Source organism: Shinella granuli, assembly GCF_004341885.1.
GTDB classification, from domain to species: domain Bacteria; phylum Pseudomonadota; class Alphaproteobacteria; order Rhizobiales; family Rhizobiaceae; genus Shinella; species Shinella granuli.
In genome coordinates, this window is sequence record NZ_SLVX01000010.1 from 1 (window position 1) to 113824 (window position 113824).

Below are 113824 nucleotides of genomic sequence, written 5' to 3' on the forward strand. Positions count from 1 at the left end.
GCTCGGGCTTAAGCCCTCCCGGCGGTCTCAGGCCGGCGCCGCAGTGGCCGACTTTTGCTCCGCCCCGTGGCCGGTTTTTACTCCGCCGTTGACACGAGGGCTCAGCGCGCCACCCATTACGAGGATGTCACCGTCGACGTCCAGCCGGATCCGGAGCGCTATCTGATCCAGAACTGGATCATCTCCTTCGCCAATGGCAAGGGCGCCTATGTGAAGGAAAACACGGCGGCGCGCAGCTCCAACTGGCACGCTTTCCGCGCGCCCGACCAGGAATGGGAGCGCACGCACTACCAGCGCCAGTCCAAGATCGAGACGATGGTGCAGAGCGTGATCGCCAATGCGCGCCGGGCGGGTGCGCCGAAGACCTTCGACAAGGTCTGGACCAAGATCCTGCAGGCGCATCTGGGCGCCTGGAAGCATGCGGAATTCGGCCTGGGCACCTCGCTGATGCAGGCCCAGCGCTACGGCTATACCCAGATGATCAACAATGCCACGCTGACCAACTCGTCCTACAAGTTGCGGCTTGCGCAGGACATCACGCTCTATCTTGCCGAGATCGGCATGGATATCGCGGGCTGGGACGACGAGCTGGGCAAGAAGCACTGGCTGGAGGACGGCGTCTGGCAGGGTACCCGCGAAGCGGTCGAAACGATCATGGGCACGGCGGACTATCTGGAGCAGTATTTCGCGATCAACATCGTGTTCGAGCCCCTGGTCGGCGAACTCTTCCGGTCGGGCTTCCTGATGCAGGCGGCCGCCGCCAACCACGATTTCATCACCCCGCCGGTGATTTCGGCCGCCGAAGCGGACTACGAACGCAATCTCGCCAACACGATCGACCTGATCTACCTGCTGGCGAATGACGACCTGCATGGGGAGCAGAACAAGAAGCTGTTCCAGGGCTGGGTGACCAAGCATGCGGCGCTCGCCGACAAGGCGGCGCTCGGCCTGCAGCCGATCTGGTCCATGCCCCATTCCAAGCCCATCGCCTTCACCGACGTCAGGGCCCAATCCCAGGAGCGGCTCGCCCGGATCCTCGGCGAACTCGGCCTCAAGCGCTAAAAACCAGGGAGACATGCACATGTCAGTAATCGCACGCGACAATTCGCACGACAACATCTTCAAGTCGATGAAGGACATCACCTTCGAGCAGACGATCTCGCATCAGTGTGGTGTGACCATGAACGACTCGGTCGAGGCACGCGCTATCGCCGAGTTCATGAGCAAGAAGCCCGGCGTCATCGTCACCTACCAGCCGGCGATGATCCGCATCGACGGCGATGGCAAGCTGATCTTCAAGATGGATGAGATCAGCGAATATCTCGGCCGCGAGATGACCGCCGAGATATTCGAGGTCAACACCTCCACCCACTATGGCCGCATGGTCCGGATCGACGACAACACCGTCATCCTGTTCGGCAACATGGACGAGGTCTTCGACTACATCTGAGATGGGAGGTTGCGGCGCGTTCCGATCGGGGCGTGCCGCACGGTCGTGGATCATTCGAGAGGAGCACAAAATGTATATCACACCTGAAGGCAAAGAGATCTTCGTCATCGACGGCCATACCCATTTCTGGGACGGCAGTCCGGAGAACCAGCGCAACATTCATGGCAAGCAGTTCGTGGAGTGTTTTTACGCCTATCACACCAATCTCAGCCCGAAGGATCAGCTTTGGGAGAAGAGCAAGTTCGAGAAGTACAGCGCCGACGATCTCTATCACGACCTGTTCATCGACGGGCCCGACGACGTGGCCATCATCCAGTCGACCTATCTCAAGGATTTCTACAGGAACGGCTTCAACACCATCGAACGCAATGCCGAGGTCGCCAAGCGTTATCCGGAGCGCTTCATCGTCAACGGATCCTTCGATCCCCGTGATGGCGAGAAGGCGCTCGAATATATCCATTTCATGAAGGAGACCTACGACATCAAGGGCGTGAAGATGTACACGGCCGAGTGGAACGGAGCCTCCAAGGGCTGGAAGCTCAACGATCCCCAGGCCTACAAGTGTTTCGAGCTCTGCGAGAAGCTCGGCATCAAGAACATTCACGTTCACAAGGGGCCGACCATCATTCCGCTGTCGAAGGATTCCTTCGATGTCCATGACGTCGACTATGCCGCGACCGACTTTCAGAACCTGAACTGGATCATCGAGCATTGCGGCTTGCCGCGGCTGGACGATTTCTGCTGGATCGCGGTGCAGGAGACCAATGTCTATGGCGGCCTCGCCGTCGCCCTGCCCTTCATCCATTCGCGGCCGCGTTATTTCGCCGAGGTCATTGCAGAGCTGCTTTTCTGGTGTGGCCCGGACAAGATCCTGTTCGGCTCGGACTATGCGATCTGGACGCCGCGCTGGCTGGTCGAGAAGTTCTGGGCCTTCGAACTGCCCGAGGATATCAAGAAGGAACGCGGCGTCGACCTGACCCCAGACATCAAGGAGAAGATTCTGGGGCTCAATGCCGCCCGCCTCTACGATATCGACATTGCGGCCAAGAAGAAGGCGCTGGCAGGTTCACCCTTCGGCATTGCGGCGGAATAGGCCATGAGTGTCGTCAGTCTCAAGGAAAGCCGCCAGGGGGAACTTTGGCGGCAACTCGAAAGGGTCAACGATCCCGAGCTCGACGAGCCCGTGACTGAAATGGGCTTTATCGAGAGAGCCGAGATCGGCGCGGCCGGCCATGTGGAGGTGGATTTTCGCCTGCCGACCTACTGGTGCTCTCCAAATTTCGCTTTCCTGATGCTGGAGGACATCCGGAAAGCGCTCGAGGCGTTGTCTTGGCGGCCGCGTTTCCGGATCACGCTGCATGACCACATGTTTGCCGATGAGGTGAATGCCGGAATTGCGGCGGGGAGTAGCTTTGCCGACATTTTCGACGCGCTGTCCGACACATGTGATCTCGAAGCGATCCGGGAGACGTTCCGGGTAAAGGCGTTCAAACGCCGGCAGGAGGCCGTCATCCTGGATCTTAAGCAACTCGGCATCGCCGATGGCGAGATCGTTCGCATGAGCCTTGCCGCATTCGACACCCTTGTCGGCGGAAGTGATGCGGCGCGCAGGAACAGGGCACGCTACCGCGAGGCGCTCATGCAGCGCTGGCCCGGGCTCGGCCCGCTCGATGCGGTCATCGTCATGGAAGACGGAAGGCGTATCGATGTCGATGCGCTCGGCGCCCGTCTCGCCGATCTCCGCAGCGTGCGGATCAATATGGAGTTCAACGGCGCCCTGTGCCGTGGACTGAAGGACACGCGCTACAAGGAACTGAGCGTGGTGGACGGAGAACCCACGCTGGTCGATTTCATCGCCGGCCGGGTACCACCTCGCCCCGAGCATTCACCGCGCAGTTAAGAAACGGCCTCCCGGGAAAGAGGCTTCCGTCAACGAACCGCCAGCCAGGCGGAAGGAGGAACCATGTCCAAACTGATGCTACACAATTCCGATGCCCGCCGGGCGCTCGCCCGCGGCATCGGCCGTCTCGCCGCAGCCGTCGAGCCGACGCTCGGGCCGCGCGGGATGAATGCGATGATCGATCGGCCGATCGGTACGCCGATGGTGACACGCGACGGCGTATCGATCGCATCCGAGATCGAGCTGTCCGACCGGTTCGAGAACATGGGCGCGCAGGTCGTTCGCGAAGTTGCCATGCAGACGAACGAGATCGCCGGCGACGGCACCACGACGGCGATCGTGCTGGCAAACGCACTGGTGCAGAAGGGTATCGAGGCCAACGAGCGCGGAGCCAAGTCGGTGGATCTCTGCAGGGGCATCGATCTGGCGATCGACAGGATCGTTGAGGCGCTGAAGGCGAAGGCAAGGCCCGCCACGGGCAATGGCGCGCTCGCTGCGGTCGCCAACATCGCCGCCACCGACCCCAGGCTCGGCGCCCTCGTCGCCGAAGCCTATGAACGCGTCGGCGCCAAGGGCGTCATCACCACGGATTTCAGCATCACCACCGAAACGACGCTGGATGTGGTCGAAGGCATGTCCTTTGATCGCGGATACCTCTCCCATCACATGGTGACCGATCAGGAGAAGATGGAAGCGGTGCTCGAACACCCGCTGATTCTCATGACGGACATCAAGATCAGGGAGCCATCCTCTCTCGATGCCGTTCGCGCGATCGCCGACAAGGTCGGGCGGCCGCTCCTGATCGTGGCGGAGGAAATGGCGCCGGAGGTTGTGGTGACGCTTCTCGGCAAACAGGGGCCCGGCAAGTATCTTGTCGTCCATCCGCCGGAATATGGCCATTGGCGCCGGGCGATGATGGAAGACCTCGCGATCCTGACGGGTGGCCGCGTGATCGCCCGCGATCTCGGTGGACGCATCGAGGATGTGACGGCCGACGACCTCGGCTCGGCCGAGCGCGTGCGGACCAGTTCGAGCCATACCTCGATCATCCGCGGCGGCGGCGATCATGCGGCCATCGCCGCACGCCGGGCTCAGGTCCAGCGGCAGTATGACATCGCCCCGCCGAACATCGAACAGGACAAGTTGCGTGAGCGGCTGGCCAAGCTGTCCGGTGGAACGGCGGTGCTCTATGCCGGCGGTGTGACACCGGTCGAGCAGAAGCGGACGATCCAGCTCATCGAAGATTCGCTGCATGCGGTGCGCGCGGCGGCGGAGGAAGGCGTGGTCGCCGGCGGCGGCTCGGCGCTTGCGCAGATAACGCCCGCGCTCGACGAGCTGCTTGCGAGCACGAGCGGTGATGTTGCGGAGGGCGTGCGCCTCGTCAAATCGGTCCTGACGCGGCCGCTGTGGCGCATTGCGACCAATGCAGGCGCTGACCCGGAAGCGATCGTCGCCGAGGTCACGCGCGTGAACAGCGGCTACGGCTACAATGCTTCGACCGGCACCTACCAGAACATGATCGAAGCCGGGATCATCGATCCGGTCCGCGTGACCTACACCGCGCTCCGCAATGCCGCGTCGGTAGCCAAGCTCATCCTGACCACCGAGACGCTGATCGGAGATCTTGCCGAAAATGAGGAAGACCCAACGGCGGGTCCTGCTCTGGGTGGTGGAGCGGAGAAGCTCGGCCGTCCCTAAGGCCAAGCACGACGACGAGTGACGAACCCGGCGGAAATCGTCCGCAAAGGGATCCTGGAGGATTTCGGCCGGCTTCCACACGTCTTGCAACCTCGAAACGATAAACATGTCAGACAGGAACAGGAAATCGCAATGGACCAGAAAACCGAGACGACGGGCGGATGTCCTGTCGCCCATACGCATAACGCTCATCGTGGCCGAACGAATCGCGACTGGTGGCCGAACCAGCTGAATGTCCAGGTGCTTCATGGTCAGTCTTCGCTGTCCGACCCGATGGGCGAGGCTTTTGACTATGCGGAAGAATTCAAGACGCTGGATTTCAGCGCGCTGAAGCAGGACCTCCATGCGCTGATGACCGATTCGCAGGACTGGTGGCCGGCCGATTTCGGCCACTACGGCGGTCTCTTCATCCGCATGGCCTGGCACTCCGCCGGCACCTATCGCATCACCGACGGTCGTGGCGGCGCAGGCCAGGGCCAGCAGCGTTTCGCACCGCTCAACTCGTGGCCTGACAACGTCAACCTGGACAAGGCTCGCCGCCTTCTCTGGCCGATCAAGCAGAAATACGGCAACAGCATTTCCTGGGCCGACCTGCTGATCCTCACCGGCAACGTCGCGCTCGAATCGATGGGCTTCAAGACCTTCGGCTTTGCCGGCGGCCGCGCCGACGTCTGGGAACCGGAAGAGCTCTATTGGGGTCCCGAGGGCAGCTGGCTCGGCGACGAGCGCTATAGCGGCGAGCGTGAGCTCGCGGAGCCGCTCGGCGCTGTGCAGATGGGCCTCATCTACGTCAACCCGGAGGGGCCGAACGGCAATCCGGACCCGCTGGCTTCCGCCCGCGACATCCGCGAGACCTTCGCCCGCATGGCGATGAACGACGAGGAAACCGTTGCGCTGATCGCCGGTGGCCATACCTTCGGCAAGACCCATGGCGCCGGTGACCCGTCCCTCGTCGGCGTCGAGCCGGAAGGCGGCGCGATTGAGGACCAGGGCCTCGGCTGGAACAGCAGGTTCGGTACCGGCAAGGCGGGGGACGCGATCGGCAGCGGCTTCGACGTCACCTGGACGCAGACGCCGACCAGGTGGAGCAACTACTTCTTCGAGAACCTGTTCGGCTTCGAATGGGAGCTGACCACCAGCCCGGCCGGCGCCAAGCAGTGGAAGGCAAAGACCGCCAACGCGTCCATTCCGGATGCCTTCGACCCTTCGAGGAAGCATGTGCCGACGATGCTGACCAGCGACCTGGCCCTGCGATTCGATCCGATCTACGAAAGGATCTCGCGCCGCTTCCTTGAAAATCCTGCCGAATTTGCCGATGCCTTCGCCCGCGCCTGGTTCAAGCTGACCCACCGCGACATGGGGCCGAAGGTTCGTTATCTCGGTCCGGAAGTTCCGGCTGAAGACCTGATCTGGCAGGACGTCATTCCGCCCGTCGATCATCCGCTGGTCGACGATGCCGACATCGCAAGGCTGAAGGAAAAGGTTCTTGCCACCGGTCTTTCGGTGCAGGAGCTGGTCTCGACCGCCTGGGCGTCCGCTTCGACCTTCCGCGGCTCCGACAAGCGCGGCGGGGCCAATGGCGCGCGCATTCGCCTCGAACCGCAGAAGAGCTGGGAAGTCAACCAGCCCACGCAATTGGCCAAGGTCCTCGGCGTTCTGGAAGATATCCAGGCGGACTTCCAGTCTGGTGGCAAAAGGATCTCGCTGGCCGACCTGATCGTGCTGGCCGGTGCCGCAGGGATCGAAAAGGCCGCCAGGGCCGCTGGCCAGCATATCGACGTGCCGATCACCCCGGGCCGCATGGACGCCACCGACGCGCAGACAGATGCGGCATCCTTCGCCGCCCTCGAGCCTCGTGCCGACGCTTTCCGCAACTACGTGAGCAGCACCCGCAAGCAGTTCATGAAGGCCGAAGAAGCGCTCATCGACCGTGCCCAGCTTCTGACGCTCACCGCGCCGGAAATGACCGTCCTTCTGGGCGGCCTGCGCGTGCTGAAGGTGGGCCAGCCGGAGCACGGCGTTTTCACGGACAAGCCTGAGACGCTGACGAACGATTTCTTTGTCAATCTGCTCGACATGGGCACGGTCTGGGCCCCGATAGCCGGCAAGCAGGGCGTCTACCAGGGTACGGATCGCAAAACAGGTGCCGTCAGGTGGACGGGTACCCGTGTCGATCTGATCTTCGGCTCGCACTCGCAGCTTCGCGCCATCGCCGAAGTCTACGGTCAGTCGGATGCCAGGCAGAAGTTCGTGAAGGATTTCGTCGCCGCTTGGAACAAGGTCATGAACGCCGATCGCTTCGATCTCGTCTGATCCATAGGACCGGTTTCAGACCCTTGACGATGCAGCGCCATTTGACCGGTTGAATGGCGCTGCTTCTTTCATGTGGGAATGCGATCAGATCCGAGATCGGAACTCTCTGTGTCGCCGGATGCCATTGTCGCACGACCCTAAATGAAGCCGCGCCGGATTCCGAACTTTTCAAGCTTGCGATAAAGCGTCGGACGAGACACTCCAAGCCGGAGCGCCACCCGACTGAGGTTCCCGTGCTCGGCAATGAGAGCGTTCTGGATCGCTTGCCGTTCGGCATCCTCGAAACTCAAGACGGGGGACGCTGAACCAGGCGCGCCGTCGGATGTCGAGCCTTCATGCGCGGATGCCGGATGCCGCATGACGATCTCGGGGGGAAGATCGCCGAGATCGACAAAGCCTCTGTTTAACAGGATATGCAGCCGTTCGACGAGATTGCGCAACTCCCGGACATTGCCTGGCCAGTGGTAGGCCAGCAGCGCGTCGAGGGCTTCGTTGGAGAAATGCAGCGGGAAGCCGTTCTTCTTGGCCGCGATTTTCCGGTTGAAGTGTTCAATCAGAAGAACGCTGTCGGCGCCGCGCTCCCGGAGCGGCGGAACGTGGATGGACACCGTGCTGATCCGGTAGAAAAGATCCCTGCGGAAACGGCCGGCATCAACCTCTCGTTTCAGGTCTCGGTTTGTGGAGGCGACGAGACGGACATCCACCGGCCGCGGACGACTGTCGCCAAGCCGGTGCACGACCCTTTCCTCCAGCACACGCAGCAGGAATGGTTGAATATCGATCGGCATTTCGCCGATCTCGTCAAGGCTCAGCACGCCACCATTGGCGAGTTCGAAAACGCCCGCTTTGCCCTCCCTGGAGGCGCCGGTGAAGGCGCCAGCGGTATGTCCGAACAATTCGCTGCCGAACAGTTCCTTGGTGATCGCCCCGCAGTTCAGTGCGATGAAGGGGTTGCTGGCGGATTTTTGACTGCGGGCATGGATAAGCCGGGCGAACAGTTCCTTGCCGACACCCGTCTCGCCTTCGATCAACAGCGAGGTCACATCCTCCGTCTCGCCGACACGGCAAGCGACATCGATGGCCGACAGCAACGCCTCGCTTTCGCCGATGATAAGCGAACGATCGGTTTGCAGGCGCTGTGGCGCGGTCACGTTGCCAACCGATACCGCTCTGCTCTCGATCTTCGGAAAGACCAACGCCACACCGCGGACGTCGCCATCCAGTTCCAGGGGACAGACATTGCAGGATTGCATGTCCCGGGGCAGGGAGGTGGCGACGCTGTCGAGGAAGCCGGAGCTGCTCAGCTCCGGCAATCGACAGTTCCGGCCATCCTGACGAACGGTGTCTCCAAATCGCTTCTTGTCCTTGAGCGGCACGTTGTTGCTGTAAACGGCGCGCCCATGGCGGTCGACGATCATCAGGCCATCGCTGGATCGGTAATTGCGTGTCGAGGAAATGAAGGCTTCGAGAAGCCGCATCCGCTCTTCATTCTGGGAGTCGGCCAATGCGCGCTCGATTTCCCGGGCCGCAGCGGTGACCAGCGCGATGTTGTGCGGCCGAAAAATGTCGGGATGGCCGGAGAGGTCGACGACGCCGATGATCTTGCCGTCGAAGGGGTCACGGATCGGCGCGCCGGCGCAGGTCCAGCTCTTGATGCCTGCGCAGAAATGTTCGGCGGCATGCACGAAAACGGGCTCGCCCGTCCAAAGCGCCGTGCCGATGCCGTTCGTGCCGACGACGTCTTCGGTCCATTTGCCGCCAATGCCCAAATGAATATCCATGCCGTCGAAGATCGTTTGTTTGTCGCCGATGGCGTCGATCAGAATACCCTCGCCATCGGCGAGCACCAGCATGGCACCGGTTCCTTCGAGCATGCGCCCTATGACCGAGAAAGGAAGCTGCGCGGCACGAACCAGTTCGGAACTGCTTCTCGTGAGCGCCTCGACCACATCTCTGTCAGCCTCGAGCGGCGCCTCATGGCGTTGGGCATCAATGCCGCCCCGCGCGCACCGATGCCAGGAATCATTAATCGTCGAGCGGACCGGCAGCGACGACCCAGAGGGTTCCACCCTGCCTTCCAGCAGGGTTTCCCACGCCTTCATCGTTTTCAGTTCGTCGTAGGCCTGATGCAACGTGACATTGCTGGAGATTATACCGTCGATATGCGGTGACGATCCGGAATTCTCTGATGGATACGCATCTTGTTTCATACGGCTATCATAGTCCACGCTAGAGGGAACTTGACGTCAGGCGCCGGATTTTACCTATGGCGGGTTCAGCCATACGCTCCTTGTATTTCGGGAGGAATTTCAAGCCGTGTGCCGATGTCGAGGGCCAGATCCCCGTCCGTGTAGGCTGTGCCCAGCAACACGCCGTCGATGTCGGCCAGTGCCTCGGTCACCTCACCGTCCAACGGTGCGATGAAGCCGTTTGCTGCCGTTGCCAACCTGAAGATCCTCACGCCGCGATTTTCGCGAATCTCTCCGAAAAATTGCAACTGCCGTCCTGAACCGACGTCGACAGCGATGACACGGCCGTTGGCGGTTACGCGGATCCTCGGTTCTGGTTCGGGCGCAGGCTTTGGGCCGCTGCCGATATGGATGATCAATCCTTCAGCCTGCGGCACCTGTTTTGGCTTCTTCGACGCTGAATAACGACCATTGCTCAGTTGATCCGCCAGTTGGGTAATCACGCCGCGATTCTGCTCTATCAAACGCTTCACGTGAGCATCCTCACGCCGCGGGCCGTCCTGCTTTGAAAAAATCTCGACCATGTGAATCCTCCCAGATCCGCAATCCTCGGCGCCTATGAATGGTAGAATAGCAGCGCTCCTCATCGCCACTAGCCGTTCGCTTTTTTTTGCAGGGCGCGCCGCTCGAACGAACGCCAGTCACTTTTGTGACAATCCACTATAAAGTATTCTAACATAGAAAAGTGGTACAGGAGGGCTCCTTCCGTGAATTTGCGCCCTTGGCTGTCGCTCACCGCGGTCGCGCCAACCTGCATGGAGCCGCTTCGCGCATTCCACCACTTCCCGCGACTGCCCAGGAACGGTCCGTCGATCCGCGTCGACGTCCTGCGAGCCAACAAGGCCACGCCCATTGAAAAGGGGCCAGCCGTCCTGATGACGGCCGGCCCCGCTGATGGGAGGGTCGCGGCGATCAGTTCGCGCCGGCGGCGGCGTAGGATTGCCAGGTCTTCAGGAATTCGTCACGCTTGTCGGCGGCTTCCTTCTCGTCGATGTCGAAGACCTTGATGGCCGACATTTCCGGCAGCTTGACGATCTTCGAGACCTCGATGTCGCTTCGGCTCGGGCGGCGGAACGAGGTTTCCAGGAGCGCCGTCTGGGTTTCCTTTGACATCAGCACGTCGAAGGCGGTCTTGGCCGCATCGCCGCCCGGCGCGCCCTTGACCAGGCCGGCGAAGTCGGCGGTGATGAAGGTGCCGTCCTCCGGATAGACCAGCTCGATCTCTTCCTGGCCGCCGTCGACATAAGGGTAGGCATTGGCCTCGAAGGCGAGGCCCACGGCATATTCGCCCATGGCGACGCCGCTCTGCACGGCCGAGGAGGACGAGCTGACCGCGACATTGGCGGCGAGCTTCTTCAGCTCCTCGTCGCCGATCATCTTGTGCAGGCCCCACAGGATCGTATAGCCGGTCGAGCTGTTGGCCGGGTCGGCGACGACGATCTTGCCCTTCCACTTCGGATCGAGCAGGTCGGTCCAGGTCCTGGGCGCCGGCAGGTCGCCGAGCTGGTCGGTGTTGACCATGATCACCACGACATGGACATTCGCGGGCGTGTAGAGGTTGCCCGGATAGCGCAGCTTCTCCGGGATGGCGGAGAGTTCCAGGGATTCATAGGCCTGGAACTGGCCTTCGAAGGCGCCGACCGTGTTGAAGCTGGAGCTCCAGAAGAGATCGCCCTGGACGTTCGAGGCTTCCGCCTCCAGACGGCGCAGCAAGACGCCGCTGCCGCCGGTGATGGAGTTGAGGCGGATGTCCGGCGCCTTCTCCTTCAGCGTGTTCGCGACGGCCTCGATGGCCTGCTCCGGATTGGAGGAATAGAGCGTGACGGTCTTTTCCTGGGCGAAGGCCGTGGTGCCGGCGGCAAGCGCGAGGATCGCGGCGGCGAGGGTCGTGTGGATCTTCATTGTTTCGGTTCCTCTCTGTTTGTTGGATCGACTTGTCTGGATTGACCTTCACTTCGACGCGAACACGTCGATCTTGAAGACTTTCGTGGCGACGATGATCGGGATGATGATCACGGCGATGAGGACGAGGCCGTAGGCCGAGGCATAGGCCATCAGGTTGCTGCCGATCAGCCGGAAGACCTGGATCGTCAGCGTCTCCCGCCCGCCGGAATAGACGAGGATGGAGGCGCTGAGTTCGGAGACGCTGGTGGTCCAAGTGAGGATGGCGGCCGAGGCGATCGCGGGGCCCATCATCGGCAGCACCACCTTGAAGAAGGTGCGCAGCGGCGGCGAGCCGAGGCTGATCGAGGCTTCCTCGATGGAGTTCGGGATGTTGTGCAGCGTCGCCTGGGCGCTGCGCATGCCGAAGGGAAGGCGCCGCACGAGGAGGGCGAGCACCATGATCGTCGCCGTGCCGGTCAGCGGCAGCCAGCCGGAATTGAACGACACGACCAGGCCGATGCCGAGCACCGTGCCGGACAGCGCCAGCGGGATCGACGAGATATAGTCGAGCCAGGGCGTGACGGCGTTGCGCTTCTTGATGATGAGGTAGCTGACGAGCGCGCTGAAGCAGATGCCGATCAGCGTCGCCGCGCCGGCATAGATCAGGGAATTGACCAGCGGCTGCGGCGCGTTGATGAAGACGCGCTCCATGTTGGCGAGCGTCCAGTTGCCCCATTGCATGACCGGCCCGCGCGACACCGTGAAGGCACCGACGGCGATGACGGCGAGCGGCACGAGCGAGACGATGACGATGAAGCTGGCGGCAAGCCCGATGACCGCACCCCGCCAGCCGGTGATCGGGACTGGCCTTGCGCCGCGGCCCTGCGCGATCTCGAACCGGCCGCGCGAGACGATCCAGCGGTTGAGGAAGAGGATCAGCATGACCATGACGACGGAGACCGTCGCGAAGGTGCTCTGCATGACGGGCGCCGCTCCGCCCTCCGAGACCGCGGCCTGGTAGGTGACGACCGACAGCAGCGGCAGCCGGTTGGCGAGGATCATCGAGATCGCGAAATTGCCGACGACCATGGTGAAGACCAGGAGCGCGCTGGCGAGGATCGAGGGCAGGATGACCGGCAGCATGACCTTCATGCGCGAGCGGGCGGGTGAGGTGCCGAGGCTCTGGGCGGCTTCTTCAAGGGTCGAATCGAAGCCGCTGATCGCGGCGACGGTGCCGATATAGACATAGGTGTAGTAGACGAAGGTCATCACCGTGACGAGGCCGAACCAGCCGTAGAAGGTCGGCAACTGGATGCCGATGTCGCGCAGGAAGCGGGTGATGAGGCCATTGTTGCCGAGCGCCATCAGCCAGGTCTGGGCGGAGATCACCTCCGGGATGACGAGGGTGATCAGCGGCAGGAGCGCGATGATCGACTTGCCGAAGAAGCGGTAGCGCGCCGTGACATAGGCGAGCGGCACGCCGATCAGCACGCAGGTGCAGGTGACGACCGAGGCGAGGATGAGCGCGTTGAGGATGGCGGTGAGGCCGCGCGGGTCGGCCAGCAGCCGGCTCCAGCCGTTCTGGTCACCGGAGACGCTGGCGGTCAGGATGTTGGCCACCGGATAGACGATGAAGACGAGGAGCGCGACGAGGGCGGCGAGCGAAAGCCACAGCCACGGGGCGCGAAGGTCGGAGGCCCTGATCATGACGCGATCACCATGGCCTTGGAGGGATCGATGGTGGCGATGACGTCGGTGCCGATCTCGAAGCCGTCATGGTCGTCGCCGTGGGAATCGACGTTGATGAGCGTCTCGTCGGGCAGTGCCAGCTTGTAGCTCGTCTTGCCGCCGAGATATTGCCGTTTCACGACGCGCCCCATGAGCCCCTGCATCTCGGCGGATGTCCGCGGCTTCAGCCGCAGGTCCTCGGGGCGCATGATGAGGATGCCGTCGCGGCTCGTGCCGGTAAGCGTGTTGCGCGCAAGGATCGCGGCATCGCCCAGCATGATGCGGGCCGTGCCGTCGGCATTGGCCTCGGCGACCGTGACGTTGATGCGGTTGGCCGCGCCGACGAAATCGGCGACATAGGCGGTGCGCGGCGTCGCATAGATCTCCTTCGGCGTGCCGAGCTGCTCGACCTTGCCCTTGTTCATCACGCCGATCCGGTCGGACATGGACAGGGCCTCCTCCTGGTCGTGCGTGACGAAGACGGTGGTGATGTTGGCTTCGCGCTGGAGATCGGAGATCGTCTCGCGGATCTGGATGCGCAGCTTCGCATCGAGGTTCGACAGCGGCTCGTCCATCAGCAGGACCTGTGGCTTGATGACCATGGCGCGGGCGAGCGCGACGCGCTGGCGCTGGCCGCCGGAAAGGGCGGCCGGGTGGCGGTCCATGACGTGGCCGAGGCCGACATGCTCCAGCTCGTGGCGGACCTTCTTCATCATCGCCTCGCCGCTCTCGCCGCGCGCGCGAAGGCCGTAGGCGACGTTCTCGGCCACCGTCTTGTCGGGAAACAGCGCATAGTCCTGGAACACCATGCCGATATTGCGCCGGTGCGGCGGCAGCCGGGTCACGTCCTGCGACTGGAAATAGATGTTGCCCTTTGCCGCCTGCACGAAGCCGGCGATGGTGCGCAGCAGCGTGGTCTTGCCGCAGCCCGAGGGGCCGAGCAGGGTGAAGAAGCACCCTTCCGGTATCGTCAGGCTCAGATCGGCGATGACGTCCATTCCTCCGTAATTGACGTAGAGGTTCTTGATATCGATCCCCATGGTTCTTCTCCCGGTTCGTTCAGGTGGTCTCAGGCGGGAATGTCGAGGCCGCTCAGCATCTCGACGATCTCCCGGTGCTTGCGTACATCGCCCGCTGCAAGGATGCGCGGGCCGGTCTTCAGCGTGACCGGCTGGCCCTGCCAGTCGGTGATGACGCCGCCGGCTCCCTCTATGATCGGGCGGAACGGAGCGTAGTCATAGACCTTCAGGCCCGTATCGAGCGCGACATCCGTGCCGCCGTCGGTAAGCAGGCCATAGGCGAGCGCGGCCGCGCCGTAGATGCGCCAGTTGGTGCGCTTACGCAGAAGGTCGAGCGCGGGGCGCTCGGCATCGGAATAGAAGTCGGGGTTGCTGGTGGACATCATGGCGAGCGACAGGTCCTCGCAGGATTTCACCCGGCAGGGCGCGCCGTTCTTCAGCGTCGGCCGGCCGGCGACGCCGAGCCAGCGTGCGTCGACCGGCGGAATGTCGATGATGCCGAGCATGGGAACGCCGCGATGGGCGAGCGCGATGAGCGTGCCGTAGACCGGCATGCCGGCGATGAAGGAGGCGGTTCCGTCGATCGGATCGAGCACCCAGACGAAATCCGCGTCCTCGCGCTGCCATTCCTGCTCCTCGCCGATGATGCCGTGCCCGGGGAAGCGGGCAACGATCATCGCCCGCAATTCCGTCTCGATCGCCATGTCCATCGCCGTCACGAGACTGCGGTCGGGCTTGACCGAGACGCCGAGCCGGTCGCGCCTGTGCTGCTCGATCATGCGGCGGGCCGTGTCGGCAAGCTCGATCGCGAATTCGATGTGGCAGTCCTCAACGGGCACATTGGACGTCATCAGGATTTCCCCAGTGTCAAAGGTATTGGCACCCGACCGCGCGAGTGCGAAATTGCGCGATATGAGCGCTTATGTGTGGTACTGTGGCATTACAAGCGATATGTGTCAAATTGTGTATGTGGCAAATGTGCAAATTTGTGGGATTTTCTGCCGCCAGAATGGCAAGGGCGATTTTCTCTGCTAAGGACGGGTGAGTTCGAGGGAGCGCAGGGCGACATGTGGCAGGAAGAGCGACAGCAGAAGATCCGCGACCTCCTTGCGGCCTTCGGGCAAGTCTCGACAGACCGGATCTCCCAGAGTTTCGGTGTCGCGCGCGAGACGATCCGGCGCGATCTCGTCGAGATGGAGCAGGCGGGGGAACTGCGCCGGGTGCGCGGCGGCGCGGTGCCGCTGGTGCGCGAGGCGTTCAGCTTCCAGGTGCGTCATACCCAGCGCCTGCAGGAAAAGCGCGCCATCGCCGCGACGGCCCTGCCGTTCCTGCGCAACGGCATGACGCTGTTCATGGATGCCGGCTCCACCACGACCGTCATGTCGGAAACCATCGCCGGCCCGAATGGCCTGACGGACCTGACCGTCATCACCAATTCGTTCGACGTCGCCCGCAACCTGACCGAGCCGACCGGCGAGCCCTCCCGGCGCTTCCGCGTCCTCATGCTGGGCGGCGAGTTCAAGCAGGATCCGAACGAGACCGTCGGCGCGGTGGCGATCAACGAGATCCACCGCTACCAGGCCGACCTGGCGATGGTGGTGCCCTGGGGGGTCGATGCGGTCAAGGGCGCGTCGGACTTCTATCTCTACGGGGCGGAAGTGGCGCGCGCCATGGTGCAGAATTCAGGGCAGACGATGATCCTCGCCGACCATTCGAAGATCGGCGCGCCGCCGCGCACGGTGTTCTGCCCTCCCGACGAGATCGACATCCTGGTGACCGACGCGAAGGCGCGCGACAATCCGAGCTTCGAGGCCATCCTCGAAAAATTGCCGAAGGTCGTGGTTGCGGAGTAGGTCAGCAGGGCCGCGGCGACAGCGCCGCCCGGCGCGAGCGCGGATTCTCGCCCGAGACGGGAGCGATGCGTTGTGCTTCGAATGGCGAGCGGCCGGCTTCACCGCCGGCTGTCGTCGTCGAGCTCCCGAAGGAACGAAGGCATGTTTGAGCGCGCGATCCTGAAGAGGAAGTCGATCACCATCCGCACCCGCGGCACGTTGCGCAGGTCGTGGTGGCAGATCAGCCAGTAGGTGCGCCGAAGCTCGACCTCGTCGGCAAGGACGATCTGGAGTTCGGGATGCTGCTTGGCGACGAAATGCGGCAGGATGCAAAGGCCCAGATCGTTCCGTGTCGCCGTCAACTGGGCGAAGATGCTGGAGCTCTGGAAGCGCGCCTTGATGCCGGGATGGACGTCGCCGAGATAATCGAGGCCCGGAGCGAAGATCATGTCCTCGATGTAGCCGATGAAGGGATGCTGGAGCAACTCGTCGCGGTTCTGCACCGGACCGTTCCGTTCGAGGTAACGGCGGGAGCCGTATACATGCAGGCTGTAGTCGGCGATCTTCTCGCAATAATAGGGGCCGGCTTTCGGCGGGTCGAGGGATACCGCGAGATCGGCCTCCTTGCGGGAGAGCGACATGATCTGCTGGATCGTCACCAGTTCGAGGGCGAGGTTCGGATAGCTCTCCGTGAAATCATGCAACTGGTGGGTCAGGAAGAAGTTGGCGAAGCCTTCGGGCGCGCTCATGCGGATCACGCCGCGCTGGGCGGTGGCGCCTCCGGAAATTTCCGCCTGAAGCCTGTCGGCCTCCGCCTCGATCTTTTCGGCCGTATCGATGAAGCGCTGGCCCATCGAGGTCAGGACGTAGCCGCGCGGATTGCGCTCGAACAGCTTCACCTTCAGCGCAAATTCCAGCCGGTCGATGCGGCGTGACACGGTGGCGTGGCTCGTTCGCAACTGTCGCGCGGCCGTCGACAATTGCCCGGTCCGGGCGACCGCCAGAAAGTACATCAGATCGTCCCAGGTGAATTGCGGGTATGCCGACATGCGTGCCTCCTCTGTTCAAAAATGAACAGACCCTGTTTGCAATTAATTTCCGACGGGCCTTGCGTCAATCCGGCTTTTTGGGAAACTAGCGGCGGGAGGGTCGCTGTCGGGAGGACGGTCGGCCAATTTTTGAACAGATCTACATTTCTATTGATCTCGGGGAGGAGATACATGCGTAACAGTCTCATTGCGTCCACAGCCATCCTGCTCTCGATGGGTACGGCCGCCATTGCCGCCGATGTATCCGACGGCAAGGTCAAGATCGGCATTCTCAACGACCAGTCCGGCGTCTATGCCGATTTCGGCGGCAAGTGGTCCTACGAGGCGGCGAAGATGGCCGTCGAGGACTATGGCGGCCAGGCGGCCGGCGCACCGGTCGAAGTCGTGACCGCCGACCACCAGAACAAGGCCGACATCGCCTCCAATATCGCCCGCCAGTGGTACGACACCGAACAGGTGGACAGCATCATGGAACTGACGTCCTCGTCGGTCGGCCTCGCGGTCCAGGCGCTTTCCAAGGAAAAGAAGAAGATCACCATCAATACCGGCGCGGCGACGACCGAGCTGACCGGCAAGCAGTGCAGCCCCTACGGCTTCCACTGGGCCTATGACACGCATTCGCTCGCGGTCGGCACGGGCGGCGCGCTCGTGAAGCAGGGTGGCGACAGCTGGTTCTTCCTGACGGCCGACTACGCCTTCGGCTATTCGCTGGAGGAGAACACGGCGAACTTCGTCAAGGAGAACGGCGGCACGGTTGCAGGCTCGGTCCGCCACCCGCTCGGCACGACCGATTATTCCTCCTTCCTCCTGCAGGCGCAGTCGTCCGGTGCCAAGGTGATCGGCCTTGCCAATGCCGGACTCGACACCGCCAACGCCATCAAGCAGGCATCCGAGTTCGGCATTGTGGCTGGCGGGCAGCGTCTTGCGGCGCTTCTCTTCACGCTTGCCGAGGTCCATGGCCTCGGCCTTGAAGCGGCTCAGGGCCTGACGCTCACCGAGGGCTTCTACTGGAACCGCGACGAAGAGTCGGCGGCGTTCGGCAAGCGCTTCTTCGATCGTACCGGCCGCATGCCGAACATGGTCCACGCCGGCACGTATTCGGCCGTCACCCAGTATCTCAAGGCGATCGACAAGGCAGGCACGGATGATGCCGATGCGGTCTCCAAGGCGCTGCACGAAATGCCCGTCAACGACGTCTTCGCCAAGGATGGCACGGTCACGGCGAACGGCCGCATGGTCCATGACATGTACCTGCTCGAAGTGAAGAAGCCGGGCGAAAGCGATGTCGCCTGGGATTATTTCACTGTTCTGGCGACCATTCCCGGCAAGGACGCTTTCATCGATCCGGCTAAGAGCGGCTGCGATCTGGTGAGCCAGTAAGTCTGGACGCAAATATGGCCATGTCTGAACGACAGACGCAGCCGGATCCGCGGGTGGTGCTTTCCGCCCGCGGCCTTCGGCGCGATTTCGGCGGCTTCTCCGCGGTGAAGAACGTCGATCTCGATGTCCATCACGCCCGTGTCCACGCCCTGATCGGGCCGAACGGCGCCGGCAAGACGACCGTCTTCAACCTCCTGACGAAGTTCCTGCAGCCGACGTCTGGCACGATTACGCTGCTGGGGACCGACATCACGAACATGCCGCCGGACAAGGTCGCCCGCATGGGCCTCGTCCGGTCCTTTCAGATTTCCGCAGTCTTTCCGCATCTGACCGTGCTGGACAACGTTCGCGTGGCGCTGCAGAGGCCGAACAATCTCGCCACGCAGTTCTGGAAGCCGATGGCGTCCTTGAACAGCCTGAATGCCCGTGCCGACGAACTGATTTCCATGGTCGGTCTCGACCGATGGCGCGACGGCATCGCCGCCGATCTGTCCTACGGCCGCAAGCGCGCGCTGGAGATCGCCACCACGCTGGCGCTGGACCCGAAAGTGCTGCTGCTGGACGAACCCATGGCCGGCATGGGGCAGGAAGACGTCGGCGTCATCGCCAGTCTCATCACCGAACTTTCCAGGGACCGCGCCATCCTGATGGTGGAGCACAACCTCAAGGTCGTGGCCAATATCTGCCATCACGTCACCGTGCTCCAGCGGGGCGAGATCCTGGCCGAGGGCGACTATGCCGCCGTCAGCCAGAACGAGCAGGTCCGCGTCGCCTATATGGGCACGGAGGAGGCCTGACATGAAACCATTGCTCGAGGTCAAGGGCCTCAACAGCTGGTATGGCGAGAGCCACGTCCTCCACGGCGTCGACATGACGGTGCGCGAAGGGGAGATGATCACCATCCTGGGCCGCAACGGTGTCGGCAAGTCGACGACGCTGCGCACGATCGTCGGCATTCTGCGCGAGCGAAAGGGCCAGATCCTCTTCGATGGCAAGGACATGATGACCGTGCCGCTGCACAGGACGGCGCATGCCGGCATCGGCTTCGTGCCCGAGGAGCGCGGCATCTTCGCAACGCTGACGGTGGAGGAAAACCTCATGCTGCCGCCGGTCGTTGCCAAGGGCGGACTGTCGCTCGAGGAGATCTACGGCCTTTTCCCCAACCTTGCCGAACGCCGCACCAGCCCGGGGACCAAGCTGTCCGGCGGCGAGCAGCAGATGCTGGCGATGGCCCGCATCCTGCGCACCGGGGTGAAGATGCTTCTTCTCGACGAACCGACCGAGGGGCTGGCCCCGGTCATCGTGCAGCGCATCGGCGAAGTGCTGAAGAAACTGAAAGAGCGCGGCATGACCGTGTTGCTGGTCGAGCAGAACTTCCGTTTCGCCAGCAAGATCGCCGACCGTTTCTACCTGATGGACCACGGCCAGATGGTGGCGGATTTCCCGGTGTCGGAGCTGCCGGACCAGATGCCGATGCTTCACAAAGTTCTGGGGGTCTGACCGAGCCATGACCATGATTTTCGGAATTCCGGTGCAGGCGTTCCTGGGCCAGTTGCTGATCGGGCTGATCAACGGTTCGTTCTATGCGCTCTTGAGCCTCGGGCTCGCCGTCATCTTCGGTCTGCTTCGCGTGATCAATTTCGCCCACGGGGCGCAGTACATGCTGGGCGCCTTCGTCGCGTTCCTGCTGCTGCAGTATTTCGCGATCGGTTACTGGGCCGCCCTCATTCTCGCACCCCTCATCGTCGGGCTTCTCGGTGCGGTCATCGAACGCACCATGCTGAGCCGGCTCTACAATCTCGATCCGCTCTACGGCCTGCTCTTCACCTTCGGCCTGGCGCTGACGATCGAGGGAACGTTCCGCTATCTCTACGGCGCTTCCGGCCAGCCCTATGCGGCTCCGTCCTGGCTTGCGGGTGGCACCAATCTCGGCTTCATGTTCCTGCCGAACTATCGCGGCTGGGTCGTCGTCGTCTCGCTGCTCGCCTGCCTTGGAACCTGGCTGCTGATCGAGAAGACCAAGCTCGGTTCCTACCTGCGCGCGGCGACGGAAAACCCCGTCCTCGTGCAGGCGTTCGGCGTCAACGTGCCGCTGCTCCTGACCTTCACCTATGCGCTCGGCGCGGGTCTCGCCGCCTTCGCCGGCGTGCTGGCCGCGCCGGTCTACCAGGTCTCGCCGCTGATGGGCACGAACCTCATCATCGTCGTCTTCGCGGTGGTCGTCGTCGGCGGCATGGGGTCCATCATGGGCGCGATCGTCACGGGTTACATGCTCGGCATCGCCGAGGGCCTGACCAAGGTCTTCTACCCGGAGGCCTCCAACATCGTTATCTTTGTAATCATGGCGATCGTGCTTCTGCTGCGGCCCGCCGGCCTGTTCGGAAGGGATGCGTGACATGGTGGAGCTTTCTGAGAAAATGGCGACGAATGTCCAGCCGGAGCGTACTGCCTCCATGATCCAGGTGGGATTGCTCGTCGTGGCGGTGGGCTGCCTGGCCGCGGCCCCGCTGTTCCTCTACCCGATCTTCCTGATGAAGCTCTTGTGCTTTGCGCTCTTCGCCTGCGCCTTCAATCTGCTGCTCGGCTATACCGGCCTGCTTTCCTTCGGCCACGCCACCTTCTTCGGCGGCGCGGCCTACTTCACCGCACATGCGGTGAAGGAGTGGGGCGTCACCCCCGAGATCGGCATTCTCATCGGTGTCGCGGGCGCCGCGCTGCTCGGGCTTGTGGTCGGGTTCTTCGCCATCCGCCGGCAGGGCATCTATTTTGCGATGATCACGCTGGCGCTCGGGCAGATGTTCTATTTCTTCTGCCTGCAGGCGGCCTTCACGCATGGCGAGGACGGTATCCAGTCGGTGCCGCGCGGCCATCTGTTCGGCCTGATCGACCTCAACCGGCCGACCAGCATGTATTATTTCGTCCTGGTCGCCTTCCTGATCGGCATGGCGATCATCTGGCGCTTCATCAACTCGCCCTTCGGCATGATCTTGAAGTCGATCCGAGAGAACGAGCAGCGCGCGATCTCGCTCGGCTATTCCGTTCGCAATTACAAGCTTGGGGCCTTCGTCATGTCGGCTGCGCTCACGGGTCTTGCCGGCGGGCTGAAGGCCCTGGTGTTCCAGTTCGCCACGCTCACCGATGTCGGCTGGCAGATGTCGGGCGAAGTGATCCTGATGACGCTGCTCGGCGGTATCGGTACGATGATCGGGCCGATCGTCGGCGCGGGCCTCGTCGTCACGCTGCAGAACTACCTCGCCACCTCCGACTTTCCGGTCACGATCGTCACCGGCATCGTCTTCATGGCCTGTGTGCTGCTCTTCCGCCGCGGCATCGTGGGAGAGTTCTACACCTCGCGATTGGGCAAGAAGCTCGGCTTCTAGAAGCCCCTCCTGATCGCGCCGGCATAGGTGCCGGCGCGACACGAACCTGCACCGGCTCCCCGGTGCGAAACGGCAGGGTGCCGGAGGCCGGCCCCACGAGAATGGAATGGACACACCACCTGCGGCGCCCGTGCGGCACGCTGGAAGGGACCCGCTTGGAGTTCGACATGGAACAGTTCGACTACATCATCGTAGGTGCCGGCAGCGCCGGCTGCGTTCTGGCCAACCGGCTGTCGGCGGACCGGCGCAATCGCGTGCTGTTGCTGGAGGCGGGCGGAAGCGACAATTATCACTGGATCCACATTCCGGTCGGCTATCTCTACTGCATCAACAACCCGCGCACCGACTGGTGCTTCTCCACCGAAAAGGAGGCCGGCCTCAACGACCGGGCGTTGAACTATCCGCGCGGCAAGGTGCTGGGCGGCTGCTCGTCGATCAACGGCATGATCTACATGCGCGGCCAGGCGCGCGATTACGATCTGTGGCGCCAGCTTGGCTGCACCGGCTGGGGCTGGGACGACGTGCTGCCGCATTTCCGCAAGTCGGAGGACTTTTACAAGGGGTCGAGCGACATGCACGGCGAAGGCGGGGAATGGCGCGTGGAGCGCGCGCGCGTGCGCTGGGCGGTGCTCGACGCCTTCCAGAAGGCCGCAAGCGAAGCCGGCATACCCGAGACCGAGGACTTCAACCGCGGCGACAATGAAGGATCCGGCTATTTCGATGTCAACCAGCGTTCGGGCATCCGCTGGAACACCTCCAAGGCCTTCCTCAAACCGGCCCGCAACCGGCCCAACCTCACTGTCCTTATTAAAGCGCATGCGCGACGCCTGATTGTCGAAAATGGCGACGTGAAGGGCGTCGAGTTCCAGCACCAGGGCATTGCAAAGAAGGCGTATGCGGCCCGCGAGACCGTGCTCAGCGCCGGCGCGATCGGCTCTCCCCATCTTCTCGAACTCTCCGGCATAGGCCGTGGCGACGTCCTGAAAAACGCGGGCATCGAGGTCGTAAGGGATGTGAGGGGCGTCGGCGAAAACCTGCAGGACCATCTGCAGCTTCGGCTGGTCTATAAGGTCACCGGCGTGCCGACGCTGAACGAGAAAGCGAACACGTTGCTCGGCAAGGCGTCGATCGGGCTCGAATATCTGGTGAAGCGCTCCGGCCCCATGGCGATGGCGCCGAGCCAGCTCGGCATCTTCACCCGTTCGGGGCCGGACAAGGAGACGCCCGACCTGCAATATCACATCCAGCCGGTGTCGCTCGAAAAGTTCGGCGAGGGGGTCCATCCGTTTCCGGCGATGACGGCGAGCGTATGCAACCTTCGCCCCGACAGCCGCGGCTCGGTCCATGTCAAGGGGCCGGACTTTGCCCTGCAGCCGCAGATCCGCCCGAACTATCTCAGCGAACAAAGCGACCGCGACGTGGCTGTCCGTGCCATCCGCCTGACACGCCGCATCGCGCAGCAGCCGTCCTTCGCCCGCTTCACGCCGGTCGAATACAAGCCCGGTCCCTCCTTCGAGACCGACGCGGATCTTGAAAAGGCGGCGGGCGACATCGGCACGACGATCTTCCACCCGACCGGCACCTGCCGGATGGGGTCCGATCCGGAAAGCGTCGTCGATCCGCAACTGAAGCTGCGGGCGCTCGGCAGGCTTCGCATCGCCGATGCTTCCGTCATGCCGCGCATTACCTCGGGCAACACCAATTCGCCGACGATCATGATCGCGGAGAAAGCCGCCGCGATGATCCTGGCGGAGAGGTGAGCCAGCAATTCCCGGGCGGATGCGCTTTGGTCGCGCGCCCATGCCTAACCCCTATAGGTCTGTACGAAGGACGATCAGCATGGCTTATGTCGCATTCATCGGATTGGGCAATATGGGCGGCCCGATGGCTGCAAATCTTGTCAAGGCCGGACACAGCGTTTCCGGTTTCGACCTGTCCGAAGCCTCGCTCGCCGCTGCTGCGCAGACCGGCGTGAAGACTTTCGCAACCCTGACCGAGGCCGTGAGCGGTGCGCAGACCGTGATCACCATGCTGCCGAAAGGCGAGCATGTCGTTGCCGTTTGGGAGAAGCTGGCAGGCCTGGTTCCCGCCGGAACCCTCCAGATCGATTGCTCGACCGTGGATGTGGAAAGTGCGCGCCGGGTCCATGGCATCGCCCGGGCGGCGGGGTGCCCCTCGTTGGACGCGCCGGTTTCCGGCGGTACGGGCGGGGCTGCCGCCGGAACGCTCACCTTCATGGCCGGCGGCTCGCCCGAGGCCTTCGCCGATGCCAGACCGTTCCTGGAAGTGATGGGCAAGAAGATCGTGCATTGCGGGGCGGATGGCGCCGGCCAAGCCGCGAAGATCTGCAACAACATGATCCTCGGCATCTCCATGATCGCCGTCAGCGAGGCCTTCGCGCTGGGCGAAAGGCTCGGTCTTTCCCACCAGGCCCTGTTCGACGTGGCTTCGGCGTCTTCCGGCCAATGCTGGTCCCTGACCTCCTATTGCCCGGTGCCCGGTCCGGTTCCATCTTCGCCCGCCAACAACGCGTACAAGCCCGGCTTCGCTGTCGCCCTGATGCTGAAGGATCTTCTGCTCTCCCAGGATGTTGCCGAGGCCTGCGGCGCCACCACGCCGTTGGGTGCGGCCGCCGCGAGATTGTACGAGGCTTTTGCGAAAGAGGGGAACGGCGACCGGGACTTCTCCGCCATCATCGACATGCTGCGGGGATAATCCAGGCGCTTCGCCGCTTTACAGTCCGATCCTCGCCTCTTTCGGCTGCCGGGGCCATGCGGCGAGAGCCCGCTCATTGGCGCTTCAGGCCTCGGCGGCCTTTGCCGCCATGGTCGCCCTGGCCCACCAGACCAGTTCGTCGAGTGCCGTTTTCGCCGCCGGGAGAAGGCTGGCTTCGATCGCGGCGACCGGCTTGTTTCCATTGGCCGGATGTATGGCCATGAAGTCGCTGCCGCCGATATGCACGGCGGCATGGGTGGAAACCATCTGCAGCTCCACGCCGATCCCCCGCAGATGTTCGATCGCGCGTGCCGCGCCGGTTCCACCATAGCCGATCGCGGTGAACGGCTTGCGATTCCACTCCCTGTAGGCCTGATCGAGCGCATTCTTGAGAACGCCGGTGATCGAATGGTTGTATTCCGCGACGACGAAGATGTAGCCGTCGTAGCGGGCGATTGTCTCCTGCCAGCGAACGGCTTCGGAATTCCGGCTCGGCATCCACATGTTCGATGCCATCTCGTCGAAGAAGGGAAGGGGATGATCGCGCAGGTCGACCAGTTCCACGTCCATGTCGGTCCGGGCCTGCGCCTGCTGCAATATCCACTGGGCAGGCTTGTCGGCGAGCCTGGTCGGGCGTGTCGAGCCGATGATGATGGCGATTCGCGGCCTGGAATTCACGATAACCTCCTGTATCTTGGTTTCCAAGAGGAACCAGCTTACGAAAGGTTTCCAGAAGCGGACAAGGAGGCACTTTGTTGAAACCAGATAACCAGGAGCATACCGCAGCCTGCGCCCACATCGGCCGGATGCTTGCGCGCATCAGCGACAAGTGGACCTTGCTCGTGGTGCAGGTGCTCGGCCGTGGGCCGCTGCGTTTCAATGCCTTGCGACGCGAAGTCGGCGAGATCAGCCAGAAGGTGCTTGCATCGACATTGCGGGAACTTGAGGAGAATGGCTTCGTCTCGCGGACCGTCACGCCGGTCACGCCACCCCAGGTCGAATATGCGCTGACGGATCTGGGGCGGGATTTCCTGGAACCGGTTCGCGGCCTGGCCGAGTGGGTCGTCGCAAATTCCGCGCGGATGGATGCGGCGCGTGCTGCATATGCGCGCCGCCGCGGGCATGGCTGAAGCAAGGAGGGGTTTCCCGAGAACGGTGCGCCGTGGTGGCGCCGCTGCAGGATAGGGTGGTGCGGGCGATGATCACCGTGGCAGGCGTTGACCAGGACCTTGAGCGTCTCGGTCATGTCCTGCCGGTCCAGTTTTCTCCCGTGGGCAACGACAGCCGATCCTGACCATGGGATCGGCTGTCGGCTTTCGTCAGCGGGGGACCGCGAAGGTCTTGAGCCGGAGTGCATTGCCGAGGACGAAGACGCTCGACAGGGCCATGGCGCCAGCGGCGAAGACGGGCGACAGGAGGATGCCGTAAGCCGGATAGAGCAGGCCCGCGGCAACCGGGATCAGGGCCGTGTTGTAGGCGAAGGCCCAGAACAGGTTCTGCCGGATGTTGCCGATCGTCGCCTTGGAGAGGGCAATGGCGTTCGGCACGCCTTGCAGGCTGCCCGACATCAGCACCACGTCGGCCGCCTCGATGGCAATGTCCGTGCCCGTTCCGATGGCAAGGCCCACATCCGCCTCGGCCAATGCCGGAGCGTCATTGATCCCGTCTCCGACGAAGGCGACCTTGCCATGCGCGGCCTTGAGGCGGCGAACCGCGGTGACCTTGCCGTCCGGCAGCACTTCAGCCACGACCTCGTCGATCCCCAGGCGCGCCGCGATGGCCTTGGCCGTGCGCGCGTTGTCGCCGGTGATCATCGCGATCTTGAGGCCGAGATCATGCAGTGCCCTGATGGCCGCGGGCGTCGTCTCCTTGATGGGGTCGGCCACGGCGATGATCGCCGCCAGCCTGCCGTCGATTGCGGCATAGAGCGGCGATTTGCCTTCATTGCCGAGGCGTTCGGCAATGCCGGAAAAGGCCGCGACGTCATGGCCGAGCTCGACCATGTACCGATCAGCACCGACCTCGACAGGCCTGCCATCGACCACGGCCCTGACGCCGAAACCCGTTACCGATTCGAAGTCCGACAGGACGGGTCGTGCGATATTTTCCGCAGCGGCTGCATCCACGATCGCCCGGGCGATCGGGTGCTCCGACTTCGCCTCCACGGCGGCGACAAGCCCGAGAACGTCTGTCCGTTCGAAGCCCGCGGCCAGTTCCAGATCGGTGAGGGCCGGCTTTCCTTCGGTCAATGTGCCCGTTTTGTCGACGGCGACGACGTTCGCGTCCTTCAGCAGTTGGAGTGCTTCGCCCTTGCGGAAGAGCACGCCCAGCTCGGCCCCGCGACCGGTGCCCACCATGATCGAGGTCGGCGTTGCCAGTCCCATCGCACAGGGGCAGGCGATGATCAGGACGGCGACGGCATTGACCAGCGCGAAGGTGAGCGCGGGCGGCGGGCCGAAATGGAGCCACGCGGCGAAGGTGAGGGCGGCCACGGCGAAGACGGCCGGCACGAACCACATGGTCACCTTGTCCACGAGCGCCTGGATCGGCAGCTTGGAGCCCTGCGCGTCCTCGACCATGCGGATGATCTGCGAAAGCACCGTGTTGCCGCCGACCGCCGTGGCGCGGATCGCGAAGGCGCCCTTCTGATTCACGGTTCCCGCGACGACCGGGCTGCCGCTCTTCTTGGAAACCGGGATCGGCTCGCCGGTGATCATCGATTCATCGACATAGCTTTCACCCTCGACGACCTCTCCGTCCACCGGCACGCGCTCACCGGGGCGAATCTCGACGATATCGCCTGATGCGACGGCGTCGATCGGCAGTTCCACCGTCTTGCCGTCCCTGCGCACATGCGCCGTCTTGGCCTGGAGACCGACAAGGCGCCTGATCGCTTCGGAGGTGCGTCCCTTGGCCCGGGCCTCAAGCAGCCTCCCGAGCAGGATCAGGGTCACGATGACCGCGGCTGCCTCGAAATAGACGTTGACCGTTTCTGCCGGCAGGAAACCCGGGGCAAAGGTCGCGACCAGCGAATAGCCGTAGGCGGCAAGCGAGCCGACGGCGACCAGCGAGTTCATGTCGGGAGCAAGGCGCCACAGGGCGGGCAATCCCTTGTCGTAGAAGCGGATGCCCGGGACAAACAGCACCAGGGTCGTGAGCACGAACTGGAGGTACCAGCTGTTCTGCATGCCGATTGTCGTGGCCATCAGGTGATGGGCGCCCGGAATGAGGTGCGCGCCCATTTCCAGGATGAAGACCGGTGCCGTCAGAACCGCCGCGATGGTGAAGTCGCGGGTCAGCTCGCGGCGTTCCGCTTCCTTCCTTTCAGCGCGGTCCTCCGTCTCGGCCTGGTGGCTGCCGGCTGCCGCTGCGATTACTTTGGCCTCGTAGCCGGCGTTCTCGATTGCTGCCACTATGGCCGCTGCATCGGCCGTCCCCTGCACGGTCGCCTTCTCGGTCGCGAGGTTGACGACGGCGTTCGTGACGCCGGGAACGGCCTTGAGTGCCTTTTCGACCCGCCCCACGCAGGAGGCGCAGGTCATGCCCTCGATCGCAACCTCGCGCGAGGTTGCGGCCGGTGCGGAGAAGCTTGCCGGAACCGTATAACCGGCTTTTTCGACCGCGCCGATCAGCTTTGCATGATCGACCGGCACGCTGGTGGTGATGCTCGCCCTTTCGGTCGCCAGATTGACGACCGCGTCAGCAACGCCGGGCACGGCCTTGAGCGCCTTTTCGACCCGGCCGACGCAGGAGGCGCAGGTCATGCCCTCGATCGGTATCGACAGCGTTCCGGACAGGTCTGTTGTTCGAACGGGGGCATTCATGGCCGCCCTCCTTTCTCGTTCCGAAAATCAGGTTCGGGTGGAAGATGGGGCTTCCAACGATGGGAAGGTCAATAGCAGTTTTTCTTTTTTACGCACTTGACCTTCCCATCGTTGGAAGCCCGATCTTGAGTGCCATGAGACCCAACAAGGAGATTTCTCATGGAACTCAAGATCGAAAGCATGACCTGTGGCGGCTGCGCCAGATCCGTCACCCGGGCAATCCAGTCCGTCGATCCGAATGCCAGGATCGAGGCCGATCCTGCCGCGCGCAGCGTCAAGGTCGAGACGAGCGTAAACCTCGGGACCCTTCGACAGGTCCTCGAAGAGGCCGGATATCCGGCAACTGTGGACTGAACGGGAGCAGGACCATGAACAAGCTCACGCCGATCTTCATCGCAGGCGCCCTCGCCATCAGCGCAGGCCTGACGATTGCACAAAGCCAGATGAAAACGGGCGACGCCATGCAGGGCCACGACATGTCCGGCATGGCGATGCCGGCTTCGGACAGCCCGTCTACGAAAGCCTATGCGATGGCCATGGACGCCATGATGAAAGGCATGATGGTAGACTATACAGGCGATGCCGATGTCGACTTCATGCGCGGCATGATCCCCCACCACCAGGGTGCGATCGACATGGCGAAAGTCGTGCTCGAACACGGCAAGGATCCCGCGGTCCGCAAGCTCGCCGAGGAGGTCGTCAAGGCCCAGGAAGGCGAGATCGCCATGATGAAGAAGTGGCTCGCCGATCGCGGCAAGTGATCGGGATGCCGCAAAACCGCAAGGCACTCGGCTCCGCTATCCGGGGAGCGGACACGGGAATGCTCGCCGCGCTTTGCTGGATGACCTCGGAAGACCACTATCTTGCAACCATGCGCGAAATGATCGTGCCCAAAGTCGGCAGGACTGCGGCTTGGCGCATGCGCAGGCAGGGGATGTTCAAACCCCTGCCGGCTTTCCGGACTTTTGCTGAAGGCGGCGCTTCGGCGACGGCCGGCATTGCCCTCACCTGGCGCAGGAACCGGCGCCCGGACTTAAGAAGCGCGTTTCCTCAAGATCAATGTGCTGGCCTGGTTATGGCGCGACCTGAAGCAGAATCGCGCCCGAAGACATCACGATCACCACGATCCACGGAGGTGCCTTCCAAATCACCAGAAGGAGGAAACCTGCGAGAGCGAGGGCAAAATCCGCCGGTGTCAGCACGGCACTTGTCCAGACCGGGTTGTAGAGCGCTGCCCCCAGTACGCCGACCACGGCGGCATTCGCGCCACGCATTGCAGATTGTGCCGCCGGCAGCCTGCTCAAGCTGCCCCAGAACGGCAGTGTACCGACAAGCAGGAGGAAGCCGGGCAGGAAGATCGCGATCAGGCAGAGCGCTGCTCCCAATACGCCATTCGGGGGCGGCCCCATTACCGCGCCAAGATAGGCGGCAACGGTGAAGAGCGGACCGGGTACGGCTTGCGCAACGCCGTATCCCGCAAGGAACGCGTTTTCCGACACCCAGCCCGGGTGCACGACCTCCGCTTGAAGCAACGGCAGGACCACATGGCCGCCTCCGAACACGAGCGAACCGGATCGATAGAAGGCGTCGAAGAGGTTCAGCCCCTGCGAGCCGCTCGTGGCCGCGATCAATGGCAACAGGACGAGAAGCAGGGCGAAGCCGGCCAGGCACCCAAGCCCGACGGTCTTGGAAACACGAAGCGAGATGGCCCCGCCGGGTCTTTCTTCCGCCTCGCGACAAAGCACGAGCCCGACCAGACCGCCCAGAACGATTGCGGTCAACTGACCGAACACGCCGCCAAATGTGACGGCGGCGACTGCTGCAAGTGCGATTCCTGCTCGTGGCCGGTCAGGCGTCAGCGACTTGGCCATGCCCCAGACGGCCTGGGCGACGACGGCGACCGCGACAAGTTTGAGGCCGTGGAGCAGCGCTTGCCCGGTTGGATTGTCGAGGGCGGCCGCAGCCATGGCAAAGATCACCAGGATCACCGCGGACGGCAGTGTGAAGGCGCTCCACGCGGCAAGCGCGCCCAAGGGACCGCCTCGCATCAGCCCGAGCGCGAAACCGACCTGGCTCGAGGCCGGGCCTGGCAGGAACTGGCAGAGCGCGACGATATCGCCGTATCCCTTTTCGTCGATCCATTTTCGCCGAACCACAAGCTCGTCGCGGAAGTATCCGAGATGGGCGATCGGGCCGCCGAATGATGTCAGGCCGAGCTTCAGGAACGCCGAGAAGACCTCCGATGCCGTCCCCGCAGGACGGGATGCCGCCTGACCTTCCATCACGTCCAAGCCCATTTCTCCACTTCATTCCTCGAACTGCTGCCTTGGAGGTATTCCGTCATCGATGACAACACAATGACGGATTCGCAGGCTCGGGCACCCTCGCTGCCCTGCGCGTGGAGAAAGCGGCTGCAACAAACGCGGCGATGCCAATGGATGATGCGGATGACGCCGGTTGCGGCATCGGGCTGGACTTCGCGTGACGGAGAGGGATCGATCGTCCGTCGCCGGGTGCTTGCCAGCCTTGGCCGGCGATACCGCATCCCATGTCATGGATGGGCCTTGCCGTCCGGCTCGCGATGCGGCGAACCGGACGGCGGCACATATCAGGCTGCGTTGAGCTTCTTCTCGCAGCGCAGCAGCATGCCATAGAGGTCGCGCGGCTCGTCGGGATCGGCGAGCAGGTCGAGTTCCGTGAACATGCCGTGCTCGGCAATCTTCTCCCGCACGTAGCGCAGCGCGGAGAAGTCCTCGATGGCGAAGCCGACGCTGTCGAACAGGGTGATCTGGTCGGCGCTCCTGCGGCCCTCGGTCTCGCCGGTCGTGACCTGCCAGAGTTCGATGACGGGGTGCTCGGCCGGAAGCTGCTGGATTTCGCCTTCGATGCGCGTCTGCGGCGGATATTCGACGAAAATGTCGGAGCGCAGCAGGATGTCCTTGCTGAGCTCGGTCTTGCCGGGGCAGTCGCCGCCGACGGCATTGATGTGGGCGCCGGGGCCGACATGGTTGTCCGAAAGGATCGTCGCATATTGCTTGTCGGCGGTGACGGTGGTGATGATGTCGGCGCCCTCGACGGCTTCTTCGACCGACCGGCACTCCTCAATGGTGAAGCCGAGGCCGGCAAGGTTCTCCGCGCACTTGCGCGTTGCCGACGCGTCGATATCGAAGAGGCGAAGCCTGTCGATCCCGAGAAGCGACTTGAAGGCGCGCGCCTGGAATTCGCTCTGCGCGCCGTTGCCGATGATGGCCATGGTGCGGGAATTCGGCCGCGCCAGGTATTTGGCCGCCACCGCCGAGGTCGCCGCCGTGCGCAGCGCGGTCAGGATGGTCATCTCGGTGAGCAGCATCGGATAGCCGTTGCCGACATCCGACAGCACGCCGAAGGCCGTCACGGTCTGCCGGCCGTCGCGGGTGTTCTTCGGGTGGCCGTTGACATATTTGAAGCCGTAGAGCGTCCCGTCGCTGGTCGGCATCAGTTCGATGACGCCTTCCTTGGAATGGGACGCGACACGCGGGGTCTTGTCGAAGACCGGCCAGCGCCGGAAGTCTTCCTCGATCGTCGCCGCCAGTTCCGTCAGGAACCGGTCGATGCCGACCTTCAGGACCAGCTTCATCATGTGGTCCACGCTGACGAACGGAACCACGTTCAATTTCGGATCAGTGTTCATTTTCCCTCCAACCAGGAACAGCCGGCTCAGCCTGCAAGCGTCGGGCGATCCATCACCCGCTTGCCCATCAGGCTGGCAACAAGATCGACGAGCAGCTTTGCGGTCTTGCCGCGTTCGTCGAGGAACGGATTGAGTTCGACGATGTCGAGGCTCGTCACCAGGTCGCTGTCATGCAGCATTTCCATGATCAGGTGCGCCTCGCGGAACGTCGCCCCGCCCGGCACGGTGGTGCCGACGGCCGGCGCGATATCCGGCTCCAGGAAATCGACGTCGAAGCTGACATGCAGGAGGCCGTTTGCGGCCCGGACCCGCTCGATGAAGGTGCGCACGAGGACGCCGACGCCGTGCTCGTCGATCACGCGCATGTCGTGGACCGTGATGCCGGTCTTCCGGATGGCGGCCTGTTCGGCGGGATCGACGCTGCGGATGCCGATCATGCAGACATTTTCCGTGGGCACGGCATGGGCGAGCGCCGGGAAGTAGCCGTCGAAGCCGGCCTGGCCGGTATAGTAGGCGACGGGGGTGCCGTGCAGGTTGCCGCTGGCGGTTGTTTCAAGACTATGGAAATCCGTATGGGCGTCCAGCCAGAGCACGAAGAGCGGCCGGCCGCGTTCGGCAGCGCGGCGCGCAAGGCCCGGAACGGTGCCGGCGGATATCGCATGGTCGCCGCCGAGGAAGATCGGCATGCCGGCCTTGCCGTGCTCGTAGGCCGCGGCCGACAGCGCTTCCACCCAGGCGACTGTCTCGCCGAGATGATGCACGGCGGCGTTCGGATGCGGCATCTCGTCGAAGGTGCGGGGTGTGAGGTTGCCGATGTCCTTCACCGTGTGACCCAGTTCCTCCAGCGCCGTGCGAAGGCCGGCGATGCGAAGGGCGCTCGGCCCCATCTCGCAGCCAAGCTGCCCTGCACCGATTTGCAAGGGCGCGCCGATCAGCGTGCACTCCATGACTTAACTCCTCATTGTTTTTCCAGATTCTAGAAGCCCCGAACGGCAGATTGAATATTGAATTTTGGCATCTCGGAATGCCATATTGATCATAATGAGAAGCCAGGAAACCAGATTGGCATGGACGAGCTCGACCAGAAGATCGTGACGCTGCTGCGCGGCAACGGGCGCAGGAGCGTTTCGGACCTCGCTTTGGAAACCGGGGCGTCGCGGGCGACCGTGCGTGCGCGCATCGAGCGGATGGAGCAGGACGGAACCATCCTCGGCTATACGGTGATGCTGCGTGCCGATGCTCTCGAAGATGTCGTTCGCGGTGTCATGACGATCGAGATCGAAGGCCATGTGACCGATCGTGTGATCCGCACGCTCGGCGGGTTCGCCGAGATTTCCCAGATCCACACGACGAACGGCCGGTGGGACCTGCTGGTGGAGCTCAGTGCCTCGAGCCTTGCAGAGTTCGACGCCGTCCTGCGCAAGATCCGCCTCGTGCCGGGCATCACGGGCAGTGAAACGAGCATCCTCCTCTCCACGCCGCGCTCGACGAGGGCGAAACTGTAGCGGCCGGAATCCGCAGGATGGACCGACTTCGATCAGTTGGAGGAAGCGGCAGTAAACACCGCCCGTTGCGCGTCGAAGGCCCGCTTGTAGGCGGGGCGATCCTTGCCGCGGGCGATATAGGCGGAAAGGACCGGATAATCGTCCAATATGCCCGATCCCTCCAGCCTGCGCAGGACGGTCACCATGAGAAGGTCGCCGGCACTGAAGGCGCCGTCGAGCCAGTCGGCATCGCCGAGCCGGCGGGAGAGTTCGTCCAGCCGTACGCGGATACGGCCCTCCAGGATCGGCAGGCGCTCCGCATACCAGGGTTTGTCGCGTTCCGCATAGCCCGGTATTTCGTAGTCGAGGATCGGCGGCTCCACCGTGCTGAGCGCGGCGAACATCCAGGCGATCGCCCGCGCCCGCGCATTGGCATCGTCCGGCAGCAGGCCTGCATGGCGCTCGGCGATGTGGAACACGATGCCTCCCGATTCGAACAGGACGAGATCGCCGTCCTCATAGGTCGGGATCTGCCCGAAGGGATGAAGCGCAAGATGCGCGGGCTCTTTCATGTCCTTGAACGTGAGGAGACGAACCGCGTAAGGCTGGCCCACCTCCTCGAGCGCCCAGCGAACGCGCATGTCACGCGCCAGACCCCGGCCGCGATCGGGCGATTGGGCAAAGGCGGTTATGGTGATCGTCATGTTGTCCTCCATAGCATGTCTGCTTGAAGACGACCGGCTGGACGGGATTCCGACACATCTGCCCGGGATACCTTTCGCCGTTCCGGCCATGAGGCCCGCTGGCGCGGCAAGGCCGGCCTCGCGTCTTCCTTACTCCATCGTCTTCAGGAAGCTTTCGGCCGTGGCGCAAAGCACCGCGGCACCCTGCGGCAGGGCGGCCTCGTCGATGCGGAATTGCGGATGGTGCAGGGGATGGATCGCGCCGGCCGCCTCGTTGCGGATGCCCAAGCGGAAATAGACCGACGGGCATTTCTCGCTGTAGAAGGCGAAGTCGTCGGCAGCGGTCCAGCCGGGCGCCGACAGCACATTGTCCGGCCCGACGATCGCCCTGCCGGCCTGCCGGACGAGTTCGACCATTTCCGGCGCATTGACGACGGGCGGCTCGCCCCGTTGCAGGTCGACCGCGACCGTCGCGCCGTGCGTCGCCGCCACCCCTTCCAGGACCTGTCGCAGCCGTCGCCACGCCTTTTGCCGGGTTTCCTCGTGGCCGCTGCGGATGGTGCCCTTCAGCCGGGCCTCGGCGGCGATCACATTGTAGGCGCCGCCGCCCTCGATACCCGTGACGGAAATCACCAGGGGATCGTAGGGATCGATCTCCCGCGCGACGATCTTCTGCAGTTCCGTCACCATCGAGCAGGCGACGGCGATGGCGTCGATGCCGTCGGAGGGCCGGGCGGCATGCGCGGAATTTCCGGTCACGACGACGTCGAAGATATCGCAGGCCAGCGTATAGGGGCCGGCGCCGACCGCGATCCTGCCGGTCGGGGTATAGGGATCGACATGGATGCCGATCGCCGCGTCGACGTCGTCGAGAAGGCCTTCCGCGACGACCCGCCGTCCGCCGAGCGGTTCCGCCTCCTCGGCAGGCTGGAAGATCAGCCGCACGGTGCCGCTGAAGGATTGCCGGCGCCTGTCCAGCAGAATGGCGGCGGCGTAGCCCATGGCTGCGTGCGCGTCATGGCCGCAGGCATGCATCACACCCGGCTTCTCGGAGGTGAAGGGCTCGCCCGACATCTCGACAATCGGCAGCGCGTCGATATCGGCGCGGATGACGACCTTGCGGTTGGAGGGGCCGGCCGTGCCGACGATGTCGACGGCAAGGCCGAAGCCGGCGACCGGCCGGACCGGGCCGAGCCCCGCCTCCTCCAGCGCCTGCTTCAGATAGGCCTGCGTCTCGCGCTCCGCATTGGAAAGCTCCGGATTGCGGTGGAGGTGGCGGCGGATCTCGATCATCCGCCGCGCGAGGGCCGCGTCCACTGCCGCCGTGCCGGGCTCAGGCCTTGACATGGATGTCCCGGGGGAAGCTGGTCAGCGTCTCGCAGCCGGTTTCGGTGACGAGGATCGTCTCGCTCACCTCGATGCCCCAGCCGTCCATCCACATGCCGAGGATGGAGTGCAGCACGTTGCCGGGCTTCAGGACGGTCGTGTCGCCGGGGCGCAGGCTGATCGTGTGCTCGCCCCAATCCGGCGGGTAGGCGACGCCGATCGAGTAGCCGATGCGCGATTCCTTCTTGAGGCCATGGCGCTCGATGACCCGCCGCCAGCTTGCCTCGACCGCCTCGGCGGTCACGCCCGGCCTGATGCTGGCGAGGACGGCCTCCATGCCCTCAAGGACGGCCCTGCTCGTGTCGCTTACCTTGGCCGGCATCCTGCCAAGCTGGAGGGTTCGCGCAAGGCCGGCCGTGTAGCGGCGGACGACGCCGGCAAGTTCGAGCGCGACGGTCTCGTTCTCGCCGAAGCGGCGGTCGCTCCACATGACATGCGGCGCGGAGGCATTTTCTCCCGCGAGGATGGTCGGGGGCAGGGCGGTGATGTCGCCGGCAAAGTCCGGCGCGCCGGCAACCTGGGCGGCCTGGATCCGGGCGATCGCGTCGCATTCGCGCACGCCCGGCGCGATGGCGTCATAGGCCGCGCGCACCGCGGCCTCGGCAAGGCGCGAGGCCTTGCGCAGATAGTCGACCTCGGCCGGCGACTTGACGCTGCGGATCCAGTTCACCAGCAGGTCGGCGTCGTGGAAGGTGGCGTTCGGCAGGCCCGCGGTCAGGCGGGCATGGGCCTTCGGCGAATAATAATAGGCTTCCAGCTCGATGCCGATATTGCCGCCGCCCCAGCCCTTCCGGCTGATCCAGGCGGCAATCCAGTCCATCGGGTGGCGGTCGGCCCGCTGGACATGGTCCTCCGGGAAGCCGACGATGTTTTCCGGCTTCATCCAGGCCGTCAGCAGGCCGCCGGCGGCATCCATGGCGCGGCCGATCCAGACCGGCTCCTCATCGACGAGCGGCACCAGCACGACCTGGGGCGTATAGAAGGACCAGCCGTCATAGCCGGTGATGTAATGCTGGTTGGCGACATCGTTGACGACGAGGAGGTCGAGGTTGCGTCGCGCCATCTCCGCGCGGATGGCCTGGAGCCGGGCTCTGTACTCGGAAAGGGCGAAGGGTAGTTCGATCATGAGAGAGGCATCCTGATTGACGAAACGGGAATGTCAGGCGGTCGCGAGCAGGCGGCATGCGGCCTTCGGATCGGGCGCGATGCCGCACTGCCGCAGGCTGGCCCAGGCGGCCGCCAGATTGCTGGTGACGACCGGCAGGCCGGTCTGCCGTTCGATCTCGGGGGCGCATTGCGCCGCGCGCAGCGCCGTGCAGGCGATGAAGAGGGCTTCGGCGCCGTCAGTGGCGATGCCCGCCGCGAGCCGGACGATCTCCGCCTGCGGCAGGCGCGCCATGTCACGATCGTCTTCCATGCCGAGGCAGACGAGGCGATTGACGGCAAAGCCGTTCGCTTCGAAATAGGCCTGCATGGGTTCGGCCGTCTGGCGGATGTAGGGTGTCAGGATGCTGATGTGCCGCGCCTTCAGGGCACGCAGCGCCAGGACGGCCGCGCCGGCCGGCGTGATGACGGCTGCGCCCGGCTTGCCCTCGCGGATGGCGGCCGCGACAGCCTCTTCGCCGATGACGACCGAGGCCGAGGTGCAGCCATAGACGACGGCGTCGAGCGCCTCGCCCGGCAAAAGCAGGGCCGCCGCCGTGGCAAGATGGGGATGCATCGCGCGAAGGTTCTCCGGTGTCGTGGGGTTCGCATAGCCGACGCGTGTCACATGCACGGCGATGTCGTCGCTGGCGACGAGCCGGCGGAAGTCCGCTTCCACTGTATGGTCCGTGGCGAGCGCGATCAGGCCGATGCGCCGGGCCGCGGCGCGAGCCTCCAAGGCCGATTGATGCTGGATCTCCTCGATCATGCGCGCTCTCCCGCTATGGGTGTCGCCATTCAGCCGCGCGGAGGAATGCATGTCAATCTGGGAAAAAGACACATGTCAATTTCCGGCGCGTGTCGTGCAAAGCGCCTGGCGGTCTTGCGACGACGAGATGCGCGAAGCAAAGGCGCTGAAACGCAAGGAGAAGGACCACAGCGTTTTAGGGTGCCAGGACACTTCGGTCGGGCGCGGCGCGCAGCAGCGAGGCGAGGATGTCGAGGCCGGCGCGCAGTTCATCAGCCTCGGTTGCGCCGAGCGATACCCGGACGGCGCCCGCCGGCGCGCCGGACAGGGAGAAGGGCGTGCTTGGCGCGACCGCCACGCCGCGGACGCGCGCCTGAGAAACGAAGGCGGGCTCATCGTGTTCCGGCGGAAGCGGCAGCCAGAGATGAAGCCCCTCGGGATGTGCGCGGTATGCGGTGCCATGAAGCACCGCGGAGACGATCCGGTGCCGCTGGTCGAGGGCGTTGCGCTGCCAGTCCACCAGCGCCTGCATCGTGCCGTCGGAGAGCCACAAAGTGGCGATCTCGGCCATGACGGGCGTCGCCATCCAGTTCGCCATCAGGTGCCGGTTGGCGATCGTGGCGGCAAGATGATCCGGCGCGGCGACATAGCCGATCCGGAGGCCGGGAAGGGCGACCTTGCTGAAACTGGTTATATAGACCGTCCGTTCCGGCGCCAGCGCCGCGATGGGGCGCGGCCGGCGGGAGAGGAGCGGGCCGAACACGTCGTTTTCGATGATCGTCACGTCATGTCTGCGCGCCGTCTCGGCGATGGCGCGGCGCCGGCCTTCCGACATCAGCGAAGCGGTCGGGTTGGCGAGATTGGGCTGGAGGGCGACCACGCGCACCTCCTCCCTGCGGCAAGCCTCCTCCAGCGCTTCGGGAACCATGCCGTCCGCGTCCGCGACGATCGGGCGGACCCGGATGCCGAGATAGTCCGCGAGCGGCCGGATGACATGGTAGCAGACCTCCTCGGCGGCAAGGATCGCGCCTGGGCCTGCTGCGGACAAGAGGGCGATGGTAAAGGCCGAGGAGGCCCCGTTCGTCACGAGCAGGTTGCGCGGCGCGGTTTCGACGCCGAGCATGGAGAGCCACGCGGCGGCGGCCTCATTGTGCCGCGGAAAGGTGGTGTTGGGCCGGAAGGACAGGGCTGCGGCAGGCGGAAGGCCGTCGCCGAGCCGGTGCAGGGCATCCTTCATCCGCTCGAGGTGAAAGGGCGTGCAGACGGGCGTGACGATCGAAAGGTCGATCTCGTTCGCCAGCCGCTCCGCGATATAGGGCGACTGGGGCACGGAGCCGCCTGCCTTGACATAGGTGCCCCGACCGACCTCGCCCGAAACCAGCCCGCGGCGGGCAAGCATGTCATAGGCCTTGCTCACCGTCTGGATCGAAATCTTCAGGTCATAGGCAAGATCACGATGCGGCGGCAGCTTGTCATTCTCGGCAAGCCGGCCGCTCTTGATCGCCGCCGTGAACTGGTCCGCGAGAGAGATATAGACGGGCCGCCGCAACTGGCCGGGATCGGGGTGCCATTTTGTCATGCATTCTTGTCGGCCAAATGCATGGCAATTTCAATCGGCAACGACATTGCCCGCCTCACGGCTGCGAAGCACATGCCCTTTCATGTCGCGGCGCTAAATTGTCACGTCGCGCTCCGCATTAAAGTGGTATATAATTTGCCACATTAACAGGAGAGGCCCATGAACAAGGAAGAAACCCGCAAGCCCCTGGTGTTTTCCGGCGAGCACGTCAGCGGCCGGGACGTCAATGGCAGCAGCCTGATGCCGATGCTCGTCGTCGGGCTGGTTCTGATTGCGGTCGGCTATGCGGGCGTGATGGTCTTCGTCTAATCGGGACAAAAAGGGCGGCATGATCAGCCGCGCCCGCTTTCACTGCCATGGCGGCTGCTTCCGTCGCGGTTGCGGATATCCGCGCCGAATCCCGCCTGTATTCACCATGTTCAAGGGGCGCCAAGACCGGTGGCGCGCCGGCCCTGCGTGGCGGATTTTCCAGGGCAAGAAAAAGCCCCCTGCAGTTGCTGCGGGGGGCTTAATGCGGCTAGGCGTGGTGTCCGTCAGGCGGCGAAGGCCTGGCGTGCAGCCTGCGGCACGTTGCGTGCCCTGTCGAGGCGGAACTGGGCGAGCAGGGCGGTCAGCGCGGCCGCCTCGCTGGCAAGGCCGTGGCTGGCGGCGGTCTGTTCCTCCACCATGGCGGCGTTCTGCTGCGTGCCCTGGTCCATCGTGTTGACGGCGGTGTTGATTTCCTGCAGGCCGGTCGACTGCTCGCGGGCGGCCAGGACGATGGCGTTCACATGGCCGTTGATCTCCTGCACCTCGCGCACGATGGCCTCCAGCGCGGCGCCCGTCTCGTCGACGAGCGAGACGCCGGAACGGACCTGTTCCCCGGACGCCGTGATCAGCGCCTTGATCTCTTTCGCGGCATTGGCCGAGCGCTGGGCGAGCTCGCGCACTTCCTGCGCGACGACGGCAAAGCCCTTGCCCGCTTCGCCCGCGCGGGCCGCTTCCACGCCGGCATTGAGCGCGAGAAGGTTGGTCTGGAAGGCGATGTCGTCGATGACGCCGATGATGTTGGAAATCTCGTGCGAGGACTTTTCGATGCCCTGCATGGCCGAGACGGCGCGGCGCACCACCTCGCCGGACTTCTCCGCGCCCTGACGAGTGCGCGAGACGAGCGAGCCGACCTCCTCGGCGCGATGGGTGGAGTCCTTCACGGTGGTGGTGATCTCCTCCAGCGCGGCGGCGGTTTCCTCGACGGAAGCCGCCTGCTGCTCCGTGCGTCGGGCGAGCGCGTCGGCGGAGCCGCGGATCTCGTTCGCGCCGCCGTCGATCGCCAGCGCCTTCTCGCCGACCGTCGACATGGCCTGGTGCAGGCGGGTGACGGAGTTGTTGAAGTCGATGCGCAGGCGGTCGAGATCGCCGGCAAAGGGGGTGTCGATGCGCGAGACGAGGTCGCCGTCGGCAAGACGGCCCAGCGCATCGGCGACCGTGTGGACGGCCAGGGCGACGGTCTCGGCCTCCTGCGCCTTGATCGCGTCGCGCTCGCGCCGCTCCTGTTCGCTCAGGGTCTGGTTCTCTTCCGCCGCACGGGCGAGGCGCGCACGCTCGATGATGTTTTCGCGGAAGACGGTGACGGCAGCCGCCATCTGGCCGATTTCGTCGCTGCGGCCTGCCTCCGGGATGTCCTCGGAAACGTCGCCGCGCGCCAGCTTGCTCATCATGCCGGTCATGCGCACCACCGGCCGCACGACGAGGCTGGACAGAAGCAGGGCGAGGACGCCGATCATGGCGAGAACGCCGACGACGGTGGCGATGGTGGCGGCGATGCGGAATTCGGAAATGCCGGCATAGGCCATGTCGCGGTCGACGATCAGGCAGAGATACCAGCTATCGATCACCGGCAGGCCCGTGACCTGCACGAAGCGCACGAGGACGCGCTTGCCGTCGAGCTCGGTTTCCGTCAGCCCGGTCGCCTCGATCGACGGGGTCTCCTGCGGGAAGACCTCGGTCAGGGGCTTGGCGACCAGATCGCCATTGGGATGGACGAGAACCGTGCCGGACTTGTTGACGAGGAAGGCGGAGCCCATGCCGCCGAGATCGACCTCGCCGATCATGCCGAGCAGGCCCTGCAGGGGGAAGTCGGTGCCGGCGATGCCGAGCAGCTTGCCGTCACGCTTGACCGGGGCGGTGGCGCTGATCACCAGCTTCTGCGAGGCGGAATCGACATAGGGATCGGTCAGCACCGGCGCGTCGAGCCTGACGGTATCCTTGTACCAGCCGCGCTTGCGCGGGTCGTAGCCTGCCGGCATCGTCGCGGCGGGAATACGGGTCATGGTGCCGTCCTCGCCGCCGAAATAGACGAGGGCGAATTCGCGGCTGAGCAGCGCGTTGTCGAAACCCTTCAGGATCTCCTCGGCATTCTCCGCCCGGGCGACGCCGGCGCCGGCGAGCTCGGTCAGCATGACGCGGGCATTCAGCCAGTTGGCAATGCCGGTGGCCGCCAGCTCGCCGGCGGATTCGATCTCGGAGGCCGCTTCCCTGGAGAGCGTGTTTCGCTGGAGACTGTCGATATAGACCGAAAAGCCGCAGAAGGCCGCGATGACGGCGAGCGAGGCGGCCTGAAGAATTTTGGTCATGAGATTGAAACGTGTGCTCAAGGAAACCCCCCAGTATTCCATCGCCGAACCGCACGCGTCTTGCGGGCACGGGCTCGGCACAGCAGATGTCAGGAAAAACGCGCCTTCATGGCAGCCGGCGCGAGAACCGCGCGCTTGCGATCGGTAAAATTGAACAGAGTTCGTTAAGACGAGCCTAAGGCGGAGGCATTTGTCTGGCCTGACGGCGAAATAAGGACGAGCCGACGTGCCTGTCCTGTGCCAGGCCCTGCGCTCAGTCCGGCTTATAGCCGTGCCGGGCAAAGAAGCGGTCGAGTTCCCGTTTCCGGGGGATCTCTCCGGTATAGATCGCGATATAGTCGGGGATGCGCTTCATGCGCAGCGCGATGTCTTCCGTCGATTGCATCGAGATATACCCGATCTGGACGAGATAGGTCGTTCGCGCACGAACGTCCGCCGGGCCCTCGTCATAGCCGAACCGCACGAACATGCGGCCGATCGCCTCTATTCTCGCCTGGTCGGCCGCCTGCACCTCCGCCAGGATGTCCGGCGATTGCAGCGCCCAGCTGCGCACGGCGAATTCGAACTGGGAATCGAACAGGTCCTTGTTCAGCCAGCAGTCGAAGACGTTGAGCATCGCTTCGGCAAGCGTTTCCGCATAGGCCTCGGACTGCTTCACGAGATTGCCCGTGTTCTTCTCCCGCCAGCGCGCGATGAGGGCACCCAGCAGCTCCTCCCGGTCCTTGAAGAACCAGTAGAAGCTGGTGCGGGACAGATTGAGCCGCTTGGCGAGCGGCAGGATCTTCACCGATTCCACGCCGGATTCGAGCAGGCAGTCGTAGGCGGCCTCCAGCCACCCTTCCGGGGAGCCGCGCCAGCCGCTGTCACTCGTCGCCTGTTCCATGGTGCCTCCTAACAAATTCGGCATGTCGCGGCAAGCAGAATGTACACTTATGTCGATAATATTGACTATAGTGTTTTGGGCGTTGACACATGTGTACATTTTCTCTTACCGTTCGTGAAAGTCCCCAGTCCGGAGCCCGTCGCATGTCGAACGATCCCCTGCTTCAGCCCTATCAGTTGAAGCACCTGACCCTGCGCAACCGCATCATCGTCACCTCGCACGAGCCGGCCTATCCCGAGGACGGCATGCCGAAGGGCCGCTACCGGGCCTATACGGTGGAACGGGCGCGCGGCGGCGTGGCGCTGACGATGACGGCCGGATCCGCCGCCGTCTCGAAGGACAGTCCGCCGGTCTTCAACAACCTGCTCGCCTACAAGGACGAGATCGTGCCGTGGATCCGGGAAATGACCGACGCCGTGCATGAAGCGGGGGCGGCGATCATGATCCAGCTCACCCATCTCGGCCGCCGCACGCGCTGGGACAAGGGCGACTGGCTGCCCGTCCTTGCGCCTTCCCATCATCGTGAGGCCGCGCACCGCGCCTTTCCCAAGAAGCTGGAAGACTGGGACATCGCGCGCATCATCAAGGATTTCGCCGATGCGGCCGAGCGCATGAAGGCGGGCGGCATGGACGGGGTCGAGCTGGAGGCCTATGGCCACCTCATCGACCAGTTCACCTCGCCGCTGACCAACGAGCTCGACGGCCCCTATGGCGGCTCGCTCGACAACCGCCTGCGCTTCTGTTTCGACGTGTTCAGGGCGATGCGCGAAAGGGTGGGCGAGGATTTCATCCTCGGCGTGCGCTACACGGCCGACGAATGTCTTCCCGGCGGGACCGGAAAGGCCGAGGGCCTGGAAATCTCCCGTCGTCTCAAGGAAAGTGGTCTCATCGATTACCTGAACGTCATCCGCGGCCATATCGATACGGATCCGGGCCTGACGGATGTCATCCCGATCCAGGGCATGGCAAGCGCGCCGCATCTGGATTTCGCCGGCGACATCCGCGCCGCCACCAGGTTCCCGACCTTCCATGCGGCGAAGATCCAGGATGTCGCGACGGCGCGTCATGCGATCGCCGCCGGCAAGGTCGACATGATCGGCATGACCCGCGCCCACATGACCGACCCGCATATCGTGCGCAAGATCATCGAAAAGCGCGAGGACGACATCCGTCCCTGTGTCGGCGCGAATTACTGTCTCGACCGCATCTACCAGGGCGGCCTTGCCTTCTGCATCCACAATGCGGCGACCGGCCGCGAGGAGACGATGCCGCATGCGATCCCGAAGGCGGCGGTGCGCAGGAAGGTGGTGATCGTCGGCGCCGGCCCGGCCGGCCTCGAAGCAGCGCGGGTCGCCGCCGAGCGCGGCCACGAGGTGGTGGTGTTCGAGGCGGCGAGCGATCCGGGCGGCCAGATCCGACTGACGGCGCAGAGCGAGCGGCGGCGCGAGATGATCGGCATCATCGACTGGCGCATGAGCCAATGCGAGAAGCACGGCGTGACCTTCCACTTCAACAGCTGGGCCGAGGCGGACACGATCCTTGCCGAAAACCCCGATGTCGTGATCGTCGCGACGGGTGGCCTGCCGCATACCGAGGTTCTTTCGAAGGGCAACGAACTCGTGGTCTCCTCCTGGGACATCATTTCCGGCGACGTGAAGCCGGGCACCAACGTGCTCGTCTATGACGATGCCGGCGACCATGCCGGCCTGCAGGCGGCCGAACTGATCGCCAAGGCGGGCGGCAAGGTAGAGATCATGACGCCGGACCGTGCCTTCGCGCCCGAGGTCATGGCCATGAACCTCGTTCCCTATATGCGCGCGCTGCAGAAGCTCGACACGACCTTCACCGTCACCTACCGGCTGGAGGCGGCGGAGAGGAGCGGCAACCAGATCATCGCCCATGTTGGCAGCGACTACGGCGGTGTCAGCAAGCAGCGCACGGTCGACCAGATCGTCGTCAACCACGGCACCATCCCGCTGGACGATCTCTATTTCGAGCTGAAGCCGGGCTCGAAGAACCTCGGCGAGGTCTCCTATGACGACCTGATTGCCGGCGCGCCGCAGACGGTCACGCGCAATCCCGACGGCACCTACCAGCTTTTCCGCATCGGCGACGCCGTTGCCGCCCGCAACACACATGCGGCCATCTACGATGCGCTGCGCCTTGCCAAGGATATCTGACCGCGGTGCGTGCGGATGTCTTGCAGGGTCTCCCGGTGCCTTGATCCGGTCGGATTCGGTGCACACCCTCGGTGTGCCTCCGGCTTGGCGTCCACAAACTGGTTGACAATGCGCTTTACCGCTGTCTTCTTCCTGGGCGTGGTGCCGAAGCAGTAAGACTTGCGCGGACAGCCATCGCCTTCGTTTCCCTGAAGAACAGGCGAAACAGAAACGTTCGGGACCGTTCGATGCCGGCAATTGTTGCCATCAATCGTATGATGGAATTCTTTTCCAGCCTGGCCCTTGGCTAGCGAGCGGCCGCTTTTCTGCATCCATTGACGGGATGGATTACTCGGAACGTTGAATCTATTCGCTGAAGCGGCCGGGCTCCAGCCTCCTTGCGCGTGCCAAGGCCGCGTCGAGGACCCTCGTGCTGGTCCCGATACGCCATCTCAAATCACGAAAATGCACTGGAAAGGATGGGATATGAAACGCATCGATCTCCTGGCGCGCCTCAAAGCGGTCGAAGGCGATGATCTCTACAGGGGCAAGCGCATTGGTTCCCTCAGCGCCTATATGAGCGACGAGCAGCTCGAAAAGCACATATGCGCTCTGGAGGATCGGCTGCATGCGGACCGCCCGCGGTCGGACTGAAGAGTGCGACGCCTCGATCAGTGCCTCCAGCGAATAGTTGCGGCCTCCGGCCGGATGCCGGCCGAGGCGACCTGCGTGCCGTCGATTGCGAAATGTGCGGGAAGGCGACCGACCCAGCCCATGCGGCGGGCCGGATTGCGTCTCGTCGCGTTCGACGATGTTGATCGGCAGGCTTACCGACGAATTCCGCGACATGATCAAGCGCAGCTGGTTCCGCGATGCCTGGTTCCAGATGGTCGTCGGCTGAGGGCGCGCCTTTGACATGGTGGGCAACTCGTCATAGGTTTCGCCCCCATTTTGCGATGCTTTGGCGGCAAGAACCCTGAAAACGACCAAGAAGACCAAGGCGCAGAAGAGCCGCAGGCCCAAGACCCTTCTGCAGAAGCTGGCGGCTACCCCCGAAAAGCTGTTTTCGGGGGCGTTTCGCCAGCAATATGCTGCCCTGTGTTTCCGCAGCGCGCCTGAAGGCGCCGGGATCGAGATCCTCGTGGTGACCTCGCGCGATACCGGTCGCTGGATCATTCCCAAGGGCTGGCCGATGAAGGGCAGGAAGCCATATGAGGCAGCTGCGATCGAAGCCTTCCAGGAGGCCGGCATTCGCGGAAAGGTCCGCAAGAAGCCGATTGGTCGCTACACCTATCTGAAACTGCTGGACGACGGCGACGTGGCGCCCTGCATCGTCGATGTGTTCCAGATCGAAGCCACCGAGCTTGCCACGAAATTCAAGGAAAAGGGCGAGCGCCAGCTTGCCTGGGTCAGTCCGGACGAAGCGGCGTGGCGCGTGCGTGAAATCGAGCTCAAGTCGCTGCTGGTCGAGTTCAAGCCCCGCTGAGGCCGCCCTGTCGCGCGGCTGGTGTCATGCCGCGCAGGCGCGGGCGTTCGCACAATGGCGAAGGAGGCATTGACGAGCTTGCCGTGCGCTCGCGGAAACAGAGAAGAGCCTTGTCCATCAGCATTTGTCGAGGGAGATGGGGACGAGGCGGTTGTCCTGGCGGAACCCGGTGGCGGAGACGAGGCCGTCCCCGCCACCGGCCGCCACGATCTTGGGGACCGCCTCCCGGTCTTCCGAAGTCGCTGGATTGCAGCCTGGCGATTGCCAGGCGACAGCGTTGCCCGGCACGTCAGCCCTGTGCCGGCTTCCAGTCCGCCGGGGGAATGCTGTTTATCATCCACGGGATGCCGAACTTGTCGATGAGGGAGCCGAAACCGGGCGACCAGAAGGTCTCGCCGAATGGCATGACGGCCTTGCCGCCTTCGGCGAGCTGGTCGAACCAGCGTTTGGCCTCGGCCTTGTCCGTGGTGTGCAGCGTGACGTCGAAACCGTTCTTGGGCTTGTCGATGTTGGGCGCCCAGCCGGCATCCATGTCGGCGCCCATCAGTGCCTGGTCGCCCACTTCCAGCCAGCAATGCATCAACCAGTCCTTGTACTTCGCATCGGTGATCGGCATGTCCGGCGGGGCTTCGCCATAGGGAAAGGCGGCGGTGATCTTGCCGCCCAGCACCTTGGCATAGAACTCGAATGCCGCGCGGCACTGTCCCTGAAAACTCAGGCTCGTCACGATTTTCATGCTTCATTCCTCCTCGTGGTTGTCGTTTCGTCCGCCGGGGCGGCTGCGGATTTTCAGACCGATCTGATGGGCGGGACGGAACCCGCCGATGCGGCGCGTGCCGCGCCGTTCCGGATCGGCGGCGCCGTGTCCGGTGTCATTGATGTTGATATCAACGTAAATGACACCGCAAGTCAACCCGTGACGGTTCATCCGCCGGGCCTTCAACTTTCTGCGGCAGACAGATTGCCGTCTTGACGGCGGCGTATCGGCCGCGGCCGTCAGGGATCGGGCTTCGATGCGGCCGGTTTCTCGCCTGTCGCGGAGAATTCCCGCCTGACGATGCCGTGGCGCTGGAGCTTGTCGTAAAAAGTCTTGCGCGGGATGCCGAGGGCGGCGATCGTTTCCTGCACATTGCCGTCATGGGCGCTGAGCGTGTCGCGGATGATCTCGGCCTCGATCCGTTCCAGCCGCTCCGGCAGCGAGCCTGTGCCGCCGGTTTCGGACGAAGGGCCTTGCTGCGCGAGCGCCGCCGATGTCATGCCCAGCACCGCGCGCTCGGCGAAATGGGAGAGTTCGCGCACATTGCCGGGCCAGTCGTGTTTGTGCAGGTGACGCAGGATGTCGGCCGAAAGGCCGGGCGCCGCGCGCTGGAAGCGCCGGGCGGCGCGCTCGGCGAAGTAGCTGAACAGGAGCGGAATGTCCTCGCGGCGCTCGCGCAGCGGCGGGATGGAAAGCGAGACGACGTTCAGGCGGTAATAGAGGTCCTCGCGAAAGGTCTTCCGCTGGGCGGGGTCGGCGAGGTCGACCTTGGCGGCCGCGACGATGCGGATATCCACCGGGCGCACCTCGTTCGTGCCGAGCGGCGTCACTTCGCGCAGTTCGAGCACGCGCAGCATCTGGACCTGTGTGGATAGCGGCATGCTTTCCAGTTCGTCGAGGAAGAGCGTGCCGCCGCTCGAATGTTCGATGCGGCCGATACGCTTCTTCTGCGCGCCGGTGAAGGCGCCGGGCTCATGGCCGAAAAGCTCGCTCTCGATCACCTGCTCGGGCAGGGCGCCGCAGTTGAGCGCCACGAAATTGCCCTTCGCCCGCCGGCTCCAGCCATGCAGCAGGCGGGCCACGACCTCCTTGCCGCTGCCCGTTTCGCCGGTGACGAGCACATCGACATCCGTATCGGCGATCTGGCGCAGTGTCCGGCGCAGCCGGTCCATCGCCGGCGTCTGGCCGATCAGGGGAAAGTTGTCCTCCGCCTGCCGGGCGCTTTCCCGCAGGCGGCGGTTTTCCATAACGAGGCTGCGTTTTTCCGCCGCGCGCTGGACGCACTGGATCAGCCGTTCGGCGGGAAAGGGCTTTGCGATGAAATCGTAGACCCCCTCCTGGATGGCCTTGACCGCCGTCGCGATGTCGCCGTGGCCGGTGACGAGCACGACGGGAATCTCGGCATCGAGCGCGCGAATGCGCGCAAAGAGCTGGAGCCCGTCCATGCCGGGCATGCGGATGTCGGAGACGACGACGCCGGCGAAATCCGCGTCGAGCCTTTCCAGCGCCTCGGCAGCAGAGCCGAGCGGCGACACGGCAAAACCGGCGAGGTCCAGCGTCTGGGCGGTGGCGCGCAGGAGCTGCCTGTCGTCATCGATGAGGAGAACCGGCACGCTCATTCGTCAGCCTTTCGCAGGTGGACGCGGAAGGAGGCGCCGCGCTCGCCCGTCTCGACCTCCAGCCTGCCGCCATAGTCGGAGACGATGTCCTTGGCGATGACGAGGCCGAGGCCGAGGCCCTTTTCCTTCGATGTGTTGAACGGTTCAAAGAGCGAGGCGAGGATGGCGGCCGACAGGCCGGGGCCGTTGTCGGTGACGGAAACGACGACACCGCCTTCCCCCGCGATGACCGCGACGTCGACGCGCCCGTCCGCGCGGTCCTCCACGGCCTCGAGCGCGTTCTGGAAGAGGTTGATGAAGACCTGTTCCAGCCGCAGCCGGTTGCCGGCGACGCGCAGGCCTTCCGAAAGGGGAGCGACGACGATGCGGTCGAGCCGGCCGGTGAAGCGGCTGCGCAGCAGGAGGATCGCGCCGTCGATGACCTCGCGCAGCACGACGGGTTCTGCGGCGGTGCGTCCCTTGCGGGCCAGCGCCTTCAGGTCGTCCGTGATGCCGGCGATCCGGTCGGTGAGGTCGGCGATGAGGTCGAGGTTCTCCTGCACCGGCTCCGGCCGGTTGCGCGTCAGGAAGACCTTGGCATTGTCGGCATAGGCGCGGATGGTGGCGAGCGGCTGATTGATTTCATGCGCCACGCCGGCGGCGACCTGGCCGAGGATGGCGAGCCTGTTGGCCTGCACGAGATCCTGCTGCACGGCCTGCAGTTTCGTCTCGGTCTGCCGGTGGTCGGCGATTTCGGCCTGCAGGTGGTCGCGGGCAAGGCTGAGGTCGCGCGTGCGCTCGATCACGCGGCGTTCGAGCTCCTCGCGCGCTGCCTGGTCGCGCGCGGCATTGGCGAGCGCCGCCTGGCGCCGGCGCAGCCAGAGCGCGGCGGCGAGCGTGATCGCGCCGACGGCGAGGAGGGCCAGCAGGCGCATCTCGCGCATGCTGGCGGCAATGGTGTTGCCGGTCGGCACGAGATATTCGAAATGCCATGGCGTCGTGGCGACGGGCACCCGTATGCGAAGATAGGTCTCCGCGCCGCCGCCGGGCTGGACGGCACGCAGCAGCGGGCCGCCTTCGATGAGGGTGAAGGGAAGGGGGGCGAGGGGGGCTTCCCCGAACTGCAGGCTTTCGCGAATGGCCGCGAGGCTTTCGGCCGGCAGCGGCTCCGTGGTCATGAAGCGCCAGGAGGGGATGCTGGTGATCAGCACGACATGATCGGCATCCACAACATAGGAGGGGCGCTGCGTTTCGTGCCAGTCGCGCTCCAACTGGTCGAATTCCATCTTGACGACGACGACGCCGAGCGGCGCGGCGGCGGGGCCGACACGGTGGGAGATATAGAGACCTGGCCGCTTGCTCACCGAGCCGAGCGCGAAATGCTCCGCCGTGCCCTCCGCCATCGCGCGGGAGAAATAGGCGCGGAACGAATAGTCGTTGCCGACGAAGCTCGTCGGCTCGCGCCAGTTGCTGGCGGCGATCGCCACGCCCTTGCCGTCGATGACATAGATCACCGCGGCATTGGTTCCGGCGACCAGCTCCTCCAGCTTGCCGTCGAGGAGGGATCGCCCGGCAGGGTCGGCGCCCGCGAGGGTCTCCGTGACGTCCCGGTCGCGCGACAGCAGGAAGGGAAGAGCCCGGGGCCGTTCCAGAACGGCCTGCAACAGCGCCACCTTGAGGTTCGCATCGATCCGGCCCTGCTCCTCCAGCGTCGACAGGGCCGAGGCGCGGCCATAGAGCCCGGCCGCATGGAGTGCGGCTAAGGCAAGGACGAGGACGGCAACGGCAAATGCCGCCCACTGCCGCCGCGTCGCGCGGTGGAGGGCGATCTGATTGCTCGTCGTCGGAACTGGGTTCATCGGGAATTTTGAGCATAAAACCGCACGGTACTCAAGGAAATCTGTGCGAAAATCCGCACTTCACTGACTCGTTGCCTGCGATGTTTTCCTGTAAAGTGAGTTATTACAATGCTTTATATGGTGCCGCGCAAACTGGCACGCCGCTTGCGAAGTCCTCCGCGATTGCAGCAAAGCCACCCCGGGAAGAGCCAGCGTGCTGGTTGGGGTGCGAAAGGAGGAAACCATGCACATTTCGTCTGCCGCCACGCCGGACCGTGGTCCGTTGCCGTTCTACCGCCACCTCTATGTTCAGGTCATCGTCGCTATCGTCGCGGGCATGCTGGTCGGCCATTACTATCCCGATTTCGGTGCCGGCCTGAAGCCGCTCGGCGATGCCTTCATCCGGCTCGTCAAGATGATCATCGCCCCGGTGATCTTCCTGACGGTCGCCACCGGCATTGCCGGCATGTCGGACCTCAAGAAGGTGGGGCGCGTTGCCGGCAAGGCGATGATCTATTTCCTCACCTTCTCCACGCTCGCGCTCGCCGTGGGCATGGTGGTCGCCAATGTCGTGCAGCCGGGTGCGGGCATGCATATCGATCCCGCCTCGCTCGACGCCAATGCCGTGGCGACCTATGCCAGCAAGGCGCATGAATCGACCATCACCGGCTTCCTGATGAACATCATCCCGCAGACCATCGTCGGCGCCTTTGCCGAGGGGGATATCCTGCAGGTGCTGTTCTTCTCGGTGCTGTTCGGCATCGCGCTCGGCATGGTCGGCGAGCAGGGCAAGCCGGTCGTCGATTTCCTGCAGGCGCTGACGACGCCGATCTTCCGGCTGGTCGCCATCCTCATGAAGGCGGCGCCGATCGGAGCCTTCGGCGCCATGGCCTTTACCATCGGCAAATACGGCATCGGCTCGGTCGCCAACCTCGCCTTCCTGATCGCCACCTTCTACCTCACCGCCTTCCTCTTCGTCTTCGTCGTGCTGGGCGCTGTCGCAAGGTACAACGGTTTCTCGATCATCGCGCTGATCCGCTACATCAAGGAGGAACTGCTGCTCGTTCTTGGCACGTCCTCGTCCGAGGCGGCGCTGCCGGGCCTGATGCAGAAGATGGAGCGGGCCGGTTGCAAGCGTTCGGTCGTCGGCCTCGTCATTCCGACGGGGTATTCGTTCAATCTCGACGGCACGAACATCTACATGACACTTGCCGCCCTCTTCATCGCGCAGGCGGTCGATATCCCGCTGTCGATGGGCGACCAGATCCTGCTGCTGCTCGTGGCGATGCTGAGCTCCAAGGGTGCAGCCGGCATCACCGGTGCGGGCTTCATCACGCTCGCTGCGACGCTCTCCGTCGTGCCCTCCGTGCCGGTCGCCGGCATGGCGCTCATCCTCGGCATCGACCGCTTCATGTCGGAATGCCGGGCGCTGACCAACTTCATCGGCAACGCCGTCGCGACGATCGTCGTCGCCCGCTGGGAAAACGAGCTGGACGTCGCCAGGCTGAATGCGGCTCTGAGCGGCGATCTCGAGGAGATGCCGGTTCCGGCGCCGGCCCTGCAGGCGGCGGAGTGATCACGACTCTCGCCTGAGCCCCCGAACTTGCAGCCTCCTCAAGGCGCGGCGTTAGGATCGCCGCGCCTTGATCGTGTTCATCACGAAGCTGGTTTCGATCGTGTCGACGCATTTCAGCTTGGCGATCTTGTCCTTGATGAAGCGCTCATAGTGATCGAGGCCGGCGCTCATGACCGTCAGCACATAGTCGCGCGCGCCGGTCACGAGCTGGCATTCGATCACCTCGTCCCAGCCTTGCACCGCCTCCTCGAACATGCGGATCTCGTCGTCGTGCTGGCGGCTGAGACGGATCGATGCGATGGCGGTCATCGTCCAGCCCTCCACGGCCGGGTCGATGATCGCGGCATATCCGCGGATGATCGCGGTTTCCTCGAGGCGCCGCAGCCGGCGCAGGCACGCCGATGCGGAAAGGCCGACCCGCTCGGCCAGTTCGTTGTTGGTGATGCGGGCATCGGCGGCAAGTTCCCGCAGGATGCGCCGGTCGATCTCGTCTGCAATTTTCTGCGACAATTTTCAGTGATCTCCGCAAGAAGTTGCTTTCAAAAACAACAAGGCGCACCAAATAGCAAGGAAGCGCCAGCGAGTCTGATATAATTTGTGCCTGGAGCTCGCCACACGAACGAGGGAGACGTTTCATGACCGCGCCGCATCCGTCGAGAACCCATATCGGCAACCATGCCCTGCATCCCGAAACGCAGATGCTGAACTACGGTTACGACCCCGAACTCTCCGAGGGCGCCGTCAAGCCGCCGGTCTTCCTGACATCGACCTTCGTCTTCAAGTCCGCCGAGGACGGGCGCGACTTCTTCGACTACGTTTCCGGGCGCAAGGAGCCGCCGGAGGGCAGGGGCGCGGGCCTCGTCTATTCGCGCTTCAACCATCCCAACAGCGAGATCGTCGAGGATCGCCTTGCCGTCTACGAGCGGACGGAAAGCTGTGCACTGTTTTCGTCCGGCATGTCGGCGATCGCCACCACGCTGCTCGCTCTCGTGCGGCCTGGCGATGCCGTGCTGCATTCGCAACCCCTCTATGGCGGCACGGAGACCCTCCTGGCGAAGACCTTCCTCAATCTCGGCGTCTCGGCCGTGGGTTTTGCCGATGGCGTCAGCGAGGCATCGGTACAGGCTGCGGCGGAAGCGGCGATGCAGAAGGGCCGCGTCTCCGTCATCCTGGTCGAAACGCCGGCAAACCCCACCAACAGCCTCGTCGATATCGCGATGATCCGCCGGGTCGCTGATGCGATCGGGGCGCGGCAGGGCCATGTGCCGGTCGTCGCCTGCGACAACACGCTGCTCGGCCCGGTCTTCCAGCGGCCGATCGAGCACGGGGCGGATCTCTCGCTCTATTCGCTGACCAAGTATGTCGGCGGTCATTCGGATCTGATCGCCGGGGCGGCGCTCGGCCGCAAGGCGGTGATGAAGCAGGTCAAGGCGCTGCGCGGGGCGATCGGCACGCAGCTCGACCCGCATTCCTGCTGGATGCTCGGACGCTCGCTGGAGACGCTGCAGATCCGCATGGAGCGGGCCAACAGCAACGCGGCGGCGGTCGCCGAATTCCTGCGCGAGCACCCCAAGGTCGAGGCGATCCACTACCTGCCGTTCTACGATCCCGCATCGCCGGCCGGCCGGACTTTTGCCGCCCAGTGCAGCGGTGCCGGCTCGACCTTCTCCTTCGACATCAAGGGCGGGCAGCCGTCCTCGTTCCGGTTCCTGAACGCGTTGAAGATCTTCAAGCTTGCCGTCAGTCTTGGCGGAACGGAGTCGCTCGCCTCGCATCCCGCCACGATGACGCATTCGGGAATCCCCGTCGAGGTGCGCCAGCGGATCGGCGTGCTCGAATCGACCATCCGCCTGTCCATCGGCATCGAGCATCCCGATGACCTGGTGGCCGATCTGGTGCAGGCGCTCGATGCGAGCTAGGAGCCTTCCAGCCGAAGCGGTATCGCTTCGGCGTCTGATAAGGCTGTAAGAACAGAATACCGGAAATGCTCCGGAGCTGATCATCGCACCACGGGCTTCTTGCCCAGCCCGTAACGGGCCGCGGCGTGGGCAAGCGAAAGGTGCGGTCGCAGCGCGTCGCGGGCGGCAAGGAAGGCGTCGAGGGCAGCGGTCTCGGGCAGGGAGGGAACGGTCAGCGTCTCGCCGAGATCAAGGCCGGCCAGCGCGGCGTCGACCATCTCCTCGACATCCATGACCATGGCCGCCGGCAGGGCATCAAGCTTCTCCTCCTCCCAGATCGCGGTGCGCGTGATGCCCGGCAACACGCCCTGCACCCTGACGCCGGCCGGGGAAAGCTGTGCCTGCAGCGCCTCCGTGAAGGCCAGGACGAAGGCCTTCGTGGCCGGATAGACGGCAGTGAAGGCGGCCGGCATCAGGGCGGTGACCGAGGTCATGTTGATGATCGTGCCCCTGCCTGCGGCGGCAAGCCGGGTGACGGCGAGGATGTTGAGGTTGATCATGCCGGTGACCTTGACGGGGTCCAGCTCCGTGATCATGCCTTCCCCGGCAATGCCGGCATTGTTGACGAGGCCGGTGATGGCGGTGTCCGCGCGCAGGCGGGCTTCGGTGAGGGCCAGTCCCTCGGGCTGCGAGAGGTCGGCGGAGAGGATCTCGACGGCGACGCCATGCGTCGCCCGCAGCCGCTCGGCAAGCGCTGCCAGCCTGTCGGCGCGGCGGGCGACGAGCAGCAGATCGTGGCCGCGACGGGCAAGCCGGTCCGCATAGACCGCGCCGATGCCGTCGGATGCGCCGGTAACGAGAAAAGTGTCCTTGCTCATGGTCTGTCTCCTTGATGGGGCGTTGGATGAAACGGCGCCGGGCCGGCGTCCTCTGGCGCCGAAGCCCGTGACGGGAGGCGGTCAGGCATTGATGAAGTCGAGAAGGTCGGCGTTGAACCGGTCCTGATGGGTCTGCGTCAGGCCGTGGTCGGCGCCCTCGTAGACCTTCAGCACGGCATGTTCGACGATCCTGACGGTCGACAGGGCGGATGCGTCGATCGGCACGATCTGGTCGTCGTCGCCGTGCAGCACCAGCGTCGGCTTGTCGAAGGCTTCGAGATCCTGGTGGAAGTCGCTTTCCGAGAAGGCGCGGATGCTGTCGAGCTGGCCCTTGAGGCCGCCCATCATGCCCTGCCGCCAGAAGTCCGCGCGAATGCCGTCGGAAATGACCGCGCCGTCCCTGTTGTAGCCGTAGAAGGGAATGGTCAGGTCCTTGAAGAACTGGCTGCGATTGTCGTAGGTGCCCTTGCGGATGCCGTCGAAGACGTCGATGGGCAGGCCGCCGGGATTGGCCTCCGTCTTCAGCATCAGCGGCGGAACGGCACCGATCAGCGCGACCTTGGCGACGCGGCCCGTGCCGTGGCGGCCGATATAGCGGGTGACTTCGCCGCCGCCCGTGGAATGGCCGACCAGGATGACTGCGTGGAGATCCAGCTGCTCGATCAGCTCGGCGAGGTCATCGGCATATTGGTCCATGGTGTTGTCGTGCCAGACCTGGTCGGACCGGCCGTGGCTGCGGCGGTCGTGGGCGATGGTGCGGAAACCCTGATTGGCGAAGAACACCATCTGCGCGTCCCAGGCGTCGGCGCTGAGCGGCCAGCCGTGGGAGAACAGGACGGGCTGGCCGTCCCGCGGACCCCAGTCCTTGTAGAAGATATGCGTGCCGTCCCGGGTCGTGATCGTGCTCATTTGTCTCTCTCCTTTTGTCGAGGGCTTGATTGCCTCCCGTGTGAACAGAGATACTCTTGCGTGCCTGCGGGCTGGATGGGCGCTTCTGACAGAAGGCGAGCCGAAACTGACAAAAGGCGGGGACGCGCAATGGAAGTCGGATTGATGCTCTATCGGGATTGCCAGGTTGCGATGGTGCACGGCATTACCGATCTCTTCGCCATCGCGTCGGCCTTTTCGCGCGATCGTGGCGGCCTCACGGTGCGGGTCAGCCATTGGCGCATGGATGCGGAGGGGCGGTTCTCCCGCAGCCACGACACCGATCCCGGCGCTCCCGGAACGCCGGACATCCTCATCGTGCCGGGCCGGCTGACGGGGCCGGCCGAAGCGGAGGAGGCGGCGCCCTATGCCCGCTGGCTGCTGGATCGCCACGGTCAGGGGGCAACGCTTGCCTCCACCTGCGGCGGGGCGTTCATCCTGGCGGCGACGGGCCTGCTTGCCGGCCGTCCCGCCACCACGCACTGGCTCTTTGCCGAGCGGTTTCGCGCGCGCTTTCCCGATGTGCGGCTGGAGGCGGACAAGATCGTCATCGAGGATGGCGACATCATCACCGCCGGCGGGCTGATGGCCTGGACCGATCTTGGCCTGCGCATCGTCGATCGCCTGCTCGGCCCTTCGGTGACGATCGAGACCGGCAAGTTCCTGCTGGTCGACCCGTCCGGGCGCGAGCAGCGGCACTACAGCAATTTCGCGCCGCGCCTCACCCACGGCGACGAGGCGGTCCTGAAGGTGCAGCACTGGCTGCAGGAGCGCGGCGGCCGGCCCACCAGCATCGCCGACATGGCCGGCCATGCGCGCTTGGAGGAGCGCACCTTCCTGCGCCGTTTCAAGACGGCGACCGGCATGAAGCCGATCGAATACGTCCAGCACCTCAGGATCGGCAAGGCGCGGGAGCTTCTGGAATTCACGCGGCGCACCGTCGACCAGATCGCCTTTGCGGTGGGCTACGAGGATGCGGCCGCCTTCCGCCGTGTGTTCCACCGCATTCTCGGCCTCTCGCCGGGCGAATATCGCAGCCGGTTCTCGGTCGCCGCGGCCGCCTGAACTACGCCCGGATGGGCTCCTTCTTTGCCGCGGCGCAAAGACCCCGTCCTTCTTCTCCTGCAGGGTTGGCGAGAACCGGAAACGCCAATCCCTGCAAAGGAGCCAGGATGCAAACGCTTTCTCTTGACCGGACCGTGGCGTCGATCGCGGCGGAACTGCCGGGCGCGGCCGATCTGTTCCGCCGATCGGCCATCAACTTCTGCTGTGCGGGCGATGTCCCGCTTCGCGCCGCGGCCGGTCGGGCCGGCCTCTCGCCAGAGGATCTGCTGGCCGCACTGGAAGCGCTCGAACGGGCGGCCGGCCGCGACGCGCCCGAGGAGACGGAGCCGCTCATCGACCACCTCCTCACCCGCTATCACGCGACCCATCGCCAGGAACTGGCATTCCTGATCCCGCTTGCCGAGAAGGTCGAGCGGGTCCATGGCGACCATCCGGCCGCGCCCTCGGGATTGGCCGCGGCGCTGAGTGCGCTGCGCGACGAGCTGGAAGGGCACATGATGAACGAGGAACAGATGGTCTTCCCGATGATGCGCCGGGGCGGGACCGTGCGGATCGCCCAGCCGGTCGCGCAGATGCGCCGCGAGCACGACGATGCCGTCCGGCTTCTCCACGATATCGAGCATGCCGCCCACGGCATGGCCCTGCCATCTGGCGCCTGCGGTTCGTGGACGGCGCTCTATACCGGGCTGCGTAAGTTCACCGATGATCTCGTGATGCACATGCATCTGGAGAACACGGTGCTCTTCCCACGCTTCGAGGCGCCGGCTGCCTGAGGCTGAAGATCCGGCGTCGCCGTGGCCCGGGGAGCGGACTTCCGGTTCAGCTTCATGGATGAGGACAGGATCGCGATGGCGCTGCGCGCGCTTCCGGCAACGGAGGCGCACCTGCATGAGCCGGGCGGCTATCGGCATATCGTCCGATGGGTGGGGACGAACGACCGGCCGCGCTGCTGCCCGTGGTCAGGTGCCGAGCATCACGACGCGGTTGCGGCCCGCCCGCTTGGCTTCGTAGAGGGCATTGTCGGCCCTGAGGATCGCCGAGCCGAAGGGTTCGTCCGATGGATCGGCGAGCGTGGCGCCGATGCTGACGCTGAGAGGGATCGTTGCGCCCTCGATGTCGAAGGGCATGGCATGGATCGCCGTGCGGATGCGCTCGGCCAGAGTCACCACCGCAGCCGGCTCCTCGGCCGCCAGCAGCACGGCGAACTCCTCGCCGCCAAGCCGCGCGAAACGGTCGCCCGCCCGCACGATCTCCTGGCAGCGGCGGGCGAATTCCATGAGGACGAGGTCGCCCGCGCGATGGCCGTGCGTATCGTTGATCGATTTGAAATGATCGATATCCAGCATCAGCACGCCCATGGATGTGCCGCCGCCCGATTTGGCGAATATCTCTTCCGCCTCCTCGAAGAAGCGCCGGCGGTTCAGGATGCCGGTCAGCGGATCGGCATTGGCTAGGGCCTTGAGCTGCTCGGCATAGGCCCGCTCCTTCGTGACGTCGATATAGAGATTGACGTTGAAGTTGCCGATCGTCCTTTGCCGGAACTGGATACGCTTCGTCGCGCCGCTTGCCGTCCTGACGTCGAGATCGAAAGGCGTCATCTCGCGGTTTTCGCGCCGGGCGTCCGCGATGGAGGAATGCCACTGCGTGCGGGCATATTCGCGGTATTGCGGATCGGGATAGACGAGCCGCCACCAGTCCTCGATGCTTTCGATCTCGTCCTGCGTATAGCCGAAGAGTGCCTTGAACGTCGAATTGGCGAACTGGATCTGGTCGTCGCTGCTGGCGATTTCAAAGCCGAAGGGCAGCCAGTCCAGAAGCGAGATCATCTGCTCCTGCCAGCCGGCAAGGGAAACGGAGCCCTGCGGCGGCGCATCGGTGAAGGTGAACAGGCGCACGAGTTCGCCCTCGACCGCAAGCTTGGTGACCTGCACCATCAGCACGCGTTCCTGCCCTTGCACCGTGGCCCGGATCAGAAAGGGTTCGCCCGGCACGCCGATCGGCGCGACGCTCCAGATCTGCGAGAGCAGGAGGTTCGCCTCGCGGCCGACGAGGTCTTCCATCGGCAGGTCTTCGAAGGCATCCAGCCCCAGCCCGAAGAGCACCGCGGCATTGGCGTTTGCCCGGCGCACATGCAGCCTGCCCTTCTCGACAAGCACCATCGGCGCACCGACGCACCCCATCCAGAAGTCGATTTCCTCACGGGATCTGCCGTAGGGCACCTCGTCCGTCTTGGTTCGCTGTGACGCCGTACTGTTCATGCGATCCGGTACCCATTGTCATCTGTGCCAGGCCACAGAGACCTCCCGGGCCTGAAGATAATCGCCTAACGTAAGAAAAGGCTTAAGCGCCGGCACTCTTTCACCCGGTGGTCGTCGACGCTCGCCGACCGGCCGCTCGCGTATCGCCGTGGGTGACAGCGTGATCATCGCAGCCGCGGCTCCAGGCGGGAGCCCTCGTCAGCGTTCGCCGGTCAACGGGATGTGGCGGGCATGCCGTTTCGCCGGCATGCCGCCAGCCGCGCCATGATGCACAGAAGCTCGAACATGATCGTCGCGCCGGCGAGCGAGGTCATTCCCGCGAGGTCGAAGGGCGGGGAGACTTCCACCACGTCCGCGCCGACGATGTCGACGCCCTCGAGCAGCCGCACGAGATGCTGGGCCTCCCGGGTCGAAAAGCCGCCGAGCTCCGGCGTGCCGGTGCCTGGTGCCATCGAGGGGTCGATGGCATCGATGTCGAAGGTGACATAGGTCGGCGCGTCCCCGACGATCCGATGGACCTCTGCCATGACCGCCGCGACGCCGCGCTCGATGAACTCCTCCATGTAGATGATGCGGATACCCTGTTTCAGTGCCCAGTCGTGCTCGTCGGGCGCATAGATCGAGCCGCGGATGCCGATCTGTACCGTGCGATGCGGATCGATGAGGTTTTCCTCGATGGCACGGCGGAAGGGAGTGCCATGTGTATAGGGGTTGTCGCCGAAATAGGTGTCGTTGGTGTCGGAATGCGCGTCGAACTGGATGAGCCCCACCGGCCGGGATGCCGCGACGGCGCGCAGCACGGGCAGTGTCGTGAGGTGGTCGCCGCCGACGGCAAGCGGCAGGGCGCCGGCCTCGACGACGGAGCGCATGCCGGCCTCGATCAGCTTCAGGGCGTCCATGAGGTCGATGGGATTGATTGGCAGGTCGCCGACATCGGCAATGTTGGCGATCCTGAACGGCTCGGTCTTCGAGGCGTGGTGGGTGCTGCGCATGAGGCTGGAGGCGCTGCGCACCTCCCGGGGGCCATGGCGGGCGCCGGCGCGGTTCGTCGTGCCGCCATCCCAGGGAATGCCGACAAGGGCGATATCGAGTCCCTCGGCGCTTTCTACCGCCGGCAGGCGCATGAAGGTCGCATGGCCCGCGAAGCGCGGTACCTTGGCGGCGTCGACAGGCTGGTGGAAGGAATTCTGCATGGCTGTTTCCCCGTTGGACTCTCTGCGCAGCATGCCGATGGGCCGGCCTCTGCTGCCTGCGGGCGACCCCTCGCTCTTCTCAGGGCCTGTCTCCTCGCGTGTCATGCCGGGCAGATTTCCCATTTCTTGCATTGAAGTAAATCCACTTGTCTGGGATTCTGCATTGAAAATCATCTATGTATGGGCCTTGGGAGAAGGGGGCACGCCTGTCGCACGCAGAACGGCTCCAGCCCGCCCGTCCGGGCGTTTTTGGAGGCGGTGCGCATTGCGAAATGCGATAGTCCGTGAGCACAAGGATGTCCGGGCGATCCGGTCGCCAGCCAAGCGAGAATTCGAATGCCGAAACGAGACAAAGACGCCGAAGCAACCACGCCCTCCGATGCGCTGAGGACCTATCATCCGGTCTGCGATGCCATCGCGCTGATCCTGCAGCCCTATGCCGAGGTCGTGCTCCACGATCTTGCCAGCGAGACCGTGAGCTACATCGCCAACAACTTCTCCAAGCGGGATCTTGGCGAACCCTCGCTGCTGCACGAAATCGACTTCAAGCTGAACGACCGGACGATCGGGCCTTACGAGAAGGTGAATTTCGACGGAAGGCGGCTGAAGTCGGTGAGCGCGGTGCTGCGTGCGCCCGATGACCGGGCGATCGCCATCCTGTGCATCAATATCGATGTTTCGCACATCCAGTCCGCGATCCAGGTGCTCAGCGCCATGTCCACGGTCTCGATCGACCAGGGCAAGCCCGCCGCCCTCTTCAAGGAGGACTGGCATGAGCGGGTGAACGAATATGTGCACGGCTGGACGACGAAGCGGGGCCTCCTGATCGCCGACCTCACCCGGGCGCAGAAACAGCAGCTCGTGCGCGAGCTGGCCGAAGACGGCGCCTTCAGCGGCAAGCACGCGGCCGCCTATATCTCGAAGATCCTGCAGATGGGCCGGGCGACGGTCTACAACTACCTTCGCGACACGAAGGCCTGAGCCCTCTACGGCAAAAGGGCGCCCGATGGGCGCCCCCTATGTCGTGCGGCAGAAGGTGGTGTGGTCAGGGGCCGTAGATCGCCTGCGTGACGAGATCGCGGTCGAAATTCGCGCCGCATAGCAGGATCACGCTCGTCTGGCCGGCAAGGCTGGCGGCGACCTTGTTAAAGCCGGCAAGGGCAAGGGCGGCCGAACCCTCGACGATCATGTTCTCCTCGAGGGCGAGCGTCTTCAGCGCGGCGCGAATGTCGTCCTCGCCGCATTCGACGACCTCGTCCACGGTGGCCGTCGCCAGGGGAAGCGTGATCGTGTCGAGGTCGATGCCGCCGGCAACGGCATCGGCGAGCGTTTCGCGATGTTCGGTCTCGACCACTCGGCCGGCCGCCATCGATTCCGCCAGCGCCTTCGAGTGGCTCGCGGCGACGCCGTAGAGCTTCGTGCGCGGGCTGAAGGCCTTGAGCACCGCGCCGATGCCGCTGATCAGGCCGCCGCCGCCCATCGCGACGAAGACATTGTCGACGCCGGTGCACTGTTCGAGGATTTCGAGGGCGATCGTTCCCTGGCCGGCGATGACGTCGGGATCATTGTACGGCGAGATATAGGCATGGCCCTCGGAGGCGGCGCGTTCCTGGGCGTGCTGTTCGGCAAGGCCGGTCTCCTCGCCATGCAGGATGACCTCGACGCCGTAGGAGCGGATCTTCTCCAGCTTGGCGGGCACGACGGTTTGCGGCAGCACGACGGTGAGGTTGCGGGACAGGGCGTGGGACGCATGCGCAGCGCCGATGCCGTGATTGCCGGAGGAGGCGGTGATCAGCCGCCCGCCTGCCGGCTGGGCGGACATCTTCGCCATCGCGCCCCTGATCTTGAAGGATCCGGTGAGCTGGAAGTTCTCCGCCTTGAAGAGCACCGTCGCGCCCTCGGCTTTTCCGGCCTTGCGGGCGGGCAGGAGGGGCGTCTGGTAGATATGGTCGCGGATGCGGGCCCTTGCCCGGACGGCGGCGGCCGCGGTTTCGAAGACGATGGTCTGCATGGTTTCCTCGCTGGTCAATATTGCGTTCCGATTTGCCGAAGGAATTCCTTCGTACGGGCATGGGATGGATGACGGAAGAACGTTTCGGGGTCGGCCTCTTCGAGGATCGTTCCGCGGTCCATGAAGATGATGCGGTCCGCGACGCTTCGTGCGAAGCCCATCTCGTGGGTGACGACGATCATCGTGAGGCCCTGGCAGGAAAGGTCCGTCATGACGTCGAGCACCTCCTTGACCATTTCCGGGTCGAGGGCGGAGGTGGGCTCGTCGAACAGCATGACCTTCGGCTTCATGCACAGGGCACGCGCGATCGCCACGCGCTGCTGCTGTCCGCCGCTGAGCTGGCGCGGATAGCTCGCCGCCTTCTCCGTCAGTTGCATGCGCGCCAGCATGGCCATCGCCTCTTCCTCCGCCGCCCGGTGCGGTGTCCGGCGTACCCGCCGCATGGCGAGCGTCAGGTTGTCCAGAACCGTCAGGTGCGGAAAGAGGTTGAACTGCTGGAAGACCATGCCGACGTCGCCGGCAAGCGCAAGCACGTTGGCGCAGTCGGCCGAAAGGCAGTGGCCGGCGATCTCCACGGTGCCGCCCTGCCGCTCCTCCAGTCCGTTCAGGCAGCGCACGAAGGTCGATTTGCCCGAGCCGGACGGCCCACACAGGACGATGCGCTCGCCGGCCGCGACCGTGAGGCTGACCCCGTGCAGGACTTTTGCGGCGCCATAGGATTTGATCAGGTTCTGCGCGACGATCATGACGACGCTCCCAGGGCTTGTGGCCGCGGCTGCGCCGCGCGGCCGCTTTTGCCGATCGCGGCGACCCCCGGAATGCGCCGCTCGACGAAGCGGAAGGCGATGCCGAACAGGAAGCCGATCGCAAGGTAGAGAAGGCCGGCGACGATGAAGACCTCGAAGGGCGCATAGGTTTTTGCCGTGAAGGCGCGCGCCGCTCCCGACATTTCCATGACCGTGACGGCGCTCGCGAGCGAACTCGCTTTCAGCACGAGGATCAGTTCATTGCCGATCGAGGGCAGGATCGCCCTATAGACCTGTGGCAGGAGGACGTCCCGCATCCGGCTGAACCTCGAAAGGCCGAGCGAGATGCAGGCCTCCGCCTGGCCGGGCGGAAGCCGCTTCAGGCCGCCGGCGATGATGACGGCGACATAGGCGGCGGAATTGAGCCCGATGGCGATGATGGCGCAATTCACCGGCTCGCGGATGATCGGCCAGATCGCGCTGGCGCGCACCGCATCGAACTGGGCGAGGCCGTAATAGAGAATGAAGAGCTGGACGAGGAGCGGGCTGCCGCGCAGGAGGAACGTATGGGTCGCCACCGGCCAGCGCAGCAGCGGGGACCTTGCCGTCAGCGCCAGCCCGAGCGGCAAGGCGAGGGCCTGGCCGAGCACGAAACCCGCCAGGGTGACGATCAGGGTCAGCTTCAGGCCCGCATAGACGATGGGGATGGATTGCAGGAGGATCTCGTAGGACATCGCGCTCACCGTCCGAAGGTCAGGCGGCGGTTGCCATAGGCGAAGATCGCCATGGAGACGCTGGTGATGGCCACATAGAGACCCGCGACGATGAGGTAGAAGGTCATGGGCGACTGCGTCGCGCCTGCCGCCACCACGCCCTTGCGCATCAGCTCCTCCAGCCCGACGATCGAGACCAGCGCGCTCTCCTTGAGGATGATGAGCCATTGGTTGCCGAGCCCGGGCAGGGCATAGGAGAACATCTGGGGCAGGATGACATGCCGGAAGGTCGCCCCGGTGCCGAGGCCGAGGCTCTTGGCCGCCTCGGCCTGGCCGGGCGGGATCGTGTGGAGGGCACCGCGCAGGATCTCGGTGAGGTAGGCGCCGGAGACGAAGGAAAGCGCGCAGATGCCGGCCGTCAGCGCATCCACCTCGACATAGGCGCCGAACATCCTGCTGAGCAGAACCGTGCCGCCGTAGAAGACGAGGAAGATGACGAGCAGTTCCGGAAGACCGCGGATGATCGTGACATAGGTGGAGACGCACCAGCGCACCGGCGCATTGCCGAACTCGGCGCCGAACACCGCCGCAATGGCAATCACGAGGCCGATGGCGAAGCTTCCGAGGGCCACTTCGAGCGTGACGAGCAGTCCTTCCAGCAGATGCGGAAGATAGGCGAGGATGAGTGACATGGGTCGGCCCTTGCGGGTCATGCGCCGCGCCGGGCGCGAGGCATGACCCTGCCCGTTGTTAGCCCTTGTAGGAGAGATCGTAGCCGAAGAACTTCGTCGAGATCTTCCCGATCGTCCCGTCGGAGATCATGTCGACGATGGCCTTGTCCACCCGCGCCTTCAGGTCTTCCCGGCCCTGTTTCAGGGCGATGCCCTGTCCGTTGCCGAATTCGGCATAGTCGGCGCTGGTCAGCATGGGGCCGGCAAGCTCGAGCTTGCCTTCGCGGGCCTTCATCAGTTCCTCCCACACCGATTGCTCCAGCAGGCCGGCATCGATGCGGCCGGCGGCCAGATCGTCGGCGATCTGCTCGTTGCGCTCGTAGAGACGGACATCGGCATTCTTGAAGTACGTGTTGGCCACGGCCTCATGGGTCGAGCCGGTCTGCACGCCGATCGCCTTGCCTTCCAGCGCCGCCTCAAGCTCCGCCCTCGTCTTGGTGGCGGCAAGCGCGCCGCCCTTGATGGTCGCGATGTGATAGGGCGCGTCGGCATAGGCCTTGGAGAAATCCACCTGCTTCGCGCGTTCGGCGGTGATCGAGAGGCCGGAAATCACGAGGTCGAACTTGCCGACCTGGAGGCTTGCCAAAAGGCCGTCGAAGGACTGGTTGGTCCAGGCGCAGTCCGCGCCGATGCGCTTGCAGATCTCGTCGCCGACCTCGCGGTCGAAGCCGACGATGTCGCCTGCCGTGTCCGTATAGCCCCATGGCGGGAAATCGGCGCTGGTGCCGATGCGCAGTGGTTCGGCGCCGGCGCTCCCGGCAGTGATGGCGGCAAGAACGGATGCGATTGCTAGGATTTTCATGTCATTCCCCTTTTCAGTGATGGTTTTGTCGCGGCCGGTCCGGCCGCGGGTCAGGTCCGGATGTCCAGCCCGGCGACCCGTTCGAGCACGGTTCTGGCCATGGCAATGTCCTGGGTGGCGACGCCGGTGAGATCGGCGATCGTGATCTGCGAGGCGGCCTTGCGCCCGCGCGCCCGCCCGGAAAGGATGAGGCCGAGCTCGATGCAGTCCTCGGTCCTGATCAGGCCCGCGGCGAAGGCGCCGGCGAATTCGCCGTGCTCCAGGCACTGGCGTGCAAGATCGACGGCCAGAACATTGGCGCGGGCGACGAGATCGACGGCCAGCTCCCGCTTGCCCGGCGCATCGGCGCCCATGGCGGTGATATGCGTGCCTTCCCGGATCCAGTCGGCCTTGATGAGCGGATGGGCCGAGGGCGTCGTGGTGACGATGACGTCGGAGGTGCGGCACATGGCTTCGAGATCGTCCGCCACATGGACCGCGAGCCCGATGGCCGCGAGGTCGGCCTGAAACGCCTCGGCTTTGGCGCGCGCGCGACCCCAGACGTTGATCGTGATCGGCCGGCCGGCGAGGGCGGCCATGGCCCTTGCCTGGAAACGGGCCTGCGTGCCCGTGCCGACGATAGAGAAGGTCTCGGCGTCGTCGCGGCAGAGGGCGAAGGTGGCGACCGCGCCGCCGATGCCGGTTCTCAGGTCCGTCAGCCAGCCCTCGTCGTTCAGCGTGGCGATCACCTGGCCGGTCTCGGCCGAGACGGCGACGATGATGCCGTTGCTCGACGGCAGTCCCTTGGACGGGTTGTCGTAGAAGCCGGCGGCGATCTTCACGACGAAGACCGGGTCGCCGGCGATGTAGCCGTACTTGATGTGGCAATCGCCGTTTTTGTCGGGAAAACCGAGATAGCCGACGGGCGGCACGTTCGCACGCCCATCCGATATCGCGATGTAGGCGTCCCGTATCGCCGCGATCGTCCCGGGATCGATGCTGACGAGGTTCTGGATGTCGGAACGTGAGAGCTGGATCATGGGCTTCCCGCCTTTTCAGGCAATCAGGGTTTGCGGGCCGCATCGCAGCCGCACCCGGTGGAGACCCGGCTGGCCGCAGGCGGCGTGGATTGGTTTGCGGGCAACCGGAAAGGCCTGGCCGGGGTTGCCGGGAACGCCGGCTGCAGCCTTTCGGGCTGCTGGCCGTCGTTCCTGGCGGGCACTATAGGAGATAAAACTAAATTGTCCAGTATGGATTTTTCTGTCTAATTTTATGTTCGTCCGGCAAGCGCGCCGAGCGCCGTTCTTGCAAGGAGCGTCGCCCCCGGGGCGATGATCGCATCGTTGAAATCGTAGGCCGGCTGGTGCAGCCGGCCGTCCAATACTGCCGGGCCGTTGCCGATCCAGGCATAGGCGCCGGGGCGGTGAAGCAGGAAGAAGCCGAAATCGTCGCCGGCCATCGTGGGACGCGGATCGCCCCGATAGGCTGCAAGGCCCGCCTGCCGCACGGCCGCGCGCATGAGGTCGCGTTCCAACGGCGTGTTTGCCACCGGCGGGCATATGGGATCGTCGAAGGCAAGATCGACGGTGCAGGATGCGATGGACGCGGCGGCCGCGGCGACGGCGCGCGTGCGCTCCCGGAGCAGGGTGAGGGTCTCCATGCGGAAGGCCCGCAGCGTGCCCTTCAGGTCCGCGGACTGGGGGATGATGTTCTGGGCATGGCCGCCGTGGAACGAGCCGACGGTCGCGACCGCCGCCTCATAGGGGTCGACCGCCCGTGCGACGGCCTGCTGGAGACCGGTGAGGAAATGCCCGCCGGCGAGCAGCGGATCGCCGGAAAGATGAGGCATCGCGGCATGCGCGCCGTCGGCGCGGAAGGTGATGTCGAATTCCGACGTGCCGGCCATGACCGGGCCTTCGTGCAGCAGGACTTCGCCGGCCGGCATGTCGGGCCAGTTGTGCAGGCCTAAGATCCGCTCGAAGGGGAAGCGCTCGAGCAAGCCGTCCTCGATCATCAGCCGGGCGCCGCCGAAGCGCTCCTCCGCCGGCTGGAAGACGAGATGGACGGTGCCGGCGAAGTTTCGCGTCCGGGCAAGCAGGGTCGCCGCGCCGATCAGGATGGCGACATGTCCGTCGTGGCCGCAGGCATGCATCTTGCCGGGGTTCTTCGAGGCGTAGGAAAGGCCTGTCGTCTCGCTGATCGCAAGAGCATCCATGTCCGCGCGCAGCGCCACCGCCGGGCCGGGCGCGGACCCTTCGATGACGCCGACGAGCCCGTTGCCGCCGATCTTCTCGTGAACCGGGATGCCGAGGGCTTCCAGCCGGTCCCGGATGAATCCGGCCGTCCAGACCTCTTCGAGGGAAAGCTCCGGGTGGGCATGCAGGGCGTGGCGGTAGGAAATCAGCGTGTTGATGTCGGCTTGGGAAAGAGTGTTCATCGGCGCCTGTGCATATACATTGTTGTCCCGTTTGAACAAAATTGTATAGCTCTACACGACTCCGCTTTGCAACCTGCTTTGTCTCTCCCAATGTGCATGCTGTCCCGCCGAACGGGGCGTCACGACAGGATCAGGCGCTCCATGAGGGCCTTCAGGTCCCTCGCCACGGCAAAACTGTCGTCCTGGTGCTGGCGCCTGCAGAAGAGCTCGCAGCTCCACCAGCCGGTATAGCCGGTCGATTTGACGGCATCGACCCAGCTTTGGAGGTCGAGCACGCCCTGGCCGGTCGGCACGTCCCGGAGGACGGGTTCGTTCGGTATACCGCCGGCATAGGGCAGGGAATCGCAAAGATGCACGCCGTAGATCAGCTCCTTGTCGAGCCGGGCGATCCGTTCCGGCGTGTCGCCGCTGGTATAGGAGTGCCAGAAGTCGATGACGATGCGCACATTGTCCCGCTTGCAGCGGTCGATCACCTGCAACTGGGCATCCATCGTGTTGAGCGGCGTCCAGGACAGCGCTTCGAGATAGACGAGCAGGCCATGCGATGCGGCGATGTCCGCGACGGCCTGGAGATTGGCGGCGGTGAGATCAAGCTGGGCGTCCGTCGGCAGATCGACGAGGCCGCGGTAGAGGTCGGGATACCGCTCTGCGGCGCCTGCCTCGAAGACCCGGATATCCAGCGGGCCGGTGATGGCCTCGATGCCTTTCGCCCCGGCCGCCGAGGCCAGCGCACAGAGCTCCTCGGCCTCCCGCAGCATCTGCCGGCGGCCGTCGCCCTGCCGCTCGAGGTCGATCAGGAAGCCGATGCCGGGCAGGACGAGGCCGTCGAGCCGTGCCTTCAGCTCGGATGTGGAGAAGCCGGCTTCGAGGAAGGCGGCGATCTTCGGGCCGGAGGTTTCGAGGCCGTCGAAGCCGAGGCTGCGCGCGATCGCGATGTCGATCGCCAGCGTGTTCGGCCGGGATGCCATGGAATGGTAGATGAGCTGGTTTTCTGTCCGGGTCATGGATGCGAGCCTCCTGCGCTAGTCTTTGCGTCAACGGTCCCGATGGAAACGGGCCGTTTGTTCCGGGCCGCGCGGATGGCTTCCGCGGCGCGCAGCGCGATGACGTTGTCTTCGCCGAGCGACATCCAGGTCGCCGGCTTGCGGGGCAAAGCCAGGAAGGCTTCGATCGTCGTGACATGCGGGTCGCGCTCGCGCACAGGGATGAGCTCGTTCCGCCCGTTCAGCCGCCGGACCAGCGTGCCGGCGCCCTTTCCGCTCAGCGTTCCATGGGCGATCAGCGTGCCGCGGTCGCCGGCGAGCATGACGATGCTTTCGAACTCCGCGGTCGTGAAACTCTCGTAAGATTGAAGGACGGCACCGCCGGACAGGCCGAGCGCATAGGACTGCTGGTCGGTTTCGCCCTGCGCCGGCGAGGCCGAAAGGGCGGAGACGGCAACAGGCTCCTGGCCGGTGAGGAAACGCGCAAGGTCGATGCTGTCGATGGAGGCTTCGAAAAGCGCATTGCCACGATCCACCGCCTCGTCGGCATGGCGGTTGGGCGGCGGCTGGAAGGGGGCGCCGCGCGCGATGAGGAGCGATTGCAGCGTGCCGATTTCCCCTTCCAGCAGCAGCCGGCGCATGGTCTGATGGGGCGAAAGGGTGCGGAAGGGCTGGTGGAGCGCCAGGGTGATGCCCGCCGTCCGGCATGTCTCGACGAGGCTTGCCGCCAGACGGCTGCTGCCGGCGATCGGGCCGTCGCACAGGACGTGTTTGCGCTGCGCCGCCGCTGCCAGGATGTAGTGCCTGCGCCGGTCGCGGACGGCGCTGACATAGGCGAAGCCGACGCGCGGATCCTCCAGCGCCCGACGGGCATCGAGGGCGACGCCGGGGATCTGCATGTCCTGCGAGAAATGCGCTGCATATTGCCGGTTGCGGCTGACGACCCACAGGGGTTCCTGTCCGGCCGACCGGATCGCCGCAACCATGTGCTCCGTTGTTATGGTTCCGGTCCCCATGACGGACCATCCGACCGCTTCGCTGGACTGCACCACGGGTCCTCCCTTTCATCCTCCGGAGATTGAACGGTCGGCCCGCGCGCCACAACTTCGCAGGCAGTTGATGTCTTTAGCGATATGAAGTAGAATTAGCGTCACAATGCGTCATATAAGGCGCTGGCGGGGACGGGAATGGATCAGCTGGGACGAGACGGGGCCGCCTTGGCGGCGAACCTCAGGACGCTCTGCGAGCAGCACGGTTCGGTCGCGGCCGTCTGCCGCAAGATCAACGTCAACCGGCAGCAGTTCAACAAGTACCTGTCGGGCGCCCATGTGCCGTCGCCCGCCAATCTCAGGATCATCGCGAACTATTTCGGCCTCAGCGTCCCCATGCTCTTTGCCGACCCGGAGGAATTCCGCACGCTGGTGGAGGGCAACTTCTTCCACGCGATGGCGACCGCCCGGCAGCTACCGGAATTCTCGCGCTTCGTCTCGGACATGATCGTCGAGAACAATGCCGATCACAACGACATCGTCGGGGTCTACGACCGCTACCAGTTCTCCTCGATCTACAAGGGTTTCGTGCTGCGGTCGGCCTTCTGCATCTACCGCAACAGGGAATTCCTCCAGCACTATTATGTCGAGCGCTTCCCGAGTTTCGACGATCCGAAGAAGACGGAATATGTCTTCAAGTATTACGGCTTCTGCTTCCCCGTCGCCGACCGTCTCTTCACGGCGGATTTCGAGGGCATCCAGTCGAACGAGATGACCTTCGGCGTCTATGCGCAGGTCAAGCGCAACGCCAAGCGCTTCATGTTCGGCATTTCGAGCGGCATCGCCGCGACCGTCTTCCGCCAGCCTTATTCCACGAAGGTCGCGCTGCACTACCGGGGGCCCGGCCTGTTGCGCCGCGCGCATCTCAAGGAACTGACGGTGATGGACCGCAACGACCCCAGCATTCCGCGCGAGGCCTTGCAGTATCTCGGCGACGGCTCCGACATGATCCAGATGAGCTGAGGCGGCCCCGTCAGGGGTGCAGTTCGACGGCGAGCCAGACGCTGTCGCTGTCCGCATAGTAGCGGTGCCAGGGATAGGTCCACTGGTTCTCGCCCGTCACCCGGCAGAAGGGATCGTGCGAATAGCCGATCGGCATCACCACGTCCTCGTAGAGCGTTGCCGCGCCGCGGGCCTTGAATTTCTGCATGCGGCCCAGCCCGTGGATCTGCGTGTGCGTTTCCAGGAACGGGTGCTCGTTGTGGATGAAGCAATCCGTGTCGCCCGGCGACCACCAGAGATTGAGCTTCAGCGTGAAGACCTGCGGCGCCTCGGCCGCCGCGCGCTCATTGGTGAAGACGCGCGGGTCGAGCGTGACGGTGCCGATCTCGTCCTGCGCCGAGATGTAGAGCGGCGTGTCGCGCGGGAAGCTGCGGATGCGGTTGCCCAGCCAGTCCCAGCCGCGGAACATGCAGCCGCCGAGATTGGTCGGGTTGACGACCTTGATGAGCGCCGCCCGCTCCGCCGAGCGGATGCGGCCACCCTTCAGCCAGGTCGACTTCCATGCCGGCACGATGGCGGGGTGCTCGTCGCCCGTCACCATCGGGGTGGGGCTGATATTGACCACGACGGCGTCCGCCACATCGTAGTCGACCACGTTCTCAACCAGCTTTGCCGAAATGAAGTCGTCTGCGAAAGCCAGGTCTCTGCTCAGGTTCTGCACGGCGGTGCCTCTTTTGTCTGTCCGTATCCTGAGAAAGCCATAGCGCGCGCCGCGAAAAAAGTGCGCGCCGGAATTAATTTATTCGCATGACGACGCGGTGTCAGCTTCACTTTGCGCAGGATGGCTTTCTCCGTGGGCATCCGCTCATTCCAGCCAGGGCGCGTGCGGACCGTCACGAAATGGCCAGACCGGCGGTGGCGCGTTCGGCGTGAGCGGAAACTATGACGCAGAACTGCTTTTGGAGTGCGTCATCTCGCGTCAGTGTTTCGATGGCTGCGAACTTGCGGCGGCGCTCCGCTCGGCCGAAGAATAAGCCCATCGCTGGAAGGCGTCCCTTCCTGCTCACGAGACAACGATATTTCAGAGGGTCGATCACATGAAACTGACAGGTGGCCAAGTCGTCGCGAAAGCGTTGAAGGAATACGGCGTCGAATATGTGGCGGGCGTGCCGGGCCATGGCATCTGGTCGCTGTTCGACGCCTTCCTGCAGGAAGGCTCGGAGATCCCCTTCATCCAGGTGATGCACGAGCAGAGCGCGGTTCACATGGCGGACGGCTATTATCGCGCCTCCGGCAAGCCGATGGCCTGCTCCACCTCGGTCGGCCCGGGCGCGGCCAACACCATCATCGGCCTTGCAACCGCCTATTGCGATTCCACCTCGCTCTTCTACATCTCCGGTTCGCCCCAGACCTACATGCACGGCCACGGCACGATGCAGGAACTGGAGCGCCAGCAGGACAACGCCTTCCCGCGCATCACCGAGCAGGTGACCAAGCGCGCCTGGCAGGCCAATTCGGTGCAGGTCCTCCCAAGCATCATGCACCGCGCCTTCAGCGAGTTGCTGACCGGCCGCCCGGGTCCGGTTCACGTCGAAGTGCCGATGGACGTTCAGGTCGAGGCGGCGGATGTCACCATCCATCCGCTCGGCAAGCGCCTGCCGGTCGGCGTGGCCTATCCGGATCCGAAGGCCGTCGAGGCGGCGCTGAAGGTGCTCCTTGCCGCCGAACGCCCGGTCATCGTCGCCGGCGGCGGCGCGATCACGGCGAACGCCTCGGCCGAACTGACGCGCCTTGCCGAAAAGCTCGGCGCGGCCGTCTCCATCACCTGGAACGGCAAGGGTGCGATCTCCGAGGATCACGCGCTGTTCATCGGCGCGGTCGGCCAGACGGGCACGACCTGCGGCAACAAGATCACCGCCTCGGCCGACGTCGTCGTCTCGGTCGGCTGCCGCTTCACCGACTGGTCGGCCTCCTCCTACGCCAAGGGCGTCTCCTTCTCGATCCCCTCAGCCAAGCTGATCCATATCGACCTCGACCCGCGCGAGATCGGCAAGAATTACGAGACCGAGGTCGGCATCGTCGCCGACGCCAAGGTGACGCTGGAGGCGATCCTGTCGCTCATTTCCGATGCGGACTCGCAGAAGATGCTGGCGCGCCGTGAAAATTTCCTCGCCGACGTGCAGAAGGCCAAGGCCGACTGGCGCGCCCAGGTCGAGCCGCGCGAAAACAGCCGCGAGACGCCCTTTACCTCGCAGCGCCCGCTGATGGCGCTGCGCAAGGTCCTCGACCGCGACGGCATCGTCGTCGTCGGCTCGGGCAATACGCAAGGCTCGGTGAAGCAGAGTTTCCCGGTCTACGAGCCGCGCACGCACCTCACCTCCGGTTCCTATTCGCCGATGGGCTGGGCGGTGCCGGCGGCGATGGGCGCCAAGCTCGCCTGCCCGGACCGGCAGGTCGTCGCCATCGTCGGCGACGGCGACTTCATGATGTCGCTGCCGGAAATGGGCACCGCGGTCATGAACGGCATCAACGTCGTATTCCTCGTTCTGAACAACCAGGGCTACATGTCGATCCGCGGCGGGCAGCGCAAGTTCATGGGCCGCCACATCGCCTCCGAGTTCAACCACCACGCCGGCAACGGCGCGCCCTATTCGGCCGATATCGCCGCCTCCGCCAGGGCCTTCGGCCTCCAGGCCTGGAAGGTCGAGAAGGATGAGGACCTTGAAAGCAGCCTGAAGGCGGCGCTCGACTGCGGCGGCCCGGCCCTCGTCGAAGTCATCGTCTCGCGGGATGCCGCCGGCCCGTTCGCCACCGGCTGGTGGGACTTCCCGTCGCCGGCCTATTACGAGAAGGAGCAGGCCGCCTACGCGGACATGCGCGCCCTCGAACAGCATCTCTAAAATCCCGGCGGGGAGGCATCCGCCTCCCTTGCCCTCCCAAGACGATTGACAACGCGGCGCCGACGGCGGCCGTGAACGAAGAGACTTTGTCATGATACGCCACATCAAAACAGCCAAGGCCTCCATCGAGCAGGGCGGCACCGACAGCGCGGTCACCAGGACGGTCGAGGCCCTTCTCGCGAAGGTCCGGGACGGCGGAGACAAGGCGGTTCGCGCGCTCTCGGTCCAGTTCGACGGCTTCGACCGGGAAACCTACCGCCTGACGAAGGAAGAGATCGCGCACTGCATCAATTCGCTTGCGCCGCGGGAACGGGAGGACCTGGATTTCGCCCAGGACCAGATCCGCCGGTTCGCCGAAGCGCAGAAGGCGGCATTGAAGGACATCGAGGTCGAGACGCTGCCGGGTGTCGTGCTTGGCCACAGGAACGTGCCGATCCAGAATGTCGGATGTTACGTGCCGGGCGGCAAATATCCGCTGCTCGCCTCCGCCCACATGACGGTGCTGACGGCGCGCGTCGCTGGCTGCGAGCGCATCATCACCTGTGCTCCGCCGTTCCAGGGCAGGATCGCGGAAAAGATCGTGGCGGCACAGGCGCTTGCCGGCGCGGACGAGATCTATTGCCTCGGCGGCGTGCAGGCCATTGCCGCCATGGCCTATGGTACCGAGACGATCGAGCCCGTCGACATGCTCGCCGGCCCCGGCAATGCCTATGTGGCGGAAGCCAAGCGCCTGCTCTTCGGCCATGTCGGCATCGACCTTTTCGCCGGCCCGACGGAAACGCTTGTCATCGCCGATGACAGCGTCGACGGCGAACTGGTGGCGACCGACCTCCTCGGCCAGGCCGAGCACGGGGTGAACTCGCCCGCGATCCTCATCACCAATTCGGAGAAGCTGGCGCGCGATACGCTGGCGGAGATCGAGCGCCTTCTGCAGATCCTGCCGACGGCGGCCGTCGCCGGCAAGGCCTGGGAGGATTTCGGCGAGATCATCCTGTGCGACACCGTCGATGAAATGGTGGCGGAAGGCGACCGCGTCGCCTCCGAGCATGTGCAGGTCATGACCCGCGACCCGGACTATTTCCTTCGGAAGATGAAGAACTACGGCGCGCTGTTCCTCGGCGCCCGCACCAATGTCGCCTTCGGCGACAAGGTGATCGGCACGAACCACACCCTGCCGACCAACAAGGCGGCCCGCTACACCGGCGGCCTCTGGGTCGGGAAGTTCCTGAAGACCTGCACCTACCAGAAGGTCCTGACCGACGAGGCCTCCGCCCTGATCGGCGCCTACAGCTCGCGGCTCTGCCTGATGGAAGGGTTTTCCGGCCATGCCGAGCAGGCCAACATCCGCGTCCGCCGCTACGGCGGCCGGAATGTCGGCTACGCGATGCCCGCAGACCCCGTTTAACAACCACGCACAGAGCCTGCCAAGGGCCGCGACCAAAACTCAACCAGAGAGGATGAAACCATGTCCAGATTTATCGCCACAGCGCTTGCGGCGACCATGCTCGTGCCCGTTGCAGCCCATGCGGAGGGCCAGATCGAAGTCCTGCACCACTGGGTCTCGCAGAGCGAGGTCGACGCGCTCAATGTCATCCGCAAGGAGCTCGAGGCCAAGGGCTTCGAGTGGAAGGATTCGGCGGTCGGCGGCATGAGCGGCGCCAATGCCCAGCAGGCGCTGCGCTCGCGCCTGACGGCGGGCAACCCGCCCGGCGCCATGCAGTTCCTCGGCTGGGAAGGCGTGCAATGGGCGGAACAGGGCGTCGTGCGCGACCTGAACGACCTTGCCACCGCCGGTGGCTGGCGCGAGGCGCTGGCCCCGCAGCTTCTGCCCTTCGTGACCTCGGGCGAGGCCTTCATCGCCGCGCCGATCAACATGCACCGCCAGAACTGGGTCTGGGCCAACAGGAAGCTCTTCGACGACGCCGGCGTTGCCGTTCCCAAGACCTGGGCGGAACTGATCGAGACCGGCAAGACGCTCAAGGAGAAGGGCATCGTCCCGGTCGCGATGGGCGACGAGCCCTGGCAGATCGGCATCATCTTCGACGCGCTGCTCTCCGATATCAACGGCCCGGAATTCTACCAGAAGACGGCAATCGATCTCGACCCCGAGGCGCTCGGCAGCCCTGAAATGGTGAAGGTTTTCGATATGCTGCGCGAGGTCCGCGGCCTCGTCGACGACAATTTCGTCGGCCGCGACTGGGCTGTCGCCACCGGCATGGTCATCAATGGCGAGGCGGCCATGCAGTTCATGGGCGACTGGGCGAAGGGCGAATTCCTCGCCAAGGGCCTGAAGCCCAACCAGGACTTCTACTGCTTCGCGACGCCGGGTGCGGTCACCTCCTTCCAGTATCTCATCGACAGTTTCGGCATGTTCACCGTCAGCGACGAGACCGTGCAGAAGGCCCAGGTCGCATTGGCCGAGACCATTATGGACCCGAAGGTCCAGAAGGGCTTCAACCTCATCAAGGGCTCGATCCCGGCGCGTAACGACGTGTCGGTCGACGATTTCGACGATTGCGCCAAGCTCGGCTACCAGGAGCGCGCGGCGGCGATCGAGAAGGGCAGCATGCAGGGCGCCATCACCCATGGCTTTGCCGCAAAGCCGGAATTCGCCTCCGTCTTCAGCGATGTGGCCGCGCAGTTCTTCGTCGGCAAGATGAGCTCCGAAGACGCCGTCAAGATGCTGGTCTCCGGCATCGACAACGCCCGGTAACCCGCATCCCCATCGGAGGAGCCGGCGTGCCGGCTCCTCCCACAGTCCTTGCCATCGGAGCTGACCCATGAGCGCCTCTACGCGCATGTCATCGCGATTGGCAGGCTGGCTGCCGCGCATCGTCGTCGCTCCCAGCCTGCTCGTCGTCATCGTCACGGTCTACCTGTTCATTCTCTGGACAGGCGTGATTTCCGTCACCTCGTCGAAATTCGTGCCGACCTACGATTTCGTCGGCCTCGAGCAATATGTCCGCCTGTGGGCGACGCCCCGCTGGCACACCGCCGTCGCCAATCTCTTCATCTTCTCCGCGCTGTTCCTCGCGCTCTCCACGGGGCTCGGGCTGCTCATGGCCATCCTGCTCGACCAGAACATCCGGGCGGAAGGCGCGCTCCGTGCGATCTACCTCTACCCGATGGCGCTCTCCTTCATCGTGACGGGGACGGCCTGGAAGTGGATCATGAATCCCGGCCTCGGGGTGCAGAAGGTCGTCAACGATCTCGGCTGGACCGACTTCCGCTTCGACTGGATCACCAACCCCGACACGGCGATCTACACCGTCGTCGTCGCCGGCGTCTGGCAGTCCTCAGGCTTCGCCATGGCGATCTTCCTTGCAGGCCTGCGCGGCATCGACAATTCCGTCATCAAGGCCGCGCAGATCGAAGGGGCCTCGCTGCCGCTGATCTACCGGCAGATCATCATCCCGATGCTGCGCCCCGCTATGCTGAGCGTCATCGTCCTCTTGAGCTACATCGCCATCAAGAGCTTCGACCTGGTTCTGGCGCTGACGAATGGCGGCCCCGGCACGGCGACCGAGCTGCCGTCGACCTTCATGTTCTCCGCCACCTTCCGCCGCAACCAGATGGGCGTCGGCGCGGCGAGTGCCGTGATGATGCTGATGACCGTCGCGGCCATCATCGTCCCCTACCTCTATTCCGAACTCCGGAGTGAGAACAATGGCTGAAGCCCTTTCCCAATCCGGCAAGGCGCGGCTCGGCCGCCTCTTCGTCTACGGCTGCCTCGTCGTCGTCGCGCTCCTCTACCTCATGCCCCTCTGGGTCATGGTCGTGACGTCCCTGAAACCCCTCGACGAGATCTATGGCGGCTCGTTCATCGGCGTGCCCAAGGTGGTGACGCTCGATGCCTGGCGCGCGGCATGGTCTGAGGCCTGCATCGGCACGGAATGCACCGGCCTGAAACCCTATTTCGTCAACTCGCTGCTGATGGTGATCCCGGCGGTGGCGCTCTCGACCGGCATCGGCGCGATCAATGGCTACATCCTCACGAAATGGAGGTTTCCCGGCGCGAATTTCGTCTTCGGCCTCCTGCTGTTCGGCTGCTTCCTGCCCTACCAGGCGATCCTCATCCCCATGGCCCGTACGCTCGGCCTTCTGGGCCTTGCCGGTTCCATTCCCGGCCTCGTCGCCGTGCATGCCTCCTATGGCATCTGCTTCACGACGCTGTTCTTCCGCAATTACTTCGTGTCGCTGCCGGATGAGCTGACCAAGGCGGCGATGGTCGACGGGGCGGGCTTCTTCCGCATCTTCTGGAGCGTCATCCTGCCGACCTCGATCCCGATCATCGTCGTCTCCTGCATCTGGCAGTTCACGCAGATCTGGAACGACTTCCTGTTCGGCGTCTCGTTCACATCAGGCTCCAGCAGTCCCATCACGGTGGCGCTCAACAACATCGTCAACGTGACCACCGGCCGCAAGCAGTACAATGTCGACATGGCCGCCGCCATGATCGCCGCCATCCCAACCCTGGTCGTCTACATCGTCGCGGGCCGCTACTTCGTCCGCGGGCTGACGGCCGGCGCCGTGAAAGGCTGAAGCCATGTCCACTCTCGAAATCGATCGCGTCCGCAAGGCCTATGGCCATCTCGAAGTCCTGAAGGAGGTGTCGATCTCCATCGGAACCGGCGACTTCCTCGTGCTGCTCGGCCCCTCCGGCTGCGGCAAGTCCACGCTGCTCAACATGATCGCCGGGCTGGAGACCATCACCGGTGGTCAGATCCGCATCGCCGGGAAGACCGTCAACGACCTCTCGCCGAAGGACCGGGACATCGCCATGGTGTTCCAGTCCTATGCGCTCTATCCGACGATGACGGTGCGGCAGAACATCGAGTTCGGCATGAAGATCCGCCGGATCGCCCAGGCCGACCGCGACAGGGCCGTGAAGACGGCGTCGGATCTCCTGCAGATCACCCATCTTCTCGACCGCAAGCCCTCGCAGCTTTCCGGCGGCCAGCGCCAGCGCGTCGCCATGGGGCGGGCCATCGTGCGCGAGCCGAAACTCTTCCTGTTCGACGAGCCGCTGTCGAACCTCGACGCCAAGCTGCGTGTCGACATGCGCACCGAGATCAAGCGCCTGCATGCCCGCCTCGGCACGACCATCGTCTATGTCACGCATGACCAGATCGAGGCGATGACGCTCGCCACGCGCGTTGCCGTGATGAAGGACGGCGTGGTGCAGCAGCTCGACGAGCCGCAGGCCGTCTACGACCGGCCGGCCAATGTCTATGTTGCCCGCTTCGTCGGCTCGCCGGCCATGAACATCGTGCCGGCGGTGCTGGGGGCCGAGGGGGCCACGGCGACAGCCGTCATCGATATCGCCCGGCGGCCGGCGGCGCGCATCGGGGGCATTTCCCTCTCCGCGGAGGCGCTTCGCCGCTATGCGGGCAGGAAAGTACTGGTCGGCATCCGCCCGGAGAACTTCTCGATCGCCACGGCGAGTGCCGCACCAGCGCTGACCGTCGATTTCGACGTCGTCGAGCCGACGGGGCCGGATACGCTCGCCGTCTTCCAGCTCGGCGGCGTGGAGGTGACCGCCCGCCTTCCGCCACGCCAGGCCCATGCGGGCCGCGAGGCCGCACTGGCGGTCGATACGTCCAAGATCGTGCTCTTCGACAGCGAAACCGAAACGCGCATCGACTGAAAGATTTTTTATGACCGAGACGGCAGACATCGTCATCATCGGCTCCGGCATCGGCGGAGCGTCCCTGGCGCACAGCCTTGCGCCTTCGGGCCTCAAGATCGTCATTCTCGAACGGGGCGTGCATCTGACGGACAGTCCAGAGGCGCGTGACGATGTCGCCATCTTCCAGAAGGGCTTCTACCGGTCCTCGGAGGAATGGCTGGGCACGGATGGCGAGAGTTTCCTGCCGGGCAACTACTATTATGTCGGCGGCAATTCGAAGTTCTTCGGCGCGGTCATGTACCGGTACCGCCGCGAGGATTTTGCACCGCGGCCGCATATGGACGGTGCGTCCCCCGGCTGGCCGATGTCCTACGAGGACCTGTCGCCCTGGTATGACGCGGCCGAGCACGTTTTCAGGGTACGCGGCTCGACCACGGACGACCCGACGGAGCCGCGGCATGAAAGACCCTATTCCTACCCGCCGGTTCCCGACGAGCCGGCGATCGCCGCCGTCCGCCGCCGGCTGGAGAAGGCGGGCATCCATCCGGCCTCCCTTCCGCTGTCGATCGATCTCGACGCCTGGCTGAAACGGGCGCCGACGGGGTGGGATGCGTTTCCGAACACCGGAACGGGCAAGATCGATGCGGAGGTGGGGCCGCTCGCCAGCGCGCTTGCCCATCCCAATGTCAGCCTCGTGACCGGTGCCAGCGTCATGCGCCTCGAAACGGACGGGGCCGGGCGCCGCGTCACCGCGGCCGTCTACAGGAAGGACGGCGTGGAGCATCGCATTTCCGCCGGCCGCTTCGCCGTTGCCGCCGGCGCGGTCCAGTCCGCGGCGCTTCTCCTGCGCTCGGCCAATGGGACGCATCCGGCCGGTCTCGGCAACAGTTCGGACCAGCTCGGGCGCAATTTCATGAACCACAACACGACGGCGATGCTGACGATCCGTCCTTTCGCCGCCAACAGTTGCGTCTACCAGAAGACCATCGCCTTCAACGATTTCTACAACGAGGACAACGAATACGGTTTCCCGCTCGGCAATGTCCAGCTCCTCGGCCACATCACCGGCAACATCCTCAAGGCCAACCTGCCGATGCCGGCGCCGGCCTGGTTTGCACGGCTGGTGGCGCGCTATGCCTATGGCTGGTTCCTGACGAGCGAGGACCTGCCCAATCCGGAAAGCCGGGTCATGGTGCGGGACGATCGCATCGTCATGCACTGGATCCGCTCCAACATGCGGGCGCATGAGGCGCTGATCGCGAAAACCCGCGCCGTCATGCGCAAGGCGGGGTTCCCGATCGTGCTGACGCACACCTTCGGCCGCAAGACGACATCGCATCAATGCGGCACGGCGCGCATGGGCCATGATCCGCAAAGTTCGGTCGTCGATCTCGATTGCCGCAGCCACGATGTCGAGAACCTCTACATCACGGATGCCTCCGTGTTGCCGACCTCGGCCGCCGTCAATCCGGCACTCACCATCGCTGCCCTCGCCATCAAGGCCGGCAGCGCCATTGCAGGGGGAAAGTGATGGCACTTCGCGCCATGGGATCGGCCCGCTTCGGGATTTCTCCCCGGCATCCGGACGAGGTCGACACGTTCGATTATATCGTGGTCGGCGGCGGGTCGACGGGCTGCGTCGTGGCCGCGCGCCTCTCGGAGGATCCCGCCGTGCGCGTTCTCCTCATGGAGGAGGGGCCGCGCGACCTCAGCCCCTACATCCACATTCCCGGTGCCTACTACAAGACCGCGCAGGGCGATCTCCTGAAGCGCATTCCCTGGGAGCCGATGGCCGAGCAGGAGCGGACGGAAACGCCGACCATGGTGCAGGCCCGGGTGCTGGGCGGCGGCAGCTCGGTCAATGCGATGATCTATATCCGCGGCGTGCCCGACGACTACGAGCAATGGGCGCGCCTCGGCGCGGAGGGCTGGGGCTATGCCGATGTCCTGCCGTATTTCAAGCGCGCCGAGGACAACAACCGCTTCTGCAACGAGGCCCATGGCGTCGGCGGGCCGCTCGGCGTCTCCGATATCGATTACATCCATCCGCTGACCCGCGCCTGGCTGCAGGCCTGCCAGCAGGCGGGGCTGCCCTATAATCCGGACTTCAATTCCGGCGATCCGGCGGGCTGCGGGCTCTACCAGATCACGGCGCGCAATGGCCGCCGCAGCTCGGCTGCCGTCGCCTATCTCAACCCGGCCCGCAAGCGCGGCAACCTGCGCATCGAGACGGGAACGACGGTCACCCGCATCCTCATCGAGAAGGGCAGGGCGGTCGGTGTCGAATGCGCCAGGGGCAAGCGCAAGGTCATCTACCGCGCCGATCAGGAAGTGGTCGTCTCCACCGGGGCGATCGCGACGCCGAAGCTGCTGATGCTGTCGGGCATCGGCCCGGCGGATGAGATCGGGCGGCACGGCATTGCGGTCCATGCCGACCTGCCGGGCGTCGGACAGAACCTCCAGGACCATATCGAGATCTCGCTGGTCTACCAGCTCAATGGCCCGCACAGCTACGACAAGTACAAGAAGCTGCACTGGAAGGCCCTTGCCGGGCTGAATTATGCGCTCTTCCGCAACGGTCCCGCTTCGTCCAACCTCATCGAGGGCGGTGCGTTCTGGTGGGGCAACAGGAGCGAGGCGACGCCCGACATCCAGTATTTCATGGTGGTCGGCGCCGGCATCGAGGAGGGCGTCGATGCCGTGCCGGGCGGCAATGGCTGCACGGTCAATCTGGGGCAGATCCGGCCGCGCTCGCGAGGGGAGGTCACGCTTCAGAGTGCCGATCCGGCGGCAAATCCGCGCGTGGCGCCGCGCTATTTCTCCGATCCCTACGATCTCGAAGCCATCACCGACGGCACGATGGCGGCCCTCGACATCATGGCGCAGCCGGCCATCGCGAAATTCGTGACGGCGCGGCATACGCCGGTGCCGTCCCTCAGGACCCGCGAGGAGATCCGTGCCTTCTGCGTCAAGGACGCCCATGCGGCCCTGCACCCCGCCGGGACCTGCCGGATGGGAGGGGACGACCGGGCCGTGGTCGATCCGAAGCTGCGCGTGCACGGCATCGAGCGGCTTCGTGTTGCCGATGCCTCGGTCATGCCGACGCTGATCTCCGGCAATCCGAATTCTGTCTGCATCATGATCGGCGAACGCGCTGCCGATTTTCTGCGTCAATAGGCGCTGCTTTTTATTGCATATATTTGCGTGTTTGTGCATGATTAGAATCAATACATGCACAAAGAGGCAAGCGAAATGAATCCAAGCATTGTGGTCTTCGATATCGGCGGCGTGCTGATCGACTGGAATCCCGCCTATCTCTATCGCCAGCTCCTGCCGGACGAGGCGGCGGTTTCGGCCTTCCTGGCGGAGGTCTGCACCCCGGCATGGAACGAGGCGTTCGATGCCGGGCGGCCGTTTGCCGAGGGCATAGCCGAACTCGTGCAGCGCCATCCCGAGCGGGCCGATCTGATCGAGGCCTACTGGCTGCGCTGGCACGAGATGCTGGGCGGCGAGGTGCCGGGGACCGCCGGCATTCTGGGACGGCTGAAGGCGGACGGTATTCCCGTGCACGCGATCTCGAACTGGTCGGCGGAGACCTTCCCGCGGGCGCAGGCGATCTTTCCCTTCCTCGATGCGTTCGATGTCCTCGTCGTCTCCGGACGGGAGAAGCTCATAAAGCCGCATGCGCCCATCTTCGAGCGCTATCTGGAGCGGGCGGGCGTGCGCGCCGAGCAATGCATCTTCATCGACGACAATCCGGCGAACATCGCCGCGGCAGCGGCACTCGGCTTCCACACCGAGCACTTCAGCACGGCCGAGGCGCTGGAGACCCGCCTCACGGCCCTCGGCCTGCTCTTGCCGGAAGTGGAGACGGCGGGATGACCGCGGACAGGAAGGAACTGGCGGCGCTTTCTCCGGAGGAGCGACAGGCCGTCATTCTCGAAAAGGTCAATGCGGCCGGCCGGGTCCTTGCAGCCGGGCTGGCGCAGGAATTCGGCGTGTCGGAGGATTCGATCCGCCGCGACCTGCGCGACCTTTCGGATGCGGGGCTCGTGCAGCGCTTTCACGGCGGCGCGGCGCGGCTCGTCACGCCGGCGCTCGATTTCCACCGACGCGAGGCGCTGCATGCGGAGGAAAAGCAGTCGATCGGCCGCGCCGCGGCCGCGCCGATCCCCGATGGCGCGACGCTGCTGGTGGATTCGAGCACGACGGTCGTCCGTTTCGTGCGCGCGCTCTCGCCGGCGCTGTCCCTGCGCATCATCACGACCGCGGTCGACGTCGCCGCCGCCGCGCTCGATCATCCGCTCGCCGAGGTGGTCATGCTCGGCGGCCGCCTGGGCCGGCTGACGCGCAGCGCGACCGGCGCCGGCGCGATCGACGCGATCCGGGCGCTGCGGGTCGACTATTGTGTTCTCGGCACCTGCGGCATTGATCACGGCCTCACGCTCCGCGCCGACGATTTCGAGGATGCCCATCTGAAATCGGCGATGATCCGGGCCGCGAACAAGACCCTGCTCCTGGCGACGGCGGACAAGCTCGGCCAGGCGGCAACTTATGAAGTGGCGCCGATTGCCGCCGTATCGGCGCTTTTCACCAGCAGCCGGGATACCGCCATCCTCAAGGCCATCCGCGAGGCCGGCGTCGATGTCGAGACAGTCTGACGGACCACGGAGATGACGATGCGCTTTTCACCGGATGACGACGCCCGGGCGATCCTCCTGCCCGCCTTCGATACGCTCGACATCATCGATGTCATGGTGCCCTTCCTGGAAAAGGGCGGCTGTTCCGTCCTGATCGGCGAGACGCGGGCGGAATATGTCGCACGGCGCATGTCGGCCGAACGGTTGGCGAGCGAGACGCCGGATAGCTTTCAAGCCGCCGTCGCGCGGTTGAAGGCCGTAACTCCCGGCTTGATCGTCGCCGTGGACCAGGAACTGGGCGGCATCCAGCGGCTGCAGGGGCTGATTCCCCCGCTTCCCTCGCTCGACGAGGCGCATGCGCTTGACGACGCGGCGCTCGCCGAACGGTGCAGGGCGACGGCCGCCGCCGCCCGCGCGCTCGGGGTTTCGATGTTCCTGGCGCCCATCGCCGATGTCATAGACGGGCAGAACGCCTGGCTGCACGGCCGCACGATGGGCAGCTATCCGCAGGCCGTTGCCCGGGTGGCGGCGGCCTTCGTGAAAGGGGTCCAGAGCGCCGGCATCACTGCGGTGACGAAACATTTCCCCGGCTTCAACGACCTGGAGGGCGATCCGGCTCTCGTCGACGTTTCCCTGCGCACATCGCGTGATCGCCTTCTTCACAACGCCCTGCCGTTCACCGCCGCCATCGAAGCCGGGACACGGGCGATCATGACGGGGCCGGCGCCCGTCGCCGCGCTCGACGGGCAGAATGCCGCGAGCACCTCGCCGGCGGTCATGGCGATGCTGCGAAACGACTTCGGCTTCAAGGGCCTGATCGTCAGCGACGATCTCGATGCCCCCGCCACGATGCGCGGTCGTTCCCTGCTCGAAACCGCGATCGCTTCCCTCGGCGCGGGGGCGGATTTGCTGCTCGTGGGCGGCGGGCCGCACCTCGATGCGCTGTGCGACGGCATTGCCGACGCTGCCCGTTCCGGACGCCTCGCGCCGGATCGCCTGGCGCAGGCGGCGGCCCGAGTGCGGCAGGCTGCGGCAGGCGGGTAGGCGCGCGAGCGCGAAGACCGAGGTTCTGGTGTCTTGTGGGGCGGCGAATCCAAACGCAGGGAACAGGCCTTGAGGTTGGAATCGGCTCGTGCGCTGCATGGAAGGGAACCAAAACCGTTCCCGCGAATTTCCGCGCAGGATGCGTGATACCACCAGACGAGGCGGCAGAGAGTGCGAAACGACGGTTTCCCGGTGCATGTTGCACACACCAGCGCGCCGGCCCCCATCATCCGGCCCGGCGTGAATGCCTGGCGGGTGGCGAGGGCCGACCGGTTGAAGGTCCTCGTCGATGGCGAGGCCTATTTCCGGCGGCTGGAGAACGTGCTGCTGCAGGCGCGCAAGGAGATCTGGATCGTCGGCTGGGACTTCAATCCGGATATCCCGATCCGGCCCGACAGGCCGCATTCGCCGAGCCTCGGCACCTTCCTGCTCGACCTTGTCGCGGCGCGCCCGGACCTCACCATCCGCGTGCTGATCTGGGGCATGGGGCCGATCTATTCCGGAAAATCGCTGAAAATGTTCCGCAAGCGGCGCTGGTCCTCCCATCCGCGCATCCAACTCGCCTTCGATAACCGCCATCCGATCCGTGGCTCCCATCATCAGAAATTCGTGGTGGTGGACGACCGCGTCGCCTTCATCGGCGGCATCGACCTTACCGCCAAGCGCTGGGATACGAGCGAGCACCGCATCGACGATCCCCGCCGGGTCATGCCGTCGGGCGAGCCCTACGAGCCGGTGCATGACATGCAGGTGGCGCTGGAGGGTGAGGCGGCCCGTCTCGCCGGCGATATCGCGCGCCGGCGCTGGCTGTTCGCCACCGACGAGGCGGTGCCGCTCACCGGGGCCGCGGCCGAAGTTTCCCTCGACGGGCTCGCGCCTGACATGGCCGGGGTGGATGTCGCCTTCACCCGCACGGAGCCGGCGATCCGCGGGCGGGAGGCCTGCACCGAGGCGATGGACCTGACGGTGGCGGCCCTCAAGGCCGCGCGGCGGCACATCTATATCGAAAGCCAGTATTTCGCCTCGAAGAGGGTCTGCGACGTGCTGTGCGAAAAGCTCGCAGAGCCGGATGGGCCGGAGGTGGTCGTGGTCTCGACGCTGAGCTCGCACGGCATCATCGAGCGTCTCGTGCTCGGCGCCAATCGCGACCGGCTGATCCGCCGCCTCGGCCGGTGCGACAGATATGGCCGCATGCGTGCCTTCTATCCTGTCGTGCCGAGACCTGACGGTACGGAACAGGAGATCGTCATCCATTCCAAGCTCGTCATCGTGGACGACGTCTTTCTGCGCATCGGCTCCTCGAACCTCAACCAGCGCAGCGAAGGGCTGGATACGGAACTCGACATCGCGGTCGAGGCGCGCAGGCAGGAGGAGCGCAAGGCCATCGTCGGCCTGCGCGACCGGCTGCTGGCGGAACATCTCGATGCCGATCCGGTGCTGTTCGGGGCCGCGGTGGGCGCAGAGGGATTGCTGGGCAGGACCATCGACGCCTTCAATACGCGTGCGCGCGGGCTGCGGCCGTTTCCGGATGCCCGAGGCAGGGGCTCCATCGAGCCGGTTGCCGGTACCGGGCTTGTCGATCCGGTCGCGCCGTGGTGGCCGCTTCCGGCCTGGCGAGATGCGGCCCGGGCGTTTCTTCGCCGTCAGTTCGGGCTGTCGCGCAGCCCGGCATCGCCGTTCGATCCCAGCAAAGCCTCGCTGGCGAGCAGCGACACCAGCCCCAGCGGCAGCGGGATGAAGAAATAGACGGCACGAAAGGCGATCAGCGCGCCGATCGGGGCGGCGCCTCCCAGAAGAAAGGCGATCGTCGCCTCCAGCACGCCGAGCCCGCCCGGCACATGACTGACGAGCGCCGTCAGGTTGCCGACCACATAGGCGGCCGTCGTTTCCATATAGCCGGTCTTGCCGCCGAGCAGTTGATGCAGGCAGGCGCCGACGCAGGCGAAGTTCAAGGTCCCGATCACGATCTGCATGCCGGCAAGGCGCACCGTCGGCAGGGCGAAGCGCCAGCTCTTCACCTTCAGTTCGCCGCGCACGAAGGCGGCAAGCGCAAGATAGGTTGCGCCAAGCGCAAGGCAGGCAAGGCCGAGGGCAAGGGATGCCGCCGTTCCCAGCCCCGCGATCCTGCCGGCGGTGCCGGGAAGCAGGATGAGGCAAAGCCCGGCTAGGGTGATGAGCCCGAGGCCGACCGTCACGCCGCAGAAGACGATCAGCTTGGCGATCTCCTCGCCGTCGAGGCCCCAGCGGGAATAGAAGCGGTAGCGCACGGCGCCGCTGGAAAGCGCGGCGACGCCGACATTGTGGCCGATGGCCAGACTGGTGAAGGAGGCGAGCGCCGCGCGTGGATAGGAGAGCGGTTTGCCGACATAGTGCAGCGCCAGGAAATCGAAGAGCGTCAGGCAGAGATAGGAGCAGGCCGCGAAAACGAGTGCCAGGGCGAAGCTTGTCGTGGGAATGGCGGCGATCGAGCCTGTAATCTCCACCCATGAATATTGGCTCAGCGTCCGGTAGACCAGCCAGCCGGCGACAAGCACCGCGCAGGCGACAAGGGCATGCAGGATATGGCTTCGTTTCATGCGTCGGGTCTTCCTCGCTCTGTCCGGGCGGAACGAAAATGCGGCGTCCCGTGTTCCCGAAGGCGTCGGAAGCAACGAGAGGACGGCATGGCGAGGCGGCTCAGGATCGCAACCTACAATGTGCACAGCTGCTTCGGCACGGACCGGAAGCTCGATCCCGCCCGCATTGCCGCGGTGATCGCCGAATGCGAGGCTGATATCATCGCCTTGCAGGAGGTCGATGTGGCCCGTGCCCGCAGCGGCGGTATCGACCAGGCAGAGACCATCGCCAGCCATCTGCGCATGGTCTCGCATTTCCATCCGGCGCTGCATCTTGAAGAGGAGCGCTATGGCGACGCCCTGCTCACGGCGCTGCCGACGCGGCTCGTCAAGGCCGGCGGTCTGCCGTCCCGTGGCGAACCGCGCGGCGCGCTATGGGTCGAGGTGCCGGTCGATATGGTGAAGCTGCAGGTCTTCGTCACCCATCTCGGCCTTCTCGGCGCCGAGCGCGTGCGGCAGACCGAAGCGCTGATCGGGCCTGGCTGGCTCGGAGCGGAGATGCCGGAGAATTCCCGCATCCTCTTTGCCGGAGATCTCAACGCCATCTCGCGCTCTGCCTCCTATCGCCTGCTCGTGCGGCGCTTCGGGGATGCGCAGGTCATGGCCGGCGGCCGACCGCAGCCGACCTTTCCCTCACGACTCCCGCTGCTGCGGATCGATCATATCTTTGTCGGGGAAGGGATTCGCGTCGAGCGGGCATTCGTGCACGACAGCCCGCTTGCCCGCCGCGCCTCCGATCACCTGCCGCTCTGCGCCGACTTCGAGATCATGTAATCCTGCCGGCGGGAAACACGTTCCTCTTTCGAGGCTTGCCGTCTGGTCCGTTTGCGCCCGCACGCGGTGTTGACCGACAAGACGACGAACCTGTAATTCGGCCTTTATCGCGACAGGCGGTTCTCGTCGTCGATCAGGACGAGGCGGCTGGGCATGGCCTCGCCCCATGTCCACAGGACGAGATTGAGATCGCCGTTCATTGCGGCCGGCGCGAAACTCTTCACGAGCAGCCCCTGATAGCCGGCGGCCGAAAGCCGGCGCGCAAAATCCTGGGTTCGGGAGATGCCAGAAGCCCGCATCTGGTCGCGCCAGGCCGGATCGGCGATCGCGGCCGCATCCATGCCTTCCGCATGCAGCGCCTCCGCGTCGCGGCAGTCGAAAACCCGCGCGATATCGGCATCGTAGGAAACGAGGGTGGTCGGCTGCAGGTTGCCGACCTGGTTGGCCTCCCGCAGCGCCGTCATGATCGACAGCGACGTGTAGAGCGCCGGCATGCCCTTCGGGTTGAACCGGCCGCCATAGAGCTCCGCACCGCGCCCGGACAGCGGTTCGCGGGCATAGACCGGGTTCAGCGCCCGGTATAACTTTCCCTGATAGCGCATCTGCCGGGCTATGCGTGGATGCCGGCGTCGACTGCGTCGATATAGTCGAGCACGTCGTCCGCGCGCCCGCTTCGGACCAGTTGCATGGCCGTCTGGCCGGAAAAGCCGGGAAGCGGCTCGGAACGATACCAGGCATAAGCCATCAGCGCCGAGCCGAAACGGGGCTCGACCTTGTTGACGATCTCGATCATCTCGCGCAGGCGGCGCTGGGTCTTGTCGGAGCGGACGCGGTCCTTGCGCTGGATGGCATCCTTCCCGAGCCCGGCCGTCCGCGCGATTTCCTCGCTGGTCGTGCGCAGGGCATCGGCGATCTTGCGCGGCACGAAAAGCCCGTCGTCGGCATATTGGGCAAGGCCCATGGCGATTTCCTTCCGAACTTGCCATTCATTATGACGCAATATAGCGTCAGATATCGCGGAGTTCAATGGTAAGGCGCCGAAAGGAGGAGGCGACCGTGCCCGCAGTAGAGGGACGTCCACCCGCGATATTCATTCGGAGTGCTCCGTTTTTGGCAAGATCGATGGAGCAGAATACGGGAAATCCGAATTATCCATTCTATGGCGGGGCAATTATCGGCGAAGGCCGCAAGACATATCTTCTCCTCGTTCATACCCGCAACGAGGCGCTCTCGCCGGTCCATCTGCCCGGCAGGCCCTGCTTTTCGCAGTACATATTCAGGAGTTTCAAGATGCGAGCCATCGGCTACGAAAATCCGCAATCCATCGATGCCACGACGGCCCTCGTCGATATCGACCTTCCGCGCCCGGAACCCACGGGACGCGACATTCTTGTCGAGGTGAAGGCGGTTTCGGTCAATCCGGTCGACACCAAGATCCGCGCTTCGGCAAAAGCCGAACCGGGTCAGTGGCGGGTGCTGGGCTGGGATGCGGCCGGCATCGTCACGGCCGTCGGCCCACAGGCAAGCCTGTTCAAGCCCGGCGACACGGTCTTCTATGCCGGCGCCATCAACCGCCCCGGCACCAATGCCGAATATCACCTCGTCGACGAGCGCATCGTCGGCAACAAGCCGGCCTCGCTCGACTTCCCGGCAGCGGCCGCCCTGCCGCTGACGTCAATCACGGCCTGGGAGATGCTGTTCGACAGGCTGGACGTGACGCGGCCCGTTGCCGGCGCGGCAGATGCCATCCTCATCATTGGCGGCGCCGGCGGCGTCGGCTCCATCGCCATCCAGATCGCCCGGGCGCTGACGGACCTGACGGTCATCGCCACCGCCTCGCGGCCGGAAACGCAGGACTGGGTGAAGGCGCTCGGTGCCCATCATGTCATCGATCATCGCAAGCCGCTGGCCGCGCAGGTGGAAGCCCTCGGCATCGGCCAGCCGGCCTTCGTCTTCTCCACGACCAACACCGACGACCATCTGGGTGAAATCGTCGAGCTGATCGCGCCGCAGGGCCGCTTCGGCCTGATCGATGACCCGAAGACGCTGGATGCCCTGCCGCTGAAGCGCAAGTCGATCTCGCTGCACTGGGAATTGATGTTCACCCGCTCGCTGTTTGCCACCGCCGATATCGAGAAGCAGCACGCGCTGCTGAACCGGGTCAGCGCGTTGGTGGATGCCGGCAAGATCAAGTCGACCCTCAACAAGAACTTCGGCACCATCAATGCGGAGAACCTCAAGCGCGCCCATGCGCTCATCGAATCCGGCAAGGCCAAGGGCAAGATCGTGCTCGCCGGCTTCTGACGCTCAGACGCCGCAGCCCGTCGAAAGGGCCGCGGCGATGCGGTCGATGAGCATGCGCACGCGCCGCGGCTGCACGGCGCTTGGCGGATAGACGATCTGCAATGCCGTGCTGCCTGCGGAGAAATCGCCGAGCAGCTCGACAAGCGCGCCGGCGGCGAGATCCTCGGCCACGTCGCGGATCGATTTCAGCGCGATGCCGCGCCCCTGCCGGCACCACTCACGCACCAGCCCGCCATCGTTCACGACCCGCCGCCCGCGCACGGTCACCTTGCGCACCACAGCGTTGATGACGAACGGCCAGTCATGGTCGATGTTCTGCCCGAAGCGCATGACGATGCAGTCGTGCTGCGCAAGATCGTTCGGATGGGTGGGCGTGCCGTGCGCCGCGAGATAGGCCGGCGCGGCGCAGACGACGCGGCGGTTCTCCCCGAGCGACTTTGCCTTGAGGCTGCTGTCGGCCAGCATGCCGTGCCGGACGGCGAAATCCATGCCCTGCCCGACGATGTCGACATTGCCGTCCGTCAGGTTGAGATCGATCGTGACGGCGGGATGCTCGGCCAGGAAGGCGTCGATGACAGGCACGAGCAGGCGACGGCCGAGATCTTCCGGCGCGCTGAGCCGGATCGGTCCGGAAATGACATCCGCGCCGCGCCGCACGCGGCTTTCCAGCTCCTCCGCTTCCGCCAGCAGTCGTCTCGCCCCCTCGACGAGCGCCCTGCCCTCCTCCGTCAGGCTGATCGCCCGTGTCGTGCGGATCAGGAGCGCCGCGCCGTAATAGGCCTCCAGGGATGCCAGGCGTTCCGAGACGGTCGCAGGCGACAGGCCGACCTCGCGGCCCGCAACGGCAAGGCCGCCCTTCTCGACGATGCGCAGGAAGAGGGAGAGATTTTCAAGCAGCATTGATCGCTTTTCCCGAATGATGATGCCGGGAACGAAGCAATTATCGGGCACGACCGCAAGGGATGTTGCGCAACCATGTTTCCGCGCCGAAGGTTCATGGACGCGCGGTGCTGTCGGACTTGGCGCGGATGACGGTGCCCTCGCCGTTCAGGAACGTCCCTTCAGATGTCCGGTCGGAAGCGCCGTCGTATACTTGATCTGGCTGAGGGCGAAGCTTGAGCGGATATTGGCAACGCCCGGGATAAGCGTGAGGAAGTCGACGACGAGGGCCTGGAATTTCATCAGGTCCTCGACCACCACGCGCAGCATGTAGTCCGCCTCCCCGGTCATCAGGTAGCATTCGACGATCTCGGGCTTGGTGCGGATGGCGGCGTTGAAGACGTCGAGCGATTCCCGGTCCTGCTGCTTCAGCGAGACCTGCACGAAGACATTGACCGCCAGCCCCAGCGCCTGCGCGTCGACCAGCGCGACCGACCCCTTGATGACGCCGTTTTCCTTGAGGTCGTTGACCCGCCGCCAGCAGGGCGAGGCCGACAGGCCCGTCGCCTCCGCCAGTTCCGAAACGCTCATTTCGGCATTCTGCTGCAGGAGGTCGAGGATGCGGATGGAGGCGGCATCGAGGCCAGGCTTGGAAATCGGCATAGTTGACCGAAGAAAGAGGAATTATCGAAATTCTATTTCGCAATTTCGTTATCCTTGGTCAACTGCGATCAGTTTTCCCGCCCGCGCCGGTGTAGCATTCCTCGTCATTGGAGGACGGGAGTGAGACAAGCATGAATGAGGCGGCCTTGACGCCAGCGCAGCTGGCATGCCTGAAAGACCTGGAGCGGCAGGTGCTGTGGCATGCCTGCTGGATGATCCACAATGCCAACCACCTGCGTGAGAAGGGCGAGGTGAAGGTCGGCGGGCACCAGGCCTCCTCGGCCTCGCTCGCCTCGATCATGACGGCGCTCTATTTCCATGTGCTGCGGCCGGAGGACCGTGTTGCTGTCAAGCCGCATGCCTCGCCGGTCTTCCATGCCATCCAGTACCTGATGGGCAACCAGACACGCGAAAAGCTCGAGAATTTCCGCGGTTTCGGCGGGGCGCAATCCTATCCGAGCCGCACCAAGGACATCGACGACGTCGATTTTTCCACCGGATCCGTCGGGCTTGGCGTGGCGATCACCGCCTTCGCCTCGATCGTGCAGGACTACATTGCCGCCAAGCCCTGGGCCGGGACGCAGCCGGGCGGGCGCATGATCGCGCTGGTCGGTGATGCGGAGCTCGACGAGGGCAACATCTATGAATGCCTGCAGGAAGGCTGGAAACACGACCTGCGCAATACCTGGTGGGTGATCGACTACAACAGGCAGAGCCTCGACGGTGTCGTGCATGAAGGCCTGTGGCAGCGCATCGAAGGCATTTTCACGGCTTTCGGCTGGGATGTGAAGGTGCTGAAATATGGCGCGCTCCAGCAGGCCGCCTTTCGGGAGCCGGGCGGCGAGGCGCTGCGCGGCTGGATCGATCGATGCCCGAACCAGCTTTATTCCGCGCTGACCTTCCAGGGCGGGGCCGCCTGGCGCAAGCGGCTCACCGACGAGATCGGCACGCAGGAGGGCGTCGCGGACCTTCTGGCGGCACGCAGCGACGATGCGCTTTCCGACCTCATGGGCAATCTTGGCGGCCATTGTCTCGAAACGCTGATCGAGACGTTCGAGAGCATCGACCACGACCGACCGACCGTCTTCCTCGCCTATACGATCAAGGGCTGGGGCACGCCGCTCGCCGGCCACAAGGACAACCATGCCGGCCTGATGACCAAGGCCCAGATGGAGACGTTCCAGGAGCGCATCGGCGTTGCGCCGGGTACGGAGTGGGAGACGTTCGGGGCGATCCCCTCGCCTGCCCCGGTGCGCGCGTTCCTGAAGACGGTGCCTTTCTTCGCCAAGGGCACGCGACGATTCGCCTCCCCTGCCGTGCCCTCTTCCGGCCCGGTCTTCCTCGAGGATCGCGAGCTGTCGACGCAGGCGGGTTTCGGCAAGATCCTCGATGCGATCGCCAGGCGCGACGACGCCCTGTCGGCGCGCATCGTCACCACGGCGCCGGATGTGACCGTCTCGACGAATCTCGGGCCCTGGGTCAACCGCCGCGGCCTTTTCGCCCGCGAGCGGATGGCCGATACGTTCCGCGACGAGCGCGTGCCCTCGGCGCAGAAATGGGAGTTCGGCCCGGCGGGCCAGCATATCGAGCTCGGCATCGCCGAGATGAACCTGTTCCTGCTGCTCGGCGCCGCCGGCCTGTCGCATTCGCTGTTCGGCGAGCGGCTGCTGCCCATCGGCACGGTCTACGATCCCTTCGTGGCACGCGGCCTCGATGCGCTGAACTATGCCTGCTACCAGGATGCGCGCTTCATGATCGTCGGCACGCCTTCCGGCGTGACGCTGGCGCCGGAAGGCGGGGCACACCAGTCGATCGGCTCGCAGCTCATCGGCATGAGCCAGGACGGGCTGGCCAGCTTCGAGCCGGCTTTCCTCGACGAGCTGTCCGTCATCATGGACTGGTCCTTCGACTATATGCAGCGTGACGGCGACGGCACGCATGACAGGCGCACCTGGCTGCGGGACGAGACCGGCGGCTCGGTCTATCTGCGCCTGACGACGCGGCCGCTGGAGCAGATCGCGCTTCGCCGCGAGGATCCGGCCTTCCGGCAGGGCGTGATCGACGGTGCCTACTGGCTGCGTCCGCCTTCGGCGCGCACCCGCATCGTGCTCGCCTATCAGGGCTGCATCGCGCCGGAAGTGCTGATGGCGGCCGGGCGGCTCGCCGAGACGCATGGCGACGTCTCGGTGCTGGCGGTCACCTCCGCCGACCGGCTGAATGCCGGCTGGACGGCGGCGCAACGCGCCCGCCGCCAGGGGGATGCCAGCGCCCGCAGCCATATCGAGACGCTGCTTTCCGCGGTTCCGCGCGATGCGGGTCTCATCACCGCCACCGACGGCCATCCGGCGACGCTCGGCTGGCTCGGCGCAGTGGAAGGGAACCGCACGGTCTCGCTCGGTGTCGAGCACTTTGGCCAGACCGGCACGATTGCCGATCTCTACGCCCATTTCGGCATCGATACGCATGCCATCGTGGACGCGGCGCGCTCCTTCCGAACCGGCGGCTGAAGCGGAACGTCGCATCCGGAAGGGCGGCAGCACGGGTTCGGGAACGTGAGCGGCGCCGATGCGCGGCGCCGCGCTGTCGTCCTGGATGTCTGTCATCGGCTCGCGGACCAGCCGTCTGCGGGCACGGACTGGCGTCGCCTAGGTCATCAGGTCCATTCGTAGGCCCGTTCCGTACGGTAAGGCCGCTCGGCCACGAAGAGAGACGGATCGTTGCCACCAACGTAATGCAGGGCATCCGCATCGTCGTTGAAGCCGACGAAGACCATCAGCATGGCGCGGGCGGCCGGGTGCCCTTTCCGGCGATACGAGAAGCGGACGGCGCAATGCGGATATTGCGCATCCAGCGTGCCGTCGCCCTCCTTGCGGTCGCCGGTGAGCGCGACGAACTGACCGAGGGCGAAGAACCGGTCGATGGCGGCAAAGGCCGAGGCCTGCGACATCTGCTGGCTGGTGCCGGTGCCGGCGGGACGGCCATAAAAGAGGCTGTCGGTCTGGCCCTTGCGGCGCGTCGTTTCGTAGACGACGAGGCCGCCTGCTACGGCCAGTTCCAGATGGGCGCCGAAGGTCTGGAAGCGTTCGGGATGGCGATCCAGCTCCGCGAACAGACCCCTCAGGTCCGCGACATAGTCCGCGTACAGCGCAGCATTCATGGAAGGCTCATCCTTGATTTCCGGTCGACGTGCCGCGCTCCCTAACACAGGCACGGCGGCGTGGAAACGCCGCCGTGCCTGGTCTCTATTTCATGGAGACGGCCACCGAACCGTTGTGGCCCGCTGCGCCGCTCCAATCAAGGACGTTCAGGCCGCGACTGGTGCGGCAACCTCCCTGCGGCATGCGTGACTGACCGCGAGGGCCAGCATGGCGAAGGTGGAAACCGCCGCCGGCCCGGTGAAGATCAGGAAATTCTGCTGAAGGGGCAGTTCCTTCGCCGGCAGCATGCCGCCAAGATCAAGGGGTTGATCCGCGAAATGTATGCGGAGAACCCGCCTTGGCTGCGGCTGTCGAACGTCACCTGGTAGGCCCCTCCCCTCGTGTCAGGTGCCTGCCTGCCGGCGGACCACCTTGCCCTCTTCGGCCTTGTAGAAATACTGGCTCGCGACCAACCATCCCTTGAGTGGCCGTAGCGGGGGTATGCAGGTCAACAGCATGAAGGGCCCGGTGACCAGCACCTGCGTCAGCAGCGAGGCGCTGAAGGCGACCTCCAGCCAGACGGCGAGCAGCACGCTCGGCACGCAGGCAAAGCAGATGACGAAGAAGGCCGGGCCATCGGCCGGGTCGGCGAAGGAATAGTCGAGGCCGCAGGCCTCGCATTTCGGCGCCAGGGTCAGGAACCCCTTGAAGAGATGGCCCTGGCCGCAGCGCGGGCAACGGCCCCGGATGCCGGTCTGCATGGGTGGCAGTTGAGGATAGGTCTCGTTCATGGCTGCATCTTTCCTTATCCATTCAATCCTATCATTATGTGCTGTCATATAGATGCAATCATGCTGTCAATCTGTCGATCAGACATACTGACGCAGGCGCGTGGGCGCCTGCCGCCGGCGGGGCTGCTTTCATTCGATCGGGAGATGTGTGGGATCAGAAGAAGGAGCCGGCCATTTCCGGCGGCCCTTCGAGCGCATGCGCCATGAATTCGAGGGCGGTCTGAAGCTGCGGCCGCGTTACCGGGCCGCCGAGGCTGACCCGCACGGCCTCGGGCGGCGTGCCGTCGACCGCAAAGGCATCGCTGGCCATCACGCCGAGGCCGCAGGCCCGCATGTGGGTGCCGAAGGTAGATCGTGTCCAGCCCTGCGGCAGCGGCAGCCAGATGTTGAAGCTCAAGGGATCGGCGCGGTAGCCGGCGGGCAGGAGACTGGCGGCCAGTGCCTGGCGGGCCGGCGCTTCCGTGCGGAGGAATTCGAGAATGGCGTCGGCCGTGCCATCCTCGATCCAGCGTGTGGTGAGCGCCGTCGTCAGGGGCGAGGCCATGAGATTGCCCGCCCGCATGGCTCCGGCGAAGGACCAGAGGGCCCGGCTGTCGTCGGGCGCGCCCACATAGGCAAGGCGCAGGCCCGCACCGATGCATTTCGACAGGCCGCCGATATACCAGGTGAGCTGTGGCGCGAGCGCGGCAAGCGGCGCGGGACCATCTGCCGGAATGAAGCCATAGGCATCATCCTCGACGATCGGCAGGTGATATGTCTGCGCCACGGCGGCGATCGCCGCGCGCCGGGCGGCGGGCATGGTCAGCGTCAACGGGTTCTGCAGCGTCGGATTGAGATAGATCGCCTTCGGCTTTTCGCGTTCGCAGGCATCCGCGAAGGCATCCGGCAGGACGCCATGATCGTCCACCGGCAGGCCGACGAGCCGCAGGCGCAGCTGCGCGGCGATCGAGCGCATGCCCGGATAGGTGATGGCTTCGGCAAGCACGGTGTCGCCCGGTTTTGTGAGCATGCCGAAGATCGCCAGCAGCGCGGGATGGGCGCCAGGCGCCACGAAGATGCGTTCCTGCGGCGGCGTGAGGCTGCGGCGGCTAAGCCAAAGCGCGGCGGCTTCCTTGTCCATGGCCGCGCCGCCGAAACTCTGGTAGCGCAGCAGGGGAACGAGATCGGCGGCGAGCGCGGAAAGGCCCTCGCGCATGCGGGCAAGCAGGGCCGGATCGTCCGGTTCCGGCGGCATGTTCATGGAGGGATCGACCAGGGCGGCGCGGCGGCTGTCGGGTGATGCGTCCAGGGTGAAATTGCCGCGCGCCGTATCCGCGCTACCCGTCACGAAGGTGCCGCGGCCGACATGCGACTGCACGAGCCCGCGCTTCTGCGCTTCGAGATAGCCGCGGGCGACGGTGGTGACGTCGATGGCGAGCCGCCGGGCAAGGTCCCGGTGCGTTGGCAGCCTGTCGCCGGCCGAGAGCTGCCCGCCGCGCAGGTCCATCTCGATCAGGTCGGCGATCGCCATGTAGAGGGGGCTGCTGCTGCGGCCGAGATCGGGATGCCAGTTCTTCATGCCTGCGGGTTCCAAGCCAACATAGATTGACGGTATATTGCCTGTATGCCGGCCTGTCATCCCGCGGATGCGGACAAAGCGTCGCAATGCCGGCGAAGCTGGCTTGACGAATGTCAGCCGGCGGAGATGGCGGCCTTCTGCGTCAGGACGTCGGCCATGGTACGGGCAAGCGCGCGGGCGGCAAGGGTCGGCTGCCTGTCGGCGTAGCGGATGCTGAGGGAGGAAGCGGGAAGTGGCGGCAGCGGGCCGCCTGCGGGAGCCGCGCGGATGCCGCTGCCGATATCGCCCTCGGTCACCACGGCCACCGCCAGGCCGGCACGCACGACGGAGAAGACGCCCTGCAGGCTGGTGCAGGTCACCATGCATTTCCAGCGCACGCCGTTTTGCTCCAGGGCGGAAATCGCCGCGCCGCGGTAGGCGCAGGGGCCGCGAACCAGCGCCAGCGGCACGGTGCCATCCGGTGGCGGCACCCAGTTGGGGGCGGTGATCCAGACGAGGTTCTCCGCGCACAGCACGTCGCCGTCCTGCATTGCGGGTACGTCGCGGATGACGGCGAGGTCGATGTTACGCTGGCGCAGGTCCCGCAGCAGGTCGCTCGACAGCCCGCCCCGGATCTCCACGCCAACCCGCGGCTTTTCACGCATGAAATTCTTCAGCGCCACGGTGAGCGGGACGAAGAGGTAATGGTCGTCGGGAACGCCGACCACCAGCGTGCCGCTGAGAAGATCGGGTTTAAAACTCTGCTCCATCTCCTCGATCGATTGCACCACGCGGGTGGCGTGGCCGATCAGCTCCCGCCCGTCGGAGGTCAGTACGCAGGAACGGGTCGTGCGCTCGAACAACTGTTTGCCAAGATGGCTCTCGAGGCGGGCGATCTTGTGGCTGACGGTCGACTGCGTGATGTTCAGCCGTTCTGCCGCCACCGAAAAGCTCTGCGTGTCCGCCACCGTAAGGAAGCACTGGAGAAGAGAGGTGTCCATGAAAAAAGGATATATGAAGATTATCGCTTAATCCATGAAGAAACATCGCTTCTGTCGATTAACCTTTGCCGTCATCAATGCGGGCCTGTGAAGCAGCGGAGGAGATGCCGGCGTGGCGGATGAGGACAGGCAAACCGGCGGTGATCGCCGGCGAATGACACCGTGATCGAGCCGGAAACACGGCGTTTTCTGCTGCTGCCTCGCGTCGAGGCCTGTTCCAGCATCGTCGACGCCGTGGAAGCGGTGACGGGCAAGCCGACCGCCGCCAGCAACCCGGCGCTTGCCTGGGATGCGTTTCGAAAGGCGGGGCACAACAGCCCCCTCCCCCGTGCTGGCCGTCTTTGGGCGGCATAGCGGCAAATCCACGTCTAATCAGAAGGATCACCATGATGACGACAAGCGAAAGCATCGATTCCCGGGCCGCCATGGACGGCGAGATCGGCATCCTCGCCCGGCGCAAGATCGAGGCCGGCATCATCGCGCCGATCTATGAGGAAATGTGCCGGCAGATTGGCGTGGAAAAGGCGGAGGCCATTCTCGATGCCGCCATCCGGCAGGCCGCGATCAAGGCCGGGCAGGCCTTCGCCGCGAAGACCCCCGGCGGCACGACGCTGCGCACCTTCCAGGAACTGCAGGATCTCTGGACGCAGGATGATGCCCTGGTGATCGAGGTCACGAAGGCGACCGATGCGGAATTCCACTATAACGTCAAGCGCTGTCGCTACGCAGAGACCTATCGGGAAATGGGCCTCGGCCATATCGGACACCTCCTTTCGTGCAACCGGGATGGTGTCTTCTGCACGGGCTATGATCCGCGCATCACGCTGGAGCGCAGCCAGACGGTGATGGAGGGAGCCTCCCACTGCGACTTCAAATACCGTTTCCACGCGGATGTGCAGGGGCAGGGAGAATGAACGCCATCCCGTCACCCGCCGCCCTGCCCTCGCTTCTCGTCGATGCGGAGCGGCTATGGTCCGATATCCTCGCGACCGCGCGCTTTGGCGCCGCCGGCGAGACCGGCATGAACCGCCTTGCCGGCAGCGTGGCCGATGGCGACGTGCGCCGCTGGTTCGAAGCGGAATGCCGGGCGCTTGGCTGTACGGTCGAGGTCGATCGCATCGGCAACATGTTCGCCACCTATCCCGGTACGGATCCTTGTCTCCCCTCCATTGCCGTCGGAAGCCATCTCGACACCCAGCCGGCCGGCGGTCGCTTCGATGGCATTCTCGGCGTGCTGGCCGGTGTCGAAATCCTGCGCATCCTACGTGCATCCGGCCGGCGGCTGGTGCATCCTTTCACCGTGGTCAACTGGACCAATGAGGAGGGCTCCCGCTTCGCCCCCGCCATGATGGGGTCCGGGGTGTTCTGCGGCGTCCATGCGCTTGACGCCATGTCCGCCCGTACCGACAAGGATGGTATCTCGGTGGGAGAGGCGCTGGAGGCGATCGGCTACAGGGGCGAGCATCCGCCCGGGCATTTGCCGATGGCGGCTTATCTGGAATTGCATATCGAGCAGGGACCCGTGCTGGAAGCGGCCGGACGCGCCATCGGCATCGTTACGGGTGTGCAGGGGCTCCGCTGGCTGGACATCCGCATCAAGGGTACGGAGGCGCATGCGGGGGCCTTTCCGATGACGTTGCGCCAGGATGCGCTGGTTTCGGCCGCGAAGGTCATCCAGGTTGTCGAGGCCGTCGCCCTGAAGCATTCCCCGGGCGTCGGCACGGTGGGATATGTCCATGTTGCCCCGAATTCCCGAAATGTCGTTCCGGGCGAGGTCTGCCTCGAAGTGGACCTGCGTCACCCGGACGAAGCGGGTCTTATGGCGATGGAGGCGGGTATCCGGGACGAGGTGAACCGGCAGGTGCCCGGGGCGGCGGTCTCCGCCGTATGGCGCAAGGCTCCGGTCGCCTTCGATACGGGGTTGCGCGGGCTGGTCGCACAAGCCGCGGCGGATATTGCCCTCCCGGCGATGGACATCGTGTCGGGTGCGGGCCATGACGCGGCACATCTTGCCGGCCAGATGCCCACGGCTATGGTTTTCATACCCTCGCGTGATGGGCTGTCGCACAATGCGCGTGAATTCTCCTCTCCGCAGCAATGCGCCGACGGCGCGAATGCCCTGCTGCGAAGTGTTTTGCGCGCCGATGAACTTTTGCTATCAAGACGGGCGCGGATCTGAAGGATACCTGCCGTTCTTCCGGACCGGGAAGAGCGTGCTGACAAGCACTTCGTTCCCCTACCCCGTCCGAGCCGCCTGCATGATTCCAGCTTCGTGCGGGAATGATCGACGCGGACAACGCCTTGCGAAGGATTGACACATGAACACGAATTCGACGCGGTTCCAGACGGAAGCCGTCCCCTCTCTCGACTGTGCCGACCGGGCCTGGGCACGCAATGCGATCGGCATCCTGGAGGGCGATGCCCGCCGTTCGGCGGATACGCATCTGGTCAATCCGGTGTTCAAGGGGTTGAAGGGCATCGCCATCTATCTCAAGGATGAGAGCACGCACCCGACCGGAAGCCTGAAGCATCGGCTCGCCCGCTCGCTGTTCCTCTACGGCATCTGCAACGGGAGGATCAGCAAGGGCACAACACTGGTCGAGGCCTCGTCGGGCTCGACCGCGGTGTCCGAGGCCTATTTCGCCAATCTGCTCGAACTTCCGTTCATTGCCGTCATGCCGCGCAGCACCAGCCGGACGAAGATCGACGTCATCGAACGTTTCGGCGGCCGCTGCGCCTTCGTCGACAGCCCGTCGGAGGTCTATGAAACCGCAGCACGCATCGCGGCGGAGACCGGCGGCCACTATCTCGACCAGTTCACCAATGCCGAACGGGCCACCGACTGGCGGGGCAACAACAACATCGCCGAGAGCATCTTCGGCCAGATGGAGCGGGAAGCCCATCCGGTTCCGAGCTGGGTGATCATGGGCGCTGGAACCGGCGGCACGTCGGCGACGATCGGCCGCTATATCCGCTACCGCAACCTCTCGACGCGGCTTTGCGTGACGGACGTCGAACATTCGGTGTTCTACGACGCCTGGAAGGCGAGCGACATGCAGGCGACCTGCACCGCGCCGTCGCGCATCGAAGGGGTCGGGCGGCCGCGCGTCGAACCGTCCTTCATCCCCACGGTCATCGACCAAATGATCAAGGTGCCGGATGCCGCCTCCATCGCCGCCGCGCATGTTCTCTCCGACCGGCTGTTCCGCCGGGTGGGCGCCTCGACTGGCACGAACTTCTTCGGCCTGCTCTCCATCGCCGACAGCCTGATGAGGGAAGGGCGCGAAGGTTCCCTCGTCACCCTCATCTGCGACAGCGGCGATCGCTATTCCAGCACCTATTTCAATCCGGACTGGCTGGCGAAAAACGGCATCGACATCGCCCCGTGGCGCGAGACGATCGAGACGTTCCTCGACACAGGATCGTTCAAGGCGCCCTGATCGCGTAAAGAATGGGCCGCGTCGCAGCCCGGCTGCAACGTGGCCCGCCGGCCTGCTTCGATTGGGTTGGCGGGTATTGTAGACGGGTGTTGTACATGTACAACCGAGAGGCTCCGGCATGTGCCGGTGAGTCGACGCCGTGAGCGGGCATTTGCGGATGTGAGGTTCGGCCAGCAAGGCAAAAGTGCAAGGCCGGCCGACGCGGTTGTACATGTACAATTTGAAGCCTGTGGGCGCCGCCGCCGCCCTTTCCAAAAAGGGTTTGCCCGACTCGGGGAATCGGACTAGCTTCATCAGCGCTTATTCATCGAATTTCGGGGAAAAAGCGCAGAAGTTAAATCCGAGGCCACGATGTTGAAACAAGCCGCGACCGACCAGAGCGGAAATCTGCGTTCGCTGATCGTCTCTGACGCAGAGGAACTGATGCGCCAGCTCCAGGCCCATCAGCAGCGGAGCTTTCCGCCGACCGCCAGGAAGAGCATCCGGCATTTCTCCTCGGCCGAGGCTGCCGAGTTCATCGGAATCCACCAGGGCTATCTGCGCCAGATCGTGGCAGAAGGCCATGGGCCGGAGCCGTCCCCCAATGGGCGCCGCACCTATTCCGTCGACGATATCGAGGCCTTGCGCAAGCTTCTCGACGAAGGCGGGAAGGGGCCGCGCAAATATATCCGGCATCGGCGCGATGGCGAAAAGCTGCAGGTCATCTCCGTGATGAACTTCAAGGGCGGCAGCGGCAAGACCACGACCTCCGCCCATCTCGCACAGTTCCTCGCCCTTCGCGGCTATCGCACGCTGGCGATCGACCTCGATCCGCAGGCGTCGCTGTCGGCCCTGTTCGGCCACCAGCCGGAACTGGATGTCGGCGACAACGAGACGCTCTATGGCGCCATCCGGTATGACGACGCCCGCCGCGACGTGACCGAGATCGTCCGGGCGACCTACACGCCCAACCTCCATATCATTCCCGGCAATCTCGAGCTCATGGAATTCGAGCATGAGACGCCGAAGGCGCTGATGGCGCGCACCGATACCAACTCCATGTTCTTCGCGCGCATCGGCGAATGCCTTGCGGATATCGAGAGCGCCTACGACGTCGTGGTGATCGACTGCCCGCCGCAGCTCGGCTTCCTTACCCTGTCCGCCCTCTGCGCCGCGACCGCCGTGCTGATCACCGTCCATCCGCAGATGCTCGACGTCATGTCGATGAGCCAGTTCCTGCAGATGACCGGCGACCTGCTGCAGGTCGTGGAGAATGCCGGCGGCGCGATGAACTACGACTGGATGCGGTATCTGGTCACCCGCTTCGAGCCGAATGACGGGCCGCAGGCTCAGATGGCCGGCTTCATGCGTTCGATTTTCGGCAACCGCGTTCTTTCCAACGCGATGCTGAAGTCGACGGCGATTTCCGATGCCGGGCTGACCAAGCAGACCCTCTACGAGATCGACCGGGCGCAGTTCACGCGCGGAACCTATGATCGCGCCCTCGAATCCCTGACCGCGGTGAACACGGAGATCGAAGAGCTCGTCAAGCAGACCTGGGGGCGGAAGTAAGCGATGGCCAGAAAGAACATCTTCGGCGCGGATACCGATGCACCGGCGGGCGCCAGCGCCGAAACCGGCTCGCTGACCGACGTCCGCCCGCTGGCCAATCTCGATCGGCCCCTGCGGCGCTCCGGTCCGGTCGGTGCCTTCTCGCAATCCCTGGGCAGCATTTCGGAAAAGGCGCAGCGCGCGGCCGACCTCGAAAAGCAGCTCGCCCATGGCCAGACCGTCGTCGAGCTGGATCCGTCCCTCATAGACAGCTCTTTCGTGCCGGACAGGCTCGGGATCGATCCCGAAAGCCTCAACAGTCTTGTCGGGCAGATCCGTGAACACGGTCAGCAGGTCCCGATTCTGGTCCGGCCCCATCCGGATGCCGAGGGCCGCTACCAGGTTGCCTACGGCCATCGGCGGCTTGCCGCCATCCGCAAGATCGGTGGACCGATCAAGGCGGTCATCCGGCCGCTCACGGATGAGCAGCTGGTCGTCAGCCAGGGCCAGGAGAACAACGCACGCACCGATCTTTCCTATATCGAGCGGACGTTCTTTGCCCTTCGCCTCGAGCGGCGAGGCTTTTCACGCGACATCATCATGTCGTCGCTCGGCGTGGACAAGGCCGCCCTGTCGCGGATGATCGCCCTGGCGAGCCGACTTCCCGATGCGCTGATCGAGGCGATCGGCCCGGCGCCGAGTTTTGGCCGCACGCGATGGGCCGAGGTGGCCGACCTGCTCGACAACGCCCTGAAGAAAGCCAGGGCGCTGAAACTCATTCATGCCGATGCCTTCAAGGCGCTGTCTTCCGATGGCCGCTTCGAGCACCTCTTCGAACAGCTGCGGGCGACAAAGCCGAAGCCCAGGAGCGGGGAGTGGCGCGCGGACGGCGCAAGGGCGGTGAAGGTCACGGAGACCGAGAGCCAGCTCACCTTGAATTTCAACAAGGCTGCCGTGCCGAAGTTCGGTGCTTTCGTCGAGAAGCGGCTGGACCGGCTCTACGAGGAATTCCTGAAGGAAAACGAGGAGCTTGAACCGTAAAAGAAAAAGGCCCCCGAACGACCAAAGCCGTGGAAGCCTTCTCCTGATTTCTAGCAAGATCGAGAATCGCATTTCCACGAATCCTAGTCAAGAGTCTTTGGCACCGTTTTGGTGAGCGGATTTCTTTTGCCTGAAGAGAGGTGAAGGAAAATGCGAAATGCAAATGTGACGACGCCCTTCGGGCGGCGGCCGATGACGCTTGCCCTGGTGAAAGGCCAGCTGGAGACGGCCGACCGCAACCCGAGCAAGGCGGTCGACAAGTGGAAGGTCTTTCGGGATATCTGTGAGGTCAAGGAAGTTTTCGGGCTTCAGGACCGTGCGCTGGCGGTGCTTCATGCCCTGTTGAGCTTTTATCCTGAAGCTGATCTTTCCGACGAGCGCGGCCTGGTGGTCTTTCCCTCGAACGCCCAATTGGCGATCCGCGCGCATGGCATTGCCGGAACGACGCTGCGGCGCCATCTGGCGGCCCTGGTCGATGCGGGGCTGGTCCAGCGTCGCGACAGCCCGAACGGCAAGCGGTACGCACATCGCAACCGGGGAGGGGAGATCGAGGAGGCTTTCGGTTTCAGCCTGGCGCCACTCGTTGCCCGTGCGGCCGAACTGGCGGGGCTCGCACAGCAGGTGGCCGAGGAGAAGCTGCGTTTCAAGCGCGCCAAGGAGGCTTTGACGCTGTGCCGGCGCGACGTGCGCAAGCTGGTTTCGGCGGCGATGGAGGAGGGGGCCGATGGCGATTGGGCCGCGATCGAGGACCTTTACCTCGCTCTGATTGCGCGCCTTCCGCGTCTGCCGCGGCAAGATCAGGTCGATGCCGTACTGGAAGAAATGCAGCTGTTGCGTGAGGAAATCGTCAACCGTCTGGAAATGCAGCTAAAAACAGAAAAAACAGATGGCAATGCTGTCCAGAATGGACAGCACATACAGAATTCAAAACCCGATTCCACCCATGAATTTAAACCTCGCTCTGACAAAGAGCAGGGCGCGATGCCGAGACCGGAAATGCGGCGACTTGCAGAGCCGCCCAAGGCGTTTCCCCTTGCCATGGTGCTGAAGGCTTGCCCCGAAATTCGCGACTATGCGCCGGAGGGCCGCATCACGCATTGGCGGGACCTGTTGTCGGCTGCTGTGACGGTACGTTCGATGCTGGGCGTCAGCCCTTCGGCCTACCAGGAGGCCTGCGAAACCATGGGACCTGAAAATGCGGCCGTCGCGATGGCCTGCATCCTTGAGCGGGCAGGGCACATCAATTCCCCCGGCGGCTACCTGCGCGATCTCACGCGAAAGGCCGCACGCGGCGAATTCGGCCTCGGCCCGATGCTGATGGCGGCGCTTAGGGCAAACGGCGCAGCGGAAAGGCGTACGGGCTGAGCGCTGGACTTGTGGAATCCCGAGGGCTGTGGCGCTTTTCGAAAAATCCGAGGCGGCCGCCGGAAGCATGACGGCATACTTCGAAGCTGCCTTTGGGGTCCGTCAAGCCGGGAAGAGGTGCATCATCGATATCGGCCAAGGAACCGCCGGCTCCGGTGTGCTTCTCTGGCGGGGCGTGTCAGCTCCTAAAGGTTGAGCCGATCCAGTCGGGCGTCATCCCGCAGGATGCAGGGGAAACGGTGGACTTCCGCGATCCGGGGCCACGTCTCGAACTGGGCGATTTTGAAGTGAAAACAGCTCGCTTGCCGAGAGCCAGCGATGCGCGGGAAGGACGCAAGGTAAGGAACGCAAACAGATATATCTCATCGATCACCTGCGGAATTTGCACGACGGGCTGATCGCCGAACGAGGGTCCCGTCGCTGTTTTCAGCGGGAAAACGGTCCATTGCTCTATAGTGCGCAAAACGAGCGATAAGGCAATCTTATCCATTGTTTTAATCATCTCATAGGTGGTGCGGATTTTTATCCAGTTTTATTTGAAAGCGCACATGGGCTGAATCGGGCCTTCAATCCTCGGTAAGCAGTTTTCAGATCTCGCGCAGTGGTTTTGACGCAGATCATCGCGGCGCGGCCGAATTGGAGGCTAGGCTCTTCTTCGTTGGGCAACCATTCAGGCGAAGGAGTTCGAAAATGTCTTTCAAGACCATACTCTCGCTCATCGGCACGACAAACGCCGAAGCGGATATCGACAAGGCCGCGACCTTGACGGCGGAGCTGGAGGGGCATCTGTCCGTGGTGGCGCTGCGAACCGCGATATCACCGTTCGGTGCGGATTATCCGGCCGCCGCGGCTTGGCTGAACGAACGTCAAAAGGAGATCGATGGATTGATAGACGTCCGGCGCCTGGCCGACGACCGTTGCCGGAAAGGTAGGCTGCCGTTCGACATCGACCATATCTACGATGACCGGTTCATCATCGAAAGCAACATCGGCATGCGCGCGATGTATGCCGACGTCGTCGTCGCCGGGGAGGGTATCCGTTCGGATACCGACTTGCGCAAGGCAGCCGTCGCGGCCACGGCTTTCAATTCCGGCACGCCGCTCCTCCTGATGCCGAAAACGGGTCGCGTCAGCCTCAGGCCGAAAAATGTCCTTCTGGCTTGGAACTCGCGTCCGCAGGCCGCCAGCGCAGCGAAGGCCGCAATCGAGATGCTTGCAGGGGCCGATGCGGTTCACCTCACCGTTGTCGATCCGGACACATCCTATTTTGGGAACGGCGGAGAACCGGGCGCAGACATGGCGGCGTACTTGTCCCGTCATGGCGCAAAAGTCGTCGTCGAACAGCTGGCAAGCGGGGATCGGGCGACGGAGGAGGTGATCCGGCAGCATGCGCTCGAACTCGGCTGCGATATGATCGTCATGGGAGCCTACGGCCATTCGCGCCTGCGCGAGCGCGTGTTCGGCGGCGTCACCGCGTCGATCCTCGAGAATTGCGACATACCCGTCTTTATGGCGCGGTAAGGATCGAAGCGCCTCGGCCATCTGTCCAGCGCCGGGGCGATCCTATCAATCTGTGGCCGTTTGCCGTGCCGTCCAGGCAGCCTGTCCGGAGTTGCCGAGGGCGGCGGTCCCGTGGCCTCCGGATAGGCTGATCCTCGCTTCGTGACTCAAGGATGGTAAGGTGGGCTGCTGTCAAGCCAGCGGCAGGGCGTAGGCGGCATAGGCCGCCGTGCCGGCGACGAGCGTGATGGCGGCAAGCGGCAGGCTGAAGGAGGCGGGTGCGAGCACGGCTGCGATTCCCGCGCGGCACAGGGCATTCGTCGCCATGGCTGCCAGGATCGCCTTTGCGATCACGTCGAGCGGCAGCACATCCCTGCCCATTTGCAGAGCGGTCAGCACGGCGACGTCCACATCGACCGTGCCTGTCAATGCCGTCGTAGCCAAAAGACCGGAGCTGCCGAACTGCGAGACCAGAACAGCGCTCGTAATGCCGGCCACCGCGAAAATCGTCGCGAAGATCAGGAGTGGACCGATTTCGAACGGGTTGCTGGCCGGTACGTCCGCGAAGGGCTTGTTCTGCGGCCAGTAGAACATCGCGAGCCCGCATGCGGAGAATATGACTGCGGCCGTGGCGGCCGCCGGGCCGACAAGAATGATCGCGGTCGGGTCGATCAGCAGGATCAGCCCTATCACGCGCGTGATGGATACGGCTGCACCCAGCGCTGCGGCGCCGGCGAGCGGAAGCGGATCGACGGACAGTTTGGCGGTTCGCGCCAGAACCATGGTGACGGCGGTCGACGATACCAGGGAACCGGCAATCGCACTCAGGACGAAGCCCTTCCTTGCCCCGAACATCCTGACGGCGATATAGCCGAGGAACGAGAGGCTCGCGGTCAGGACGGTGAAGAGCCATACCTTTCTTGGATTGAGGCCTCCCCAGGGGTCGATGGTCTCGTCCGGCAGGATCGGCAGGATCACGGCCGTCATGACGGCCAGCATCATTGCAGAGCGCAGTTCCACCCAGGTCAGGCGCTTCAGGAAACCGTGCAGGACGTCCCGGCTTGCAAGCGTGGCCGCAAGAGCCGCCCCTCCGGCTGCCGCCGCCTGGGCGTCCCCGGCCACAGCCAGCCCGCCGAGAGCGAAAACGCCAAGGCCTGCCATGACGGTGGTGACGCTGTAGTCCGAATCCGATTGCGCCTCGCGCAGCTTGAACACGCCCAGCGTGACGGCGAAGCCGAGGAAACCGATCGGAAACACCATCGGATAGTGGAGGGATGCCGCGACGGCGGCCAGCACGCCGCCGAGAAGCCCCGATATCCCGAATGTGCGCATGCCGGCGGTTCTGCTGCCCGCGGGCGCCCGGCGTTCCTGCCAGCCGCGCTCGAGCCCGACCAGAAGGCCGATCGAAAGGGCAATGCCAAGTCTGGCTATGAGTGTGTCCATCGCCCGCGCCATCTGGATTGATCCCACAGGCCGGTGCGCGGCCATGGGCTGTGAAAAGCCACTGTAGACGAGTTGTGGCCTTTGGAATTGATCTTGCGCAAGGTGGGCATGGTCGTTTGCGGCCTATTCATCCGGTATTCTGCCGATGGGAGAAGGGAACGTGCCCCAAGCGAACCAGGGCTACTGGCCGCGGCATTCCAGCATGATACTGGTCGCGGTCGCAGCCGGAGGGCTTTTGATCGGGCTGGTCTTGTCGTGGCAGGCCGCCCGATATGCCGGTTTGGTCTGGACCATCGCGACGCTGGTGGTGCTTGCCAGCCTGTTCGTCCAGGTTGCCGGGGCGCTGCGTCGGGGCGATATCGGGCTCGATATCGTCGCGGCACTTTCCATGTCTGCGGCGATTGCATTCAACGAACCGCTTGCGGGAAACGTCGTCGGCGTGATGTATGCCGGCGGCCAGTTGCTCGAAGCCTTTGCCGAAGGGCGAGCGCGCCGGGAGATGACGGCCCTGATGGGCCGCGTTTCGCATTCTGCCATGCGCTACGGTTCATCGGGGCTCGAAGAGGTCGCGATCTCGCAGATACGGCCGGGCGACCGGCTGCTTGTCCGGCAAGGTGAGGTGCTCCCGGTGGACGGGGTCGTGTCCGGCGATGCGGCGGCGCTCGATATGGCGGCATTGACGGGAGAGTCCTTGCCGCGGTCCGTTCCGCCGGGCGGTGAGGCCCTGAGCGGCTCCACCAGCATGGGAGCGGCCTTCGACCTCGTCGCGAGCCGGAGTGCCGCCGAAAGCACCTATGCGGGGGTCGTGCGCCTGGTCGAGGCCGCGCAAGCCATCAAGGCGCCCATGGTCCGCATGGCGGATCGCTTTGCGATGGGCTTTCTGCTTTTGACCATCGGCATTGCGGGCCTCGCCTGGTATTTGTCGGAAGATCCGATCCGGGCGCTCGCCGTCCTTGTTGTCGCGACGCCCTGTCCTCTCATCCTTGCGGTTCCTGTCGCCATCATTTCCGGAATGTCGCGAGCAGCAGCGATCGGCGTCCTCGTGAAGAACGGCGGCATGCTCGAAATGCTGGCACGCGTGCGGACGGCGGTTCTCGACAAGACCGGCACGCTGACCCATGGCCAGGCTGCGGTGATGGATATCAGGACGACGCCGGCTTTCGCGGCGGAAACGGTTCTGCAGGCGGCCGCGAGCCTCGATCAGGCTTCCGGGCATGTCGTCGCCGCCGCGCTGGTTCATGTTGCAACCGAAAGGGGCCTGCCCCTGTCGAAGCCGGAAAGCGTGCAGGAAACGCCAGGGACAGGCATTGAAGGGTGCGTGGACGGAAGAAGGGTCGTGGTCGGCGGGAGCGGTTTCGTGCAGCGCACATCCGGCTGTGATGATCCGCACGCCCTGATATCGCCCGAGATGCGAGCCTCCATGACCGTTGCCGTCGCCATCGATGGCGTGCTGGCGGGCATGATCGTTCTGAAGGACCAGATCCGCGCGGACGCGGTGTCGGTTCTGAACGACCTTCGGGCTGCCGGCATCCGGAGGCTCGTGCTGGCGTCGGGAGATCGCGTGGAGATCGCGCAGGCTGTGGGCAGGGCGCTTGGCATGGATGCCGTCCTGGGCGACCTGACGCCCGAAGCCAAGGTGGCCGCCGTCCGGGCGGAGGCGCGCGACGGCCCCGTGATGATGGTGGGCGATGGCGTCAACGATGCGCCGGCGCTCGCCGCGGCCGATATCGGCGTTGCCATGGGCGCGCGCGGCACGGCCTCGTCGTCGGAGGCCGCTGGCATCGTGCTTCTTGTCGATGAGCTCGCTCCGCTGGTCAAGGCGATTGCCATCGCGCGCCGAAGCCATCGGATCGCGCTCCAGAGCGTATCGGTGGGCCTTGCGCTTTCGATCGGCGCGATGGTCGTGGCGGCGTGCGGATATCTGCAGCCTCTCGAGGGCGCGATCCTTCAGGAGGCGATCGACGTGGCCGTGATCCTCAATGCATTGCGGGCGCTCCGGTAACGCGGGAAGCCGGCCTGTCCTGCGGGACCTTTCCCGCCGTTTCAGGCATTCCAGGACGCCGCCGGCGAGACTTTTCGCATAAGGGTCTTTTCAAGCTCCAGCACCACCATCGTCACCAAACCGACCGCGAGGATCAGCAGCCCATCCGGCAAGGCGACCGGCGCGCTGTCGAAGAGCGCGTGCATGAACGGGGCGAAGGTGAAGAGGAGCTGCGCGGCCACCACGACCGCGATGGCTGCAAGAACGGCCGGCGTGCCCATAGCGCCGATCAGGCTGAACGACGTGCGGTGCAGGTAGCGCACGTTGAACAGATAGAAGATCTCCATCACCACCAGCATGTTGACCACCATGGTGCGCGCGCCGTCCTCGCTATAGCCCCTGCGGAGTGCATATTCGAAGATGCCGAAGACGCCGAGCATGAAGATGAGGGAGACGAAGGCGATGCGCCAGACGAGGAAGCGCGAGAGGATCGGTGCGTCGCGCCGGCGCGGCGGGCGGCGCATGACGCCGGGCTCCGAGGGCTCGAAGGCGAGCACCAGGCCGAGCGTCACGGTGAGGATCATGTTGATCCAGAGGATCTGCACCGGCGTCATCGGCAGCGTCAGGCCGAGGAGGATCGCGAAGATCACGCACAGCACCTCGCCGCCATTGGTGGGCAGCGTCCAGCCGATCACCTTGCGGATATTGTCGTAGACCGTGCGGCCCTCGTGCACGGCGGCGACGATCGAGGCGAAGTTGTCGTCGAGCAGCACCATCTGGGCGGCCTCCTTGGCCGCCTCCGTGCCCTTGCGGCCCATGGCGACGCCGACATCGGCCTGCTTAACCGCCGGTGCGTCGTTGACGCCGTCGCCGGTCATGGCGACGATATGGCCGTTGGCCTGCAGGGCGCGCACGATGCGCAGCTTGTGCTCGGGCGTGGCGCGGGCGAAGACGCTGATCTCCTCGACGGTCCGGCGCAGCTCCTCGTCCGTCATGGCGTCGAGCGCGCTGCCTTCGAGTGCCTTCGGATCGTCGGCGATGGCGAGCTTGCGGGCGATCGCGACGGCGGTGCCGTTGTGATCGCCGGTGATCATCTTGACGGCGATGCCGGCGGAGCGGCATTCGGCCACCGCCGCGATTGCCTCCTCGCGCGGCGGGTCGATGAAACCCGCGACGCCGAGGAAGGTGAGGCCGGTCTCGACCATCGCGAAGGTCAGCCGCGCGACATCTTTCGGCGCGGTCCCCACCGCGAAGCCGAGCACGCGCTCGCCCTCGGCGGCGGCCGCGTCGATGCGCTGGCGCCAGTAGGCCGGGTCGATGGCGCCTGTCGCCTTTTCGCCCGCCTGGTTCGTGCACATGGCCAGCACCCGCTCGGGCGCGCCCTTGACGAAGATGCGGCGCGTGCCGTCCGGATCGTCGTGCAGCGTCGCCATGAAACGATGCTGGGCGTCGAACGGGATCTCGTCGAGCCGCCCCCAGATCTCGCGCTCGGTCTCCGGGTGCAGCCCGGCCTTGGCGGCAAGGGTGACGAGCGCGCCTTCCATCGGATCGCCCAGCACCGCCCACTGTCCGTCGCGCTCGATAAGCCGCGCATCGTTGCACAGGAGGGCGGCGCGGATGAGCGTATCGCGCACGGCATCCGGTCGTGCCGTGCCGCCGTCCGGGGCAGCGAGCCTGCCCTCCGGCGCATAGCCCGCGCCGGCAAGCTCCGTCACGCCCCCGGCCGTCACCACATGGCGCACGGTCATTTCGTTCTTCGTCAGCGTGCCCGTCTTGTCGGAGCAGATCACCGAGGTCGCGCCGAGTGTCTCGACGGCCGGCAGCCGGCGCACCACGGCGTTGCGCGCCGCCATCCGGCGCACGCCGATCGCCAGCGTGATGGTGATGACGGCCGGCAATCCTTCCGGCACGACGCCGACGGCGAGCGCAACGACCACCATCAGCGCGTCGAGCCAGTCGTAGTTTCTCGCCAGCACGGCGAAGACGAAGAGGATGGCGGCCGTGCCGATGGCGAACCAGGTGAAGAGCCGGCCGAACTCGTTGATCTGGCGCAGCAGCGGCGTGGTCAGCGTCTGCACGTTGCCGATGAGGTTGGAGATGCGGCCGATCTCGGTGCGGCTGCCCGTCGCCACCACGACGCCGTGTCCCTGGCCGGTGGTGATGAGGGTGCCGGAATGGAGGATCGGCAGCCGGTCGCCGAGCGCGGTATCGGCAGGAACGGTCTCCTCCCGCTTTTCGGCGGGTACGGATTCGCCGGTCAGGATCGCCTCGTCCGCGGTGAGCCCGCGCGCCCTGATGAGCCGGATATCGGCGGGTACCTTGTCGCCTGCCTCCAGCACGACGAGGTCGCCCGGAACGATCTCGCGGGCATCGACGGTATGCCGTTCGCCTTCGCGCACGACGACGGTGTGCGGGGCGATCATGTCGCGGATCGCGTCGAGCGCCCGCTCGGCCTTGCCCTCCTGGATGAAACCGACCACGGCGTTGACCACGACGACGATGACGATGACCACGCCGTCGATGACATGGCCGAGCAGCATGGCGGCGATGGCGGCCGACAGGAGGAAGTAGATGAGTGCGTTGTTGAACTGCGCAAGGAAGCGCAGGACCGGATGCGTGCGGGCGGTGGCCGGCAACTGGTTGGGGCCATGGGTGCCGAGGCGGCGCCCGGCCTCGTCATGGCCGAGGCCGTCGAGACCCGTCGCCAGCACTGCGCAGGTCTCCTCCTTCGTGCGGGCGTGCCAGGCCTGCGGGCCGGATTGAATGTCGACCGCGCTCATGCGCTTCTCCTTTGCCATCACACCGTCACGCCGATCATCCATCGGATCGCACGCCCCTGCCGGGAACGATCATCACGTCGCACTCCACCTCTTCCAGAAGCGCCTCGGCGACGCTGCCGATCAATGCGCCGAGAAGGCCGGTCCGGCCGTAGGTGCCGGCAAGCAGCAGGTCGATGTCTTCCTTGATCGCGAATT

The 113824-nt window shown here is 64.8% G+C and carries 104 protein-coding genes (1 of these 104 cut by a window edge); 53 read left to right on the forward strand and 51 right to left on the reverse strand.

The window, feature by feature from the left end; all coding sequences use genetic code 11:
* Window positions 1-66: 66 nt before the first annotated feature.
* The 6 genes from EV665_RS16670 (at window position 67) to katG (ending at window position 7361) form a co-directional block, all read left to right on the forward strand.
* Window positions 67-1062 (forward strand): aromatic/alkene monooxygenase hydroxylase subunit beta, encoded by a 996-nt coding sequence (locus tag EV665_RS16670; protein ID WP_245507743.1) that lies wholly within the window; start codon window positions 67-69, stop codon window positions 1060-1062.
* A gap of 19 nt (window positions 1063-1081) precedes the next feature.
* Window positions 1082-1450, forward strand: coding sequence for an MmoB/DmpM family protein (locus EV665_RS16675; protein ID WP_133034964.1), 369 nt, complete (start codon window positions 1082-1084; stop codon window positions 1448-1450).
* A gap of 70 nt (window positions 1451-1520) precedes the next feature.
* On the forward strand, window positions 1521-2543 hold the full coding sequence (locus EV665_RS16680; protein ID WP_133034965.1) for an amidohydrolase family protein: 1023 nt from the start codon (window positions 1521-1523) through the stop codon (window positions 2541-2543).
* 3 nt (window positions 2544-2546) lie between these two features.
* Complete coding sequence (locus EV665_RS16685) at window positions 2547-3350, forward strand: iron-sulfur cluster assembly protein (RefSeq protein ID WP_133034966.1); 804 nt, start codon at window positions 2547-2549, stop codon at window positions 3348-3350.
* A 63-nt stretch (window positions 3351-3413) separates the two neighbouring features.
* Window positions 3414-5048, forward strand: coding sequence for a molecular chaperone GroEL (gene groEL / locus EV665_RS16690; protein WP_133034967.1), 1635 nt, complete (start codon window positions 3414-3416; stop codon window positions 5046-5048).
* A gap of 132 nt (window positions 5049-5180) precedes the next feature.
* Entirely contained in the window at window positions 5181-7361 is a 2181-nt protein-coding gene (gene katG, locus EV665_RS16695; protein ID WP_162853088.1) for a catalase/peroxidase HPI, read from the forward strand.
* A gap of 137 nt (window positions 7362-7498) precedes the next feature.
* Here the strand turns inward: katG and EV665_RS16700 are convergent, their stop codons facing one another.
* The 6 genes from EV665_RS16700 to EV665_RS16725 all read right to left on the reverse strand — a co-directional run bounded on the left by EV665_RS16700 (window position 7499) and on the right by EV665_RS16725 (window position 15092).
* Window positions 7499-9571, reverse strand: a complete 2073-nt coding sequence (locus EV665_RS16700) for a sigma-54-dependent Fis family transcriptional regulator (RefSeq protein ID WP_133034968.1) — start codon at window positions 9569-9571, stop codon at window positions 7499-7501.
* Between the two features lie 65 nt (window positions 9572-9636).
* A complete protein-coding gene (locus EV665_RS16705; protein ID WP_133034969.1) occupies window positions 9637-10134 on the reverse strand; it encodes a hypothetical protein in 498 nt (165 codons plus the stop codon).
* Between the two features lie 388 nt (window positions 10135-10522).
* Window positions 10523-11512, reverse strand: coding sequence for an extracellular solute-binding protein (locus EV665_RS16710; protein ID WP_133034970.1), 990 nt, complete (start codon window positions 11510-11512; stop codon window positions 10523-10525).
* Window positions 11513-11560: 48 nt separating this feature from the next.
* The gene (locus tag EV665_RS16715) at window positions 11561-13201 is read right to left on the reverse strand and encodes an ABC transporter permease (protein ID WP_133034971.1); all 1641 of its coding nucleotides are present in this window, start codon (window positions 13199-13201) and stop codon (window positions 11561-11563) included.
* Window positions 13198-14262 carry an ABC transporter ATP-binding protein gene (locus EV665_RS16720; protein WP_133034972.1) on the reverse strand — a complete coding sequence of 355 codons (1065 nt, stop codon included), beginning with the start codon at window positions 14260-14262 and terminating at the stop codon, window positions 13198-13200. The genes EV665_RS16715 and EV665_RS16720 overlap by 4 nt, the downstream gene beginning before the upstream one ends.
* 29 nt (window positions 14263-14291) lie before the next feature.
* Complete coding sequence (locus EV665_RS16725; RefSeq protein WP_064334108.1) at window positions 14292-15092, reverse strand: inositol monophosphatase family protein; 801 nt, start codon at window positions 15090-15092, stop codon at window positions 14292-14294.
* 216 nt (window positions 15093-15308) lie between these two features.
* Between EV665_RS16725 and EV665_RS16730 the strand changes: the two genes are divergently transcribed.
* Window positions 15309-16094 carry a DeoR/GlpR family DNA-binding transcription regulator gene (locus tag EV665_RS16730; protein ID WP_133034973.1) on the forward strand — a complete coding sequence of 262 codons (786 nt, stop codon included), beginning with the start codon at window positions 15309-15311 and terminating at the stop codon, window positions 16092-16094.
* A 98-nt stretch (window positions 16095-16192) separates the two neighbouring features.
* Here the strand turns inward: EV665_RS16730 and EV665_RS16735 are convergent, their stop codons facing one another.
* Window positions 16193-17122 carry a LysR family transcriptional regulator gene (locus EV665_RS16735; protein WP_133034974.1) on the reverse strand — a complete coding sequence of 310 codons (930 nt, stop codon included), beginning with the start codon at window positions 17120-17122 and terminating at the stop codon, window positions 16193-16195.
* Window positions 17123-17293: 171 nt separating this feature from the next.
* On the opposite strand from EV665_RS16735, the gene EV665_RS16740 reads away from it, so the two are divergent.
* The 7 genes from EV665_RS16740 (at window position 17294) to mmsB (ending at window position 24597) form a co-directional block, all read left to right on the forward strand.
* Window positions 17294-18502 (forward strand): ABC transporter substrate-binding protein, encoded by a 1209-nt coding sequence (locus EV665_RS16740; RefSeq protein ID WP_064334105.1) that lies wholly within the window; start codon window positions 17294-17296, stop codon window positions 18500-18502.
* Window positions 18503-18516: 14 nt separating this feature from the next.
* Entirely contained in the window at window positions 18517-19299 is a 783-nt protein-coding gene (locus EV665_RS16745; RefSeq protein WP_064334104.1) for an ABC transporter ATP-binding protein, read from the forward strand.
* 1 nt (window position 19300) lies between these two features.
* Window positions 19301-20002: an ABC transporter ATP-binding protein gene (locus EV665_RS16750; protein ID WP_133034975.1), complete on the forward strand. Its 702-nt coding sequence runs from the start codon at window positions 19301-19303 to the stop codon at window positions 20000-20002.
* 7 nt (window positions 20003-20009) lie between these two features.
* A complete protein-coding gene (locus EV665_RS16755; RefSeq protein ID WP_064334102.1) occupies window positions 20010-20897 on the forward strand; it encodes a branched-chain amino acid ABC transporter permease in 888 nt (295 codons plus the stop codon).
* A gap of 58 nt (window positions 20898-20955) precedes the next feature.
* Entirely contained in the window at window positions 20956-21882 is a 927-nt protein-coding gene (locus EV665_RS16760) for a branched-chain amino acid ABC transporter permease (RefSeq protein ID WP_380686747.1), read from the forward strand.
* 167 nt (window positions 21883-22049) lie between these two features.
* Window positions 22050-23642: a GMC family oxidoreductase gene (locus tag EV665_RS16765; RefSeq protein ID WP_133034977.1), complete on the forward strand. Its 1593-nt coding sequence runs from the start codon at window positions 22050-22052 to the stop codon at window positions 23640-23642.
* Window positions 23643-23721: 79 nt separating this feature from the next.
* Window positions 23722-24597 (forward strand): 3-hydroxyisobutyrate dehydrogenase, encoded by an 876-nt coding sequence (gene mmsB / locus EV665_RS16770; RefSeq protein WP_133035094.1) that lies wholly within the window; start codon window positions 23722-23724, stop codon window positions 24595-24597.
* An 84-nt stretch (window positions 24598-24681) separates the two neighbouring features.
* Here the strand turns inward: mmsB and EV665_RS16775 are convergent, their stop codons facing one another.
* Entirely contained in the window at window positions 24682-25275 is a 594-nt protein-coding gene (locus EV665_RS16775) for an NADPH-dependent FMN reductase (RefSeq protein ID WP_064334224.1), read from the reverse strand.
* Between the two features lie 77 nt (window positions 25276-25352).
* On the opposite strand from EV665_RS16775, the gene EV665_RS16780 reads away from it, so the two are divergent.
* A complete protein-coding gene (locus EV665_RS16780; protein ID WP_064334100.1) occupies window positions 25353-25727 on the forward strand; it encodes a winged helix-turn-helix transcriptional regulator in 375 nt (124 codons plus the stop codon).
* Between the two features lie 189 nt (window positions 25728-25916).
* Here the strand turns inward: EV665_RS16780 and EV665_RS16790 are convergent, their stop codons facing one another.
* Window positions 25917-28421, reverse strand: coding sequence for a heavy metal translocating P-type ATPase (locus tag EV665_RS16790; RefSeq protein WP_133034978.1), 2505 nt, complete (start codon window positions 28419-28421; stop codon window positions 25917-25919).
* A 159-nt stretch (window positions 28422-28580) separates the two neighbouring features.
* Between EV665_RS16790 and EV665_RS16795 the strand changes: the two genes are divergently transcribed.
* Entirely contained in the window at window positions 28581-28775 is a 195-nt protein-coding gene (locus EV665_RS16795) for a heavy-metal-associated domain-containing protein (protein ID WP_064334098.1), read from the forward strand.
* Between the two features lie 89 nt (window positions 28776-28864).
* The gene (gene copM / locus EV665_RS16800; RefSeq protein WP_483475611.1) at window positions 28865-29182 is read left to right on the forward strand and encodes a CopM family metallochaperone; all 318 of its coding nucleotides are present in this window, start codon (window positions 28865-28867) and stop codon (window positions 29180-29182) included.
* A 312-nt stretch (window positions 29183-29494) separates the two neighbouring features.
* Here the strand turns inward: copM and chrA are convergent, their stop codons facing one another.
* The 3 genes from chrA to rocF all read right to left on the reverse strand — a co-directional run bounded on the left by chrA (window position 29495) and on the right by rocF (window position 33038).
* On the reverse strand, window positions 29495-30703 hold the full coding sequence (gene chrA, locus EV665_RS16805; RefSeq protein WP_133035095.1) for a chromate efflux transporter: 1209 nt from the start codon (window positions 30701-30703) through the stop codon (window positions 29495-29497).
* Window positions 30704-31029: 326 nt separating this feature from the next.
* Entirely contained in the window at window positions 31030-32091 is a 1062-nt protein-coding gene (locus EV665_RS16810; protein ID WP_133034980.1) for an ornithine cyclodeaminase, read from the reverse strand.
* Window positions 32092-32117: 26 nt separating this feature from the next.
* Complete coding sequence (gene rocF, locus EV665_RS16815; RefSeq protein ID WP_133034981.1) at window positions 32118-33038, reverse strand: arginase; 921 nt, start codon at window positions 33036-33038, stop codon at window positions 32118-32120.
* Window positions 33039-33158: 120 nt separating this feature from the next.
* Here rocF and EV665_RS16820 point away from each other — a divergent pair, with 120 nt between their 5' ends.
* Window positions 33159-33596 (forward strand): Lrp/AsnC family transcriptional regulator, encoded by a 438-nt coding sequence (locus EV665_RS16820; RefSeq protein WP_023517321.1) that lies wholly within the window; start codon window positions 33159-33161, stop codon window positions 33594-33596.
* A 32-nt stretch (window positions 33597-33628) separates the two neighbouring features.
* Here EV665_RS16820 and EV665_RS16825 read toward each other — a convergent pair whose 3' ends face one another.
* From EV665_RS16825 to ehuR, 5 genes are all read right to left on the reverse strand, one after another.
* Window positions 33629-34279: a glutathione S-transferase family protein gene (locus tag EV665_RS16825; RefSeq protein WP_133034982.1), complete on the reverse strand. Its 651-nt coding sequence runs from the start codon at window positions 34277-34279 to the stop codon at window positions 33629-33631.
* Window positions 34280-34408: 129 nt separating this feature from the next.
* On the reverse strand, window positions 34409-35605 hold the full coding sequence (locus EV665_RS16830) for a M20 metallopeptidase family protein (protein WP_133034983.1): 1197 nt from the start codon (window positions 35603-35605) through the stop codon (window positions 34409-34411).
* Window positions 35592-36770 (reverse strand): M24 family metallopeptidase, encoded by a 1179-nt coding sequence (locus EV665_RS16835; RefSeq protein ID WP_133034984.1) that lies wholly within the window; start codon window positions 36768-36770, stop codon window positions 35592-35594. Before EV665_RS16835 ends, EV665_RS16830 begins: the two co-directional genes overlap by 14 nt.
* Window positions 36771-36803: 33 nt before the next feature.
* A complete protein-coding gene (locus EV665_RS16840) occupies window positions 36804-37556 on the reverse strand; it encodes an aspartate racemase/maleate isomerase family protein (RefSeq protein WP_133034985.1) in 753 nt (250 codons plus the stop codon).
* A 175-nt stretch (window positions 37557-37731) separates the two neighbouring features.
* Window positions 37732-39114, reverse strand: coding sequence for a MocR-like ectoine utilization transcription factor EhuR (ehuR, locus tag EV665_RS16845; RefSeq protein WP_133034986.1), 1383 nt, complete (start codon window positions 39112-39114; stop codon window positions 37732-37734).
* A 159-nt stretch (window positions 39115-39273) separates the two neighbouring features.
* On the opposite strand from ehuR, the gene EV665_RS32360 reads away from it, so the two are divergent.
* A complete protein-coding gene (locus EV665_RS32360) occupies window positions 39274-39423 on the forward strand; it encodes a hypothetical protein (RefSeq protein ID WP_162853089.1) in 150 nt (49 codons plus the stop codon).
* A 224-nt stretch (window positions 39424-39647) separates the two neighbouring features.
* On the opposite strand, the gene EV665_RS16850 is transcribed toward EV665_RS32360, so the two are convergent.
* On the reverse strand, window positions 39648-41747 hold the full coding sequence (locus EV665_RS16850; RefSeq protein ID WP_133034987.1) for a methyl-accepting chemotaxis protein: 2100 nt from the start codon (window positions 41745-41747) through the stop codon (window positions 39648-39650).
* A gap of 232 nt (window positions 41748-41979) precedes the next feature.
* Window positions 41980-42609: a TetR/AcrR family transcriptional regulator gene (locus EV665_RS16855; protein WP_064334089.1), complete on the reverse strand. Its 630-nt coding sequence runs from the start codon at window positions 42607-42609 to the stop codon at window positions 41980-41982.
* Window positions 42610-42752: 143 nt separating this feature from the next.
* Here EV665_RS16855 and EV665_RS16860 point away from each other — a divergent pair, with 143 nt between their 5' ends.
* The 3 genes from EV665_RS16860 (at window position 42753) to EV665_RS16865 (ending at window position 46254) form a co-directional block, all read left to right on the forward strand.
* Window positions 42753-44789, forward strand: a complete 2037-nt coding sequence (locus tag EV665_RS16860; RefSeq protein ID WP_133034988.1) for an NADH:flavin oxidoreductase — start codon at window positions 42753-42755, stop codon at window positions 44787-44789.
* Window positions 44790-45254: 465 nt separating this feature from the next.
* A complete protein-coding gene (locus EV665_RS32365; RefSeq protein ID WP_162853090.1) occupies window positions 45255-45422 on the forward strand; it encodes a hypothetical protein in 168 nt (55 codons plus the stop codon).
* A gap of 322 nt (window positions 45423-45744) precedes the next feature.
* Window positions 45745-46254 (forward strand): NUDIX hydrolase, encoded by a 510-nt coding sequence (locus EV665_RS16865; protein ID WP_064334221.1) that lies wholly within the window; start codon window positions 45745-45747, stop codon window positions 46252-46254.
* A gap of 289 nt (window positions 46255-46543) precedes the next feature.
* On the opposite strand, the gene EV665_RS16870 is transcribed toward EV665_RS16865, so the two are convergent.
* The 4 genes from EV665_RS16870 to EV665_RS16885 all read right to left on the reverse strand — a co-directional run bounded on the left by EV665_RS16870 (window position 46544) and on the right by EV665_RS16885 (window position 50468).
* Window positions 46544-46990 (reverse strand): VOC family protein, encoded by a 447-nt coding sequence (locus tag EV665_RS16870; protein ID WP_064334087.1) that lies wholly within the window; start codon window positions 46988-46990, stop codon window positions 46544-46546.
* 3 nt (window positions 46991-46993) lie between these two features.
* The gene (locus tag EV665_RS16875; protein WP_133034989.1) at window positions 46994-47182 is read right to left on the reverse strand and encodes a hypothetical protein; all 189 of its coding nucleotides are present in this window, start codon (window positions 47180-47182) and stop codon (window positions 46994-46996) included.
* A gap of 68 nt (window positions 47183-47250) precedes the next feature.
* The gene (locus tag EV665_RS16880) at window positions 47251-48630 is read right to left on the reverse strand and encodes a sigma-54-dependent transcriptional regulator (RefSeq protein WP_133034990.1); all 1380 of its coding nucleotides are present in this window, start codon (window positions 48628-48630) and stop codon (window positions 47251-47253) included.
* A complete protein-coding gene (locus EV665_RS16885; RefSeq protein ID WP_133034991.1) occupies window positions 48627-50468 on the reverse strand; it encodes a sensor histidine kinase in 1842 nt (613 codons plus the stop codon). Before EV665_RS16885 ends, EV665_RS16880 begins: the two co-directional genes overlap by 4 nt.
* 223 nt (window positions 50469-50691) lie before the next feature.
* Here EV665_RS16885 and EV665_RS16890 point away from each other — a divergent pair, with 223 nt between their 5' ends.
* Window positions 50692-52023 carry a dicarboxylate/amino acid:cation symporter gene (locus tag EV665_RS16890; protein ID WP_133034992.1) on the forward strand — a complete coding sequence of 444 codons (1332 nt, stop codon included), beginning with the start codon at window positions 50692-50694 and terminating at the stop codon, window positions 52021-52023.
* 51 nt (window positions 52024-52074) lie between these two features.
* On the opposite strand, the gene EV665_RS16895 is transcribed toward EV665_RS16890, so the two are convergent.
* The gene (locus EV665_RS16895) at window positions 52075-52533 is read right to left on the reverse strand and encodes an Lrp/AsnC family transcriptional regulator (RefSeq protein WP_064334083.1); all 459 of its coding nucleotides are present in this window, start codon (window positions 52531-52533) and stop codon (window positions 52075-52077) included.
* A gap of 125 nt (window positions 52534-52658) precedes the next feature.
* On the opposite strand from EV665_RS16895, the gene EV665_RS16900 reads away from it, so the two are divergent.
* Window positions 52659-53942 (forward strand): cystathionine gamma-synthase family protein, encoded by a 1284-nt coding sequence (locus EV665_RS16900; RefSeq protein WP_133034993.1) that lies wholly within the window; start codon window positions 52659-52661, stop codon window positions 53940-53942.
* An 80-nt stretch (window positions 53943-54022) separates the two neighbouring features.
* Here EV665_RS16900 and EV665_RS16905 read toward each other — a convergent pair whose 3' ends face one another.
* Window positions 54023-54799 (reverse strand): SDR family NAD(P)-dependent oxidoreductase, encoded by a 777-nt coding sequence (locus tag EV665_RS16905; RefSeq protein WP_133034994.1) that lies wholly within the window; start codon window positions 54797-54799, stop codon window positions 54023-54025.
* Window positions 54800-54880: 81 nt separating this feature from the next.
* Window positions 54881-55708 carry an alpha/beta fold hydrolase gene (locus tag EV665_RS16910; RefSeq protein ID WP_133034995.1) on the reverse strand — a complete coding sequence of 276 codons (828 nt, stop codon included), beginning with the start codon at window positions 55706-55708 and terminating at the stop codon, window positions 54881-54883.
* Window positions 55709-55837: 129 nt separating this feature from the next.
* On the opposite strand from EV665_RS16910, the gene EV665_RS16915 reads away from it, so the two are divergent.
* Both EV665_RS16915 and ric read left to right on the forward strand, forming a co-directional pair.
* Window positions 55838-56791, forward strand: a complete 954-nt coding sequence (locus EV665_RS16915; RefSeq protein WP_133034996.1) for a GlxA family transcriptional regulator — start codon at window positions 55838-55840, stop codon at window positions 56789-56791.
* Window positions 56792-56898: 107 nt separating this feature from the next.
* The gene (gene ric, locus EV665_RS16920) at window positions 56899-57564 is read left to right on the forward strand and encodes an iron-sulfur cluster repair di-iron protein (RefSeq protein ID WP_133034997.1); all 666 of its coding nucleotides are present in this window, start codon (window positions 56899-56901) and stop codon (window positions 57562-57564) included.
* A 186-nt stretch (window positions 57565-57750) separates the two neighbouring features.
* Here ric and EV665_RS16925 read toward each other — a convergent pair whose 3' ends face one another.
* Window positions 57751-59049, reverse strand: a complete 1299-nt coding sequence (locus EV665_RS16925; RefSeq protein ID WP_133034998.1) for a GGDEF domain-containing protein — start codon at window positions 59047-59049, stop codon at window positions 57751-57753.
* A 212-nt stretch (window positions 59050-59261) separates the two neighbouring features.
* Window positions 59262-60242, reverse strand: coding sequence for an agmatinase (gene speB, locus EV665_RS16930; RefSeq protein ID WP_133034999.1), 981 nt, complete (start codon window positions 60240-60242; stop codon window positions 59262-59264).
* Window positions 60243-60578: 336 nt separating this feature from the next.
* Between speB and EV665_RS16935 the strand changes: the two genes are divergently transcribed.
* Window positions 60579-61223 carry a helix-turn-helix transcriptional regulator gene (locus EV665_RS16935; protein ID WP_133035000.1) on the forward strand — a complete coding sequence of 215 codons (645 nt, stop codon included), beginning with the start codon at window positions 60579-60581 and terminating at the stop codon, window positions 61221-61223.
* A gap of 64 nt (window positions 61224-61287) precedes the next feature.
* Here the strand turns inward: EV665_RS16935 and EV665_RS16940 are convergent, their stop codons facing one another.
* From EV665_RS16940 to EV665_RS16980, 9 genes are all read right to left on the reverse strand, one after another.
* Complete coding sequence (locus tag EV665_RS16940) at window positions 61288-62253, reverse strand: threonine ammonia-lyase (protein WP_064334220.1); 966 nt, start codon at window positions 62251-62253, stop codon at window positions 61288-61290.
* 14 nt (window positions 62254-62267) lie between these two features.
* Window positions 62268-62999, reverse strand: coding sequence for an amino acid ABC transporter ATP-binding protein (locus tag EV665_RS16945; protein WP_133035001.1), 732 nt, complete (start codon window positions 62997-62999; stop codon window positions 62268-62270).
* Window positions 62996-63733, reverse strand: coding sequence for an ABC transporter permease (locus EV665_RS16950; protein ID WP_133035002.1), 738 nt, complete (start codon window positions 63731-63733; stop codon window positions 62996-62998). Before EV665_RS16950 ends, EV665_RS16945 begins: the two co-directional genes overlap by 4 nt.
* A 5-nt stretch (window positions 63734-63738) precedes the next feature.
* Complete coding sequence (locus EV665_RS16955; protein ID WP_133035003.1) at window positions 63739-64404, reverse strand: ABC transporter permease; 666 nt, start codon at window positions 64402-64404, stop codon at window positions 63739-63741.
* Between the two features lie 58 nt (window positions 64405-64462).
* On the reverse strand, window positions 64463-65245 hold the full coding sequence (locus tag EV665_RS16960; protein WP_133035004.1) for a transporter substrate-binding domain-containing protein: 783 nt from the start codon (window positions 65243-65245) through the stop codon (window positions 64463-64465).
* 50 nt (window positions 65246-65295) lie between these two features.
* The gene (locus EV665_RS16965; RefSeq protein ID WP_133035005.1) at window positions 65296-66264 is read right to left on the reverse strand and encodes an ornithine cyclodeaminase family protein; all 969 of its coding nucleotides are present in this window, start codon (window positions 66262-66264) and stop codon (window positions 65296-65298) included.
* 230 nt (window positions 66265-66494) lie between these two features.
* Window positions 66495-67661 carry an amidohydrolase gene (locus EV665_RS16970; protein ID WP_133035006.1) on the reverse strand — a complete coding sequence of 389 codons (1167 nt, stop codon included), beginning with the start codon at window positions 67659-67661 and terminating at the stop codon, window positions 66495-66497.
* Between the two features lie 119 nt (window positions 67662-67780).
* Window positions 67781-68665, reverse strand: coding sequence for a sugar phosphate isomerase/epimerase family protein (locus EV665_RS16975; RefSeq protein ID WP_133035007.1), 885 nt, complete (start codon window positions 68663-68665; stop codon window positions 67781-67783).
* Entirely contained in the window at window positions 68662-69660 is a 999-nt protein-coding gene (locus tag EV665_RS16980) for a Gfo/Idh/MocA family protein (RefSeq protein ID WP_133035096.1), read from the reverse strand. Before EV665_RS16980 ends, EV665_RS16975 begins: the two co-directional genes overlap by 4 nt.
* A gap of 171 nt (window positions 69661-69831) precedes the next feature.
* Between EV665_RS16980 and EV665_RS16985 the strand changes: the two genes are divergently transcribed.
* The gene (locus tag EV665_RS16985; protein ID WP_064334068.1) at window positions 69832-70656 is read left to right on the forward strand and encodes a helix-turn-helix domain-containing protein; all 825 of its coding nucleotides are present in this window, start codon (window positions 69832-69834) and stop codon (window positions 70654-70656) included.
* Window positions 70657-70666: 10 nt separating this feature from the next.
* On the opposite strand, the gene EV665_RS16990 is transcribed toward EV665_RS16985, so the two are convergent.
* Window positions 70667-71356 carry a hypothetical protein gene (locus EV665_RS16990; RefSeq protein WP_133035008.1) on the reverse strand — a complete coding sequence of 230 codons (690 nt, stop codon included), beginning with the start codon at window positions 71354-71356 and terminating at the stop codon, window positions 70667-70669.
* A 376-nt stretch (window positions 71357-71732) separates the two neighbouring features.
* Here EV665_RS16990 and EV665_RS16995 point away from each other — a divergent pair, with 376 nt between their 5' ends.
* From EV665_RS16995 to EV665_RS17050, 12 genes are all read left to right on the forward strand, one after another.
* On the forward strand, window positions 71733-73535 hold the full coding sequence (locus EV665_RS16995) for a thiamine pyrophosphate-binding protein (protein WP_133035009.1): 1803 nt from the start codon (window positions 71733-71735) through the stop codon (window positions 73533-73535).
* A gap of 91 nt (window positions 73536-73626) precedes the next feature.
* Entirely contained in the window at window positions 73627-74940 is a 1314-nt protein-coding gene (gene hisD, locus EV665_RS17000) for a histidinol dehydrogenase (RefSeq protein WP_133035010.1), read from the forward strand.
* A 60-nt stretch (window positions 74941-75000) separates the two neighbouring features.
* A complete protein-coding gene (locus EV665_RS17005; protein ID WP_133035011.1) occupies window positions 75001-76248 on the forward strand; it encodes an ABC transporter substrate-binding protein in 1248 nt (415 codons plus the stop codon).
* 67 nt (window positions 76249-76315) lie between these two features.
* Window positions 76316-77209, forward strand: a complete 894-nt coding sequence (locus EV665_RS17010) for a carbohydrate ABC transporter permease (protein ID WP_133035012.1) — start codon at window positions 76316-76318, stop codon at window positions 77207-77209.
* Window positions 77202-78077 (forward strand): carbohydrate ABC transporter permease, encoded by an 876-nt coding sequence (locus tag EV665_RS17015; RefSeq protein WP_133035013.1) that lies wholly within the window; start codon window positions 77202-77204, stop codon window positions 78075-78077. The genes EV665_RS17010 and EV665_RS17015 overlap by 8 nt, the downstream gene beginning before the upstream one ends.
* 4 nt (window positions 78078-78081) lie before the next feature.
* The gene (locus EV665_RS17020) at window positions 78082-79182 is read left to right on the forward strand and encodes an ABC transporter ATP-binding protein (RefSeq protein WP_133035014.1); all 1101 of its coding nucleotides are present in this window, start codon (window positions 78082-78084) and stop codon (window positions 79180-79182) included.
* A gap of 10 nt (window positions 79183-79192) precedes the next feature.
* Window positions 79193-80695: a GMC oxidoreductase gene (locus EV665_RS17025; protein ID WP_133035015.1), complete on the forward strand. Its 1503-nt coding sequence runs from the start codon at window positions 79193-79195 to the stop codon at window positions 80693-80695.
* Window positions 80696-80709: 14 nt separating this feature from the next.
* Window positions 80710-82341, forward strand: coding sequence for a GMC family oxidoreductase (locus EV665_RS17030; RefSeq protein ID WP_133035097.1), 1632 nt, complete (start codon window positions 80710-80712; stop codon window positions 82339-82341).
* 75 nt (window positions 82342-82416) lie between these two features.
* Window positions 82417-83046: an HAD family hydrolase gene (locus EV665_RS17035; protein WP_133035016.1), complete on the forward strand. Its 630-nt coding sequence runs from the start codon at window positions 82417-82419 to the stop codon at window positions 83044-83046.
* Complete coding sequence (locus EV665_RS17040) at window positions 83043-83825, forward strand: DeoR/GlpR family DNA-binding transcription regulator (RefSeq protein ID WP_133035017.1); 783 nt, start codon at window positions 83043-83045, stop codon at window positions 83823-83825. The genes EV665_RS17035 and EV665_RS17040 overlap by 4 nt, the downstream gene beginning before the upstream one ends.
* A gap of 18 nt (window positions 83826-83843) precedes the next feature.
* On the forward strand, window positions 83844-84848 hold the full coding sequence (locus EV665_RS17045) for a glycoside hydrolase family 3 N-terminal domain-containing protein (protein WP_133035018.1): 1005 nt from the start codon (window positions 83844-83846) through the stop codon (window positions 84846-84848).
* Between the two features lie 171 nt (window positions 84849-85019).
* Entirely contained in the window at window positions 85020-86594 is a 1575-nt protein-coding gene (locus tag EV665_RS17050) for a phospholipase D-like domain-containing protein (RefSeq protein WP_133035019.1), read from the forward strand.
* Here EV665_RS17050 and EV665_RS17055 read toward each other — a convergent pair.
* A complete protein-coding gene (locus tag EV665_RS17055; RefSeq protein WP_133035020.1) occupies window positions 86492-87424 on the reverse strand; it encodes a putative bifunctional lysylphosphatidylglycerol flippase/synthetase in 933 nt (310 codons plus the stop codon). The two genes, EV665_RS17050 and EV665_RS17055, sit on opposite strands and share 103 nt — an antisense overlap.
* Window positions 87425-87511: 87 nt before the next feature.
* On the opposite strand from EV665_RS17055, the gene EV665_RS17060 reads away from it, so the two are divergent.
* Entirely contained in the window at window positions 87512-88237 is a 726-nt protein-coding gene (locus tag EV665_RS17060; RefSeq protein ID WP_133035021.1) for an endonuclease/exonuclease/phosphatase family protein, read from the forward strand.
* Between the two features lie 104 nt (window positions 88238-88341).
* On the opposite strand, the gene EV665_RS17065 is transcribed toward EV665_RS17060, so the two are convergent.
* Entirely contained in the window at window positions 88342-88839 is a 498-nt protein-coding gene (locus tag EV665_RS17065) for an RES family NAD+ phosphorylase (protein ID WP_133035022.1), read from the reverse strand.
* A gap of 8 nt (window positions 88840-88847) precedes the next feature.
* Window positions 88848-89198 carry an MbcA/ParS/Xre antitoxin family protein gene (locus EV665_RS17070; RefSeq protein WP_133035023.1) on the reverse strand — a complete coding sequence of 117 codons (351 nt, stop codon included), beginning with the start codon at window positions 89196-89198 and terminating at the stop codon, window positions 88848-88850.
* Window positions 89199-89527: 329 nt separating this feature from the next.
* Between EV665_RS17070 and EV665_RS17075 the strand changes: the two genes are divergently transcribed.
* A complete protein-coding gene (locus tag EV665_RS17075; RefSeq protein WP_133035024.1) occupies window positions 89528-90541 on the forward strand; it encodes a zinc-binding alcohol dehydrogenase family protein in 1014 nt (337 codons plus the stop codon).
* 3 nt (window positions 90542-90544) lie between these two features.
* On the opposite strand, the gene EV665_RS17080 is transcribed toward EV665_RS17075, so the two are convergent.
* Window positions 90545-91441: a LysR family transcriptional regulator gene (locus EV665_RS17080; protein WP_133035025.1), complete on the reverse strand. Its 897-nt coding sequence runs from the start codon at window positions 91439-91441 to the stop codon at window positions 90545-90547.
* Between the two features lie 147 nt (window positions 91442-91588).
* Complete coding sequence (locus tag EV665_RS17085; protein ID WP_133035026.1) at window positions 91589-92083, reverse strand: Lrp/AsnC family transcriptional regulator; 495 nt, start codon at window positions 92081-92083, stop codon at window positions 91589-91591.
* A gap of 212 nt (window positions 92084-92295) precedes the next feature.
* On the opposite strand from EV665_RS17085, the gene EV665_RS17090 reads away from it, so the two are divergent.
* Window positions 92296-94590 carry a transketolase-like TK C-terminal-containing protein gene (locus EV665_RS17090; RefSeq protein ID WP_380686754.1) on the forward strand — a complete coding sequence of 765 codons (2295 nt, stop codon included), beginning with the start codon at window positions 92296-92298 and terminating at the stop codon, window positions 94588-94590.
* Window positions 94591-94736: 146 nt separating this feature from the next.
* On the opposite strand, the gene EV665_RS17095 is transcribed toward EV665_RS17090, so the two are convergent.
* Window positions 94737-95240, reverse strand: a complete 504-nt coding sequence (locus tag EV665_RS17095) for a hypothetical protein (RefSeq protein ID WP_133035028.1) — start codon at window positions 95238-95240, stop codon at window positions 94737-94739.
* A 60-nt stretch (window positions 95241-95300) separates the two neighbouring features.
* Between EV665_RS17095 and EV665_RS17100 the strand changes: the two genes are divergently transcribed.
* Window positions 95301-95609 (forward strand): hypothetical protein, encoded by a 309-nt coding sequence (locus tag EV665_RS17100; protein ID WP_133035029.1) that lies wholly within the window; start codon window positions 95301-95303, stop codon window positions 95607-95609.
* Between the two features lie 15 nt (window positions 95610-95624).
* Here EV665_RS17100 and EV665_RS17105 read toward each other — a convergent pair whose 3' ends face one another.
* The 3 genes from EV665_RS17105 to EV665_RS17115 form a co-directional block, all read right to left on the reverse strand.
* Complete coding sequence (locus EV665_RS17105; RefSeq protein WP_050745294.1) at window positions 95625-96011, reverse strand: DUF983 domain-containing protein; 387 nt, start codon at window positions 96009-96011, stop codon at window positions 95625-95627.
* A 154-nt stretch (window positions 96012-96165) separates the two neighbouring features.
* The gene (locus EV665_RS17110; protein ID WP_133035030.1) at window positions 96166-97569 is read right to left on the reverse strand and encodes an aminotransferase-like domain-containing protein; all 1404 of its coding nucleotides are present in this window, start codon (window positions 97567-97569) and stop codon (window positions 96166-96168) included.
* Between the two features lie 113 nt (window positions 97570-97682).
* Entirely contained in the window at window positions 97683-98549 is an 867-nt protein-coding gene (locus EV665_RS17115) for a LysR family transcriptional regulator (protein ID WP_133035031.1), read from the reverse strand.
* Between the two features lie 162 nt (window positions 98550-98711).
* Between EV665_RS17115 and EV665_RS17120 the strand changes: the two genes are divergently transcribed.
* The 7 genes from EV665_RS17120 (at window position 98712) to repC (ending at window position 105925) form a co-directional block, all read left to right on the forward strand.
* On the forward strand, window positions 98712-98903 hold the full coding sequence (locus EV665_RS17120; protein ID WP_064334210.1) for a hypothetical protein: 192 nt from the start codon (window positions 98712-98714) through the stop codon (window positions 98901-98903).
* Window positions 98904-98935: 32 nt separating this feature from the next.
* Window positions 98936-99463 (forward strand): L-2-amino-thiazoline-4-carboxylic acid hydrolase, encoded by a 528-nt coding sequence (locus EV665_RS17125; RefSeq protein WP_133035032.1) that lies wholly within the window; start codon window positions 98936-98938, stop codon window positions 99461-99463.
* Entirely contained in the window at window positions 99460-100728 is a 1269-nt protein-coding gene (locus EV665_RS17130) for a M20 family metallo-hydrolase (protein ID WP_133035033.1), read from the forward strand. The genes EV665_RS17125 and EV665_RS17130 overlap by 4 nt, the downstream gene beginning before the upstream one ends.
* Before the next feature lie 139 nt (window positions 100729-100867).
* A complete protein-coding gene (locus EV665_RS17135) occupies window positions 100868-101989 on the forward strand; it encodes a PLP-dependent cysteine synthase family protein (protein WP_133035034.1) in 1122 nt (373 codons plus the stop codon).
* A gap of 351 nt (window positions 101990-102340) precedes the next feature.
* Window positions 102341-103540 carry a plasmid partitioning protein RepA gene (gene repA, locus EV665_RS17140; RefSeq protein ID WP_064334206.1) on the forward strand — a complete coding sequence of 400 codons (1200 nt, stop codon included), beginning with the start codon at window positions 102341-102343 and terminating at the stop codon, window positions 103538-103540.
* A 3-nt stretch (window positions 103541-103543) separates the two neighbouring features.
* Window positions 103544-104560, forward strand: coding sequence for a plasmid partitioning protein RepB (gene repB, locus EV665_RS17145; RefSeq protein WP_133035035.1), 1017 nt, complete (start codon window positions 103544-103546; stop codon window positions 104558-104560).
* A 150-nt stretch (window positions 104561-104710) separates the two neighbouring features.
* Window positions 104711-105925 carry a plasmid replication protein RepC gene (gene repC / locus EV665_RS17150; protein WP_133035036.1) on the forward strand — a complete coding sequence of 405 codons (1215 nt, stop codon included), beginning with the start codon at window positions 104711-104713 and terminating at the stop codon, window positions 105923-105925.
* 178 nt (window positions 105926-106103) lie between these two features.
* Here the strand turns inward: repC and EV665_RS17155 are convergent, their stop codons facing one another.
* Window positions 106104-106415 (reverse strand): hypothetical protein, encoded by a 312-nt coding sequence (locus EV665_RS17155; protein ID WP_133035037.1) that lies wholly within the window; start codon window positions 106413-106415, stop codon window positions 106104-106106.
* Window positions 106416-106615: 200 nt separating this feature from the next.
* Here EV665_RS17155 and EV665_RS17160 point away from each other — a divergent pair, with 200 nt between their 5' ends.
* On the forward strand, window positions 106616-107446 hold the full coding sequence (locus tag EV665_RS17160) for a universal stress protein (RefSeq protein WP_133035038.1): 831 nt from the start codon (window positions 106616-106618) through the stop codon (window positions 107444-107446).
* A 171-nt stretch (window positions 107447-107617) separates the two neighbouring features.
* Here EV665_RS17160 and EV665_RS17165 read toward each other — a convergent pair whose 3' ends face one another.
* Window positions 107618-108868, reverse strand: a complete 1251-nt coding sequence (locus EV665_RS17165; RefSeq protein ID WP_133035039.1) for an MgtC/SapB family protein — start codon at window positions 108866-108868, stop codon at window positions 107618-107620.
* Between the two features lie 202 nt (window positions 108869-109070).
* Between EV665_RS17165 and EV665_RS17170 the strand changes: the two genes are divergently transcribed.
* Window positions 109071-110870, forward strand: coding sequence for a heavy metal translocating P-type ATPase (locus tag EV665_RS17170; RefSeq protein ID WP_133035040.1), 1800 nt, complete (start codon window positions 109071-109073; stop codon window positions 110868-110870).
* Window positions 110871-110911: 41 nt separating this feature from the next.
* Here the strand turns inward: EV665_RS17170 and EV665_RS17175 are convergent, their stop codons facing one another.
* Both EV665_RS17175 and EV665_RS17180 read right to left on the reverse strand, forming a co-directional pair.
* Window positions 110912-113629, reverse strand: a complete 2718-nt coding sequence (locus EV665_RS17175; protein ID WP_133035041.1) for a cation-transporting P-type ATPase — start codon at window positions 113627-113629, stop codon at window positions 110912-110914.
* Window positions 113630-113663: 34 nt separating this feature from the next.
* Window positions 113664-113824, reverse strand: the 3' end of a protein-coding gene (locus tag EV665_RS17180) for a universal stress protein (protein ID WP_133035042.1). The gene runs 706 nt beyond the window's last position; only the last 161 of its 867 coding nucleotides appear in the window; its start codon lies off the right edge, out of view — the gene reads right to left on this strand; it ends in the stop codon at window positions 113664-113666.

Coding starts and splice junctions, on each gene's coding strand:
- EV665_RS16675 (WP_133034964.1), top strand. CDS start 1,082: ATGTCAGTAATCGCACGCGACAATTCGCACGACAACATCTTCAAGTCG.
- EV665_RS16680 (WP_133034965.1), top strand. CDS start 1,521: ATGTATATCACACCTGAAGGCAAAGAGATCTTCGTCATCGACGGCCAT.
- EV665_RS16685 (WP_133034966.1), top strand. CDS start 2,547: ATGAGTGTCGTCAGTCTCAAGGAAAGCCGCCAGGGGGAACTTTGGCGG.
- groEL (WP_133034967.1), top strand. CDS start 3,414: ATGTCCAAACTGATGCTACACAATTCCGATGCCCGCCGGGCGCTCGCC.
- katG (WP_162853088.1), top strand. CDS start 5,181: ATGGACCAGAAAACCGAGACGACGGGCGGATGTCCTGTCGCCCATACG.
- EV665_RS16700 (WP_133034968.1), bottom strand. CDS start 9,571: ATGAAACAAGATGCGTATCCATCAGAGAATTCCGGATCGTCACCGCAT.
- EV665_RS16705 (WP_133034969.1), bottom strand. CDS start 10,134: ATGGTCGAGATTTTTTCAAAGCAGGACGGCCCGCGGCGTGAGGATGCT.
- EV665_RS16710 (WP_133034970.1), bottom strand. CDS start 11,512: ATGAAGATCCACACGACCCTCGCCGCCGCGATCCTCGCGCTTGCCGCC.
- EV665_RS16715 (WP_133034971.1), bottom strand. CDS start 13,201: ATGATCAGGGCCTCCGACCTTCGCGCCCCGTGGCTGTGGCTTTCGCTC.
- EV665_RS16720 (WP_133034972.1), bottom strand. CDS start 14,262: ATGGGGATCGATATCAAGAACCTCTACGTCAATTACGGAGGAATGGAC.
- EV665_RS16725 (WP_064334108.1), bottom strand. CDS start 15,092: ATGACGTCCAATGTGCCCGTTGAGGACTGCCACATCGAATTCGCGATC.
- EV665_RS16730 (WP_133034973.1), top strand. CDS start 15,309: ATGTGGCAGGAAGAGCGACAGCAGAAGATCCGCGACCTCCTTGCGGCC.
- EV665_RS16735 (WP_133034974.1), bottom strand. CDS start 17,122: ATGTCGGCATACCCGCAATTCACCTGGGACGATCTGATGTACTTTCTG.
- EV665_RS16740 (WP_064334105.1), top strand. CDS start 17,294: ATGCGTAACAGTCTCATTGCGTCCACAGCCATCCTGCTCTCGATGGGT.
- EV665_RS16745 (WP_064334104.1), top strand. CDS start 18,517: ATGGCCATGTCTGAACGACAGACGCAGCCGGATCCGCGGGTGGTGCTT.
- EV665_RS16750 (WP_133034975.1), top strand. CDS start 19,301: ATGAAACCATTGCTCGAGGTCAAGGGCCTCAACAGCTGGTATGGCGAG.
- EV665_RS16755 (WP_064334102.1), top strand. CDS start 20,010: ATGACCATGATTTTCGGAATTCCGGTGCAGGCGTTCCTGGGCCAGTTG.
- EV665_RS16760 (WP_380686747.1), top strand. CDS start 20,956: ATGATCCAGGTGGGATTGCTCGTCGTGGCGGTGGGCTGCCTGGCCGCG.
- EV665_RS16765 (WP_133034977.1), top strand. CDS start 22,050: ATGGAACAGTTCGACTACATCATCGTAGGTGCCGGCAGCGCCGGCTGC.
- mmsB (WP_133035094.1), top strand. CDS start 23,722: ATGGCTTATGTCGCATTCATCGGATTGGGCAATATGGGCGGCCCGATG.
- EV665_RS16790 (WP_133034978.1), bottom strand. CDS start 28,421: ATGAATGCCCCCGTTCGAACAACAGACCTGTCCGGAACGCTGTCGATA.
- EV665_RS16795 (WP_064334098.1), top strand. CDS start 28,581: ATGGAACTCAAGATCGAAAGCATGACCTGTGGCGGCTGCGCCAGATCC.
- copM (WP_483475611.1), top strand. CDS start 28,865: ATGAAAACGGGCGACGCCATGCAGGGCCACGACATGTCCGGCATGGCG.
- chrA (WP_133035095.1), bottom strand. CDS start 30,703: ATGGAAGGTCAGGCGGCATCCCGTCCTGCGGGGACGGCATCGGAGGTC.
- EV665_RS16810 (WP_133034980.1), bottom strand. CDS start 32,091: ATGAACACTGATCCGAAATTGAACGTGGTTCCGTTCGTCAGCGTGGAC.
- rocF (WP_133034981.1), bottom strand. CDS start 33,038: ATGGAGTGCACGCTGATCGGCGCGCCCTTGCAAATCGGTGCAGGGCAG.
- EV665_RS16820 (WP_023517321.1), top strand. CDS start 33,159: ATGGACGAGCTCGACCAGAAGATCGTGACGCTGCTGCGCGGCAACGGG.
- EV665_RS16825 (WP_133034982.1), bottom strand. CDS start 34,279: ATGACGATCACCATAACCGCCTTTGCCCAATCGCCCGATCGCGGCCGG.
- EV665_RS16830 (WP_133034983.1), bottom strand. CDS start 35,605: ATGTCAAGGCCTGAGCCCGGCACGGCGGCAGTGGACGCGGCCCTCGCG.
- EV665_RS16835 (WP_133034984.1), bottom strand. CDS start 36,770: ATGATCGAACTACCCTTCGCCCTTTCCGAGTACAGAGCCCGGCTCCAG.
- EV665_RS16840 (WP_133034985.1), bottom strand. CDS start 37,556: ATGATCGAGGAGATCCAGCATCAATCGGCCTTGGAGGCTCGCGCCGCG.
- ehuR (WP_133034986.1), bottom strand. CDS start 39,114: ATGACAAAATGGCACCCCGATCCCGGCCAGTTGCGGCGGCCCGTCTAT.
- EV665_RS32360 (WP_162853089.1), top strand. CDS start 39,274: ATGAACAAGGAAGAAACCCGCAAGCCCCTGGTGTTTTCCGGCGAGCAC.
- EV665_RS16855 (WP_064334089.1), bottom strand. CDS start 42,609: ATGGAACAGGCGACGAGTGACAGCGGCTGGCGCGGCTCCCCGGAAGGG.
- EV665_RS16860 (WP_133034988.1), top strand. CDS start 42,753: ATGTCGAACGATCCCCTGCTTCAGCCCTATCAGTTGAAGCACCTGACC.
- EV665_RS32365 (WP_162853090.1), top strand. CDS start 45,255: ATGAAACGCATCGATCTCCTGGCGCGCCTCAAAGCGGTCGAAGGCGAT.
- EV665_RS16870 (WP_064334087.1), bottom strand. CDS start 46,990: ATGAAAATCGTGACGAGCCTGAGTTTTCAGGGACAGTGCCGCGCGGCA.
- EV665_RS16875 (WP_133034989.1), bottom strand. CDS start 47,182: ATGAACCGTCACGGGTTGACTTGCGGTGTCATTTACGTTGATATCAAC.
- EV665_RS16880 (WP_133034990.1), bottom strand. CDS start 48,630: ATGAGCGTGCCGGTTCTCCTCATCGATGACGACAGGCAGCTCCTGCGC.
- EV665_RS16885 (WP_133034991.1), bottom strand. CDS start 50,468: ATGAACCCAGTTCCGACGACGAGCAATCAGATCGCCCTCCACCGCGCG.
- EV665_RS16890 (WP_133034992.1), top strand. CDS start 50,692: ATGCACATTTCGTCTGCCGCCACGCCGGACCGTGGTCCGTTGCCGTTC.
- EV665_RS16900 (WP_133034993.1), top strand. CDS start 52,659: ATGACCGCGCCGCATCCGTCGAGAACCCATATCGGCAACCATGCCCTG.
- EV665_RS16905 (WP_133034994.1), bottom strand. CDS start 54,799: ATGAGCAAGGACACTTTTCTCGTTACCGGCGCATCCGACGGCATCGGC.
- EV665_RS16910 (WP_133034995.1), bottom strand. CDS start 55,708: ATGAGCACGATCACGACCCGGGACGGCACGCATATCTTCTACAAGGAC.
- EV665_RS16915 (WP_133034996.1), top strand. CDS start 55,838: ATGGAAGTCGGATTGATGCTCTATCGGGATTGCCAGGTTGCGATGGTG.
- ric (WP_133034997.1), top strand. CDS start 56,899: ATGCAAACGCTTTCTCTTGACCGGACCGTGGCGTCGATCGCGGCGGAA.
- EV665_RS16925 (WP_133034998.1), bottom strand. CDS start 59,049: ATGAACAGTACGGCGTCACAGCGAACCAAGACGGACGAGGTGCCCTAC.
- speB (WP_133034999.1), bottom strand. CDS start 60,242: ATGCAGAATTCCTTCCACCAGCCTGTCGACGCCGCCAAGGTACCGCGC.
- EV665_RS16935 (WP_133035000.1), top strand. CDS start 60,579: ATGCCGAAACGAGACAAAGACGCCGAAGCAACCACGCCCTCCGATGCG.
- EV665_RS16940 (WP_064334220.1), bottom strand. CDS start 62,253: ATGCAGACCATCGTCTTCGAAACCGCGGCCGCCGCCGTCCGGGCAAGG.
- EV665_RS16945 (WP_133035001.1), bottom strand. CDS start 62,999: ATGATCGTCGCGCAGAACCTGATCAAATCCTATGGCGCCGCAAAAGTC.
- EV665_RS16950 (WP_133035002.1), bottom strand. CDS start 63,733: ATGTCCTACGAGATCCTCCTGCAATCCATCCCCATCGTCTATGCGGGC.
- EV665_RS16955 (WP_133035003.1), bottom strand. CDS start 64,404: ATGTCACTCATCCTCGCCTATCTTCCGCATCTGCTGGAAGGACTGCTC.
- EV665_RS16960 (WP_133035004.1), bottom strand. CDS start 65,245: ATGAAAATCCTAGCAATCGCATCCGTTCTTGCCGCCATCACTGCCGGG.
- EV665_RS16965 (WP_133035005.1), bottom strand. CDS start 66,264: ATGATCCAGCTCTCACGTTCCGACATCCAGAACCTCGTCAGCATCGAT.
- EV665_RS16970 (WP_133035006.1), bottom strand. CDS start 67,661: ATGAACACTCTTTCCCAAGCCGACATCAACACGCTGATTTCCTACCGC.
- EV665_RS16975 (WP_133035007.1), bottom strand. CDS start 68,665: ATGACCCGGACAGAAAACCAGCTCATCTACCATTCCATGGCATCCCGG.
- EV665_RS16980 (WP_133035096.1), bottom strand. CDS start 69,660: ATGGGGACCGGAACCATAACAACGGAGCACATGGTTGCGGCGATCCGG.
- EV665_RS16985 (WP_064334068.1), top strand. CDS start 69,832: ATGGATCAGCTGGGACGAGACGGGGCCGCCTTGGCGGCGAACCTCAGG.
- EV665_RS16995 (WP_133035009.1), top strand. CDS start 71,733: ATGAAACTGACAGGTGGCCAAGTCGTCGCGAAAGCGTTGAAGGAATAC.
- hisD (WP_133035010.1), top strand. CDS start 73,627: ATGATACGCCACATCAAAACAGCCAAGGCCTCCATCGAGCAGGGCGGC.
- EV665_RS17005 (WP_133035011.1), top strand. CDS start 75,001: ATGTCCAGATTTATCGCCACAGCGCTTGCGGCGACCATGCTCGTGCCC.
- EV665_RS17010 (WP_133035012.1), top strand. CDS start 76,316: ATGAGCGCCTCTACGCGCATGTCATCGCGATTGGCAGGCTGGCTGCCG.
- EV665_RS17015 (WP_133035013.1), top strand. CDS start 77,202: ATGGCTGAAGCCCTTTCCCAATCCGGCAAGGCGCGGCTCGGCCGCCTC.
- EV665_RS17020 (WP_133035014.1), top strand. CDS start 78,082: ATGTCCACTCTCGAAATCGATCGCGTCCGCAAGGCCTATGGCCATCTC.
- EV665_RS17025 (WP_133035015.1), top strand. CDS start 79,193: ATGACCGAGACGGCAGACATCGTCATCATCGGCTCCGGCATCGGCGGA.
- EV665_RS17030 (WP_133035097.1), top strand. CDS start 80,710: ATGGGATCGGCCCGCTTCGGGATTTCTCCCCGGCATCCGGACGAGGTC.
- EV665_RS17035 (WP_133035016.1), top strand. CDS start 82,417: ATGAATCCAAGCATTGTGGTCTTCGATATCGGCGGCGTGCTGATCGAC.
- EV665_RS17040 (WP_133035017.1), top strand. CDS start 83,043: ATGACCGCGGACAGGAAGGAACTGGCGGCGCTTTCTCCGGAGGAGCGA.
- EV665_RS17045 (WP_133035018.1), top strand. CDS start 83,844: ATGCGCTTTTCACCGGATGACGACGCCCGGGCGATCCTCCTGCCCGCC.
- EV665_RS17055 (WP_133035020.1), bottom strand. CDS start 87,424: ATGAAACGAAGCCATATCCTGCATGCCCTTGTCGCCTGCGCGGTGCTT.
- EV665_RS17060 (WP_133035021.1), top strand. CDS start 87,512: ATGGCGAGGCGGCTCAGGATCGCAACCTACAATGTGCACAGCTGCTTC.
- EV665_RS17065 (WP_133035022.1), bottom strand. CDS start 88,839: ATGCGCTATCAGGGAAAGTTATACCGGGCGCTGAACCCGGTCTATGCC.
- EV665_RS17070 (WP_133035023.1), bottom strand. CDS start 89,198: ATGGGCCTTGCCCAATATGCCGACGACGGGCTTTTCGTGCCGCGCAAG.
- EV665_RS17075 (WP_133035024.1), top strand. CDS start 89,528: ATGCGAGCCATCGGCTACGAAAATCCGCAATCCATCGATGCCACGACG.
- EV665_RS17080 (WP_133035025.1), bottom strand. CDS start 91,441: ATGCTGCTTGAAAATCTCTCCCTCTTCCTGCGCATCGTCGAGAAGGGC.
- EV665_RS17085 (WP_133035026.1), bottom strand. CDS start 92,083: ATGCCGATTTCCAAGCCTGGCCTCGATGCCGCCTCCATCCGCATCCTC.
- EV665_RS17090 (WP_380686754.1), top strand. CDS start 92,296: ATGATCCACAATGCCAACCACCTGCGTGAGAAGGGCGAGGTGAAGGTC.
- EV665_RS17095 (WP_133035028.1), bottom strand. CDS start 95,240: ATGAATGCTGCGCTGTACGCGGACTATGTCGCGGACCTGAGGGGTCTG.
- EV665_RS17105 (WP_050745294.1), bottom strand. CDS start 96,011: ATGAACGAGACCTATCCTCAACTGCCACCCATGCAGACCGGCATCCGG.
- EV665_RS17110 (WP_133035030.1), bottom strand. CDS start 97,569: ATGAAGAACTGGCATCCCGATCTCGGCCGCAGCAGCAGCCCCCTCTAC.
- EV665_RS17115 (WP_133035031.1), bottom strand. CDS start 98,549: ATGGACACCTCTCTTCTCCAGTGCTTCCTTACGGTGGCGGACACGCAG.
- EV665_RS17125 (WP_133035032.1), top strand. CDS start 98,936: ATGATGACGACAAGCGAAAGCATCGATTCCCGGGCCGCCATGGACGGC.
- EV665_RS17130 (WP_133035033.1), top strand. CDS start 99,460: ATGAACGCCATCCCGTCACCCGCCGCCCTGCCCTCGCTTCTCGTCGAT.
- EV665_RS17135 (WP_133035034.1), top strand. CDS start 100,868: ATGAACACGAATTCGACGCGGTTCCAGACGGAAGCCGTCCCCTCTCTC.
- repA (WP_064334206.1), top strand. CDS start 102,341: ATGTTGAAACAAGCCGCGACCGACCAGAGCGGAAATCTGCGTTCGCTG.
- repB (WP_133035035.1), top strand. CDS start 103,544: ATGGCCAGAAAGAACATCTTCGGCGCGGATACCGATGCACCGGCGGGC.
- repC (WP_133035036.1), top strand. CDS start 104,711: ATGCGAAATGCAAATGTGACGACGCCCTTCGGGCGGCGGCCGATGACG.
- EV665_RS17155 (WP_133035037.1), bottom strand. CDS start 106,415: ATGGATAAGATTGCCTTATCGCTCGTTTTGCGCACTATAGAGCAATGG.
- EV665_RS17160 (WP_133035038.1), top strand. CDS start 106,616: ATGTCTTTCAAGACCATACTCTCGCTCATCGGCACGACAAACGCCGAA.
- EV665_RS17165 (WP_133035039.1), bottom strand. CDS start 108,868: ATGGACACACTCATAGCCAGACTTGGCATTGCCCTTTCGATCGGCCTT.
- EV665_RS17170 (WP_133035040.1), top strand. CDS start 109,071: ATGATACTGGTCGCGGTCGCAGCCGGAGGGCTTTTGATCGGGCTGGTC.
- EV665_RS17175 (WP_133035041.1), bottom strand. CDS start 113,629: ATGAGCGCGGTCGACATTCAATCCGGCCCGCAGGCCTGGCACGCCCGC.